General features: G+C 71.1%; 77 protein-coding genes, 2 tRNA genes and 2 pseudogenes. 36 read left to right on the top strand and 45 right to left on the bottom strand.

Annotation, left to right across the window (positions count from 1 at the left end; genetic code table 11):
* Positions 1-257: 257 nt before the first annotated feature.
* Positions 258-1,187: a hypothetical protein gene (locus AB0A61_RS31360; protein ID WP_361299730.1), complete on the bottom strand. Its 930-nt coding sequence runs from the start codon at positions 1,185-1,187 to the stop codon at positions 258-260.
* A gap of 389 nt (positions 1,188-1,576) precedes the next feature.
* Between AB0A61_RS31360 and AB0A61_RS31355 the strand changes: the two genes are divergently transcribed.
* On the top strand, positions 1,577-2,107 hold the full coding sequence (locus tag AB0A61_RS31355; RefSeq protein ID WP_361299727.1) for a hypothetical protein: 531 nt from the start codon (positions 1,577-1,579) through the stop codon (positions 2,105-2,107).
* Positions 2,108-2,397: 290 nt separating this feature from the next.
* Here AB0A61_RS31355 and AB0A61_RS31350 read toward each other — a convergent pair whose 3' ends face one another.
* The 11 genes from AB0A61_RS31350 to AB0A61_RS31300 form a co-directional block, all read right to left on the bottom strand.
* Positions 2,398-4,377: a TIGR03960 family B12-binding radical SAM protein gene (locus AB0A61_RS31350; protein WP_361299724.1), complete on the bottom strand. Its 1,980-nt coding sequence runs from the start codon at positions 4,375-4,377 to the stop codon at positions 2,398-2,400.
* Positions 4,378-4,455: 78 nt separating this feature from the next.
* The gene (locus tag AB0A61_RS31345; RefSeq protein ID WP_361299721.1) at positions 4,456-5,955 is read right to left on the bottom strand and encodes a CYTH and CHAD domain-containing protein; all 1,500 of its coding nucleotides are present in this window, start codon (positions 5,953-5,955) and stop codon (positions 4,456-4,458) included.
* Between the two features lie 165 nt (positions 5,956-6,120).
* The gene (rodA, locus tag AB0A61_RS31340; protein ID WP_361299718.1) at positions 6,121-7,320 is read right to left on the bottom strand and encodes a rod shape-determining protein RodA; all 1,200 of its coding nucleotides are present in this window, start codon (positions 7,318-7,320) and stop codon (positions 6,121-6,123) included.
* Positions 7,317-9,566, bottom strand: a complete 2,250-nt coding sequence (gene mrdA / locus AB0A61_RS31335) for a penicillin-binding protein 2 (RefSeq protein ID WP_361299715.1) — start codon at positions 9,564-9,566, stop codon at positions 7,317-7,319. The genes rodA and mrdA overlap by 4 nt, the downstream gene beginning before the upstream one ends.
* Before the next feature lie 135 nt (positions 9,567-9,701).
* Complete coding sequence (mreD, locus tag AB0A61_RS31330; protein WP_361299712.1) at positions 9,702-10,382, bottom strand: rod shape-determining protein MreD; 681 nt, start codon at positions 10,380-10,382, stop codon at positions 9,702-9,704.
* 14 nt (positions 10,383-10,396) lie between these two features.
* Positions 10,397-11,431, bottom strand: coding sequence for a rod shape-determining protein MreC (mreC, locus tag AB0A61_RS31325; RefSeq protein WP_361299709.1), 1,035 nt, complete (start codon positions 11,429-11,431; stop codon positions 10,397-10,399).
* Between the two features lie 149 nt (positions 11,432-11,580).
* Positions 11,581-12,600 (bottom strand): rod shape-determining protein, encoded by a 1,020-nt coding sequence (locus tag AB0A61_RS31320; protein ID WP_132851700.1) that lies wholly within the window; start codon positions 12,598-12,600, stop codon positions 11,581-11,583.
* A 324-nt stretch (positions 12,601-12,924) separates the two neighbouring features.
* Positions 12,925-13,338 carry a nucleoside-diphosphate kinase gene (ndk, locus tag AB0A61_RS31315; protein ID WP_361299706.1) on the bottom strand — a complete coding sequence of 138 codons (414 nt, stop codon included), beginning with the start codon at positions 13,336-13,338 and terminating at the stop codon, positions 12,925-12,927.
* A gap of 65 nt (positions 13,339-13,403) precedes the next feature.
* On the bottom strand, positions 13,404-13,769 hold the full coding sequence (locus AB0A61_RS31310; protein ID WP_361299703.1) for a DUF4233 domain-containing protein: 366 nt from the start codon (positions 13,767-13,769) through the stop codon (positions 13,404-13,406).
* A gap of 7 nt (positions 13,770-13,776) precedes the next feature.
* Positions 13,777-15,297, bottom strand: coding sequence for a folylpolyglutamate synthase/dihydrofolate synthase family protein (locus AB0A61_RS31305; RefSeq protein WP_361299700.1), 1,521 nt, complete (start codon positions 15,295-15,297; stop codon positions 13,777-13,779).
* Positions 15,298-15,540: 243 nt separating this feature from the next.
* The gene (locus AB0A61_RS31300; protein ID WP_361299697.1) at positions 15,541-18,165 is read right to left on the bottom strand and encodes a valine--tRNA ligase; all 2,625 of its coding nucleotides are present in this window, start codon (positions 18,163-18,165) and stop codon (positions 15,541-15,543) included.
* Positions 18,166-18,302: 137 nt separating this feature from the next.
* On the opposite strand from AB0A61_RS31300, the gene AB0A61_RS31295 reads away from it, so the two are divergent.
* Positions 18,303-19,319, top strand: a complete 1,017-nt coding sequence (locus AB0A61_RS31295) for a hypothetical protein (protein ID WP_361299694.1) — start codon at positions 18,303-18,305, stop codon at positions 19,317-19,319.
* Positions 19,320-19,392: 73 nt separating this feature from the next.
* On the opposite strand, the gene clpX is transcribed toward AB0A61_RS31295, so the two are convergent.
* The 5 genes from clpX to AB0A61_RS31270 form a co-directional block, all read right to left on the bottom strand.
* Positions 19,393-20,679 carry an ATP-dependent Clp protease ATP-binding subunit ClpX gene (gene clpX, locus AB0A61_RS31290; RefSeq protein WP_361299691.1) on the bottom strand — a complete coding sequence of 429 codons (1,287 nt, stop codon included), beginning with the start codon at positions 20,677-20,679 and terminating at the stop codon, positions 19,393-19,395.
* Between the two features lie 160 nt (positions 20,680-20,839).
* A complete protein-coding gene (locus tag AB0A61_RS31285) occupies positions 20,840-21,520 on the bottom strand; it encodes an ATP-dependent Clp protease proteolytic subunit (RefSeq protein WP_361299688.1) in 681 nt (226 codons plus the stop codon).
* Between the two features lie 120 nt (positions 21,521-21,640).
* Positions 21,641-22,246: an ATP-dependent Clp protease proteolytic subunit gene (locus AB0A61_RS31280; protein WP_112468536.1), complete on the bottom strand. Its 606-nt coding sequence runs from the start codon at positions 22,244-22,246 to the stop codon at positions 21,641-21,643.
* Positions 22,247-22,591: 345 nt separating this feature from the next.
* A complete protein-coding gene (gene tig / locus AB0A61_RS31275) occupies positions 22,592-23,995 on the bottom strand; it encodes a trigger factor (protein WP_361299685.1) in 1,404 nt (467 codons plus the stop codon).
* 190 nt (positions 23,996-24,185) lie between these two features.
* A tRNA-Pro gene (locus AB0A61_RS31270) sits at positions 24,186-24,262 on the bottom strand.
* 165 nt (positions 24,263-24,427) lie between these two features.
* On the opposite strand from AB0A61_RS31270, the gene AB0A61_RS31265 reads away from it, so the two are divergent.
* A tRNA-Gly gene (locus tag AB0A61_RS31265) sits at positions 24,428-24,498 on the top strand.
* A 369-nt stretch (positions 24,499-24,867) separates the two neighbouring features.
* On the opposite strand, the gene AB0A61_RS31260 is transcribed toward AB0A61_RS31265, so the two are convergent.
* The 5 genes from AB0A61_RS31260 to AB0A61_RS31240 all read right to left on the bottom strand — a co-directional run bounded on the left by AB0A61_RS31260 (position 24,868) and on the right by AB0A61_RS31240 (position 28,801).
* The gene (locus AB0A61_RS31260) at positions 24,868-25,062 is read right to left on the bottom strand and encodes a hypothetical protein (protein WP_189705521.1); all 195 of its coding nucleotides are present in this window, start codon (positions 25,060-25,062) and stop codon (positions 24,868-24,870) included.
* A gap of 203 nt (positions 25,063-25,265) precedes the next feature.
* Complete coding sequence (locus AB0A61_RS31255) at positions 25,266-25,748, bottom strand: HD domain-containing protein (protein ID WP_361299681.1); 483 nt, start codon at positions 25,746-25,748, stop codon at positions 25,266-25,268.
* 51 nt (positions 25,749-25,799) lie between these two features.
* Entirely contained in the window at positions 25,800-26,981 is a 1,182-nt protein-coding gene (locus tag AB0A61_RS31250; RefSeq protein WP_361299678.1) for a PP2C family protein-serine/threonine phosphatase, read from the bottom strand.
* A gap of 375 nt (positions 26,982-27,356) precedes the next feature.
* Positions 27,357-28,166: a DNA-formamidopyrimidine glycosylase family protein gene (locus tag AB0A61_RS31245; RefSeq protein ID WP_361299675.1), complete on the bottom strand. Its 810-nt coding sequence runs from the start codon at positions 28,164-28,166 to the stop codon at positions 27,357-27,359.
* 143 nt (positions 28,167-28,309) lie between these two features.
* The gene (locus AB0A61_RS31240; RefSeq protein ID WP_361299672.1) at positions 28,310-28,801 is read right to left on the bottom strand and encodes a ribose-5-phosphate isomerase; all 492 of its coding nucleotides are present in this window, start codon (positions 28,799-28,801) and stop codon (positions 28,310-28,312) included.
* A 216-nt stretch (positions 28,802-29,017) separates the two neighbouring features.
* Between AB0A61_RS31240 and AB0A61_RS31235 the strand changes: the two genes are divergently transcribed.
* Positions 29,018-30,499 carry an amino acid permease gene (locus tag AB0A61_RS31235; RefSeq protein ID WP_361299669.1) on the top strand — a complete coding sequence of 494 codons (1,482 nt, stop codon included), beginning with the start codon at positions 29,018-29,020 and terminating at the stop codon, positions 30,497-30,499.
* A gap of 137 nt (positions 30,500-30,636) precedes the next feature.
* Here the strand turns inward: AB0A61_RS31235 and AB0A61_RS31230 are convergent, their stop codons facing one another.
* Entirely contained in the window at positions 30,637-34,023 is a 3,387-nt protein-coding gene (locus tag AB0A61_RS31230; RefSeq protein ID WP_361299666.1) for a protein kinase, read from the bottom strand.
* A 159-nt stretch (positions 34,024-34,182) separates the two neighbouring features.
* On the opposite strand from AB0A61_RS31230, the gene AB0A61_RS31225 reads away from it, so the two are divergent.
* Complete coding sequence (locus tag AB0A61_RS31225) at positions 34,183-34,905, top strand: LPXTG cell wall anchor domain-containing protein (protein ID WP_361299663.1); 723 nt, start codon at positions 34,183-34,185, stop codon at positions 34,903-34,905.
* A gap of 138 nt (positions 34,906-35,043) precedes the next feature.
* Here the strand turns inward: AB0A61_RS31225 and AB0A61_RS31220 are convergent, their stop codons facing one another.
* Positions 35,044-35,625 (bottom strand): biotin transporter BioY, encoded by a 582-nt coding sequence (locus AB0A61_RS31220; protein ID WP_361299660.1) that lies wholly within the window; start codon positions 35,623-35,625, stop codon positions 35,044-35,046.
* A gap of 424 nt (positions 35,626-36,049) precedes the next feature.
* On the opposite strand from AB0A61_RS31220, the gene AB0A61_RS31215 reads away from it, so the two are divergent.
* Entirely contained in the window at positions 36,050-37,432 is a 1,383-nt protein-coding gene (locus AB0A61_RS31215) for an amino acid permease (RefSeq protein ID WP_361299657.1), read from the top strand.
* A 299-nt stretch (positions 37,433-37,731) separates the two neighbouring features.
* A complete protein-coding gene (locus AB0A61_RS31210; RefSeq protein WP_361299654.1) occupies positions 37,732-37,956 on the top strand; it encodes a hypothetical protein in 225 nt (74 codons plus the stop codon).
* Positions 37,957-37,989: 33 nt separating this feature from the next.
* Here AB0A61_RS31210 and AB0A61_RS31205 read toward each other — a convergent pair whose 3' ends face one another.
* The gene (locus AB0A61_RS31205; protein ID WP_361299651.1) at positions 37,990-38,652 is read right to left on the bottom strand and encodes a DsbA family protein; all 663 of its coding nucleotides are present in this window, start codon (positions 38,650-38,652) and stop codon (positions 37,990-37,992) included.
* Positions 38,653-38,816: 164 nt separating this feature from the next.
* Here AB0A61_RS31205 and pepN (AB0A61_RS31200) point away from each other — a divergent pair, with 164 nt between their 5' ends.
* Together pepN (AB0A61_RS31200) and AB0A61_RS31195 are read left to right on the top strand one after the other, a co-directional pair.
* Positions 38,817-41,411: an aminopeptidase N gene (gene pepN, locus AB0A61_RS31200; RefSeq protein WP_361299648.1), complete on the top strand. Its 2,595-nt coding sequence runs from the start codon at positions 38,817-38,819 to the stop codon at positions 41,409-41,411.
* Positions 41,412-41,634: 223 nt separating this feature from the next.
* Positions 41,635-42,696, top strand: a complete 1,062-nt coding sequence (locus tag AB0A61_RS31195; RefSeq protein WP_361299645.1) for a hypothetical protein — start codon at positions 41,635-41,637, stop codon at positions 42,694-42,696.
* An 82-nt stretch (positions 42,697-42,778) separates the two neighbouring features.
* Here the strand turns inward: AB0A61_RS31195 and AB0A61_RS31190 are convergent, their stop codons facing one another.
* The 5 genes from AB0A61_RS31190 to AB0A61_RS31170 form a co-directional block, all read right to left on the bottom strand.
* On the bottom strand, positions 42,779-43,936 hold the full coding sequence (locus tag AB0A61_RS31190) for a serine hydrolase domain-containing protein (RefSeq protein WP_361299642.1): 1,158 nt from the start codon (positions 43,934-43,936) through the stop codon (positions 42,779-42,781).
* Between the two features lie 147 nt (positions 43,937-44,083).
* On the bottom strand, positions 44,084-45,838 hold the full coding sequence (locus tag AB0A61_RS31185; RefSeq protein ID WP_361299639.1) for a TIGR03767 family metallophosphoesterase: 1,755 nt from the start codon (positions 45,836-45,838) through the stop codon (positions 44,084-44,086).
* 405 nt (positions 45,839-46,243) lie between these two features.
* Complete coding sequence (locus AB0A61_RS31180) at positions 46,244-46,699, bottom strand: NUDIX hydrolase (protein WP_361299636.1); 456 nt, start codon at positions 46,697-46,699, stop codon at positions 46,244-46,246.
* A 9-nt stretch (positions 46,700-46,708) separates the two neighbouring features.
* Positions 46,709-47,593, bottom strand: coding sequence for a pyridoxamine 5'-phosphate oxidase family protein (locus AB0A61_RS31175; RefSeq protein ID WP_361299633.1), 885 nt, complete (start codon positions 47,591-47,593; stop codon positions 46,709-46,711).
* Between the two features lie 15 nt (positions 47,594-47,608).
* Complete coding sequence (locus AB0A61_RS31170; RefSeq protein WP_361299630.1) at positions 47,609-48,061, bottom strand: VOC family protein; 453 nt, start codon at positions 48,059-48,061, stop codon at positions 47,609-47,611.
* Between the two features lie 131 nt (positions 48,062-48,192).
* Between AB0A61_RS31170 and AB0A61_RS31165 the strand changes: the two genes are divergently transcribed.
* Both AB0A61_RS31165 and AB0A61_RS31160 read left to right on the top strand, forming a co-directional pair.
* On the top strand, positions 48,193-48,735 hold the full coding sequence (locus AB0A61_RS31165) for a CGNR zinc finger domain-containing protein (RefSeq protein ID WP_361299627.1): 543 nt from the start codon (positions 48,193-48,195) through the stop codon (positions 48,733-48,735).
* Positions 48,736-48,950: 215 nt separating this feature from the next.
* The gene (locus AB0A61_RS31160; protein WP_361299624.1) at positions 48,951-52,250 is read left to right on the top strand and encodes a S8 family serine peptidase; all 3,300 of its coding nucleotides are present in this window, start codon (positions 48,951-48,953) and stop codon (positions 52,248-52,250) included.
* 139 nt (positions 52,251-52,389) lie between these two features.
* Here the strand turns inward: AB0A61_RS31160 and AB0A61_RS31155 are convergent, their stop codons facing one another.
* Both AB0A61_RS31155 and AB0A61_RS31150 read right to left on the bottom strand, forming a co-directional pair.
* The gene (locus AB0A61_RS31155; RefSeq protein ID WP_361299621.1) at positions 52,390-53,130 is read right to left on the bottom strand and encodes a hypothetical protein; all 741 of its coding nucleotides are present in this window, start codon (positions 53,128-53,130) and stop codon (positions 52,390-52,392) included.
* A 1-nt stretch (position 53,131) separates the two neighbouring features.
* Positions 53,132-53,665, bottom strand: a complete 534-nt coding sequence (locus tag AB0A61_RS31150) for a sigma-70 family RNA polymerase sigma factor (RefSeq protein ID WP_361299733.1) — start codon at positions 53,663-53,665, stop codon at positions 53,132-53,134.
* Positions 53,666-54,018: 353 nt separating this feature from the next.
* Here AB0A61_RS31150 and AB0A61_RS31145 point away from each other — a divergent pair, with 353 nt between their 5' ends.
* Positions 54,019-55,035: an aspartate-semialdehyde dehydrogenase gene (locus AB0A61_RS31145; RefSeq protein WP_361299617.1), complete on the top strand. Its 1,017-nt coding sequence runs from the start codon at positions 54,019-54,021 to the stop codon at positions 55,033-55,035.
* On the opposite strand, the gene AB0A61_RS31140 is transcribed toward AB0A61_RS31145, so the two are convergent.
* The gene (locus AB0A61_RS31140) at positions 55,032-55,574 is read right to left on the bottom strand and encodes a DUF1203 domain-containing protein (protein WP_361299614.1); all 543 of its coding nucleotides are present in this window, start codon (positions 55,572-55,574) and stop codon (positions 55,032-55,034) included. The genes AB0A61_RS31145 and AB0A61_RS31140 overlap by 4 nt on opposite strands.
* A gap of 112 nt (positions 55,575-55,686) precedes the next feature.
* Here AB0A61_RS31140 and pepN (AB0A61_RS31135) point away from each other — a divergent pair, with 112 nt between their 5' ends.
* The gene (gene pepN, locus AB0A61_RS31135) at positions 55,687-58,302 is read left to right on the top strand and encodes an aminopeptidase N (RefSeq protein WP_361299611.1); all 2,616 of its coding nucleotides are present in this window, start codon (positions 55,687-55,689) and stop codon (positions 58,300-58,302) included.
* Positions 58,303-58,483: 181 nt separating this feature from the next.
* Here the strand turns inward: pepN (AB0A61_RS31135) and AB0A61_RS31130 are convergent, their stop codons facing one another.
* The 4 genes from AB0A61_RS31130 to AB0A61_RS31115 all read right to left on the bottom strand — a co-directional run bounded on the left by AB0A61_RS31130 (position 58,484) and on the right by AB0A61_RS31115 (position 62,200).
* Complete coding sequence (locus AB0A61_RS31130) at positions 58,484-59,206, bottom strand: hypothetical protein (protein ID WP_361299608.1); 723 nt, start codon at positions 59,204-59,206, stop codon at positions 58,484-58,486.
* A 239-nt stretch (positions 59,207-59,445) separates the two neighbouring features.
* Positions 59,446-59,700: a hypothetical protein gene (locus tag AB0A61_RS31125; RefSeq protein ID WP_361299605.1), complete on the bottom strand. Its 255-nt coding sequence runs from the start codon at positions 59,698-59,700 to the stop codon at positions 59,446-59,448.
* A 154-nt stretch (positions 59,701-59,854) separates the two neighbouring features.
* Positions 59,855-61,963 (bottom strand): 4-alpha-glucanotransferase, encoded by a 2,109-nt coding sequence (malQ, locus tag AB0A61_RS31120; RefSeq protein ID WP_361299602.1) that lies wholly within the window; start codon positions 61,961-61,963, stop codon positions 59,855-59,857.
* Positions 61,964-62,200 carry a hypothetical protein gene (locus AB0A61_RS31115; RefSeq protein ID WP_361299599.1) on the bottom strand — a complete coding sequence of 79 codons (237 nt, stop codon included), beginning with the start codon at positions 62,198-62,200 and terminating at the stop codon, positions 61,964-61,966.
* Positions 62,201-62,471: 271 nt separating this feature from the next.
* Between AB0A61_RS31115 and AB0A61_RS31110 the strand changes: the two genes are divergently transcribed.
* Complete coding sequence (locus AB0A61_RS31110) at positions 62,472-65,378, top strand: beta-N-acetylglucosaminidase domain-containing protein (protein ID WP_361299596.1); 2,907 nt, start codon at positions 62,472-62,474, stop codon at positions 65,376-65,378.
* A gap of 88 nt (positions 65,379-65,466) precedes the next feature.
* On the opposite strand, the gene AB0A61_RS31105 is transcribed toward AB0A61_RS31110, so the two are convergent.
* The gene (locus AB0A61_RS31105) at positions 65,467-66,003 is read right to left on the bottom strand and encodes an HNH endonuclease (protein WP_361299593.1); all 537 of its coding nucleotides are present in this window, start codon (positions 66,001-66,003) and stop codon (positions 65,467-65,469) included.
* A 345-nt stretch (positions 66,004-66,348) separates the two neighbouring features.
* Here AB0A61_RS31105 and AB0A61_RS31100 point away from each other — a divergent pair, with 345 nt between their 5' ends.
* The 14 genes from AB0A61_RS31100 (at position 66,349) to AB0A61_RS31035 (ending at position 85,533) form a co-directional block, all read left to right on the top strand.
* The gene (locus AB0A61_RS31100; protein WP_361299590.1) at positions 66,349-67,452 is read left to right on the top strand and encodes a mechanosensitive ion channel family protein; all 1,104 of its coding nucleotides are present in this window, start codon (positions 66,349-66,351) and stop codon (positions 67,450-67,452) included.
* A 221-nt stretch (positions 67,453-67,673) separates the two neighbouring features.
* A complete protein-coding gene (locus AB0A61_RS31095) occupies positions 67,674-68,885 on the top strand; it encodes an ROK family transcriptional regulator (protein ID WP_361299587.1) in 1,212 nt (403 codons plus the stop codon).
* A gap of 69 nt (positions 68,886-68,954) precedes the next feature.
* Complete coding sequence (locus AB0A61_RS31090; protein WP_361299584.1) at positions 68,955-70,292, top strand: ABC transporter substrate-binding protein; 1,338 nt, start codon at positions 68,955-68,957, stop codon at positions 70,290-70,292.
* A 7-nt stretch (positions 70,293-70,299) separates the two neighbouring features.
* Positions 70,300-71,241, top strand: a complete 942-nt coding sequence (locus AB0A61_RS31085; RefSeq protein ID WP_361299581.1) for a sugar ABC transporter permease — start codon at positions 70,300-70,302, stop codon at positions 71,239-71,241.
* Positions 71,242-71,243: 2 nt separating this feature from the next.
* Positions 71,244-72,137, top strand: coding sequence for a carbohydrate ABC transporter permease (locus AB0A61_RS31080; protein WP_361299578.1), 894 nt, complete (start codon positions 71,244-71,246; stop codon positions 72,135-72,137).
* Positions 72,138-72,144: 7 nt separating this feature from the next.
* On the top strand, positions 72,145-73,410 hold the full coding sequence (locus AB0A61_RS31075; protein ID WP_361299575.1) for a 6-phospho-beta-glucosidase: 1,266 nt from the start codon (positions 72,145-72,147) through the stop codon (positions 73,408-73,410).
* Positions 73,401-74,489, top strand: a complete 1,089-nt coding sequence (locus tag AB0A61_RS31070; protein ID WP_361299572.1) for a BadF/BadG/BcrA/BcrD ATPase family protein — start codon at positions 73,401-73,403, stop codon at positions 74,487-74,489. The genes AB0A61_RS31075 and AB0A61_RS31070 overlap by 10 nt, the downstream gene beginning before the upstream one ends.
* A 233-nt stretch (positions 74,490-74,722) precedes the next feature.
* Positions 74,723-76,180 carry a hypothetical protein gene (locus tag AB0A61_RS31065; RefSeq protein WP_361299569.1) on the top strand — a complete coding sequence of 486 codons (1,458 nt, stop codon included), beginning with the start codon at positions 74,723-74,725 and terminating at the stop codon, positions 76,178-76,180.
* A gap of 14 nt (positions 76,181-76,194) precedes the next feature.
* On the top strand, positions 76,195-77,217 hold the full coding sequence (locus tag AB0A61_RS31060; protein ID WP_361299566.1) for a glutamate ABC transporter substrate-binding protein: 1,023 nt from the start codon (positions 76,195-76,197) through the stop codon (positions 77,215-77,217).
* Positions 77,218-77,292: 75 nt separating this feature from the next.
* Positions 77,293-78,630: a hypothetical protein gene (locus tag AB0A61_RS31055; protein ID WP_361299563.1), complete on the top strand. Its 1,338-nt coding sequence runs from the start codon at positions 77,293-77,295 to the stop codon at positions 78,628-78,630.
* Positions 78,631-78,652: 22 nt separating this feature from the next.
* The gene (locus tag AB0A61_RS31050) at positions 78,653-81,196 is read left to right on the top strand and encodes a tetratricopeptide repeat protein (RefSeq protein WP_361299560.1); all 2,544 of its coding nucleotides are present in this window, start codon (positions 78,653-78,655) and stop codon (positions 81,194-81,196) included.
* The gene (locus tag AB0A61_RS31045) at positions 81,197-82,597 is read left to right on the top strand and encodes a protein phosphatase 2C domain-containing protein (RefSeq protein WP_361299557.1); all 1,401 of its coding nucleotides are present in this window, start codon (positions 81,197-81,199) and stop codon (positions 82,595-82,597) included. It abuts the gene before it with no gap.
* Positions 82,598-82,731: 134 nt separating this feature from the next.
* Positions 82,732-84,078 (top strand): VWA domain-containing protein, encoded by a 1,347-nt coding sequence (locus tag AB0A61_RS31040; RefSeq protein ID WP_361299554.1) that lies wholly within the window; start codon positions 82,732-82,734, stop codon positions 84,076-84,078.
* 93 nt (positions 84,079-84,171) lie between these two features.
* The gene (locus tag AB0A61_RS31035; protein WP_361299551.1) at positions 84,172-85,533 is read left to right on the top strand and encodes an FHA domain-containing protein; all 1,362 of its coding nucleotides are present in this window, start codon (positions 84,172-84,174) and stop codon (positions 85,531-85,533) included.
* A gap of 81 nt (positions 85,534-85,614) precedes the next feature.
* Here the strand turns inward: AB0A61_RS31035 and AB0A61_RS31030 are convergent, their stop codons facing one another.
* Complete coding sequence (locus AB0A61_RS31030) at positions 85,615-86,646, bottom strand: methyltransferase domain-containing protein (protein ID WP_361299548.1); 1,032 nt, start codon at positions 86,644-86,646, stop codon at positions 85,615-85,617.
* 180 nt (positions 86,647-86,826) lie between these two features.
* Between AB0A61_RS31030 and AB0A61_RS31025 the strand changes: the two genes are divergently transcribed.
* Together AB0A61_RS31025 and AB0A61_RS31020 are read left to right on the top strand one after the other, a co-directional pair.
* Positions 86,827-87,231 carry a globin gene (locus tag AB0A61_RS31025; protein ID WP_361299545.1) on the top strand — a complete coding sequence of 135 codons (405 nt, stop codon included), beginning with the start codon at positions 86,827-86,829 and terminating at the stop codon, positions 87,229-87,231.
* A 267-nt stretch (positions 87,232-87,498) separates the two neighbouring features.
* Positions 87,499-87,777, top strand: a pseudogene (locus tag AB0A61_RS31020) (ABC transporter ATP-binding protein); the annotation flags it as partial.
* Here the strand turns inward: AB0A61_RS31020 and AB0A61_RS31015 are convergent.
* The 3 genes from AB0A61_RS31015 to ettA are packed head-to-tail and all read right to left on the bottom strand — an operon-like array spanning position 87,764 to position 90,575.
* Positions 87,764-88,483, bottom strand: coding sequence for a hypothetical protein (locus tag AB0A61_RS31015; RefSeq protein ID WP_361299542.1), 720 nt, complete (start codon positions 88,481-88,483; stop codon positions 87,764-87,766). The pseudogene AB0A61_RS31020 and the gene AB0A61_RS31015 overlap by 14 nt on opposite strands.
* On the bottom strand, positions 88,480-88,908 hold the full coding sequence (locus tag AB0A61_RS31010; RefSeq protein ID WP_361299539.1) for a thioesterase family protein: 429 nt from the start codon (positions 88,906-88,908) through the stop codon (positions 88,480-88,482). The genes AB0A61_RS31015 and AB0A61_RS31010 overlap by 4 nt, the downstream gene beginning before the upstream one ends.
* A 2-nt stretch (positions 88,909-88,910) precedes the next feature.
* The gene (ettA, locus tag AB0A61_RS31005; RefSeq protein ID WP_361299536.1) at positions 88,911-90,575 is read right to left on the bottom strand and encodes an energy-dependent translational throttle protein EttA; all 1,665 of its coding nucleotides are present in this window, start codon (positions 90,573-90,575) and stop codon (positions 88,911-88,913) included.
* Positions 90,576-90,817: 242 nt separating this feature from the next.
* Between ettA and AB0A61_RS31000 the strand changes: the two genes are divergently transcribed.
* Positions 90,818-91,318 (top strand): HAD domain-containing protein, encoded by a 501-nt coding sequence (locus AB0A61_RS31000; RefSeq protein ID WP_361299533.1) that lies wholly within the window; start codon positions 90,818-90,820, stop codon positions 91,316-91,318.
* Here the strand turns inward: AB0A61_RS31000 and AB0A61_RS30995 are convergent.
* The gene (locus AB0A61_RS30995) at positions 91,308-92,063 is read right to left on the bottom strand and encodes a GntR family transcriptional regulator (RefSeq protein ID WP_361299530.1); all 756 of its coding nucleotides are present in this window, start codon (positions 92,061-92,063) and stop codon (positions 91,308-91,310) included. The two genes, AB0A61_RS31000 and AB0A61_RS30995, sit on opposite strands and share 11 nt — an antisense overlap.
* 79 nt (positions 92,064-92,142) lie before the next feature.
* Here AB0A61_RS30995 and AB0A61_RS30990 point away from each other — a divergent pair.
* From AB0A61_RS30990 to AB0A61_RS30975, 4 genes and pseudogenes are all read left to right on the top strand, one after another.
* A pseudogene (locus tag AB0A61_RS30990) lies at positions 92,143-92,428 on the top strand (hypothetical protein).
* Positions 92,429-92,944: 516 nt separating this feature from the next.
* On the top strand, positions 92,945-93,169 hold the full coding sequence (locus AB0A61_RS30985) for a hypothetical protein (protein ID WP_361299527.1): 225 nt from the start codon (positions 92,945-92,947) through the stop codon (positions 93,167-93,169).
* Positions 93,166-93,909, top strand: coding sequence for a GntR family transcriptional regulator (locus tag AB0A61_RS30980; RefSeq protein ID WP_361299524.1), 744 nt, complete (start codon positions 93,166-93,168; stop codon positions 93,907-93,909). The genes AB0A61_RS30985 and AB0A61_RS30980 overlap by 4 nt, the downstream gene beginning before the upstream one ends.
* Positions 93,906-94,208, top strand: a complete 303-nt coding sequence (locus AB0A61_RS30975; protein ID WP_361299521.1) for a hypothetical protein — start codon at positions 93,906-93,908, stop codon at positions 94,206-94,208. The genes AB0A61_RS30980 and AB0A61_RS30975 overlap by 4 nt, the downstream gene beginning before the upstream one ends.
* A 248-nt stretch (positions 94,209-94,456) precedes the next feature.
* Here the strand turns inward: AB0A61_RS30975 and AB0A61_RS30970 are convergent, their stop codons facing one another.
* Together AB0A61_RS30970 and AB0A61_RS30965 are read right to left on the bottom strand one after the other, a co-directional pair.
* Complete coding sequence (locus tag AB0A61_RS30970) at positions 94,457-96,043, bottom strand: tetratricopeptide repeat protein (RefSeq protein WP_361299518.1); 1,587 nt, start codon at positions 96,041-96,043, stop codon at positions 94,457-94,459.
* Positions 96,040-96,459: a hypothetical protein gene (locus AB0A61_RS30965; protein ID WP_361299515.1), complete on the bottom strand. Its 420-nt coding sequence runs from the start codon at positions 96,457-96,459 to the stop codon at positions 96,040-96,042. Before AB0A61_RS30965 ends, AB0A61_RS30970 begins: the two co-directional genes overlap by 4 nt.
* 331 nt (positions 96,460-96,790) lie before the next feature.
* On the opposite strand from AB0A61_RS30965, the gene AB0A61_RS30960 reads away from it, so the two are divergent.
* Positions 96,791-97,003 carry a hypothetical protein gene (locus tag AB0A61_RS30960; protein WP_361299512.1) on the top strand — a complete coding sequence of 71 codons (213 nt, stop codon included), beginning with the start codon at positions 96,791-96,793 and terminating at the stop codon, positions 97,001-97,003.
* Positions 97,004-97,154: the final 151 nt, after the last annotated feature.

Genomic DNA, 97,154 nt, shown 5'->3' with positions numbered 1-97,154 from the left:
CAGCCACCTGATCATTCTCGCCGTCCGACGGCGCCCGGCGCAGCAAACCCCGCGACGCGTCACGACAGGGCGAACGTTGTCTGATGCGGCACTAGTGTGGGACCAGGCTCTCGCCCTTCTGAACCGGGACCTGGCGGTGACGCTTCCCCAGCTGGAACCCCTGCAACTGCTGGCCCTTCCGTCCTACGCTTCGGACGGCCCGGAGATGGCCCCAAGCTCCGAACTCTTCGTGGCTTCCGGTCCGATTGCGAGCTCGGCTAGGAATCGCTGAACCAGGAGCCGGTCGAGTTCCATTGGAAGGCATCCCGCCAGGCAATCTCGCCCGCTGCCCAGCCTGTCAGGGCTGCGATGACCTTGTCCGCTGAGAGTGTCCGTGTCTGATAGTGCTCGGTAGGACTGCGATCACGGTATTCGAGCTGGTAGGTGCCGTCAGGCCGGAGCCAGACCTGGGCGTAGCAGTCCGCCTCCGCGGCGCACTGCAACACGAGGTGGCCGTCACGGGGAAGGTTCAACACAGTTGCTTCCAGTCTGGCGCCGCGTGGGCAGTTCTGCTCGGGGCGGTGGCCTGGGTGCGCAGGGGGGTCCGGGACTGCGGGATCTTCCCGGTCAGGCTGGGCCGACGGCAGTCCGCAGGCATCGACCAGTTCAAAGAAGAGGTCTTCCACGAACGGGTCCGCCCTCTTGGTCAGGACCGTACGCAGTGCTTCCCGATCTGCGGTAAACCCGCCCTCAGCCGCCCAGACTGCTATCTGCTCCGCTGCTTTGGGCACATCCGCGAGCAACCAGCGGACCCTCCCCTCTTTGTCGGTCTCCCCCAGTGGCGCCTCATCCTCCGAAGGCGGCGACACCGACACCTCGTAGTGGGCAGCCATCACCGGATCAAGGAAGGTCGACCATCTCACCCCGGACGGAGTGAGGCCGCGGACGTAGCAGACATCGCTGTCCATGACGCTTGCGATCATGACTGGCGAGCCAGTTGCTGTGACCAGCCGGTGCAGCCACCGGTCGTCGTCGTTCTCCGGCAGATAGTCATTCACTTGCAGCGTCTGCCAGCCCCCGGGGCGTGGCCGGCACTCGTGGAAGTAATCGGCACGCTCCTCGATGCACCACTCCGGGTCGTCGAATACAGGCAGGTCCGGCAACGAAGAACTGCTGCGCACCAGGACAAAATCGCCAGAGTAACCCATGCTTCCTCCCCAGAGACTGCCGCGATGCTAGCGACAGGGACTGACACTGGCTGGGTTGCCCACGCGGTCGGTGTAGCGACTTTGGCCGGGAGTTTCAATGACCGAGTCAAGGCGATGGGCGCCGTTCCGAAGCGGGGACGGCACCCGTACGAGGTCAAAGTTTTGAGGTCTGGCCTCATCCTTATCAGGTCAATCCCGGGGGACCACCGACGTCGGCCAACCGGGCCTGCGCCTCGGCCGATCGTCCAGTGAGGTCCGGCGCTGATCGCTGCTGTTCGCGCTTGTTGGTGTCAACCTCTGGTGTCAGCCGCCGCGCGCAGTCTTGACAAGCGCCGCTTCTCCCTCCGGCGTGGAGCACTACGCGCACTGCCTGTGGGAAGGTCATGCGTGTGATCAACCAGGATGGGCGCTCGGGCCGTGAACTCATACTCGTGGACGGACTAAGCCCTTCGGACGTCGCGCTGATTCATCGCGAGGCGCTTCGCGTTCTGCGCTCCGGCATCGACGCAGCCCACGTTGACGCCTACAGCGACGATGCCTGGCCACCTGCAGTGCTGCACTCATACGAACACGCGCTGTCCCTGGCCCAGGAGGCGGCGGCCAATGGCACTCGCTCCCGGCGTGCGGATCCCGGGATGGGCATCGACATGGACGTCCGCGACGACGCACAGTTCGAACTTCTGTTGGATTTGGTCCCGTACACGATCCACGCCGAAGGCTGGTGGCGGGAGCGGCTGGTCTTCAGTGCCAGTGACTCGGGAACCTCCCTGTGGATTGCCGTCACACAGGAGCAGGAAACAGAGCTCCTGTCCCGACTGGACACGCTGGGAATCCCACCAAACGCGCTTGCCGTCCAGCCGCTTGACCGCTCACGCAGTTCCAGGTGGTGGCGACCAGGCCGGCGTCGCCGAGCACGGTGAACCGCTGCTGGGAGCGGACGCATGCCATCGCCCACCTACGAGCCCCCTCCCATCAGGAAAAAAAGGCTCGGGGTCGAGCAGTCACGCAAGCCGGGCAGGCCCCTCAGACCCACTCCACCTCGGAAACGATGTACGGGGTACTTCCAGGGCCCGGCAACGGCGTCCGACAGGACGCCGGCGGCGCCGACGGGCGAGGGACCGAAGCGCCGACCGCAGCCGGCGCAGCCGCCACCTCCTCCTCGCTCACCCCCGCCAGCGCCTCAACCACCCGATCGAGTGCCCCGCTCACGTCAGTGCGCGTGACCACTCGCGGCAGGCGTCGGACCTGCGTTCTTGACCGTCAGCGGCAGCAACTTCTTGCCGGTCGGGCCGATTTGAATGGCCGTGTCCATCTGCGGGCAGACACCGCAGTCGAAGCACGGCGTCCAGCGGCAGTCCTCGACCTCCGTCTCGTCGAGGGCGTCCTGCCAGTCCTCCCAGAGCCAGTCCTTGTCCAGGCCCGAGTCGAGGTGGTCCCAGGGGAGGACCTCCTCGTAGGTGCGCTCGCGGGTGGTGTACCAGTCGACGTCCACGCCGAAGGGGGCCAGGGCCTTGTCCGCGCAGGCCATCCAGCGGTCGTAGGAGAAGTGCTCGCGCCAGCCGTCGAAGCGGCCGCCGTCGTCGTAGACCGCGCGGATGACGGCGCCGATACGCCGGTCGCCTCGGGAGAGCAGGCCCTCGACGATGCCGGGCTTGCCGTCGTGGTAGCGGAAGCCGATCGAGCGGCCGTACTTCTTGTCGCCGCGGATCTTGTCGCGGAGCTTCTCCAGACGCGCGTCCGTCTCCTCGGCCGACAGCTGCGGGGCCCACTGGAAGGGGGTGTGCGGCTTCGGGACGAAGCCGCCGATCGAGACCGTGCAGCGGATGTCGTTCGACCTCGACACCTCGCGGCCCTTCTGGATCACGTGCGTGGCCATGTCGGCGATCTGCAGGACGTCGTCGTCGGTCTCCGTCGGCAGGCCGCACATGAAGTACAGCTTCACCTGGCGCCAGCCGTTGCCGTAGGCGGTGGCGACCGTGCGGATCAGGTCCTCCTCCGAGACCATCTTGTTGATGACCTTGCGGATGCGCTCGGAGCCGCCCTCGGGCGCGAAGGTCAGGCCGGACCGGCGGCCGTTCCTCGTCAGTTCGTTGGCCAGGTCGATGTTGAAGGCGTCCACCCGGGTGGAGGGGAGCGAGAGGCCGATCTTGTCTTCCTCGTAGCGGTCGGCCAGGCCCTTGGCGATGTCGCCGATCTCGCTGTGGTCGGCCGAGGAGAGCGAGAGCAGCCCCACCTCCTCGAAGCCCGTCGCCTTCAGGCCCTTGTCCACCATCTCGCCGATGCCGGTGATCGTGCGCTCGCGCACCGGACGGGTGATCATGCCCGCCTGGCAGAAACGGCAGCCGCGCGTGCAGCCGCGGAAGATCTCGACGGACATCCGCTCGTGGACCGTCTCCGCCAGCGGGACGAGGGGCTGCTTGGGGTACGGCCACTCGTCCAGGTCCATCACCGTGTGCTTGGACACGCGCCACGGGACGCCCGACTTGTTGGGGACGACGCGGCCGATGCGGCCGTCGGGGAGGTACTCGACGTCGTAGAACGCCGGCACGTACACCCCGCCCGTCTTCGCGAGGCGGAACAGCAGTTCCGTACGGCCGCCGGGTCGGCCCTCCGCCTTCCATGCGCGGATGATCTCGGTGATCTCCAGCACCGCCTGCTCGCCGTCACCGATCACCGCGCAGTCGATGAAGTCGGCGATCGGCTCGGGGTTGAAGGCCGCGTGGCCGCCGGCCAGGACGATCGGGTCGTCGGCCGTGCGGTCCTTCGACTCCAGCGGGATGCCGGCCAGGTCCAGGGCGGTGAGCATGTTGGTGTAGCCGAGCTCCGTGGAGAAGCTCAGACCCAGTACGTCGAAAGCCTTCACCGGGCGGTGGCTGTCCACCGTGAACTGCGGGACGCCGTGCTCACGCATGAGCGCCTCCAGGTCCGGCCAGACGCTGTAGGTGCGCTCGGCGAGGACACCCTCCCGCTCGTTGAGGACCTCGTAGAGGATCATGACGCCCTGGTTGGGCAGGCCGACCTCGTAGGCGTCGGGGTACATGAGCGCCCAGCGGACGTCACAGGAGTCCCACTCCTTGACCGTGGAGTTGAGCTCTCCGCCGACGTACTGGATCGGCTTCTGCACGTGCGGGAGCAGTGCTTCGAGCTGCGGGAACACCGATTCAACAGCCTCGGCGGCTTCGGCAGGCATCTCAACGGACCTTCGTGAGCTGACAGGGGTGACCATCAAGCGTAACCCGGTCGGCGGCCTGCCCCTCACGCCCGGACGTCAGAGGGCGGTCGTCTCCCTGATCGCCGCCCAGGTCGCGGGCAGCTCGGCCTCCACGGCCGCCGCGCGCTGCTCCTCCCGCCCGTACAGCAGCCCGTAGGTGAACGCGTTCTCCTGTGCCGCGTGCGCCTCGGCGGCCAGTCCGCGCAGGGCCTCACGGGCCATGACGCTGTCCTGGTGGTCGCCGAGCAGGCCCTGCAGGGTCCTGGCGGATCTGACCAGGCCGGTCGCCGGGTCGCCGAGGGCGGGGGTGGCCGCCTCGGCGGCGTACCGGGTGCGCTTGGCCTTCTTGCGGGCCTCGTGCAGGGCGAGGTCGCGGTCGTTGCCGGGGGGCAGCTGCAGAGCCTGTTCGAGCAGTCCGGAGAGGGTCGAGTAGTCCTTCCGTACGGCCTTGACGATCACCTTGGCCGGTTTGCCGGCGGCCGCCGGGCGCAGCGGCGGGTCGGCGAGCAGCGCGTCCAGCGTGTCGAGGAGGGCGAGGTACCGCCTGCCGTCCAGGACGGCGATCAGCCGGCGGCGCGATCCGCCGCGCCGGGCTTTCGACCAGGTGCGCAGCCGGGCGCGCACCGGGCCGCGCACCAGCGTCTTGGGCAGGCCGTGGAGGTCCTCGGTGAGGCGTTCGGTCAGTACTTCCTGGTCGCGGTCCAGGCCGAGCTCGCCACCGAGCCACTTCAGCTCCTCGCCGACGGGGTCGGTGACGGCGCGGTCCAGGACCTTGCCGTAGGTGCGCAGGGCGCTGCGCATCCGGCGGGTGGCGACACGCATGCGGTGTACGGAGTCGTACACGTCCCGCCGTACGGCCGGGTCGAGCTCTACGAGGACGTCGCGCTGGGCGCGCAGGTAGGCGAGGACGTGATCACCGGCCGTGACCGGGGTGTGCCGGGCGGGTTGCGGGTGGGTGTCCGGCGCGGTGTCGGCCAGGGCCCGGGCGAGCTTGGAGGCGGACGCGGAGGGGCGTACGCCCGCCTTGCGCAACCGTTTCTCCACGGTGTCGAGGAACGCCGGGTCGCCGCCGTCGGCCAGCTCGACCTCGATCTCGGTCCACTGGGCCGCGCCGCCGTCGCCGGTCAGCCGCTCGGCCCGTACGGCGTCGACGCTGACCTCGGCGAGCAGCAGGCCGTCGCCGTCGACGAGATGGCGGACGTCGCGCTCGGAGCGGAGCCGGACCAGCGGCAGCAGCTCGGCGCCGCGGACGCGGGAGCGCAGGAGGCCGGCGAGGCCGGCCGGTATGCCGCCGGACAGCGGGGCGCGGACCTCGTCCCGCACGTTCGGGGCGACCGGGAACTTCAGGTGCCAGCCCGCGTCGGAGCCGCCGGTGCGGCGGCGCAGCGTGAGCCCGTCCGCGGCGAGGCGTTCGTCGGCGGTGTCGTAGTAGACGGCGTCCAGCTCCGCGACACCCTTGTCGATGACGGCCGCGACCCCACCGACGCCGGTCAGGTCGGGCAGACCGCTCTCGTCGGACTCGTACTTCCGCTCGATCTCACGTTTGGTGTCCGCCATGAACCGAATCTAGTGGCATGGGGCCGGGTACGGCAGTGGGTCCTACGGCCCACACCGTCTCGGTCGGCGCGAGTCAGCCGGTCCGGTGCCCGGCCGACCCGCGCCACGAAGCGCCCGCACCGCCCGGCGCACCACACCGCCCCGGGCCCACACACCGCCCCGGGCCTACGCCGACATCGGCCGCTGCACCCGGATCGACTGCAGCAGCCCCACCGCCACCCATACCGCGAACATCGACGATCCGCCGTAGGAGACGAAGGGCAGCGGCAGACCGGTGACCGGCATGATGCCCAGGGTCATGCCGACGTTCTCGAAGGACTGGAAGGCGAACCAGGCGACGATCCCGGCGGCGACGATCGTGCCGTACAGCTCGGTCGTCTCGCGGGCGATGCGGCAGGCGCGCCAGAGGACCACACCGAGCAGGAAGAGGATCAGGCCCGCGCCGACGAAGCCGAGTTCCTCCCCCGCCACCGTGAAGACGAAGTCGGTCTGCTGTTCCGGCACGAACTGGCCGGTGGTCTGCGAGCCGTGGAACAGGCCCGCGCCGGTCAGGCCGCCCGAGCCGATGGCGATGCGGGCCTGGTTGGTGTTGTAGCCGACGCCCGCGGGGTCGAGGCTGGGGTTGGCGAAGGCCGCGAAGCGGTTGATCTGGTACTGGTCCAGGATGTGCAGCTGCCATATGGCGACGCAGCCGATGGCGCCCGCGGTGAGCAGGCCGAAGACCCAGCGGTTGGAGGCGCCGGAGGCGAGCAGCACGCCGAGGATGATGACCACCATGACCAGGACCGTGCCGAGGTCCGGCATGAGCATCACGACGAGGATCGGCACGGCGGCCAGGCCCAGCGCCTGCAGGACCGTGCGGTGGTCGGGGTACTTCTTGTCGCCCGCGTCGACCCGGGCGGCGAGCAGCATCGCCATGCCCAGGATGATGGTGATCTTCACGAACTCGGAGGGCTGGAGGGAGAAGCCGCCGCCGAAGACGATCCAGTTGCGGTTGCCGTTGATGGTGGCGCCGAGCGGGGTGAGCACCAGCAGCACCCCGAACAGCGAGACGCCGTAGAGGATCGGCACGGCGTTGCGCAGGGCCCGGTGGCCGAGCCAGACCGTGCCGATCATCAGGGCGAGCCCGATGCCGGTGTTCATGACGTGCCGGATCAGGAAGTAGTACGGGTCGCCCTGGTTGATCTCGGTGCGGTTGCGGGTGGCCGAGAAGACCAGGGCCGAGCCGATCATGGACAGCGCGAGCGCGGACATGAGCATCGGCCAGTCCAGCCGGCGGGCCAGCGAGTCGCGGGCGAAGATGCGTGTCCAGCCGGCCCGTTCGGGACCGTATCCGGAGACGGAGAAGCCGTTCGCACCGGTCATGTGAGCATCCTCCGGCTCCGCGCCTTCCTCTGTCGCCTGCGGGTGTTGCTGTTGCCCGTGGTGGGCGGCGCGGTGGCCGCCGGCGTCTGCTGGTCGCCCTGGGCGGAGTCGTTCTTCTTGGAGGCCTGCTGGTCCGCCGCCGGGTCGTCGGAGATCTTCGGGGCGGCGATCGAGCCGTCGGGCTGGATCTTCGGCAGGCTCTTCTCGGGGGTGGGCAGCAGGGCCTTCTTGTTGTCGATGGAGCCGTCGGCCTGGACGCCGTACAGGGCGCTGTAGATGTTGCGGACGGCCTCACCGGAGGCGCCCGAACCGGTACCGGCCTGGGCGATGGTCATGATGACCGTGTAGTCCTTGGAGTAGGTGGCGAGCCAGGACGTGGTCTGCTTGCCGTAGACCTCGGCGGTACCGGTCTTGGCGTGCAGCGCGATCTTGTCCTGCGGCCAGCCGCCGAACTTCCAGGCGGCGGTACCGCGGGTGACGACGCCCGCGAAGGCGTCGTCCATGCCCTTGAGGGTCGCCTGGCTGACCGGCAGTCTGCCCTGCACCTTCGGCTTGATCTCCTGCACTTTCTTTCCGTCGGCGCTCACGATGGCCTTGCCGATGGTCGGGGTGTACATGGTGCCGCCGTTGGCGACCGCGCCGTAGATCACGGCCTCCTGGACCGGGGTGACGAGCGTGTCGCCCTGGCCGATGGAGTAGTTGATCGCGTCACCCTCGCGCATCTTGTTGCCTTCGAGGCAGTTCTCGTAGGCGATCTTCTCGACGTAACTGCCGTCCTTCTTGCCGGACTTGCACCAGGCGTCCTTGTTGGCGCGCCAGTAGTCCAGCTTCCACTGGCGGTCGGGGACGCGGCCGGTGACCTCGTTGGGCAGGTCGATGCCGGTCTCCTTGCCGAGGCCGAACTGGTGGGCGGCCTTGAAGAAGTAGTCCTTGGGCTGCCCCTTCTTGGGGTTGATGCCGCCGTCCCTCTTCCACTCGTTGTCCGCGAGGCCGTAGAAGACGGTGTCGCAGGAGACCTCCAGGGCCCGGCCGAGGGAGATGGGGCCGAAGTTCTCGCCCTCGAAGTTCTTGAAGACCTGGCTGCCGACGGAGTACGAACTGGTGCACGGGTAGCGGCCGTTGAAGTCGTAGCCGGCTTCCACCGCGGCGGCCGTGGAGACCACCTTGAAGGTCGAGCCGGGTGCGGCCTGACCCTGTATGGCCCGGTTCAGCAGCGGGTAGTCGGAGTCCTTGCCGGTGAGCTGCTTGTAGGCCTTGGCGGAGATGCCGCCGACCCAGACGTTCGGGTCGTACGTCGGGGCGGAGGCCATGGCGACGATGCGGCCGGTCCTGGCCTCCATCACCACGACCGCGCCGGAGTCGGCCTTGTAGTTCTCGTTTGTGATCTTGTCGAACTGCTGCCGGGCGGCCTTCATCGCCTCGTCCAGCTGGTACTCGGCGACCCGCTGCACCCGGGCGTCGATGCTGGTGACCAGGTTGGAGCCGGGCTCGGCGGCGTCGGACCTGGCCTTGCCGATGACGCGGCCGAGGTTGTCGACCTCGTAACGGGTCACGCCGGCCTTGCCGCGCAGTTCCTTGTCGTACTGGCGCTCCAGGCCCGAGCGGCCGACCATGTCGGAGCGCAGGTAGGGCGAGTTGGTGTTCTTGGCCTGCTGGATCTCGTTGTCGGTGACCGGTGAGAGGTAGCCGAGGACCTGGGCGGTGTTGGCCTTGCCGGGGGCCGCGTAGCGGCGCACGGCCTCCGGCTCGGCGGTGATGCCGGGGAAGTCCTCGTAGCGCTCGCGGATCTGCAGGGCCTGTTTGGGGGTGGCCTCGTCGGTGATGGGGATGGGCTGGTACGGCGAGCCGTTCCAGCACGGCTGCGGGGTCTTGGCGTCGCACAGCCGGACCTTCTGCAGGACCTCCTGGGGGTCCATGCCGAGGACGCCGGCGAGCTTGTTGAGGACCGCCTTGCCGCCGTCCTTCTGCTTCAGCAGGTCGGTGCGGGAGGCCGAGACCACGAGCCGGGTCTCGTTGTCGGCGAGCGCCACTCCGCGCGCGTCCAGGACCGAGCCGCGGACCGCGGGCTGGACGACCTGCTGGACGTGGTTGCCGGAGGCCTCCCTCTGGTACTCGGAGCCCTGCCGGATCTGCAGGTACCACAGACGGCCGCCGAGGGTGCCGAGCAGGGACAGGACCAGGATCTGGATGACGACGAGCCGGGTCTGGACCCGTGGGGTCCGTCCGGTCTCAGGGATGTTGGTCATGGGCGAGGCCCATTCGTCGGAAGGGCGGTGGCGGGCGAAGGCTGGGCGGTCACTGCGGCTGCCTCCCCCTCTCGGATGGTGGACGAGTCGTTGGGGCAAAGCTGCGCGGCCGGGCGGCGGCCAATTCCCTGCTGGTCACAGCCGCTTGACCCCCTTGATGCGGCCGACGCGGGTGGTACGGGTGCGGGCCTTGGTCCTCAGACCGCCCAGCGCGCCGCGCTGGCCGCCGACGCGCAGGCCGGTCCCCGAGGAGAGCCAGCCGGAGGAGATGTCGGTGGCCTTCCTCGACGCGGAGCCGGTGTCGGCGAGGGGATCGTTCTCGGCGCGCCGGGCCAGCGCCATGATGCCGGGCACGACGAAGGGGGCGAGCAGCAGGTCGTACAGGGCGGCGGTGATGAGCAGGCTGACCAGGCCGACGTGCCGGGCGGCGGTGTCACCGACGAGCGCGCCGACGCCCGCGTACAGCAGCGTGGAGCCGAGCGCGGCGGCGACCACCACGGCCATGGACCCGGTGGCCGACTTGACCTGGCCGCTCTCCGGCTTGACGAGTCCGGCCAGGTAGCCGATGACGCACAGCACGAGGGCGTAGCGGCCGGCGGCGTGGTCGGCGGGCGGGGCGAGGTCGGCGAGCAGACCCGCGCCGAAGCCGATGAGGGCGCCGCCGACGTGCCCGTACACCATGGCCAGGCCGAGGACGGTGAGCAGCAGCAGGTCGGGGACGGCGCCGGGCAGGTGCAGCCGGGACAGCACGCTCACCTGGATGACCAGGGCGACGACGACCAGCGAGGTGGAGAGCAGGATCCGGTTGAAGCGCATGGGATGTAGAGCTCCTACTGCCGCTGATTGTCGGTGGACTGCGCGTCGGTGGGCGAACTGTCGGTCGACTGGGCGTCCGTGGGCTGCCCGCCTGCGAGTGCGCCGGTGGACGCGCCGGGAGACGCACCGGCGGACGCACCACCGGACGGCGTGACGGTCACGGTCACCGTCGGTGTCGGGGTGGGCTTGGGCTTCGGCGGCAGGACCTCGTCGCGCGGATCCTTCTTCGGGGCCTCGACGACGACACCGACGATGTCGAGCTTGGTGAAGCCGACGTACGGCGTGACGTAGACGGTGCGGGTCAGGTCGCCGCCGGAGGGGTCGACGCGGGAGACGACGCCGACCGGCACGCCGGGCACGAAGGGCTTGTCGGCCTGCGAGCCGAAGGTGACCAGGCGGTCGCCCTTCTTCACGTCCGCCTTGGCGTTGAGCAGTTGCACCCGCAGCGGGCGGTCGCCCTGGCCGGAGGCGAAGCCGAGTTCGTCGCTGCCCTCCATGCGGGTGCCCACGGTGAAGTCGGGGTCGTTGGCGAGCAGGACGGTGGAGGAGTCGGGGCCCACGGTGGTGACCCGGCCGACCAGTCCGTCGCCGTTGAGGACGGTCATGTCGCGCCTGATGCCGTCGTTGGCGCCGACGTCGATGGTGATGGTCCAGGAGAAGCCCTGCGCCGCTCCTATGGCGATGACTTCGGCGCCCTTGATGCCGTACTGGCCGTTTCCCGCCAGCTTCAGCATCTTGTCGAGCTGCGCCAGACGGCTGCGATTGCGGTCGCTGCTGCCGAGTTTGGCCTTGAGAGCCGCGTTCTCCTTCTCCAGCGCGGCGAGGCGGTCGTGCCGTTCGCCGGAGTCGCGGACCGCGGACACCGCGTTGCCGACCGGGTTCACCGCGGCCGACACGCCGTTCTCGATCGGGCCGAAGACAGTGGCGGCGGCCTGCCGGGCGCCGTCCACCGGGGAGTTCTGCCCGCCGCGAATGTCCACCGTGATCAGCGCGAACGCGATGGCGATCAGCAGCACCAGGAGCAGCCGGCTCTCTTTCGTGTCCCTCACGTGCGGCGGCCGTGCCCTTCCTCATAGGAATTGGGTGGCCCCCCGGAAACGCCAACCCAAGGGGCCCATTTGTGGGAGCTTATGCCTCTATATCAACGATCCGCCGTACGAGAGGAGATCATCTCGTACGGCGGAATCGAAGCGTTACGTCATCTGCGCGGCTGCGCGTCCAGAACCTGCTGGAGCGCCTCGAATTCCTCGACGCACTTGCCGGAGCCGAGCGCCACGCTGTCCAGCGGATCCTCGGCGATGTGGATCGGCATGCCGGTCTCCCGGCGCAGCCGCTCGTCCAGGCCGCGCAGCAGCGCTCCGCCGCCGGTCAGAACGATTCCCCGGTCCATGATGTCGCCGGACAGCTCCGGCGGGCACTTGTCGAGCGTCGTCTTGACCGCGTCCACAATCGCGTTGACCGGTTCCTCGATCGCCTTGCGGACCTCGGCGGCCGAGATGACCACGGTCTTCGGCAACCCGGAGACCAGGTCCCGGCCGCGGATTTCGGTGTGCTCGTCGGTGTCGAGTTCGTACGCCGATCCGATCGTGATCTTGATCTGCTCGGCCGTCCGCTCACCCAGCAGGAGGGAGTACTCCTTCTTGATGTGCTGGATGATCGCGTTGTCCAGCTCGTCGCCCGCGACGCGGATCGACTGGGCGGTGACGATGCCGCCCAGCGAGATGACCGCGACCTCCGTGGTGCCGCCGCCGATGTCCACCACCATGTTGCCCGTGGCCTCGTGGACCGGCAGGCCGGAGCCGATGGCCGCGGCCATGGGCTCCTCGATGATGTGCACTTGGCGGGCGCCGGCCTGGGACGACGCCTCGATGACGGCGCGGCGCTCGACACCGGTGATGCCGGAGGGCACGCAGACGACGACCCGCGGACGAGCCAGATACCGCCGCTTGTGGATCTTCAGGATGAAGTAGCGGAGCATCCGCTCGGTGATCTCGAAGTCGGCGATCACACCGTCCTTCAGCGGACGGACGGCCACGATGTTGCCGGGCGTGCGGCCGATCATCTTCTTCGCTTCGGCCCCGACCGCGAGGATTCCACCGGTGTTCGTGTTGATCGCGACGACGGACGGTTCGTTGAGTACGATCCCGCGACCCCTGACGTACACCAGCGTGTTGGCGGTCCCGAGGTCGACAGCCATGTCACGGCCGATGAACGACATTGAGTTCCCCATCAGGATTCGTCTGGCCTTCCCAGGAGCTTTTGAGGGCTTTTCAGGTAGGCGAGGTGGGTGCTGTGACGTGAAGGCTTCCATCGTAGACGCGCCTGCACGAACACTGCGCGAGGGTCTCCGCCATTGTCAGCAGATGGCGTACCGCCTCGCTTGTGGAGACGGCCCATCGGGGGCACTCGTTCCCCCGATCGCCACGCATATGCCGCAGGGCGGCCGATTTTCCTCCGGCCGCCCCTGGCCGGGCGGGATGTCGAACTGACTCGGCATCAGAAAAAATGCTGGTGAGGGCCTTACCGAACGGGGTGAGGGAGCTCAGCCGCGGCCGGGAAAGAAGATCTTCACCTCGCGCTCGGCGGACTCCTCGGAGTCGGAGGCGTGGATCAGGTTCTCCCGGACGATGACGCCGTAGTCGCCGCGGATGGAACCGGGCAGCGCAGCGATCGGGTCGGTCGGGCCGGCCAGCTGACGCAGCCCCTCGATGACCCGCTCACCCTCGACGATCATGGCCACCACCGGACCGGACGACATGAACTCCACCAGCGGCTCGTAGAAGGGCTTGCCCTTGTGCTCGCCGTAGTGCTGCTCCAGGGTCTCCTGGTCCAGGGTGCGCAGCTCCAGCGCGGTGATCTGCCAGCCGGCCTTGCGCTCGATACGACTGATGATCTCGCCGGTCAGGCCGCGACGGACGGCGTCGGGCTTGAGGAGGACGAGGGTGCGCTGGGTCACGGGGAGGCTCCTTACCTGGCTGAGGTGCGGTGGGACGAAGGTTACAGGGCGTGTACCGGCCGCTGTTACGCAGCGTCAGCCCGAGACGAACCCGCCTCGGCCGCCTGAGCCGCGAATCTGGCCTTGGTCTCGTCGATCTTCCTGCCGAAGTGCACCGAGGCCCACCACAGGGCGGCGAAGACCGCGCCCAGGAAGAACATCATCGGCACGACGAAGCCTGAGGCGACGAGCGCGACCTGGAGCAGCCAGCCGAGCACCACACCGCCGGGGCGGGTCACCATGCCGCACAGCAGCACGCACAACAGCATCGCGATGCCGCTGACCGTCCAGACCGTGGTCGTGGACAGGGCCGGGTCCTTCATGGCGACCAGCGCGGCGAAGCCGATGACGAAGAACTCGCCGATCAGGGTCGAGGAACAGAGCGTACGCACGGAAAAGTCAGCCCCTCCCGAGGAGCAGTCGGGCCTCACCGACGGTGATGACGGAGCCGGTGACCAGCACACCGCCGCCCGCGAACTCGCCCTCCTCCTCGGCAAGCGTGATCGCGGCCTCCAGCGCGTCGGGCAGCCGCGGCTCGACCTGGACGCGCTCCTCGCCGAACACCTCGACGGCGATCGCGGCCAGCTCGTCCGCGTCCATCGCGCGGTGACTGGAGTTCTGGGTGATGACGACCTCGGCGAAGACCGGCTCGAAGGCCTCCAGCAGGCCGCGCACGTTCTTGTCGCCGCTGGCCCCGACCACGCCGATCAGCCGGCTGAAGTCGAAGGCCTCCCCGATCGCCTCGGCGGTCACCCGCGCGCCCGCGGGGTTGTGCGCGGCGTCCAGCACGACCGTCGGCGAGCGGCGTACGACCTCCAGCCGCCCAGGCGAGGCGACGGACGCGAACGCCTTGCGCACGGTCTCGGCAACCAGCGGCTCGGCGCGCTGGGCCCCGACCCCGAAGAAGGCCTCGACGGCGGCCAGCGCCACGGCCGCGTTGTGCGCCTGGTGGGCGCCGTGCAGCGGCAGGTAGACCTCGGTGTACTCGCCGCCGAGGCCGCGCAGGGTCAGCAGCTGCCCGCCGACGGCGACCTGCCGCGCCACGACCCCGAACTCCAGCCCCTCACGGGCCACCGTGGCATTCACCTCGACGGCCTTCTTCAGCAGCACCTGGGCCGCGTCCACCGGCTGCTGGGCCATGATCACGGTGGCGTCCTGCTTGATGATGCCGGCCTTCTCGCCCGCGATCTCGCCGGGCGTGGAGCCGAGGCGGTCGGTGTGGTCCAGGTCTATGGGCGTCACCACGGCCACATCGCCGTCGATCACGTTGGTGGCGTCCCAGCTGCCGCCCATGCCCACCTCGACCACGGCCACGTCGACGGGCGCGTCCGCGAAGGCGGCGTACGCCATGCCGGTCAGCACCTCGAAGAAGGACAGGCGGTACTCCTGCGAGGCGTCGACCATCTCCACGTACGGCTTGACGTCCTGGTACGTCTCGACGAACCGCTCGGCGGAGATCGGGGCGCCGTCCAGGCTGATCCGCTCGGTGATCGACTGCACGTGCGGGGAGGTGTACCGGCCGGTGCGCAGCTCGAAGGCGCCGAGCAGGGATTCGATCATGCGGGCCGTGGACGTCTTGCCGTTGGTGCCCGTGATGTGGATCGAGGGGTACGACCGCTGCGGCTCGCCCAGGACGTCCATCAGTGCCGCGATGCGGGTCACGGAGGGCTCCAGCTTGGTCTCGCCCCAGCGGGTGGCCAGCTCCCCCTCCACCTCGCGCAGCGCCTTGTCGACCTCGGGGTCCTCCGGCCGCGCCGGTACGTCGGCCTGCGGCGTGCCGCCCTGCGTGCGCAGGGTGCGGCTGCCGGCCTCGATCACCGCGAGGTCGGGGTCGCGGTCGGTCTCGGCCCCGATGATCTCCTCGAAGGAGTCGAGGGGGTCGGGCTGCTCGGTGTCGTCGTGCGGAGGGAGGTCGCTCACGGGCCCCAGTCTACGGAGCCGCGGTGACAAAGCGTGCGGTGGCTTGCGGTCGCCGACCGGGGTGGCTGGTCAGGTCGTCCGGCCGCGGGTGGTGGCGGGCTGGGTCGCGCAGTTCCCGCGCCCCCAGGCGGTAGCGGTGCCGTCGGCTGCCCGGCCCCGTGGCTGCGGCGGAACCCACCCCCGGGCACGCGACGGCCCCCGGTGCCTGGACGGCTCCGGGGGCCTTCACCGACGTACGGGCCCTTACGCCTCGGGGAGGCGCTCCAGCTGGGCCTGGATGCGGGCGATGTCCTCGTCCGCCTTGGCGAGCCGCGTGCGGATCTTGTCCACCACCTGGTCGGGAGCCTTGGCCAGGAACGCCTCGTTGCCGAGCTTCGCCGTGGCCTGGGCCTTCTCCTTCTCGGCGGCCGCGAGGTCCTTGGCGAGGCGCTTGCGCTCCGCCGCCACGTCGATCGTGCCGGACAGGTCCAGCGCGACCTCCGCGCCCGCGACCGGCAGGGTCGCCGTCGCGGTGAAGTCCTCGCCCTCCGGCTGCAGGCGCAGCAGCTGGCGGATGGCGGGCTCGTGCGGGGCGAGCGGCGTGCCCTGAAGGGTCAGCCGGGCCGGGACCCGCTGCCCGGGCTGGAGCCCCTGGTCGGCGCGGAAGCGGCGGACCTCGGTGATGACGGACTGGAGCGTCTCGATCTCCCGCTCGGCGGCCTCGTCACGGAAGCCGCTGTCGGTGGGCCACTCGGCGACGACGACCGACTCACCCCCGGTGAGGGTGGTCCACAGCGTCTCCGTGACGAACGGGACGACCGGGTGCAGCAGTTTCAGCGTCACGTCGAGGACTTCACCGAGGACGCGCTTGCTGACCTCGGCCGCCTCGCCGCCCGCCTGGAACGTCGTCTTGGACAGCTCGACGTACCAGTCGAAGACCTCGTCCCACGCGAAGTGGAAGAGGGCGTCGGACAGCTTGGCGAACTGGAAGTCGTCGTAGTGGGCGTCCACTTCGGCGACCACGGAGTTCAGCCGGGACAGGATCCAGCGGTCCGTCGCCGACATCGCCGAGACGTCCGGCAGCGGGCCCTGGACCGTGGCGCCGTTCATCAGCGCGAAGCGCGTGGCGTTCCAGATCTTGTTGGCGAAGTTGCGCGAGCCCTGGACCCAGTCCTCGCCGATCGGCACGTCGACACCCGGGTTGGCACCGCGGGCGAGGGTGAACCGCAGGGCGTCGGAGCCGTACTTGTCCATCCAGTCCAGCGGGTTGACCGCGTTGCCGAAGGACTTCGACATCTTCTTGCCGAACTGGTCGCGGACCATGCCGTGCAGCGCGATGGTGTGGAACGGCGGGGTGCCGTCCATCGCGTACAGGCCGAACATCATCATCCGGGCGACCCAGAAGAAGAGGATGTCGTAGCCGGTGACCAGGACGGAGTTCGGGTAGAACTTCGCGAGCGACTCGGTCTGCTCGGGCCAGCCCAGCGTGGAGAACGGCCACAGACCCGAGGAGAACCAGGTGTCGAGGACGTCCGTGTCCTGGCGCCAGCCCTCGCCGCTCGGCGGCTCCTCGTCGGGCCCGACGCAGACGACCTCGCCGTTCGGCCCGTACCAGACCGGGATCCGGTGGCCCCACCACAACTGCCGCGAGATGCACCAGTCGTGCAGGTTGTCGACCCAGTCGAAGTAGCGCTTCTCCATCTCCCGCGGATGGATCTTGACCTTGCCCTCGCGGACCGCGTCACCGGCGGCCTTGGCCAGCGGGCCGACCTTGACCCACCACTGCATGGACAGGCGCGGCTCGATGGTGGTCTTGCAGCGCGAGCAGTGGCCGACGCTGTGCACGTAGGGCCGCTTCTCGGCGACGATCCGGCCCTCGGCGCGCAGGGCGGCGACGATGGCCGAGCGGGCCTCCAGGCGGTCCAGGCCCTGGAAGGGGCCGTGCGCGGTGATGACCGCGTGCTCGTCCATGACGGTGAGGCTGGGCAGGCCGTGCCGCTGGCCGATCTCGAAGTCGTTCGGGTCGTGGGCCGGGGTGACCTTGACGGCGCCGGTGCCGAACTCGGGGTCGACGTGCTCGTCCGCGACGACCGGGATGGAACGGTCGGTCAGCGGCAGCTTGACGAGCTTGCCGATCAGGTGCCGGTACCGCTCGTCGTCGGGGTGGACCGCGACGGCGGTGTCGCCGAGCATCGTCTCGGCACGGGTGGTGGCGACGACGATGGTGTCGTCCCCGTCGCCGTACTTCATGGAGACGAGCTCGCCGTCGTCGTCCTGGTACTCCACCTCGATGTCCGAGATGGCGGTCAGGCAGCGCGGGCACCAGTTGATGATGCGCTCGGCGCGGTAGATCAGCTCGTCGTCGTAGAGCCGCTTGAAGATGGTCTGGACGGCCTGGGACAGGCCCTCGTCCATGGTGAAGCGCTCGCGCGACCAGGCGACGCCGTCGCCCAGGCGCCGCATCTGGCCGCTGATCTGCCCGCCGGACTCGGCCTTCCACTGCCAGACGCGCTCGACGAAGGCCTCACGGCCGAGGTCGTGCCGCGACTTGCCCTCCTTGGCGAGCTCCCGCTCGACGACGTTCTGGGTCGCGATGCCGGCGTGGTCCATGCCCGGCTGCCACAGGGTCTCGTAGCCCTGCATCCGCTTGCGGCGGGTGAGGGCGTCGATGAGGGTGTGTTCGAAGGCGTGGCCCAGGTGCAGGCTGCCGGTGACGTTGGGCGGGGGGATGACGACGGTGTACGGCGGCTTGTCGCTCTTCGCGTCCGCCTCGAAGTAACCCCGCTCCACCCAGCGCTCGTACAGCGGCCCCTCTACATCGGCCGGCGCGTACTGGGTCGGCAGTTCGGTGTCGGGCGCGGGTGGCTGCTGCTGAGCGTTGTCGGTCACGGGGTCAGTTTAGAGGTGTCACGACGCCGTCCCGAAACGCGTTTGTTCTGTAACGGTGCGCCCCCCGACGCCGTGCGCTCCCGGTGCCTGGGCCAGGATGTCAGGAACACATAAGCATCTGGAGGGGAACCCAGAACATGAGCTACAACCAGCCGGGCCCGTACGGCGGGCAGCCGCAGCAGCCCGGACCGTACGGTCAGCCGGGGCAGCCTGGACCGTACGGCCAACCGGGTCCCTACGGCGGGCAGCCCCCGCAGGCCCCGCAGCCCGGCTACGGCTACCCCCAGCAGACCCCTCCGGCCCAGCCGCAGCCCGGCTACGGCTACCCGCAGCAGGCCCCGCAGGGCGCCCCGCCCCAGCCGAACCCGTACGGCCAGCAGCCGCCCTACGGCGCCCCGCAGCCCCCGTACGGCCAGCAGCCCTACGGCGTCCCCCAGCCCCCGGCTCCCGGCGGCAAGAAGAAGGCCGGCCTGATCATCGGCGCGGTGGCGGTGGTGGCGGCAATCGCGGTGGGTGCGTACTTCGTGATCGGCGGCGGTGCGTCCTCCGGCCTCGCGGACGACGGCCCCCACAAGCTGACGACGCCGAAGAAGGTGCTCGGCGAGTACAACCTGGCCACCAAGATGGCCAAGACCAGCGACAGCGGCTCCAGCACGGTGAAGGACCTGGAGAAGAGCGGCGTGAAGAACGGCACGGCCGTCTACGCCCCCTACTCGACGGCGGACTTCAGCAACTTCGACCCGCAGGACCCCTCCACCCTGCCCGACAAGTCCAAGCTGCTGACGGCCAAGGGCATCACGGTCATCGGGGCCTACGGCAAGATCGCCGATCCCAAGACGGCTCTCGACGCGTTCTTCGCCGACATCCGGAAGGACTTCGACAAGAGCAACTCGTCCGGCAGCAGCACTGCGCCCAAGAGCCAGCTGATCGGCGAGCCGGAGTCGGCCGACATCGACGGCGCGGTCATGAAGTGCCAGGCGGCCAAGGCGACCAACCAGCTCACCAAGCAGGTGCAGACCGACTGGTACTGCGCCTGGGCCGACTACAGCACGATGGCCATGGTCTCCCCCGGCGACAACACGGGCGACGTGTCCAAGAACACCGCGGCCGACCTGACCAGGAAGCTCCGCGAGGAAATCCGCGTCAAGGCCTGACGCAGAACGCCTCAACGGCGAAGGGGCCCCGGTCGGTTGACCGGGGCCCCTTGTCGCATGCTCGGGACGGCGGCTACGCCGTCTTCTGCTCCCCCGAACCCCGGCCGCGGGCGTCCCTCGGGATCAGGGTCGGGTTGACGTTGGAGTGGACGACGTCGGCGGTGATGACGACGCGGGCGACGTCCTTGCGGGACGGGACCTCGTACATCACCGACATCAGGACCTCCTCCATGATGGCGCGCAGGCCGCGGGCGCCGGTCTGGCGGAGGATGGCCTGGTCGGCGATGGCCTCCAGGGCCTCCCTCTCGAAGTCCAGCTCCACGCCGTCGAGTTCGAACAGGCGCTGGTACTGCTTGACCAGGGCGTTGCGCGGCTCGACCAGGATCTTCAGCAGTGCCTCACGGTCCAGGTTGTGGACGCTCGTGATGACGGGGAGGCGGCCGATGAACTCGGGGATCATGCCGAACTTGACCAGGTCCTCCGGCATGACCTCCTCGAAGAGGTCCTTGGACTCCATCTCCCGCTTGGAGCGGATCGTCGCGCCGAAGCCGATGCCCTTCGCGCCGGCCCGCGCCTCGATGATCTTCTCCAGGCCCGCGAAGGCACCGCCCACGATGAACAGGACGTTCGTCGTGTCGATCTGGATGAACTCCTGGTGCGGGTGCTTGCGGCCGCCCTGCGGCGGGACCGACGCCGTCGTGCCCTCGAGGATCTTCAGCAGGGCCTGCTGGACGCCCTCGCCGCTCACGTCGCGCGTGATCGAGGGGTTTTCACTCTTCCGCGCGACCTTGTCGATCTCGTCGATGTAGATGATCCCGGTCTCGGCCTTCTTGACGTCGTAGTCGGCGGCCTGGATCAGCTTGAGGAGGATGTTCTCCACGTCCTCACCCACATAGCCCGCCTCCGTGAGCGCCGTGGCGTCGGCGATGGCGAACGGGACGTTCAGCATGCGGGCCAGGGTCTGGGCGAGGAGCGTCTTGCCCGAGCCGGTGGGGCCGAGCAGCAGGATGTTGGACTTGGCGAGCTCGATGCCGTCGTCGCGGCCCTGCGAGCCGCTGTTCTCCCCGGCCTGGACCCGCTTGTAGTGGTTGTACACCGCAACGGACAGGGCCTTCTTGGCCGCCTCCTGGCCGACCACGTAGCCCTCGAGGAACTCGTAGATCTCGCGCGGCTTGGGCAGCTCCTCCCAGCGCACCTCGCTGGTCTCCGCGAGCTCCTCCTCGATGATCTCGTTGCAGAGATCGATGCACTCGTCGCAGATGTACACACCGGGCCCTGCGATGAGCTTCTTGACCTGCTTCTGGCTCTTTCCGCAGAACGAGCACTTGAGTAGATCGCCGCCGTCACCGATGCGTGCCACGGTGTGCTTCCCCTTCGCCTGGGAGACGCCTAGGTCCAGCGGCTCCTGGTGCTGCCTTATGTCGACGGTACCTTGCCGGGCCCCCCGTTCGGGCCCCCCTTGGCACGGTTCACTTTGACGTGGACCGCGCCAAGGAACGGCAGACGATACTGCCCCCGCGTCAGCGCAGGGAGGAGTTGTCCATCTTCCGCGTCGTGATGATCTGGTCGATCAGGCCGTACGAGAGCGCGTCCTCGGCCGTGAGGATCTTGTCGCGCTCGATGTCCTCGCGGATCTTCTCGATCGGCGTGGTGGAGTGCTTGGCCAGCATCTCCTCCAGCTGCTGACGCATCCGGAGGATCTCGTTGGCGGCGATCTCCAGGTCGGAGACCTGGCCGCGGCCGGTCTCGCTGTACGGCTGGTGGATCAGCACCCGGGCGTTCGGCAGGGCCATGCGCTTGCCCTTGGTGCCGGCGGCCAGCAGCACGGCCGCGGCGGAGGCGGCCTGGCCCATGCAGACCGTCTGGATGTCCGGCTTGACGTACTGCATCGTGTCGTAGATGGCCGTCAGCGCGGTGAAGGAACCACCGGGGCTGTTGATGTAGACCGAGATGTCACGGTCGGGGTCCATCGACTCCAGGCACAGCAGCTGGGCCATGACGTCGTTGGCGGAGGCGTCGTCGATCTGGACGCCGAGGAAGATCACGCGCTCCTCGAAGAGCTTCGCGTACGGGTCGTACTCGCGAATGCCCTGGGAGGTGCGCTCCACGAAGCGCGGGATGACATAGCGGGACTCGGCCGTGGGGCCGGTGTACTCGGCGAGCGTACGGTCGTAGAGGCCGCTGCCGGGGAAGTCGTTCACGGTGTCTCCTGGAAAGGGGCTGGGCGGTCGGCTGGGGGGCTGGCTGGGGCTCGCGGAGCTCCACGGGGTGGAACTCCGCGAAAGCGGCTCACGGGGCCGTGCAGGCCTCGTGGGAGCCACTCAGGCCCCGGTGCCGCCGCCGCCCGGCATGCCGGCGGCCGAGGTGATGACGTCGTCGATGAGGCCGTACTCCTTGGCCTCGTGGGCGTCGAACCAGCGGTCGCGGTCGGAGTCGCGGGTGATCTGCTCGACCGTCTGGCCGGTGTGGAAGGCGGTGAGCTCGGCCATGCGCTTCTTGGTGTGCAGCAGGCGCTCGGCGTGGATCTTGATGTCCGAGGCCGAGCCGGCCAGGCCGGCGGAGGGCTGGTGGATCAGGATCTCGGCGTTGGGCAGCGCGAAGCGCTTGCCGCGGGTGCCCGCGCTGAGCAGGAACTGGCCCATCGAGGCAGCGAGGCCCATGGCGATGGTCACCACGTCGTTCTTGATGTACTGCATGGTGTCGTAGATCGCCATGCCGGCCGTGATGGAACCGCCGGGGCTGTTGATGTACAGGTAGATGTCCTTGTCCGGGTCGGCGGCAAGGAGCAGCAGCTGTGCGGTGATCTTGTTCGCGATGTCGTCGTCGACCGGCTGGCCGAGGAAGATGATCCGCTCGTTGAGCAGCCGGTTGTAGACCTGGTCGCCGAGGCCACCACCGATGGAAGGCTCGCCGGCGGCGGAGGGCATCAGATTCGTCACGTATCCACCTGCTCGTCTTACGACGGCGCCGGGCCGTCTCACGTGTTCTGCCGGGGCGTGGAGCCGTCCGGCGGTTACGGCGACTCCCCTGCCCTCGTATTCATGGACCCTAACGCGCAGGTCCCTTCGGGGAATCCCGCAGAGGGGAGTGTTCGCCGGGGGCGTAGCGCGGCCGAGCCCGCGGACGGTGAACGACTGCGTCCGTGGCCGGTCGCGCCCCATCGGCCGAGCCGCATGCCGCTGCGGCCCCGCTTTCCCCGGGCAGGCCGATGGGCCCTGGGATCCATCGGCCCCAGGGCCCATCGTACGTACGTCGGGGACGACCCGCGCGGATCAGGCCTCGGCCTTCTCCTCGCCCTCGCCCTCGGCGGAGCCCTCGGCGGCCTCGGCCGTCTCGGTGGCGGCCTCGTCCTCGGCCTCGTCGTCCTCGTCGTCCAGGTCGACGATCTCGCCGTTGGTGTCCTTCACGGTCGCGGCCTCGACCACGACGGCCAGGGCCTTGCCGCGGGCGACCTCGCCGACCAGCAGCGGAACCTGGTTCTGCTGGACGACCGCCTGGGCGAACTGGTCGGGGGACATGCCGGAGGAGGCCGCACGCCGCATGAGGTGCTCGGTGAGCTCCTCCTGGTTGACGTTGAGCTTCTCCTTGTTGACGAGCTCGTCGAGCACGAACTGGGTCTTGATGCCCTTGATCGCGGCCTCGCGGGTCTCGTTCTCGAACTCCTCGGCGGTCTTGCCCTGGATCTCCAGGTACTTGTCGAGGGTCAGACCCATCTGCCCGAGCTGGTGGTGCTCGAGGTTGTGCTTGCGGGTGTTGATCTCGTCCTCGAGGAGCTTCTCGGGGATCGGGATCTCGACCAGGTCGAGCAGCTTGTCCAGGACCCGCTCCTGGGCCTGGGTGGCCTGGTCGTACTGCTTCATGTTCTCCAGGCGCTTGCGGCTGTCGGCCCTCAGCTCGTCCAGCGTGTCGAACTCGGAGGCTAGCTGCGCGAACTCGTCGTCCAGCTCGGGCAGTTCCCGCGCGGCGACCTGGGTGACCTTGACGGTGACCTCGGCCTCCCGGCCGGCCGCGGAGCCGCCCTTGAGCTCGGAGGTGAAGGTGGCCTCGCCACCGGCCTCCAGGCCCTTCACGGCGTCGTCGATGCCGTCCAGCAGCTCGCCGGAGCCGATGGTGTAGGAGACGCCGCCCGCGACGCCGTCCTCCAGGACCTCGCCGTCGACCTTGGCCTCGAGGTCGATGGTGACGACGTCGCCGTCCTCGGCGGCGCGCTCGACCGGGCTCGTCGAGGCGAAGCGCTCACGCAGCTGCTCGACCGCCTTGTCGACGTCCTCGTCGGTGACCTCGACGGCGTCGACCTCGACCTCGATGCCGGAGTAGTCCGGGACCTCGATGGCCGGGCGGATGTCGACCTCGGCGGTGAAGTTCAGCGTCTCGCCGTCCTTCAGCTCGGTGATGTCGACCTCGGGCTGGCCCAGCGGGTTCAGCTCGGCCTCGTTGACCGCCTCGGTGTAGAACTTCGGAAGCGCGTCGTTGACCGCCTCCTCCAGGACCGCACCGCGGCCGAACCGCTGGTCGATGACGCGGGCCGGGATCTTGCCCTTGCGGAAGCCCTTCACCGTGACCTGCTGGTTGATCTTCTTGTACGCCGCGTCGAGGCTGTCCTTGAGCTCCTCGAAGGGCACCTCGACAGTGAGCCGAACCCGGGTCGGGTTCAGGGTCTCCACGGCGCTCTTCACGGTTCGGTCTCCTTGTGGCTGACTTCTTGGTTTCTGCCGGAGCCAGACAGGTCCGGCGGATTTCGCCGCCCGGAGGAGTTCGTAGGCCGAGTGGGCCGGGACACACGGGCGCGCAGCTTGCATAGTAACCGCAGCCGCTCAGCGCCCCAAAAGGCGATCACGCGTGGTGCGCCGACCGGCGGCCGGCGAGTGGTCGGGGTGGCGGGATTTGAACCCACGGCCTTCCGCTCCCAAAGCGGACGCGCTACCAAGCTGCGCCACACCCCGTCTGGTGCGACACGTAGGGTACATGGCCCCAGGCGGTACGGCCGACGCAATTACCGAGCGCGGCCGTTTCACGGCGCGGGCCGGAAAAGGGGGTGTGCGGCGAGGGCTCCCGACCCGCTACGATGCCTTCTGTGCCGCGGTCGCCTGGCCTGCGGCGCGTTGTGTGCGGGCGTAGCTCAATGGTAGAGCCCCAGTCTTCCAAACTGGCTACGCGGGTTCGATTCCCGTCGCCCGCTCTGTACGGCGTGGGGCCCGGTTCTTCCTGGATCGGGCCCCACGCGTTTTCCGCTGTCCGCTCGATTCCCGTTTCCGCTCGCTTTCGCGCCCGGGTCCGGGCCGGTTCCCAGCCGGGGTGCCCAGAGGCGCCGTATGCCGACGGTGTAGACGTAGCGGTCGCCGGAGGGGATGCAGAACCCCGCCCGCGATCGAGAGCGTGGCCGTCCAGGGGCGCGGCGCGTCGGCGTCCGCGTCCACGACGGGGCGGTGGACCGGGCGGTGAAGGCGCCGTCGGCCCGGCGGCCGGAAGGCGACCGTTCAGCCGGAGAGCACGGTCAGCCCAGCCGGCCCGGTCAGCCCAGTCAGCCCGGTCAGCCCGGCCGGCCCGGTCAGAAGTTGATCGAGTTGATGGTCTCCGCTATCGAGTTCAGAAAGCGGTTGATGGACGGGGCCATGCCGGTGGAGGCGAGGAAGAAGCCGAAGAGCACGGCCACGATGGCCGGCCCGGCCTTGATCGACCCGCCTCTGAGCAACACCACCAGGATGATCGCCAACAGCAGCACCACAGACAGTGAAATGGCCACAACTGATCACACCCTCGGTCGGTCCGCTCTCCCGGCCCGGGGGTGCCATCCCCGCACCCCCGCCAGAACCATCGTGCCACCAACCCGGCTCACCTATGCGACCACTGACGCATCATCGGCACGGACGGAACGGCGAACCAGCGCGGCCCGCGGACCGGCACCCGCCTCCGCCCGGGCCTCGCACGGCACTTGGTGAGGCGACCTTACGCTTTCGCGGGTCCGGTACTCGGCTGTGCAAGACCGAGAAGTGCCCGCATCCGCGCGTACTTCTCGGTCAGCCGGGCGCGGGTGGCCTCGTCCAGGACCGCGAGGCGGGCCGGGTCGGCGTTGTGTGCCAGGTCCGCCTCCTTCACCAGCAGCGCGCCGGGCGTGGCGAGGATGCGGCGCGCGTACGTCTCCGGTTCCTCCCCGGCCCGCTTGGTGACCGCCAGCACGATGTCCTTCGTACGGCGGCTCAGCGCGGCCCCACGAAGCCACTGCTCGGAGAGGGCGTCGTCCTCGACTGAGTCGTGCAGCCAGGCCGCCGCGATCTGGTCCGCATCGCCGCCGCGGGCACGGACGCCCTCGGCGACGGCCTGCAGATGTTCGGCGTAGGGCCGGCCCGCCTTGTCGGTCTGCCGCTCGTGCGCGGCCCGGGCGACGGCCTCGATCTCGGGCGGCGTGAGCAGGGAATGCGTCTGGGTCACTCCCCCAGTGTGCCCGTGCCGGTGGCTCGCCCGGGCGGTGTCCGGTGCGGCTCAGCGCGGCACCGACTGGGCCGTGGGCCCCTCACGGCAGATCAGCAGCAGCGCCCGGTCGTCGTTGACGTCCTTCGCCACCGCCTCGATCAGGTGCCAGGCGGCACCGTGGAAGCCACCGGCGACATAGCGGTCGGCCTCGCCGGTGAGGCGGTCGATGCCCTCCACGATGTCCCGGTCGGACGTCTCCACCAGCCCGTCGGTGAAGAGCATCAGGACGTCGCCGGGACGCAGGGAGCCCTTGACCGGGTCGAACTGGGCGCCGTCGTACACACCGAGCAGCGGGCCCTCGGCCGCCTTCTCCTCCCAGCGGCCGCTGCCCGCGCTGAGCTGCAGGCCCGGTGGGTGTCCCGCGGAGTACAACTCGTAGTCCCCGGAGTCCAGATCGAGGACCAGGTGGATCGAGGTGGCGAACCCCTCCTCCCAGTCCTGGCGCAGCAGGTAGCCGTTGGCCGCCGGCAGGAACGCGTGCGGGGGCAGGCTGCCCAGCAGACCGCCGAACGCGCCGGACAGCAGCAGCGCCCGCGAGCCGGCGTCCATGCCCTTGCCGGAGACGTCCGTGAGGACGACCTCCAGGGTGCGGCCGCCGTTGGTGCGGGCCGCGACGACGAAGTCGCCGGAGAAGGACTGCCCGCCGGCCGGGCGCAGCGCCATCTCGCGGTGCCAGCCGTCCGGCAGCTGGGGCAACTTGCTCTGTACTCGGATGCGTTCGCGCAGGTCGAACAGCATCGTGCCGCCGCGCCGCCAGGGTACGCCGACCCGGCTGCGGAACTGTGCGATCAGCAGGCCGCAGAAGCCGCACGCGGCGACCACCAGCACCACGCCGGGGGTGACCCGGGACGGCCCCTCGGTGTACGGCCCGAGCCGCACCGACTCGACGATCAGCGCCGTGGCCGCCGCCGCGTACAGGCCGAGCAGGCTCGCCGGGCGCAGCAGCAGGCCGCCCGCGACGATCGGCAGGACGAGCGCGACCGGCGAGAACCACACCGAGTTGGCGAGGGTGAGGGCGGCGATCAGCGGGATGGTCAGCAGCAGGCCGCCGAGGGCGACCCAGTCCGAGCCGTCCCCGCGGAAGTAGTCCACGGCGGATCTGCGCACGCCGACCCTGACCCGGTGCCACAGCATCTTCAACCGGGCCGTGAACGTCTCGGCTTCCGCGCGCCGCCCTCGTCCTGCTGCCATTAGTTCGGGACCCTATCCATCGGACCAGCTGCTTGGCACGGGAGGTCCCACTTGTCCCCCGTCCGAGGCTCAACTTCACAGTGAACTTCACCGAAAGCCACCGCGCCGCCACCCGGGCGAAATCCGGTCGCTCGTCCCGCATCGTCCTGATAGGGATGGCGCATGGCCGGTGACTCTGCGATCGAGCTGAGGGTGCCGGGACCGCGGATCAGGCCGCGGCGCATGGTGCGGTGCACCGCACGGCGGAGCATGACCCGCGTACTGGGCGTACTCGGGTGATGCGACAACGCGGCGAGGTGCCGTGCCAGGCGCCGCGGACCCGGGGTGATCCGAACGACACCCTCCAGGGGTACAGGGCCTGCTGCCTGAACTGCCTCAGTTCTTCTGGCAGTCCGGGCACCAGAAGAGGTTGCGGGCGGCGAGGTCGGCGATGCTGATCCTGGTGCCGCAGATGTGACAGGGCTGGTTGGTCCGGCGGTAGACGTAGACCTCGCCACCGTGGTCGTCGACGCGCGGTGGGCGGCCCATCGCCTCCGGGGTGTGTTCCGGGCGGACAGTGTCGATGCGGTTGTTGCGGACACCCTCGCGCATCAGCTCGGCGAGGTCGGCCCAGATCACGTCCCACTCGGCCGGGGTGACGTCCCGGCCCTGGCGATACGGGTCCATGCGGTGCCGGAAGAGGACCTCGGCGCGGTAGACGTTGCCGACGCCGGCGATGACCTTCTGGTCCATCAGGAGGGCGGCGATGGTGGTTCGGCTGCGGCGGATGCGGGCGTAGGCGGCGGCCGGGTCGGCGTCGGGGCGGAGCGGGTCGGGGCCCAGGCGGTCGTGTATCGCCTTCTTCTCGGCGTCGGTGATCAGCGCGCAGGTCGTCGGGCCGCGCAGGTCGACGTACGAGGTCGCGTTGGCGAGGCGGAGGCGGACGGTGTCCGTGGGCGGGGGCGCGGGGGCGTCACCGAAGGCGACCTTGCCGAAGAGGCCGAGGTGGATGTGGATCCAGTCGGTGGCGCGGAAGCCGAGGAAGAGGTGTTTGCCGTGGGCGTCGGCGGTGTGCATTTCGGCGCCGTCCAGGAGGGTGGCCGCGTCCGAGAACTTGCCCTGCGGGCTGCTGACGCGGGTGGCTCCGCCGGAGAAGCGGGTGGCGCAGTCCTGGGCCAGCCGGTGAATCGTGTGCCCCTCTGGCACGGTGCCGTGTCCTTTCCCCCCGCCCGGGGCTCCGCCCCGGACCCCGTTTCGTACCCGCTCACCCGTCCCGGTCGCCGGCCGGGCGAGCGCCACGGTCCCCGATCCCGCCCGTCGCGGGCGACGGGCGGGTGGAGCGTGGTGCGTTACTGGTCCTGCTGCGGGTGGTGGGCCGGGATCGGCGGGAGGTCGCCCGTGCGCTCGTAGGCCGAGAGCATGTCGATGCGGCGGATGTGACGCTCGTCACCGGAGAAGGGGGTGTTGAGGAAGGTCTCGACGAACTTCGTCGCCTCCTCCAGCGTGTGCATGCGCGCGCCCACCGCCACGACGTTGGCGTTGTTGTGCTGCCGGCCGAGCGACGCGGTCTCCTCGCTCCAGGCGAGGGCCGCCCGCACGCCCTTGACCTTGTTCGCGGCGATCTGCTCGCCGTTGCCGGAGCCGCCGATCACGATGCCGAGGGCGTCGGCGTCCGCGGCCGTGCGCTCCGCGGCACGCAGGCAGAAGGGCGGGTAGTCGTCCTGGGCGTCGTAGATGTGCGGTCCGCAGTCGACGGGCTCGTGGCCCGCCGCCTTGAGCCACTCGACGAGGTGGTTCTTGAGTTCGAAGCCCGCATGGTCCGAGCCGAGATACACGCGCATGATCCGAGTGTGACACGGCGATGCACAGGCAAACGCGCCGGGTGGCGACATATCACACTCGCCGAAAAAATGTGAGCCGGGCTACAAACCTCAAGGAAACCTCAGGTAACAATTAGATTTCGAAGGTTCCCGAATCCCTTTTCCTCCGATTCACTGGTCCAACTCGTACACCGCTCGTACGGGAAACCGCTCACCCGGCGCAAAGGAAATCCGTCCATGACCTCGCAGCCGACCCTGCAGCAGGCTGGAAGCGGCCATGAAAGCCCCGAAGGACACGGTTCCGGGCTTCAGGCCGGACTCAAGAACCGTCATCTGACGATGATCGCCATCGGTGGTGTGATCGGCGCGGGACTGTTCGTCGGTTCCAGCTCCGGCATCGCCACCGCGGGCCCAGGCATCCTCCTGTCGTACGCCCTCGTCGGCATGCTCGTCGTCCTCGTGATGCGCATGCTCGGCGAGATGTCCGCCGCCAACCCCACCTCCGGCTCCTTCTCCGCGCACGCCGACCGCGCGCTCGGCAGCTGGGCCGGGTTCTCCATCGGCTGGCTGTACTGGTTCTTCTGGGTCGTCGTGCTCGCCGTGGAGGCGACCGCCGGTGCCAAGATCCTCGCAGGCTGGATCCCCGCCGTTCCCCAGTGGGGATGGGCCCTCATCGTGATGATGGTGCTCACCGCCACCAACCTGGTCTCCGTCGGCTCCTACGGCGAATTCGAGTTCTGGTTCGCGGGCATCAAGGTCGTGGCGATCGGCGCGTTCATCGTTGTCGGCGCGCTGGCCATCTTCGGCGTGCTCCCCGGCGTCCACAGCGACAAGGCCGGATTCGGCAACCTGACCGACCACGGCGGCTTCCTGCCGCACGGCCCCGGGGCCATCCTCACCGGTGTGCTGCTCGTCGTCTTCTCCTTCATGGGCAGCGAGATCGCGACCCTCGCGGCCGGCGAGTCGGAGGACCCGCAGCGGGCCGTGACCAAGTCGACCAACAGCATCATCTGGCGTATCGGCGTCTTCTACCTCGGCTCGATCCTCGTCGTCGTCTCCCTGCTCCCCTGGGACGACAAGTCGATCGCCGACAAGGGCTCCTACGTCGCCGCCCTGGACTCCCTCGGCATCCCGCACGCCGGTGAGATCATGAACTTCATCGTGCTGACCTCGGTGCTGTCCTGCCTCAACTCCGGCCTGTACACCGCCTCCCGCATGGCCTTCTCGCTCGGCGAGCGCGGTGACGCCCCGAAGGCGTTCGCGCGGACCAACAGCCGCGGTGTGCCGATGGCGGCGATCGTCGTGTCGGTGCTCTTCGGGTTCATGGCCGTCTTCTTCAACTACAAGTTCCCCAACACCGTCTTCCTCTTCCTCGTCAACTCCTCCGGGGCGGTCGCCCTGTTCGTCTGGCTGGTCATCTGCTTCTCGCAGCTGCGCATGCGGAAGATCATCCAGCGGGAGGCACCGGAGAAGCTGGTCGTGAAGATGTGGCTGTACCCGTACCTGACGTGGGCGACGGCCGCACTCATCGTGTTCGTCCTCGGCTACATGCTGACCGACACCAAGGGTGAGAGCAGCGGGCGTACGACCGTGCTGCTGTCCCTGATGCTCGCGGCGGTCGTGATCGTGATCGCCGTGGTGAAGCAGAGGCTGCTGGGCGGCCGGGCCGCGGTCGCGGCAGTCGGTGAGGACGAGTCGGAGAAGGTCTCGGTCGACTGACGCTGCCGGTGCGCCGGGAAGCGGTGCGCTGAAGAGAGCTGAAGAAAGCTCAAGGAAGCTCAAGGAAGCTCAAGGAAGAGGAGAAGAGGGAGCCCTTCGGGGCTCCCTCTTCCCGTTCGGGCTCACAGCACGTGGGCTCACAGCACGGTGAAGCTGTCCCTGACCCGGTCGTACGTCGTCAGTGCCTGCCGCTCCACGTCCGGCTGATACCAGGTGTTGATCTGGTACGACTTGCCGTCCGCGTCGAAGCCGAGCAGCCGGGCGTGCCAAGGGGTGCCGCCGAGTGTGAACGTGTAGTCCCAGATCACCGCCGGGTGACCGCGGAAGGTCGTCCGTTCCAGCCGGATCTTTTGATAGGCCTGGCCCTGGCGGGCGTTCTGCTCGGAGGTGCGCCAGGTCTCCATCAGGTCGCCGCGCGCGAGGGCCGACTTGGCGACGAGTTCCTGCTTGCCGTCGGGCGACGTGTAGTGCACCTCCGCGCCGGTCTTCACGTCCCGCCGCCAGCCCTTCGGCGTCGCCCACGCGAACCCGCCCGCCTCCCAGTGCGCGCCCGGGGGCAGACTCGGCGGCCGCGACGTGCCCTGCACGGTGGGCGCCTGGGTGCCGGAGGGTCCCGTCGAGGGTGCGGTCGAAGGCCCGGTCGAAGGCTCGGTCGATGGTGCGGCGGACGATGCCGACGACGACGGCTTGGCGCCGCCTGCCGTACCGCTGTGCGAACCGCCGCCGTCCGGCAGGGCGAGGACCACCCCGATCACCCCACCCACCACGACCACGCCCGCGACCAGGGCGACCAGGACGGTACGGCGCGGGCCGGTCCGAGGGTTGGAGGGTTGCGTGCGCGGGGCGGGCATGGCCGGCGGCCCTTGCGGGCTACGTGGGGACTGGGGGCCATGCGGGCCTTCCGGGCCGGCCGGGCCATGCGGGGCTTCCGGGCCGGTCGGGCCGATCGGGCCATGCGGGGCTTCCGGGCCGGCCGGGCCATGGGGGCCATGCGGGGCTTCCGGGCCGGTCGGGCCGATCGGGCCATGCGGGGCTTCCGGGCCGGCCGGGCCGATCGGGCCATGCGGGCCTTCCGGGCCGGTCGAGCCCTGCGGACCATGCGGGCCGATCGGGCCATGCGGGGCTTCCGGGCCGGCCAGGCCATGGGGGCCTTCCGGGCCGGTCGAGCCGTGCGGACCATGCGGGCCGATCGGGCTATGCGGGCCATGTGGGCTTTCCTGGCTGGTCAGGCCTTGCGGGCTGTCCGGGCCAGTGGGGCCATGCGGGCCTTGTGGGCTTGTCGGGGCGGTCGGGCCGTGCGCGCTGTCCGGGCCGTGCGGCCGGAAGCCGGGCGCGGGCCGCTGCTCGGTCACTGCCTGCGCACGGGCGAGCGAAACACCGCCCGGCCGCGCCGCGGATACCCCGGCGCCCCGGGCCGGCGGCTGCGAATGAAGCTCGGAGCGCCGCTCGGACGAACCCTCGGTGGACGCACCGATCGGGTGCGACGCGTAAGGGGTGGAGAGGGCGGAGGGGGTGGCACCCCCGGGAGCCGCGAAGTCGCAAGCCGGGTCGTTGGTTGCGGCTGCGGCGTCGGCTTTGGGTTCCGCTTCGACGTCGGGTGCCGGTTCGGCGTCCGCTGCGGCTGCGGGTTTGGCCCCGGCTGCGGCTTCACGTTCGGCTCCGGGATCGGCGCCAGCTGCGGGATCGGCCCCGGCTCCGGCTGCGGGATCGGCTCCGGCTCCGGGCTCCGCTCCGGCTCCGGCTGCGGGTTTGGCTTGGGCCGCAGCTTCAGCGCCCACTGCGGCTGCAGGCGTGGCCCCGGACGCGGCTTCAGCGCCCACTGCGGCTGCAGGCGTGGCCCCGGACGCGGCTTCCGGGAGTGCCGAGTCGCCGACCGGGCCAATGGGCGCGCCTGCGACGTATGGCCCACCCGGCACGTCCCCGACGCGCGGGTCCCCGGCGGCCCCGGCTCCCGTCACAGACCCGGCGGACGGGCCGGTGTCAAAGCCATCGGCCGCGGCAACGGCCGCGGGCCCGGTCGGCGAGGCGGGTGCGGGCGCGGTGTCCGCCGGGGCTTCGGCTGTCGCCGGGGCGGCAGGAGCGGACACGGCGGGCGCGCCGGGGTCGGGTTCGACGGGCGCCGGTCGCTTCTCGTCGGTGGTGTGCGGCTCCGGTACGGCGTCCTGTACGGTCCCGGGCTGCTCGGGGCCGTACGCCGTCCCCGCGAACGGAGGTGCCGTGAACACCGGCGTGGGCCGCTCCCGTGGGGCCCACGGGAACGCGGGCGTGGGGGCGTCCCCACTCCCCGGCTCGTGCTGAGCAAGGGGCGGCCCCGCCTCTGGTACGGACCCCCGACCGGGCGGCTGCGGCGCAGGCGTCGCGGACGGCATCGGCGGCCGCGTCGGCCCGGGCCGGGTGCACGACCCCGTGCCCTGCCCGAACTCACCGGAGTCGGTGTCCTGTTCACCAGCTCCCACGCCCGGCGCTCCCCCGGCCTCCGCCCCGACCCATGCGGACTCGGACTCCGGCCCTGCCTCCGCTCCCGCCTGCTCCGCAGCCTCCGCCCCACCCCGTGGAAACTCCACCCCCGCCCTCTCCCCCGGCTGCCCCGCAGCCTCTGCCCCGGCCGCCGGCGGCCTGCCCTCTTCCCCGGCCCACAGCTCCACCCCACCGACGCCCCCCGGCAACTCCGGCCCCCGCACCGGCAAAGTCGGCGTCGACGGGGGAGACGCGGTGGGCCGCAAGGCCCTCTCCAGGGCGTCCAGATCGGGGCGGGATGTGGGGTCCTTCGCCAGGAGGGTGGCCAGGATGTCCCTCAACGGTCCGGCCGCGACGGGGAGTTCGGGCTCCTCGTAGAGGACCGCGTGCAGCGTCGCCAGGGTCGTGTCGCGGGAGAACGGGGAGCGGCCGCCGAGCGCCGCGCAGAGTGTCGCGCCCAGGGACCACACGTCGGACGGTGGGCCCTGCGGGCGGCCCGAGATGCGCTCGGGTGCCATGTAGTCGGGGGAGCCGACCAGCATGCCGACCATGGTGAGCGCCTTGGCGTCCTGGATCGCGGCGATGCCGAAGTCGGTGAGCACGGTCCGCCGCCCGCCCGTCTCGACCAGGACGTTGCCGGGCTTGATGTCCCGGTGCAGCACACCCCTGGCATGCACCTGGCGCAGCGCCGTCACCAGCGCCAGCCCGATGCGGGCCGTGTCACGCGGGCCGAGCGGGCCCTCTTCCGCCACGATCCGCTCCAGGGAGCGGCCGGGCACCAACTCCATGACGATCCACAACCGTTCACCTTCGTCCACGACGTCGTACACGCGCACCACGTTCGGGTGGTCGATCCGGGCCGTGGCCCGGGCCTCGCGCAGGGTGCGTTCACGGCGGGTTCGCGTGTCCTCCGCGCCGAGGCCGTCGATACGCATTTCCTTGATTGCGACCTGCCGGTCGAGTATTTCGTCGGCAGCCCGCCACACGCGCCCCATTCCCCCCTGGCCGATACTTTCGACCAGCCGATAACGCCCGGTCACCAGTAGCCCCGGAACACCGCCACTCATCGAATTCCCCGGCAATCCGCTGCACCCCCTCAACGTCGCCCCCGGCCGACCGGACGGAAACGCAATAGTCACACTTGAGGCCGTACCAGCATAGTGCGGAGAAATCTTGTGGTACCTCTTCAAGTACTGCGAATTCAGGCGCAGCCAAGGGGGACGAACATGAGTTCTCGTCATACGACGGCCATCGCGGGATCGCTGGTCGCGGCATCTTTCTCGGCAGTGATGATCCTGTCCTTCCCCGCCGGCGCGGACGACCAGGGATCCGGCAGCAGTCTGGGGGGAAAGGTCGTCGACAAGGCGCCGGCCGGTGTGAAGGTGACCACGCTGCTTCCGAAGAAGATCTCCGTCGACAACAGTTCGAAAAATACGGCGATTACCGCCACCGTGAAGAACGAGGGAACCAAGGACAGCGGCACCCTCAGGCTTTTGGTCGTCGGTTTCGGCGGCCTCACGGTCACCAATGTGCAGGGCTGCTCGGAGATCCCGAAAAAGGATCTGCCGCCCGGCTCGAACAGCGGTTTCAACTGCGCCGTCGGCCATCTGGCGGCCGGGAAGTCGACGTCGTACGCGGTCGACGCGACGTACGACCTGAGCAAGGAGGGAAAGATCTGCCTTCCGGTCCGGACGGGCGACGGGAAGAAGACGTACTGGCAGCAGGGCCCGGTGCCGTTCGGCACGACCAACCCGTCGCCGAACGCCCCGGCCACTCCGCTGCTGCTCGGCACGGACAACAAGCCGGTGGCGCCGGGCGGCGACCAGCTGCCCAGGACCGGGGTCGGGAGTGACGTCCTGCCGCTGGGGGCGGCCGGTGCGGCGCTGATCGCGGTGGGCGCGGCCGGGCTGCGGTGGTCGCGGCGGCGACCGCTTGAGCAACAGGGCTGAGCCCGAACCGCCGGTCCCGGCATCGACGAACCGGGAACGTGCGGCCCGGGAACGCGAAAGAGGCTCGCCGGGCTGAAGTCGCGGATACGACTCCGGCGAACCTCTTCCGCAGGAACTACAACGACGCCGGGCGAGGGGTCACTTACGCACGATCTTCCAGGCGGTGGGCAGCGCGCCCATCGCCAGGGCGGCCTTCAGGGCGTCGCCGATCAGGAACGGGGTGAGGCCGTTCGCGATCGCCTGGGAGGCGGTCATCCCGGTGGACAGGGCCAGGTACGGTACGCCGACCGCGTAGATGATCGCCTCGCCCAGCACCATGGTGCCCGCCATGCGCCAGACGTTGCGGTCGGCGCCGCGGCGGGCCAGCGCGCCCACGACCGTCGAGGCGAGCAGCATGCCGAGGATGTAGCCGAAGGAGGGGGCGGCCGCGCCCGAGCTGCCACCGGCGAACCACGGCACGCCCGCGACTCCCGCGAGGGCGTACAGCGCGAGGGAGAGGAAGCCCCGGCCGGTCCCGAGCGCGGTGCCGACGAGCAGCGCGGCGAAGGTCTGGCCGGTCACCGGCACCGGCGAGCCCGGCACCGGAATCGAGAGCTGGGCGGCGAGTCCGGTGAGCGCGGCACCGCCGAGCACGAGCGCGACGTCCCGGACACGGGACGCGGGCAGCAGGTCGGCGAGGACCTGCCCGGTACGGAGGGGGGCGGCGGCAGCGGTGCTCATGGGGACTCCGCGAAGTGGTGTGGGCACGTTGGGACACCGTGACGCTATCCCAGCGCCGCCGAGCCGATCACCGTCAGCGCTCGACAAAGGGGGGAACGAGGGCTTGGTGGGCTTCGCACAAAGGATGCGAGGCACGCGCGATGCGGCGTGATGCCGGTCACTGAGGTGGAGTGGTCCGTGCTACGCGAACCGGCATGACGCGCTTCTGTAGGGTTTCGCCAAACGGGTCGGCGGTTTCAGGAGAGCTACGCGATCGAGGGCGCCTCGCACTGCACGACCGCCGGACCCCGATCGCCGCGTGAGCGTACGGTCACGCAGCGCACAGGCCGAGTCCGGATGATGGGCAGCCTCTCCGTCCGAGCGGAGAGGCTGCCCAGACTGTGGGCGCTTTTGCCCATCTCTTTGCACTGGACGAACCGCTCCCATGCCCAGCACCACCACCGTCGACACGCCCCCGAAGGCGGACGACGCATCCTTGTCCCACGGCCTGAAGCAGCGCCACCTGTCGATGATCGCCCTCGGCGGTGTCATCGGGGCCGGTCTGTTCGTCGGCTCCGGCGCGGGCATCGCCGCCGCCGGTCCCTCGATCGTCGTCGCCTACACGATCTCCGGCCTCCTGGTGATGCTGGTGATGCGGATGCTGGGCGAGATGTCGGCCGCGTACCCGTCGTCGGGGTCCTTCTCCGCGCACGCGGAGCGGGCGCTCGGCCCGTGGGCCGGCTTCACCGCGGGCTGGTCCTTCTGGGTGCTGCTGTGCACGGCCGTCGGCCTGGAGGGCATCGGCGCGGCGAAGATCGTCACCGGCTGGCTGCCGGGCACCCCGCAGTGGGCGTGGGTGGCGCTCTTCATGGTGGTCTTCTGCGCCACCAACCTGGCCGCGGTGAAGAACTTCGGCGAGTTCGAGTTCTGGTTCGCGGCCCTGAAGGTCGGCGCGATCAGCCTCTTCCTGGTCCTCGGTGTGCTCGCCATCGCCGGGGTGCTGCCCGGCACGGACTCCCCCGGCGCCTCGAACCTCACCCACTTCCTCCCGCACGGCGGTGAGGGCCTGGTCATCGGTCTGCTCGCCTCGGTCTTCGCCTACGGCGGCCTGGAGACGGTGACCATCGCCGCGGCCGAGTCGGAGAACCCGGTCAAGGGCGTGGCGAGCGCCGTACGCACCGCGATGTGGCGCATCGCCCTGTTCTACATCGGCTCCATGGCGGTCATCGTGACCCTGGTCCCCTGGGACTCCAGGGAGGTCGTCGAGAAGGGCCCGTACGTCGCCGCCCTGGACCACCTCGGCATCCCGGGCGCCGGCCAGTTGATGAACGTGGTGGTGCTGGTCGCGCTGCTCAGCGCGATGAACGCCAACATCTACGGCTCCTCGCGCATCGCCTACTCCCTGGTGCGGCGTGGCCAGGGCCCCAAGGCGCTGGCGCGGGTCTCTGGCGGCGTGCCGCGGATCGCCGTCCTGGTGTCGTGCGTCTTCGGTTTCGTGTGCGTGCTGCTCAGCCACTGGCGGCCGAACGACGTCTTTCCCTGGCTGCTGAACATGATCGGCGCGGTGATCCTCGTCGTCTGGATCTTCATCGCCGTCTCGCAGCTGCGGTTGCGCCGCAGGCTGGAGGTGGAGACCCCGGAGAAGCTGGTCGTGCGGATGTGGGCGTTCCCGTGGCTCACCTGGGTGGCCCTGGCCGGCATGGTGGCGATCTTCGTCCTGATGGCCCGGGAGGCCGACACGCGGGTACAGCTGTACTCGACGGGCGGCATGACGCTGTTCCTGGCGGCGGTCGGCTATGCCTGGCAGCGCGGGCGCGCCCGGGGCTGACGCAGGCAACACCGGCCGGGGCTCGACTTCGTCGAGGCCATGTGGCAGGTCGTCAACTGGCAGGACGTGGCGCCACGAGGGCCGGCGGAAGGAAGGAAGCCCCCGCGAGGACCTGACTCGCGGGGGCTTCCCCCGTGCGGAGGACGGTTGGTGGGCGGTGCGGCCGATTCCGCGTCGCCCGGACGGGTGGCAGGACCGGTTCCGGGCTGCCGCATGCGGCCCACCGGTTCCTACGCTGGCCGGACCGTGCCCCCGCGGCCGGCGCCAGGCCGCCGCGGTCAGTCCCCGAGGAGGCGTCCATGGCGTCCGTGCGCTGCCCGAGCCCGACCTGCCACGACACGATGCAGGACTTCCGCGACCTGAGGGACACCGAGGCCGGCGCGGCCGAGGAGGCGCTCCGTCCCGAGCTGGGCGACCGGCACTTCGCCCCGACGGCCTTCCACCGCTGCGAGGCCGACGGCTGCCGCCGGGTCCAGAGCAAGACCAACTGGCGTCTCGGCGCCTACCTGCCGCCCGGTTTCTAGGACGTCCGGCGGCAGCGCCCGTACGGCCGCTCCCTACAGGTTGCTGAAGTCCGGACCCGCCGTCCGGGTCCGCTTGATCTCGTAGAAGCCGGGGACCGAGGCGACCGCGAGGGTGCCGTCCCACAGGCGGGCCGCCTGCTCGCCCTGGGGAGCGGGGGTGACGACCGGGCCGAAGAAGGCGATCTGCTCGCCGTCGGGGCCGGGCACGGCGATGACCGGGGTGCCGACGTCCTGGCCGACCTTCTCGATGCCCTCCTTGTGGGAGGCGCGCAGCTCGGCGTCGAACTCGAAGTCCTCCTGGTCGGCGTACTCGATGAGGTCGGCGGGCAGACCCACCTCGTCCAGCGCGGCCGCGATGGCCTCGCGGGTGGGACCTTCGCCCCGGTTGTGGAAGCGGGTGCCGAGCGCGGTGTACAGCGGGCCGAGGACGTCCTCGCCGTGCTTCTGCCAGGCCGCGGTCACCACCCGGACCGGCGCCCACGCCTTGGTGGTGAGCAGCTCGCGGTAGCTCTCGGGCAGCTCGTCCAGCTTCGGCTCGTTCAGCACCGCGAGGCTCATGATGTGCCAGCTGACCTCGATGTCCCGCACCTTCTCCACTTCCAGCACCCACCGGGACGTCATCCAGGCCCAGGGGCACAGCGGGTCGAACCAGAAGTCGACGGGGGTCTTGCCGGACGTGGTCGCGGTCTCGGACATGGCTCTCCTAGGTACGGCGGCGGATTACGGCACGTGCGGGTCCAACCAGCCGCAACACCGCTCTCCCCCGTCCCATTCCCGGGTGTCCGGCGTCAGGGGCGCATGGCAGGATCGGTCCTGTTGCGTCGTGTCCGACATCCGAGACGTCCTAAGGGAGCGCCCCCGTGCCCGGTGAGAATCTTTCCCGCGACGAGGCCCGGGAACGGGCCGCCCTGCTGTCGGTCGAGGGCTACGAGGTGTCCCTCGACGTGCGGTCCGCGGTGGGCGGTTCCACCGGCGGCGAGCACACCGCGGAGGGACCGCGGACCTTCCGGTCGGTGACGACGGTCCGCTTCCGCTGCAACGAGCCGGGCGCCTCCAGCTTCGCGGACCTGATCGCGCAGAGCGTCACCGCCGTGTCGCTCAACGGCAAGGACCTCGACCCCAGTGAGGTCTTCGACGGATCCCGGATCCTGCTGGAGGACCTCGGCGCCGACAACGAGCTGGTCGTCGACGCGCAGTGCCTCTACTCGCGCACCGGCGAGGGTCTGCACCGCTTCGTCGACCCGGAGGACGGTGAGGTCTACCTCTACAGCCAGTACGAGCCGGCCGACTCCCGCCGGGTCTTCGCCAATTTCGAGCAGCCGGACCTCAAGGCCCCCTTCCGCTTCGAGGTGCGGGCCCCGGAGGGCTGGACGGTGTGGAGCAACGGCGCCGGTGAACACCACGACGGCGTCTGGCGGTTCGCGGAGACGAAGCCGGTCTCCACGTACATCACGTGTGTGGTGGCGGGCCCGTACCACCATGTGACGGACACCTACTCGCGCACCCTCGCCGACGGTACGACGCTGGAGATCCCGCTCGGCGCCCTGTGCCGCAAGGGCCTGGCGAAGCACTTCGACGCCGACGACGTCTTCCTGGTGACCAAGCAGGGACTGGACTTCTTCCACGACCACTTCGACTACCCGTACCCCTTCGGGAAGTACGACCAGGCGTTCGTGCCCGAGTACAACCTGGGGGCGATGGAGAACCCGGGCCTCGTGACCTTCACGGAGGAGTTCATCTTCCGCGGCAAGGTGACGCAGGCCGCCTACGAGGGCCGGGCGAACGTGGTGCTGCACGAGATGGCGCACATGTGGTTCGGCGACCTGGTCACCATGGAGTGGTGGGACGACCTGTGGCTGAAGGAGTCCTTCGCCGACTTCATGGGCTCCTTCTCGCTGGTCGGCGCCACCCGTTTCGACAACGGCTGGATCACCTTCGCCAACCGCCGCAAGGCGTGGGCCTACCGCGCCGACCAGCTGCCGTCCACCCATCCGATCACCGCGGACATCCGCGACCTGCAGGACGCCAAGCTGAACTTCGACGGCATCACCTACGCCAAGGGCGCGTCGGTGCTCAAGCAGCTGGTGGCGTACGTCGGCCAGGACGCGTTCCTGGAGGGGGCGCGGCGCTACTTCAAGCGGCACGCGTACGGCAACACCCGGCTGGGTGACCTGCTCGCGGTCCTGGAGGAGACCAGCGGCCGGGACATGGGCGCGTGGGCGCGGGCGTGGCTGCAGACGGCGGGCGTCAACTCGCTGACGCCGCAGGTGCTGCTGGGCCCGGACGGCCGGATCGCCGAGCTCGCGGTGCTGCAGGAGGCCCCCGAGTCGCACCCGCAGCTGCGTCCGCACCGGGTGGCGGTCGGCCTGTACCGGCTGACCGGCGCCGGTGCGCTGGAGCGGTATGCGCGGGCCGAGGTGGACGTCGACGGCCCGCGGACGGTGGTGGCGGAACTGGCCGGCGCGGAGGCGCCCGAGCTGGTGCTGGTCAACGACGACGACCTGACGTACTGCAAGGTCCGTTTCGACGAGACCTCGCTGGCGACGCTGCGGGAGCACCTCGGGGACTTCACCGATCCGCTCGCCCGCGCGCTGTGCTGGTCGGCCCTGTGGAACCTCACCCGGGACGCGTTGCTGCCGGCCCGGGACTTCACCGGTCTGGTGCTGCGGTTCGCGGGCCGCGAGTCGACCATCGGTGTGCTGCAGATGCTGCACGCGTGGACCGGGTCGGCGCTGGTCCACTACGTCGCGCCGCAGGCCCGTCAGACGTGCGAGCGGATGGTGGCCGAGGGTGCCCTGCACGAGCTCCGGCAGGCCGAGCCGGGCAGCGAGCACCAGTTGGCGTGGGCCCGCTTCTTCGCGACGGTGGCGTCGGAGCCGGAGGACCTGGAGCTGCTGCGCGGGCTGCTGGAGGGCACCGCGGAGATCGCCGGTCTGGACGTCGACCAGGAGCTGCGCTGGGCGTTCCTGGAGCCGCTGGCCGCGCACGGGCTCGCGGACGAGAAGGTGCTGTCGCGGGAGCTGGGCCGGGACGACACCGCCTCCGGAAAGCGCCACCAGGTCCGCTGCCTGGCCGCGCGTCCCTCGGCCGCCGTCAAGGCGCAGGCCTGGGCCCAGGTCGTGGAGTCCGACGCTCTCTCCAACGCGCTGGTCGGGGCGACCATCGCGGGCTTCGCGCAGCCCTCGCAGCGCGAACTCCTCGCGCCGTACGCGCCCGAGTACTTCGCGTCGATCGAGCGGGTGTGGGCCGAGCGGTCGATCCAGATCGGGATGGACGTCGTGCGGGGTCTGTACCCGTCCCTGCAGGACTCGCCCCGGACGCTGGAGGCGACGGACGCTTGGCTGGCAGCCCACGAGGGCGCCGCTCCCGCGCTGCGCCGTCTGGTGCTGGAGGCGCGGGACGACCTGGCGCGGGCGCTGCGTGGACAGGCGTGCGACGCGACCGCCGACCGGTAGCCGACGGGGCCGGGCCCGCCGCCCCCAGCTTTGGCCAAAGCCCAGGCGCCCGGTAACCGTTACGGAATTCAGGCAATATCCCCCGTAACCCCTGGTCCGCTCCCGAAGGGACCAGGGGTTTTCGGCATCCGAACACCCGTCCTTTAGGGCGATCTTGTCCGTATTTGTCGACGGGCGTGTAACAGCGGTTAAACCAGGGATCGAGCGCGGGAACTCCCCCCTCATGAACCACAACACCCCGCTCTCCCCCCGCCCCCTCCACCACCTCACCGAGGCGCAGCGCCGGGTTCTGACGGCCGCTCAGCTCCGCGCGCACGGCGTCCCGGCCGCCGAGGTGAACGAGCAGTGCCGCCCCGGCGGTCCCTGGCAGCAGATGCTCCCGGGCGTCTTCCTGCTCCACCCGGGTCCGCCGACCAGCGAGGACCGGCTGCACGCGGTGCTGATGTACGCCGCCCGCGGGCCCGTTCAGGAGCCGCCTCCCGGAGTGCCGGCCCAGCCGACCGCGCGGAAGCCGCACCGTCCGGTGGACCCGGAAGCGATGATCACCGGCCTGGCGGCCCTCACCCTGTACGGCTTCTCCACCGCGCCGCCCCTGCTGTCCCTGGAGAAGATCGACGTCCTGGTGCCTCGCCTGCGCCGGGTGCGCTCCACGGGCTTCGCGCGGATCGTCCGCACGGCCGCCCTGCCCGTGCCCGAGCCGGTCACGGGTCTTCCGGTGGCCCCGGTGCCGCGCGCCCTGGCGGACGCGGTGGCCACCCTGGCGGACGCGGACGCGGTACGGCGGCTGCTGACGGAGGCGGTGCGCGCCGGGCACTGCGAACCAGCGGCGGTGGTAAGGGAGTTGACGCAAGCCCGGCTGCTGAGCAGGCCGCACGTGGTGGACGCGGTGGACTCGCTGCTGGCCGAGGGCCGGGCGATCGCGGAGGACCGCCTGTACCGGATGGTGCGGGAGTACCGCCTGCCCGACCCGCTGTGGAACGTGGACCTGCGCCTGCCCGGCGGCCCCCACCTGGGCGGCCTGGACGCGTACTGGCCCGAGGAGGCGGTGGCGCTGGAGCTGGACACCCGGGCGCCCCGCCAGGGCGACCGACCGGACGAGGACGCCCTGTGGTCGGAATACGCCCGCAAGCGCGAGCACTTGGAGCGACTGGGCATCACGGTCGTGCACATCACGCCCAGGAAACTGCGGGACGCGATGGAACAGCAGGCCACGGTGGTCCGCACGGCCCTGATGGCGGCGGCCGACAGGGAACCCGCGGCCCATGTCGTGGTGGTTCCCCGGTAGTGACGGACCGGGGAGCCATCAGGAGGGGAGGGGAGGGGCCACCGGGTCTGCCGGTGGCCCCTCCTCGTGCGTCAGGGCGACTTCACCGGCCGCAGAACTCGGCCTGGAGCACCGCCTCGGTGTCGTCCACCCAGTCGCCGTTGAAGTTGAAGGCGAGGGAGTGGCGGCCGTCGGCCGTCGTCACCGCGGAGGACGTCGAGCCGTGGATGCCTCCGTCGTGGCCCCATACGTGCACCGGGCGGCCGCCGCAGGAAAGCGTGCGGTCCATCAGGCCGAGGCCGTAGCGGGTGTTCGGCACGCCCTCGATCCGCACCGTGGTCTTCATCTCCTTCAGCTGGCGCGGCGGGAGGAGCCCGCCCCGCAGCAGGGCCGAGTAGAAGCGGTTCAGATCGGCCGAGTCGGAGATCATCTCACCCGCCGAGGACGCCAGCGAGGGGTTCAGCTCCGTGACGTCGTAGGCGGGGCCGGTCGTCGTCCGCGCGAGCTTGGAATAGGCGCGGCTGCTGGGCTGCGGCACCGCGGCCCTGGTCCCCGGCAAGGACGTGGCCCGCAGGTGCAGGGGCTCGATCACCCGGCGGCGGATCTCCTGGCCGTACGAGTGGCCCGTCACGTGCTCGATCACCATGCCGGCCAGGACGTAGTTGGTGTTGGAGTAGCTCCAGGAGGTGCCCGGCGCGAAGTCGGGACGGTGGGACATGGCGATCCGCACGAGGTCCTCGGGCTTGAGGGTGTCGTAGCGGTGCCGGAAGAAGCCGTCCTTCGTGAAGTACGTGCGGGCGAAGGTCTCGTCCGTCGTGTAGTCGTAGATGCCGCTGGTGTGGTTGAGCAGCTGCCGGACGGTGATCCGGCGGCCGTCGTGGCCGTGGCCGCGCACCACTCGTGGCAGCCACTTCTCCACCCGGTCGTCCAGCGACAGCCGGCCCTCCGCCTCCAGTTGGAGCAGCACCGTGGACACGAACGTCTTGGTGATGCTGCCCACCCGGTACCGGTCGTCGGCGCGGCGCGGTGCGCCCGTGCGCACATCGCCCACGCCCGCCGTCGCCGACCAGGTGCCCCGGCTGTCGCGCACGGTGGCGGTCACCCCGGGCACGCCCGCCGCGACCGCCGCCCGGACGGCCTGGCGGGTCGCCTCGTGATGGCCGTCACCACCTCTTGCGGGAGCCGCGGCCACCGCGGGCCCCACCAGCGCCACCGACACGACGACGGCCACGGCCCCCACCAGCCCGGTACGCACCAACATCGCCTTCCCCCTTCTCGTCGCCCACATGGTCTCGCGTCGCTTCGCGTCGGCGAGCCCGGTCGGGGGAAGGGACCTGAGCGGTGTCCGTGAAGGTTGCTCCGCCGTGGACCGGTTGAGTGATTTCCGGTCCTTCGCCGGCGGCCGTCCTCAGCCCTTCTTCAGCAGCAGTTCCGTGTTCCGGTCCCGCGGGCTGCCCGCCGGCGTCGTGTTGGCGTTCGGCGCGTTGAAGGACAACTCGCGGTAGAGGGCGGCCAGGCCGGTCTGGCTGAGGTCGGCGAAATCCGTGCGGTGCGGAGCCGCGGACTCCACCAGCGTGGTGAAGACCGACAGGGTGCCGTCCTTGTTGTCCACCAGCTCGACGATCCGCGCGAGTTGGGGGTGGTCGACGTGCGAGGCGGTGGAGATCTCCCAGAAGGAGTGCCCACCGGGAGCCGAGTGCGCGGTGATGACGTTCTTGTGGACGTGTCCGTTCACCCAGGCCAGCACGTTGCGGTGACCGGACAGCAGGGCGACGACCTCAAAACCGCCCAGGCGGCGCTCGCCGGGGCGGCCCGGGTCCGGGCGGGTGTTCGTCATCGACGTGCTGGTGTGGTGGCTGAAGACCACCGCGTAGGAGTCCCTGTTGTCGCGCAGCGTCCGGTCCAGCCACTGCAACTGGGCCTCGCCCACGGACCCTTCGTAGTGGCCGCCCGGGTCGGTGGTGTCGAGGCTGACGCCGATGACGTCGTCGGCGATGCGGAAACTGTAGTACTGGGTGCCGGTGTCGAGGTTGGCGGAGGAGTAGCCGTGGCCGGTCGGGCCCGGGCCGCGGTACGCCGGGTCCAGGTGGGCCTTGAGGTAGTCGGCGGGGGTGTAGGGGGCCCGCTTCTCGTCCGGGGTGACCGAGCGCATGTCCCGGGCGTGGGTCTTGAGCAGGTCGCGGAGCTGCACGCCCCGGGGGTCCGTGGCGTGCGCGATCGCGTCCCGGAGCTTCCTGGCCTCCGGCTCCGGCAGGCTCATCAGCTTCCTGCCGCCGATCGCGTACTCGGCGAGATAGGGGTCACCCGGCCCGTAGCAGCCGAGCGGGAGGGCGTCGTGGTTGCCGACGGTCGAGTACCAGGGAAGGTTGAGGCCGGGGCTGCGGACCTCGCGGATCGCGGCGGCAAGGAAGCCGTTCAGGTGGGGGAAGCCGAGCTGCTTGTCGACGTCGCGCAGGGCCGAGCCGGGCTGCCAGTAGAGGGCGAGCCCGCTGTTCTGGACGCCCTCGTAATGGCGCGGGTCGCCGGTGTTGGGGGAGATGCGGCCGCCGCTCATGACCTTCATGAACCACTCCAGTTCGGAGTGGGCGTTGTTGTCGGTGTTGTCGCCGGTGGTCATCACGAAGCGGAGCGGGGAGCCGGTGGCGGGGGCGCCGCGCAGCGCGTTGACCCGCTCGACCAGCGAGATCGCACCCTGCACGGTCAGCGCCTCCTGCGGCCGCCAGGCACCGCGCCCGGCCGAGCGGAGGTACTCCAGGCGCAGCGGATGCTGACTGTCCATCAGGTGCAGATCGGTGAGCTGCACGAACGCGGCGAGGGCCGTACGGCGGCCGGCGCGGCCCGGCTTGGGGGCGGCCAGCTCGCCGCGCACGACCCGCTGCCAGCCGGGGCCGTCACCGAGTCGGCGGTATCCGGAGGCGGTGCGCGGGGCGGCGACACCGGCGAGCGTGGTGCCCTTGGTATAGGGGGCGAGGGGGGCGGCGGGAGCCGTCCGGGAGGGCGCCACCGGCGACCGACCGGAGACGGTCGCCGGGGCGGCCTGGCTGTCGGTGGGGCGCAGGGCGTAGCCGACGCCGGCCGAGAGCGACACGGCTCCGGCTGCGGCGAGGACCGTGCGGCGGTGAACCCCGGGCGCGGAGTCGGTGACAGAGCGTGTGCGCGGCATGGCGCGATCTCCCCGAGTGCGAACGCGTCGGCAGTGGTCGCGGGCGGTCGCTGCCGCGAACGTCCCGCTCGTACCGGATGCTTGGCACCGGGAGTGACTTGCACGCGAACACGACGGCAACGCAGAACGCCGATCACCGTACGTAAATCTCGGACCACCCCGACCGCCCGCGACCTCTCGCCGGGCGGCCGGGAGGCGGTCACGCCGTGTTCACCTTCCGGGGTAGGAGCGCTGGACCCCTAGGGGGTGTCGTTTGGATCACCGCGGATCGGGCCGCGGCGCATGGTGGGGTGCCTCTCGCAGGGCGGAGCATGACCCGCGTACCGGGCGTACTCGGGTGATGCGACAACGCGGCGAGGTGCCGTGCCAGGCGTCGCGGACCCGCGGTGATCCAAACGACACCCCCTAGCCCTGGTGTGCCGCACGCCCGGTGGGCGGCCGGTCGCGCCACAGGCCGAGGGCCACGTCGACGAGTCCGACCCGGTGGAGCGAGCGCACCTCGCCCAGGGGGTGCCAAGCCGCCATGTCCGTCGAGCCGCCCAGCTCGTGCCGGAGTTCGCCGCCGGCGATCCGGCCCGCGTAGACGATGCGCAGGGCGTGGTGGTCGACGCCGCGGCCGAGGCTGCGTCGGAAGCGGCGGACACGCGAGTCCACGCCGAGCAGACCGGTCACCTCGATGCGGTAACCGGTCTCCTCCGTCACCTCCCGCAGGACGGTGTCACAGGGGTCCTCGCCGTGTTCCATGCCGCCACCGGGCAGGGTCCATTCGGGTGCGCCGCTGTCGTCGCGGCCCCGGGCGAGCAGGAGGTTTCCGTCGCGGACACATACGGCGTAGGCCGCCACCCTCAAATTCCGGCGCACACAAGGACGTTAACCCGCTGGATCCGGATTTGCGGGCGAGTACGCGGGAGCGGACCAGCGCAACGGCACCGCGCCCTCCGTGTCGACCACCTCCGCGAGCGTGAAACGCACCCGGCGCCCGCCGTCCGGTCCGAACTCCGTCCGTGCCTCCCCCGACAGCTGGAGGGTCCGGCCCGTGCTCCAGTCCAGGAAGAGCAGGCCGGCCCGCGGGTCGGCGGCCAGGTTGCCGAGGGTGAGGAACATGGAGTTGCCCGGATAGTCGCGCCAGCTCAGCCGGTGCGGTGAATCCACCCGTACGAAGCCCGGGTTGCCGCCGCGGTGACTGGCGTCGGCGCCCTCGGCGTGCACCGTGGCCAGGAAGAAGGTGTCGGCCGACGTCACGAAGTCCTGCTGGGCCGGGGTGAGTTCGCTGCCGTGGCGCGGTTCGCCCGGGGTCCGGGCCACCGTCTCGTACGACTCGCGCTTCTGCAGGTACTTGGGGCAGTTGGAGAAGACCTGGTCGGCCTCGACGGCGAAGCCCGCCGGCGTGGGACGCAGCCGGCCGTTCAGGCGCATCCGGCGGCGGGTGCGCGGGTCGAGGGCGATGGTGCCGACACGGGTGCCCGGGCTCGCGAGTGCCGGTGCCAGCGGGTCCCCGGGGTGTACGCCGCCCCTGACCGACATCTGGTGCGGGCCCGTCGCCCGGACGAAGCCGGGCGGGCCGGTGAGCGGTGCGGCCCAGACGCGGCCGGTCGCCGGGTCGGCGGCGCCGAGGATCAGCAGCGGCTGGAGTCCGAGGAACGCGGCGACGACCGTTTTGATGCCCGGACCGACGGCCCGGCCCACGTGATCGGCCGCCTCGCGCACTCCGAACCGGTCCTGCAGGGCACGTGAACCCGCGTGGTAGACCGTCATGCCGGCCACCCCTCTCTAGAAGAATCCGCAGGTCGGGGCCGCCTGGTGGGGCGCCGGTGCCTCCTCGGCGCCACGGGGCACCGAGATCTCCAGACGGGTGCCGTCGGGGTCGTGGAAGAAGATGCCGCCCGAGGCCGAGCCCTCCCGATGCGCCACCACGCCCTCGTGGGCGAACTCGGCGCCGTACGCCCGCAGGGCCTCCTCGTAGGTCCTGACCTGCTCGATCGAGTCGGCGGTGAAGGCGAGGTGGTGCAGCCCGGCGCGGTCGGGGCGGTACGGCTCCTGTGCCTGCTGCCAGAGGGTGAGCACGGGGGCGTCGCCGCCGTCGCCGTCGCCGAGGAACGCGTACCGCCTGCCCTCCTCCTTGCCCTCGGCAAGCAGCGCGAAGCCGAGGACGTCGCGGTAGAAGGCGAGCGAGCGGTCGAGGTCGGTGACGTTCAGGCCGGTGTGGCCGGTGCGCAGGGTCATGCGTGTGCCCTTCGTCGAAGCCGTGGTCCAGCCCGGACCGGGCTAACCGTTGTAGATGAGGTTAGAGGTTAGTTTCGGGAGGTGCAACCGGTCACGTACCCTTGACTGGTTAGTACGGAAGGAGCCCCACGATGTCCGCCGCCCGCGATCCGCGCCCCCTCACCGGCGAGCCGCTCGCCCTCGACCTGCTCAACACGCGGTGGAACCGCGAGGGCACCGTGCAGGACCTGCTCGCCGACACCGACGGACTGGCCGTGTGGCTGGCCACGAACGGTCTCGACGACCGCTTCGCCGCCGACGCCGCCACCCTCCGGCACACCCTCCGCGCCCGCGACGCCCTGCGGTCGGCCGTGGACGGCCCCCTGGAGAACGGAGCTCCCCTCGTCGACGCGGTCCTCGACCACGGACGGATCCGGGCCACCCTCACCCCCGAAGGGCCCGGCGAGCGGGCCGAGTTCGACGACGAGGCATGGGGACCCGCCTGGCTCGCCGCCCGCAACTACCTGGAACTGCTGGCCACCGCTCCCGACCGCATCCGCGGCTGCGCGCACGAGTCGTGCGTCCTGCACTTCTTCGACACCTCACGCAACGGCACCCGCCGCTGGTGCTCGATGGCGGCGTGCGGCAACCGCGCGAAGGCGTCCCGCCATTACGCGCGCTCGAAGGAAGCCTGAAGCGACGGACGAGTTGTCATGATTCGGGGCTGAGCTCCCCCAAGCGCATCGCGGGTTTTCCCCATACGCCCATTGCGATTCGGTCAACACCTCCCAAACTCCGATCCCTTGCGTAAAGCTGTGCGGTCGTCCGAGGTCGCCTACCGGGCGACTGCGAACCGGGCCGATCGGCCCGGTTCGGTCCACGCACGTTCCTTTACCTACAAGGGATGCCGATGACCTCCGACCCTCAGCGCGCACCACTCACCCGCGCCAGACGCATGGCCCGCGCCGCCGTGGCCGCCGGCGTGGTGGCCGCGCTCTCCGCGGCCGGGCCGATACCCCTGGCCACCGCCACCCCGAACGGCCCCTCCCCGACCGATCCCCCCGTCAAGTCGGCCAGCGCCAAGCTCGGTTCGGACGACGCCGACCTGCTCGCCGAGGCCAAGGCCGACGGCACGAAGAACGTCACGATGATGATCGCGACCGCGCCCGGCCAGACCGAACAGGTCGCCCGGCAGCTGGACGCGGTCGAGGGCGGCTCCGTCGGCCGCACCTACGACCAGCTCGGCTATGTCCGCGCCACCGTCCCCACGGAACGGGCGGACTCGGCGATCGCCGCCGCCGAGAAGCTGTCCTCCGTGCACGCGATCGACCTCAGGCAGGAGATCCCGCTCGACGACCCGGCGCCGAGCGCGCACACCGCCCGGGGCGCCCACCCCACCGGCACCTACCCCGGGCCGGACCGGAACACCCCCGCCGAGAACCCGTACAACCCGTCCTTCGAGACGGGCGCCGTCGATTTCGTCAGGGAGCACCCGAAGGCGGACGGCCGGGGCGTCACGATCGGCATCCTCGACTCGGGCGTGGACCTCGGCCACCCGGCACTGCAGAAGACCACCACCGGCGAGCGCAAGATCGCCGACTGGGTGACGGCGACCGACCCGATAGTCGACGGCGACGCCACCTGGCGCCCGATGGTGACCTCGGTGTCCGGGCCGGCCTTCACCTACGGCGGCCAGTCCTGGAAGGCCCCGGCGGGCACCTACCAGATCAGCACCTTCAAGGAGTCCGCGACCGCGGGCGGCGACGCCAAGGGCGACGCGAACCGCGACGGCGACACCACCGACTCCTGGGGCGTCCTCTACGACGCGGCGGCCGGCACGGTCCGCGTCGACCTGAACAACGACAACGACTTCACCGACGACGAGCCGATGAAGCCGTACAAGGACGGCTTCCAGGTCGGCTACTTCGGCACCGACGACCCGAAGACCGACGTCGTCGAGCGCCAGCCCTTCGTCGTGCAGATCCGCAAGGACGTTCCCATGGACCCCTACGGCGGGTCCTGGGTAGGCAAGAAGGCGGACTTCGTCAACATAGGCGTCATCGAGTCCGAGCACGGCACGCACGTCGCCGGCATCACCGCCGCCAACGGCCTGTTCGGCGGGCGGATGAAAGGTGCCGCCCCGGGCGCGAAGATCGTCTCCTCCCGCGCCTGCACCTGGTCCGGCGGCTGCACCAACGTCGCCCTGACCGAGGGCATGATCGACCTCGTCGTCAACCGCGGGGTCGACATCGTCAACATGTCGATCGGCGGCCTGCCCGCGCTGAACGACGGCAACAACGCGCGCGCCGAGCTCTACACGCGCCTCATCGACACCTACGGTGTCCAGCTGGTGATCTCCGCGGGCAACTCCGGCCCCGGCGCCAACACCATCGGTGACCCCGGTCTGGCCGACAAGGTCATCTCGGTCGGTGCGGGCATCTCGAAGGAGACCTGGGCCGCCAACTACGGCTCGCAGGTGGACACCCGGTACGCGCTGCTGCCCTTCTCCTCCCGCGGCCCCCGCGAGGACGGCGGCTTCACGCCCACCCTCGTCGCGCCCGGCGCCGCGATCAACACCACCCAGACCTGGCTGCCCGGTTCCCCGGTCGCCGAGGCGGGCTACGCGCTGCCGGCCGGTTATTCGATGCTCCAGGGCACCTCGATGGCGTCCCCGCAGGCCGCGGGCGCCTCGGCGCTGCTGCTGTCGGCCGCGAAGCAGAAGGGCATCGACCTGACGCCCGCGAAGCTGCGCACGGCGCTGACCTCGACCGCCGACCACATCAAGGGTGCTCAGGCCTACGAGGAGGGTGCGGGCCGGATCAACATCGTGGACGCGTGGGACGCGATCCGCGACGACGCCACCTCGTACGACTACAGCGTGAAGGCCCCGGTCGACACCGCGATCGACTACGCGCTGAAGACCCCGGGCTTCGGCACGGGCCTGTACGACCGCGAGGGCGGGCTGAAGGCCGGTGAGAAGAAGACGTACGACGTCACGATCACCCGTACGTCCGGACCGGACAAGGCGGTCCGCCACGAGCTGCACTTCGAGAACAACTACGGCGGCACCTTCCGGATCGTCGGCTCCGACGAGGTGCGGCTGCCGCTGAACCAGCCGGTGACCGTCAAGGTCCAGGCGGCCCCGCGGTCCGCGGGCATCAAGAGTGCGATCCTGGAGGTCGACGACCCGGCGACCGAGGGCGTCGACAAGCAGATCCTGACCACGGTCGTGGTGGCCACGCCGGTCAAGTACACCTACTCTGCATCGAGTTCCGTGCAGCGCAACAGCTCCCGGTCCTACTTCCTGACCGTGCCCGAGGGCGCGAAGTCGCTGGAGGTGGCGATCGGCGGGCTGAAGGACAGCAGCCAGACCCGGTTCATCGCGATCCACCCGTACGGCACTCCGGTGGACAACACCTCCACGCCGTACTGCTACAGCAACTACCTCGACGGCAACGGCTGCAAGCCCGACGTGCGCTCCTACGCCGACCCGCAGCCGGGCGTGTGGGAGATCGAGGTCGAGGCGCGCCGCACCTCGCCGCTCCTCGACAACCCCTACCAGCTGGACGTCTCCGTCCTCGGCGCGGCCTTCGACCCGCAGACCGTGACCGTGCCCGAGGCCAAGGCCGGCACCCCGGCCACCGCCTCCTGGCAGGTGACGAACAAGTACGCGGCCCTCGACGGCAAGCTGGTCGGCGGCCCGCTCGGCTCGTCGAAGACGGCCCGGCCGACCATCAAGGGCGGCGAGAAGCAGACCACGACCGTGGTCGTCCCCGAGGGCGCCCAGTCGCTCGACGTCGCCATCGGCAACGTCTCCGACACGGCCGCCGACCTCGACCTGACCGTGTACGACGCGAGCGGCAAGCAGCTCGCGCAGTCTGCGGACGGCGACTCGGAGGAGGCGGTCTCCCTCGCCAGGCCGGCCGCCGGCACCTACACCATCGAGGTCGCGGGCTACTCGGTGCCGTCCGGCTCGACGGCCTACGACTACCGGGACGTGTTCTTCTCCACCGCGCTCGGCACCGTCACGGTCGACGGCTCCGCCCCGGTGAAGCTGGGCACGGGCGACTCGGCGACGGTGACCGGCCAGGTCACGGCGGCCGCCGGGGCGCCCGAGGGGCGTGAGTTCTTCGGCCAGGTGCAACTGCTGAACGCACGCGGCACGGTCGCGGGCCTCGGCAGCGTGAGGATCGAGAAGGTCACGCCGTAGGTTCCGCGTACGGCGGTGGGGCGGGCGTCCCATTCCGGGCGCCCGCCCTTTGCCGATCTCCGGGTCGTTCTCAGGTCGGTGACCGGACGTCGGCGGCGGGTCAGGGACCGGACGTCATGTGCAGGTCAGGGACCGGAGGTCATGTGCAGGTCAGAGACCGGGACCGGGGCAGCGCCTGCTCGATCCACTGCCGTTGCGGGGCGATGTCCTGCTCGCCGACGATCCAGACGTCGGGCGAGTCGGCGTGCCGCGGGATGCCGACGAGCAGGTGGGCGCCCCGGCCGAAGTCGAGGGGGTCGTCCATGGTGAACGCGACCACGCCCTTCTCGTCGCCCCTCTCCCCGGCCGGCTTGTAGGACCGGGTCACGCGCAGGGTGACCCGGTCCTGGCCGGTACCGGGCACCCGCACCACGTCGGTGACGTCGCCCTCCGCGACCAGGCGGGCGCAGGCGAGGTACCCGGGGGCGCCGAAAGAGGAGCCTCGTCGAGCCGCACCGGCACTCGCCTTGTCGGCGCTGCCGCCCGAGTCCGTACCGGCCCCGCCGCCCCGCGCGACGAGCAGCCCCAGCCCGAAGACGACGGAGGCGACCGCGGCCGCGGCGAGGGCGCCGGTGGTGACGGCCCGGACGCCGGGGTGGCGGCGCACCCGCTGCCGCGCCCGCACCGGGGGCTCCGGGACGTGGCACTCCTGCGGCACCGGTCCCGCCAGCGCGTCCCCGATGCTCTCCAGCTGCTCCCGCAGCAGCACCACGTCCGCCCGCACCGCCCGGTACTCGGCCATGAAGGCGGTGTCGGCGCGGGCCTCGCAGGGCAGCGGTTCGTCCGTGAGCGCGGCCGTCAGCGGGTCCGCGCCGTCGTAGCGCTCGTGTTCGGCGGCCACGTCACACCACCTCGTCCTCGTGCAGCCGGTCGCGCAGCGCGCGGACCGCCGTGTGCAGCCTGCTCTTGACCGTGCCCTCCGGGACACCGAGCTGCTCGGCGATCGAGCGGACCGGCAGGTCGGCGTAGAAGCGCAGGACGAGGACCTGCCGCTGGGCGGCGGGCAGCTCGTCCAGGCCCTGGGCGACGGCGAGGGAGAGCAGCCGGCTGTCCTCGCCGGAGCCGGGCTCGGGCTGCCGCAGGGCGGCGAGCCGCTCGCCCACCCGCTCCTGGCGCCGCTTGGCGCGGTGCCAGTCCATGGCCAGGTTCGAGGCGACGACCGCGGCCCACGCCGAGACGTCGCGCGGGGCCTGACGGCCGCTCGCCGCCCGCTCCAGCAGCCGCAGGCGGACCTGCTGCACCCCGTCCGGCAGGTCCGCCTGCGGTACTCCGCCGAGCGCGAGCACCGCCCGCACCCGGCGTTCCTGGGCCGCGTCCAGCGGATCGTCCCCGCCCCGGTCCGCACCCTGGCCGCGGCGCGCCCTTCTGCGCAGCACGAGCCACCCCCTCACCGCGTTTCCTCTTGGACGCGGCAGCCGCGCGAAACGTTCGCCTCCGTTTGCCGGGAGGTCGCGCGACGGGGCAGAGGCGTACGTCACACCGCCGTATGGGCCGGGAGCGGCTGGGCAGGCACCGGGCAGCACAGCTTGCGGTCCGCGGCCCGCACCGGGCGAATTTCTGCAGCTCACAGGGGTGATCGCGACAGGACCGGAACCCTGTCCAATGCCCGGTGCGTCCCATTCCTCGGGCACGCCGGGCAAAGAATTGGACACATGGGTCGGGGGCGGCCGCATGATGGAAAGGCCTCGGCCGAGCACAACGCACGCACAGCACACGTAGAGGAGACACCGTGAGGGTCGGAATCGTCGGAGCCACCGGTCAGGTCGGCACGGTCATGCGCAGGATCCTCACGGAGCGCGAATTCCCGGTCACCGAGCTGCGCCTGTTCGCCTCGGCCCGCTCGGCGGGGACGGTGCTGGACGGGGTGACGGTGGAGGACGCGGCGTCCGCCGACTACACCGGCCTCGACATCGTCCTCTTCTCCGCGGGCGGCGCGACCTCGAAGGCACTGGCCGAGAAGGTCGCCTCGCAGGGTGCCGTGGTGATCGACAACTCCTCGGCGTGGCGCAAGGACCCCGACGTGCCGCTGGTGGTGTCCGAGGTCAACCCGCACGCGGTGGCCGACCGCCCGAAGGGCATCATCGCCAACCCGAACTGCACGACGATGGCGGCCATGCCGGTCCTGAAGCCGCTGCACGAGGAGGCCGGCCTCCAGGCGCTGGTCGTGGCGACGTACCAGGCGGTGTCCGGCTCGGGCCTCGCGGGCGTGGCGGAGCTGCACGGCCAGACCCAGAAGGTGGTCGCCGACGCGGACGCGCTGACCCACGACGGCGAGGCGGTCGACTTCCCCGAGCCCGGCGTCTACAAGCGCCCCATCGCCTTCAACGTGCTGCCGTTCGCGGGCAACCTGGTCGACGACGGCCTGAACGAGACGGACGAGGAGCAGAAGCTCCGCAACGAGTCCCGCAAGATCCTGGAGATCCCGGACCTGAAGGTCTCCGGCACCTGCGTGCGCGTCCCGGTCTTCTCCGGCCACTCCCTGCAGGTCAACGCCCGTTTCGCGCGCCCCCTGTCGCCGGAGCGCGCCACCGAACTGCTGGCGGGCGCCCCCGGTGTGGTCCTCACCGACATCCCGACCCCGCTCCAGGCGGCCGGCAAGGACCCCTCCTACGTCGGCCGGATCCGCCGCGACGAGACCGTGGACAACGGCCTGGCCCTGTTCCTCTCCAACGACAACCTCCGCAAGGGCGCGGCCCTGAACGCCGTCCAGATCGCGGAGCTGGTGGCGGCGGAGCTGCGCGGCTAGGGGGTGTCGTTCGTCCCGCGGGGCCCGCGGGGACGGGCCCTGCGTACCTCGTAGAGGAAACAGCCGTACTCGACGGCCCGGACGTGGACGAGCGCCACGGCCGGGTCGTCGAACGCTTCCCGGAGGGCCGCGTCGAACTCCTCGGGCCGCGCCACGAGGCGCCCGCCCAGGATGTGTCCCCTGGCCGAGTAGCGGCGCAGGGTGCGGTGGGCGTCGGTGAAGGGGCGGTCGGCCCCCGCGGGCCCCGGACACTGCTCCGCGTGGATGAACACCGGCCCCTGTTCGTCGTACGCGCCCGGATCGGCGCCCGCGTCGGCGGCCCAGCGGCGCAGGGGCGCGTAGGAGACCAGCGCGATCCTCTCCCCCGGCTCGCTCCTGCGCAGGCAGCAGCGCAGGGGCGCGCCGCCCTCGCCGTCGACGGCCGGGACCATGGCCCGGCCGGCATCGTCGGTCCTGCGCAGTCCCTGAAGGACCGCCGGGGGGATGGCCCGTACGGCGTACGCCGTCGGGTCCGTGGTGTGCGTCCTCGCTGTGGTCATGCGTCAAGGCTCCCGCTCGCCCGGCCCACCCACCGGCGGCATTACGACATCGCTTTCTTCGGACCTCGCGTGGAAGGATGGCGAGATCCACACATCACGAGGAGATGACCGCGTGCCTGGCACAAACCTGACTCGCGAAGAGGCGCAGCAGCGGGCGTCGCTGCTCACCGTTGACTCGTACGAGATCGATCTCGACCTCTCCGGCGCGCAGGGGGGCGGTACCTACCGGTCCGTGACCACGGTGCGCTTCGATGTCACCGGTGACGGCACCTCCCGACCGGGCGGAGCCGAGACCGGCGAAGGCGCCGAGTCCTTCATCGACCTGGTGGCCCCGACCGTCCACGAGGTGACGCTGAACGGCGACGCCCTCGACCCGGGCGAGGTCTTCAAGGACTCCCGGATCGCCCTGCCCGGCCTGCTCCCGGGCCGCAACGTGCTCCGGGTCGTCGCCGACTGCGCCTACACCAACACCGGCGAGGGCCTGCACCGCTTCGTCGACCCGGTCGACGACCAGGCGTACCTCTACACCCAGTTCGAGGTCCCGGACGCCCGCCGGGTGTTCGCCTGCTTCGAGCAGCCCGATCTGAAGGCCACCTTCCAGTTCACCGTGACGGCGCCGGAGGGCTGGACGGTCGTGTCCAACTCGCCGACCCCCGAGCCGCAGGACAACGTCTGGACCTTCGCGCCGACGCCGCGCCTGTCGACGTACGTCACCGCGCTGATCGTGGGCCCGTACCACTCGGTGCACAGCGTGTACGAGAAGGACGGGCAGACGGTGCCGCTCGGCATCTACTGCCGGCCCTCCCTCGCCGAGTATCTCGACTCGGAAGCGATCTTCGACGTGACCCGGCAGGGCTTCGACTGGTTCCAGCAGAAGTTCGACTACGCCTATCCGTTCGAGAAGTACGACCAGCTCTTCGTGCCGGAGTTCAACGCGGGCGCGATGGAGAACGCCGGCGCGGTGACCATCCGCGACCAGTACGTCTTCCGGTCCAAGGTGACCGACGCGGCCTACGAGGTGCGCGCGGAGACCATCCTGCACGAACTGGCCCACATGTGGTTCGGCGACCTGGTCACCATGGAGTGGTGGAACGACCTGTGGCTGAACGAGTCGTTCGCCACGTACACGTCCATCGCCTGCCAGGCCTACGCGCCCGGCTCCCGCTGGCCGCACGCGTGGACCACGTTCGCGAACTCCATGAAGACATGGGCCTACCGCCAGGACCAGCTGCCGTCCACCCACCCGATCATGGCCGAGATCCGGGACCTGGACGACGTGCTCGTCAACTTCGACGGCATCACCTACGCCAAGGGCGCCTCCGTCCTGAAGCAGCTGGTGGCGTACGTCGGGATGGACGAGTTCTTCCGGGGCGTGCAGGCGTACTTCAAGCGGCACGCCTACGGCAACACCCGCCTGAGCGACCTGCTGGGCGCGCTGGAGGAGACCTCCGGCCGCGATCTGAAGACCTGGTCGAAGAAGTGGCTGGAGACGGCGGGCATCAACGTGCTGCGCCCGCAGGTCGAGACGGACGCGCAGGGGGTCATCACCTCCTTCGCCGTCCGCCAGGAAGCCCCGCCGCTTCCGGCGGGCGCCAAGGGCGAGCCGACCCTGCGTCCGCACCGCATCGCCATCGGCCTCTACAACCTCGACGGCGGCACCGGAAAGCTGGTGCGGGCCGAGCGCATCGAGCTGGACGTCGACGGCGAGCTGACCGCCGTACCGCAGCTGGCCGGCACGCGCCGCCCGGACGTGATCCTGCTCAACGACGACGACCTGTCGTACGCGAAGGTGCGGCTGGACGAGGACTCCCTGGCCTTCGTCACCGGGCACCTGGGCGACTTCGAGGACTCGCTGCCGCGCGCGCTGTGCTGGGCGTCGGCCTGGGACATGACCCGCGACGGGGAGCTCGCGACCCGCGACTACCTGTCCCTGGTGCTGTCCGGCATCGGCAAGGAGTCCGACATCGGTGTCGTGCAGTCGCTGCACCGCCAGGTGAAGCTGGCGATCGACCTGTACGCCGACCCGACGGCCCGCGAGGCCCTGCTCACCCGCTGGACCGATGCCACGCTGGCCCACCTGCGGGCTGCCGAGCCGGGCGGCGACCACCAGCTGGCCTGGGCGCGCGCCTTCGCGGCGACGGCCCGGACGCCGGAGCAGCTGGATCTGCTGGAGAGCCTGCTGGACGGGTCCCGGACGCTCGAAGGTCTGGCCGTGGACACGGAGCTGCGCTGGACGTTCGTGGAGCGGCTCGCGGCCGTCGGGCGGTTCGACGAGGCGGAGATCTCGGGCGAGTACGAGCGCGACAGGACGGCGGCCGGCGAGCGCCACGCGGCCACCGCCCGCGCCGCGCGCCCCACCCCGGAGGCGAAGGCGGAGGCGTGGGCCTCGGTCGTCGAGTCCGACAAGCTGCCGAACGCCGTGCAGGAGGCGGTCATCGGGGGCTTCGTGCAGACCGACCAGCGGGAGCTGCTCGCGGTGTACACCGCCAAGTACTTCGAGGCGGTCAAGGACATCTGGGACTCCCGCTCCCACGAGATGGCCCAGCAGATCGTGGTGGGTCTGTACCCGTCGATCCAGGTGTCCGAGGACACCCTGCGCCGGACCGACCAGTGGCTGGCGTCCGCGGAGCCGAGCCCGGCGCTGCGGCGGCTGGTCTCGGAGTCCCGCGCAGGCGTCGAACGCGCCCTGCGGGCCCAGGCGGCGGACGCGGCGGCGGACCAGCCCTGACCGGTCCTCGCGCGGCGGCCCGGCCCTGGCGGGCCGGCCGCTGCGGAGCAAGGAGCGCCCGGCACCGGCCGGGCGCTCCTTGCTGCCGGGGCACCAGGACGGCTCTCGGAGCGAGCGGTGTGAGGCGAACGACGGAAGGGGCGGCGCGCGAGGTGCGCACCGCCCCCAACGGGTGTGTGCGTCACTTGTTGGCGAACGCGTCCCGCAGCCGCAGCCCGTTGAAGCCGTTGCCGTCGTAGTCGTCCGAGTAGGCCAACGCCAACCGTCCGTTGGCCGCCGCGTTCACCGCCGGACCGCCCTGACCGCCGCCGGTGACCACGTTCATACGGGTGGCGGGCAGCCGACCGGTCGTGGTGCCGTCCGCGTTGAAGCCGCGGGCCCACACGTCGTCGGATCCGGGGTACAGGGTGCCGTTGACGACGACGTCGAAGGCCTCCTTCCAGGCCACTACGAAGGTGCCGTCGTCGGCGACGGTGACGTCCGGGTCGGACTGGTCACCGATCGGCCGTCCGGCATCGACATAGGGGCCGGTGGAGGTGCCGTCCTCGGTGGTGCGCCGGTCGGCCGCGAGCGGGCTGCCCGGGGCGGAGAAGACGCGCTGCTGGATCCGCTGCGGGCGGGCCGGGCTGCCGGTGTACTCGTCCACCCCCGCGGCGACGATGCGGCCGTCCCCGGTCATGGCGACCGCAGGCTTCGACTGCTGACCGTCGGTCAGCGAGTCGGCGGTCCTGCGGGCCACGGAGAAGCCGCCCGAGGTGTTCAGCTTGGCCAGGCCGATGTTCAGGCCGCCGTTGCCGTCGGCGTCCTCCTCCCACACGATCGCGGCGTTGCCCGCGTCGTCGACGGCCACGTCAGGACGGCGGTTCGAGCCGGCCGCGCCCGCGTTGATGGTGCTGACCTGCACGTCCTGGGAGCGCAGCGCCCCGCTTCCGGACCAGCTGCTTCCGGCCGGGCGGCGGAGGACCGGCCGCGTCCTGAAGGCCGGACACGGCCGGTCCTGCGCCGCCCGGCCGGGGACGCGCCGAGGGCGCCGTCCTCGCCCACGTACGGCGGTGCGCGTACGTGCGGCGGGGGCGGCGCCCTCGGCGTGAGCGATGCGGCGGGCGGCTCCGGACGGGCCGGGCCGGCGTCAGGGGGAGCCGGTCAGGCCTTGACGTTCCGGCTCGTGTCGTGCTTGACCCGGGACTTGTCGAGGACCATGACCAGCCCGGCGATGATGACGAACAGGGCGATCGGGATGCCGACGTAGAGGCCCAGCGTCTGGGCGACGTTCAGGCCCGGGCCCGGGTCGTCGCCGTCGTCGCGGGTCAGCGCGAGCGCGGGGGACGACATCAGCAGCATCATCAGCGTCGTACCGGCGGCCAGGGCGCCGGCGCGCAGGGCGTTCTTCTTGTCCACAGTGCAAACGTAGCGAACGCCCGAACGAGCCGCGCGTCCGGGGTGCCGTACCGGGCGCCACCGGCGCCCGCGGGCCCTGACGGTCACCCCCTACCGCACCCGCGGGACCCGGCCGACCCACGCCGCCTCCGGCACCACACGGCGCCCCCGGCGATCAGCCGCTCCCCCCGTCGTCCCCGAGCAGCCCCGCCCGCAGCACGTCCGTCAGCGCGTGCAGCCGGGGTGAGGCGGCGAGTTCCTCCAGGGTGACCGGGCGGCCCTCGGCGCCGGCGATGGGCAGGCGCCAGTTCGGGTACTGGTCCCAGGTACCGGGGAGGTTCTGCGGGCGGCGGTCGCCGACGGCGTCCGGGAGCCACAGGCCGATCATGCGGGCGGGAGTGCGCAGCAGGAAGCGGTGGACGGCCTGGATCTCGGCCTCCTCCGACCGCGTGCCCAGGCCGCCACCGGTGCCCCGAAGCAGGCCCAGCCCGGTCAGCAGCGCGAGCCACTCGCCGGCGTCCGCGGCCGCCTCCGCGCGCTCCTCGGCCGGCGGACGGGTCAGCAGGCCGAGGCGGTCGCGCAGCTCGACGTGTTCACCGGTGAGGCGGGCCGCCGTGGGCGGCAGGTCGTGGGTGGTGACGGTGGCCAGGCAGTCGGCGCGCCAGCGTTCGGGGGGCAGGGGGCGGCCGTCGCCGTCCCAGTCCCGTTCGAACCACAGCACCGAGGTGCCGAGCACCCCGCGCCGGTCCAGCGTCTCGCGCACCCCCGGCTCGACGGTCCCCAGGTCCTCGCCGATCACCACCGCACCGGCCCGCGAGGCCTCCAGGACGAGGACGGCGAGCATGGCTTCGGCGTCGTAGCGGACGTAGGTGCCCTCCGTCGGCGGCCGTCCCTGCGGTACCCACCACAGCCGGAACAGACCCATGACGTGGTCGATGCGCAGGGCCCCGGCGTGGCGGAACAGGGCGCGCAGCAGGCGCCGGAAGGGCGCGTAGCCGGACGCGGCGAGGCGGTCGGGGCGCCAGGGCGGCAGGCCCCAGTCCTGGCCGCGCGCGTTGAAGGCGTCCGGCGGGGCGCCGACCGACATCCCGGCCGCGAAGTACTCCTGCTGCGCCCAGGCGTCGGCGCCGCCGGGGTGCACGCCCACCGCGAGGTCGTGCACGATCCCGATCGGCATGCCCGCCTCGCGGGCGGTGCGCTGGGCCGCGGTGAGCTGCGCGTCGGTGAGCCAGGCCAGACGGGAGTGGAAGTCGACCCGGTCCATCAGCTCGGCCCGGGCCCGTGCGGTCTCGGCGGACCTCGGGTCCCTGAGCCCCTCGGGCCAGGCGTGCCAGTCGGAGCCGTGCAGCTCGGCGAGGGCGTTCCAGGTGGCGTGGTCCTCCAGGGCCTCGCCCTGCGCGGCGAGGAAGTCGGCGTAGGCGGCGCGGCGGCCGGGCCCCAGCGGCACCTCCAGCACCAGCCCGAGCGCCTCCCGCTTGAGTTCCCACACGGCGTCCCGGTCGATCAGCGCGCCCTTGTCGAGTACGGCGGCGCGCAGCCCCTCGGCCCGCTCCAGCAGGGCCCGCACCCGGTCGCGGTCCCCGACGTAGGCGTACTCGGGGACGTCCTCGACGCGCAGGTGCACCGGGTCGGGGTAGCGGCGGGAGGAGGGACGGTAGGGGGACGGGTCGGTGGGGCTCCCGGGCACAGCCGCGTGCAGCGGGTTGACCTGGACGAACCCGGCGCCCAGGTCCCGTCCGGCCCAGCCGCTCAACTCGGCGAGGTCACCGAGGTCGCCCATGCCCCAGGAGCGGTGCGACAGCAGGGAGTAGAGCTGGACGAGCAGGCCGTACGAACGACCCGACGGCGTGGGCAGCCGGGCCGGGGCGACGATCAGGTGGGCCTGCTGGGTGCGCCCGTCGGGGGCGCGGGCGGTCAGCCGGTGCACGCCGGGCGGGAGCAGGTCGCCGACGCCCCGGCTCTCCCCCTGTTCGGTCTCGACCGTCAGCCGGGTGCCCGGCGGCAGCGTGGCCGGGTCGGGGCCGCGGGGCTCGTCGGCCCACCACACCACCGTGGGCGGCAGCAGCCGCTCGGCCAGTTCGCGTTCGCGGCCGGCGAGTGCGGCGCGGGTGGCCGCGGCGGTGCCGGCGTCGACGCCGAGGGCGGCCAGCGCCGCGACGACCGCGGCGGCACAGGCCGGGACGGTGCGGCCCGGGGAGGGGCTGTAGGACGTGGCGACGCCGTGCAGCCCGGCGAGCCGGGTCAGCTCCTCGGTGGGCGGTTCGACCGGCCGTGGCGGCGTCATCTACAGCTCCGCGCAGCAGGGATCCGGGTCGGCGGCAGACTCGCTGGTCAGGGGCGCGGCCTCGGCGAGCGGGGGCTCGCTGGTCAGCGGCTCGGCGTCGGGCAGCGGCGGTTCACTGGTCAGCGGGGTCTCGGCGCAGCGGCCCTCCGCGCCGAAGGCGCACAGGTCGGGGTCGGCGGACGGCTCCGCCACGGGTTTGGAGAGGGCCGGGAGCAGAAGGTGTGCCGGTGCGGCCACGGGGGCCTCCTTGTCGAGTACGGCATCGAGCGGATTACCGCAGCCCTACCCAGTGCGCGCGACGGCAGACGTACAAGAACGAACCACGTGCTTCTGGTCACATTCCACTTTCTTCAGGTTGGGGCAAACGAGGCACAACGGCCACTCTCGTTGACACCTCTTCGCGCGGATGGTGGGCTCGTGGGTCCGACGTCCCGCGACGTTCCACGACGTTCCACGACGTTCGTTTCGGCACCGCCTTGGGGAAGGCCGGGCGAGGAGGAGGGGGTCCGTGCAGCTTCGGCACGGGAAGGGAACGGCACGCAAGTCGGCCGCGCTCGCGTTCGCCTTCGTCGCCGGCACGCTGGGAGCCACTCCCGCGGCCGTCGCGGCTCCACCGGTGCCCGGCACCGCGACCACCAACCCGGAGAACCCGTCGACGGCCGCCGGCGTCTCCGTCTGGCCCCGCCCGCAGTCCCTGCGCGCCACCGGCGCCACGGCTTCGGTCACCGACCGGGTCGTGCTGGTCACCGACGCGACGGCGGACCCGTACGCCCTCGACGCGCTCAGCGCGCTGCTGCGCGGGGCGGGAGCCAGGACCATCACGACCGCCGGCGGGTCGGATCCCCTCCCGCAGGGCGCCCTGGTGGTGCGGGCGCGCACCGAGCAGCCGCACGGCGATCCGCGTCACGCGCTGCCCTCCGGGGGCTATCTGCTCACCGTCGAGCACGGCACCGTCACCCTCACCGGCGCCGGTGAGGACGGTCTGTTCCACGCCGTGCAGACGCTGCGTCAACTCGTGCGGCCCGACGGTACGATCCCGGGCGTCGTCGTCCGGGACTGGCCGGGCACCGCCGTGCGCGGCACCACGGAGGGCTTCTACGGCACCCCGTGGACGCAGGGGCAGCGGCTCGCGCAGCTGGACTTCATGGGCCGGACCAAGCAGAACCGGTACCTGTACGCCCCCGGTGACGACCTCTACCGGCAGGAACGCTGGCGCGAGCCGTACCCGGCCGGACAGCGGGCGGCCTTCCGTGAACTGGCCGAGCGGGCGCGCCGCAACCACGTCACCCCGGCCTGGGCGGTGGCGCCGGGCCAGTCCCTGTGCTTCGCGTCGGACGCGGACGTACGGGCGCTCACGCGCAAGCTGGAGGCGATGTGGGCGCTCGGCTTCCGGGCCTTCCAGCTGCAGTTCCAGGACGTCAGTTACAGCGAGTGGCACTGCGGCGCGGACGCGCGGACCTTCGGGTCCGGGCCGGACGCGGCGGCGCGGGCGCAGGCCCGGGTGGCGAACGCGGTGGCCCGGTATCTGGCCGAGCGGCACCCGGGGGCGGCCCAGCTGACGGTGATGCCGACCGAGTTCTACGAGGACGGCGCGACACCCTACCGACGGGCGCTGGCGACCGCGCTGGACCAGCGTGTGCAGGTGGCGTGGACGGGCGTGGGCGTGGTGCCGCGGACCATCACGGGACACGAACTGGCAGGCGCCCGTGAGGCGTTCGGGCATTCGCTGGTCACGATGGACAACTACCCGGTCAACGACTACGCCGAGGACCGCATCTTCCTCGGCCCCTACACCGGCCGCGAACCGGCGGTCGCGAGTGGTTCGGCCGCCCTCCTGGCCAACGCGATGGAGCAGGCGGAGGCGTCCCGCATCCCGCTGTTCACGGCCGCCGACTACGCCTGGAACCCGCGCGACTACCGCCCCGAGGAGTCCTGGCGGGCGGCGATCGCCGACCTCGCGGCGGGCGACGGGCCGCGCGAGCAGGCCCTCTCGGCGCTGGCCGGGAACGACGCGTCCTCGGTCCTCGGCGGCACCGAGTCGGCGTATCTGCGCCCGTTGATCGACGCGCTGTGGCGGGCTCGTACGACGACGGACCGCGCCGCGAACGAGAGCGCCGAACGGCGGCTGCGCGCCGCCTTCACGGTGCTGCGCGAGACACCGCGACGCCTCGCCGGGGACCGCGGCCTGGCGGCCGAGGTGGCCCCCTGGTCCGCGCAGCTGGCCCGCTACGGCGAGGCGGGCACCGCGGTGCTGGACATGCTGCACGCGCAGCGGGCCGGGGACGCGGCGGCGGCCTGGGCGGCGTACCGCAGGCTGGGCGAGCTGCGCGCCGAGGTGGGGCGCGGCGGGGTCACCGTCGGCAAGGGCGTGCTGGACCCGTTCCTCGACCGGGCGCGGCAGGCGTACGAGGCGTGGGCGGGCATCGCCCGGGAAGCGGCCGGGAACCCGGGCGGCACGGCCGGCACCGCCGACGGCCGCACGATCCGCTTTCCGCACGGCCGCGCGCTGACCGCCGTGACGGTGCTGACGGACCCCGGGACGGGCGGAAGCGTCGAGGTCCACACCGTCGCAGGGGGCTGGCGCCGGATCGGGACACTCGCGGAGGCGGGCGCGACGCAGCTCGCCGTCCGGGGCGCCACCGTGGACGCCGTCCGTGTGACCGGCCCCGCTCCTTCCCGGGTGCGGCACCTGATCCCGTGGTTCGCCGATTCTCCCGCCGCCGGCCTCGAGCTGCCGCGCGGGGAGACGGACGCGGAGATCGGCGGGACCGGCCGGCTGACGGCGCGGCTGGTCTCCCTGGGCCCGGCCGACGTGAGCGGCCAGGTCACGGTGCAGGCCCCGAAGGGCATCCAGGTGCGCGTCCCGGCCGCGCCGGTGACGGTACCGCGCGGCACGAGCGTGGACGTCGCCGTCGAGGTCACCGTGCCGCCCGGCTCGCCGTCGCGGCCGTACGACGTCCGTGTCTCCTTCGCCGGAGTGACCCGCACGCTCACCGTCCGCGCCTTCCCGCGCACCGGCGGGCCCGACCTGGCCCGCACCGGCACCGCGAGCTCGTCCGGCGACGAGACGCCCGCCTTCCCGGCGTCGGCCGCGAAGGACGGCGACCCGGACACGCGCTGGTCCTCGCCCGCCGACGACGGGGCGTGGTGGCAGGTGGAGCTGGCCCGCCCGGTGCGGCTCGGCAGGGTGGTGCTGCACTGGCAGGACGCGCATGCTTCCGCGTACCGGATCCAGGTCTCCCCGGACGGCCGCCGCTGGCGCACCGCCGCCACCGTCCGGGACAGCCGGGGCGGGCGCGAGGATCTGCGGATGGACCAGCGCGACGTCCGCCACGTGCGGGTGCAGGGCGACGGGCGGGCCACGCGGTACGGCTATTCGCTGTGGTCGGTGGAGGCCTACGCCGTCGCGGACTGAGCGCGGACGAAGTCACCGACCGGGTCGCCGCGCATGCCGGCCCCGGCCGGTGCGGTGCCCGGCCGGGGGAATGCGAGGGCCCGGATCGTCAGGCGGATATGCCGTCGATCCGGGCCAAGGCGTCGTCCGCGCCGTACGGCTGCAAGTAGGGCAGCCAGCGCGGGTCCCTATGGCCGGTGCCGATGATGCGCCAGGCCAGACCGGTGGGCGGAGCCGGTTTGTGACGCAGCCGCCAGCCCAGCTCCACGAGGTGGCGGTCGGCCTTGACGTGGTTGCAGCGGCGGCAGGAGGCCACCACGTTGTCCCAGACGTGCTTGCCCCCGCGCGAGCGCGGGATGACGTGGTCGACGCTGGTTGCGACGCCACCGCAGTACATGCACCGGCCCCCGTCGCGCGCGAACAGCGCCCTTCGGGTCAGCGGAACGGGTCCCCGATAGGGAACCCGGACGAAACGCTTGAGCCGGACCACACTGGGTGCGGGGACTGCGACGGTTGCGCTGTGCATGAAGGCGCCGGACTCCTCGAGACAGACTGCCTTGTTCTCGAGGACGAGGACGAGCGCGCGGCGGAGCGGTACGACGCCGAGCGGCTCGTACGACGCGTTGAGGACCAGGACATGCGGCACGGATGCCTCCTTGTACGCCGGCGGCGCGTGGCTCGCGCCGGGACGATCTGCAGCCAGTCTCCCCTCATGCCTGGTGGAAGCGCCACCATGTCCCGGTAACGGGCTGGGAGTGTTTTCGACCACACCCGATTCATCCCCCGGATGAGGGCCGGTTCACACGACCGGTCCGGCGGCCTGCTCAGAGCCCCTTCCGGGGTGGGTGAGCACCAGCTCTCCTTGGAAGATCACGCCTGTCCGCACACCGTGCCCCGATAGTGTGGTGAGTCCGCCGTCCGGTGACCTTTCCGTGACCCTGTTGATATTGACCGCCGCGCCGGAGGGCGGACGCACCTGGAGGTACCTGCTGTGTCCTTGCCCGTCGTCCTACTGGCCGCCGGTCCGTCGCCGTCGCCGTCTCCCTCGGAGTCGCCGACCGTGACGGTGCCCACGTTCCAGGACGCCCAGCAGAGCGCGACTCACGCCGCGAGCTGGGTCGAGCAGAACTGGTCCACGTGGCTCGCGATCGGTCTCCAGATCCTGCTGATCGTGGTGATCGCGGTGGTGCTCAGAGCTGCGGTGCGGCGGGCCATCACCAAGCTGATAGAACGCATGAACCGCCCCAACGAGGGGACGAACGGCACCGCGCTGGGCGGCCTGCTGGTCAACGCCGAGCGCCGGCTGCAGCGGGCGGCGGCGATCGGCTCGGTGCTGCGCTCGGTGGCGAGCTTCCTGATCCTCGGTACGGCGGCGCTGATGGTGCTGTCCACGTTCAAGATCAACCTGGCCCCGCTGCTGGCCTCGGCCAGTGTCGCCGGTGTCGCGGTCGGTTTCGGCGCCCGCAACCTGGTCACGGACTTCCTCTCCGGTGTCTTCATGATCCTGGAGGACCAGTACGGCGTCGGCGACAAGATCGACGCGGGGGTCGCCTCGGGCGAGGTGATCGAGGTCGGCCTGCGGGTGACCAAGCTGCGCGGCGACAACGGCGAGATCTGGTACGTCCGCAACGGCGAGGTCAAGCGGATCGGCAACCTCTCCCAGGGCTGGGCGACGGCCGGGGTGGACGTGACCGTCCGGGCGAACGAGGACCTGGACAAGCTCAAGGCCACCCTCGACGAGGTCGCCGAGAAGATGAGCAAGGAGGAGCCCTGGAACGAGCTCCTGTGGAGCCCGGTCGAGGTGCTGGGCCTGGACAGCGTGCTGATCGACTCGATGGTGGTCCGCGTCTCGGCCAGGACCATGCCGGGCAAGTCGGTGACCGTCGAACGCGAGCTGCGCTGGCGTATCAAGCGGGCCTTCGACGCGGCGGACATCCGCATCGTGGGCGGGGCGACCGCTCCCGCGGAGGAGGACGAGATCCCCGACCCCGCGGCTGCGGTCGCGGCCCCGTCGGCGTACTCCAACGCCGACTCCCCGCAGACGGCGGCGACGGCGCCCATTGCTTCACAGCGGCCCGCGCCTCGGGGGAAGTGAGGCGAGAGCCGAGCCCCGACGCCCCGCGCCCCCGCAGGTAACGACTCCGTTGCCTCGGGGGCGCCGTCTATTGACGCCTGCTTCTTCCCGGGCTTACGTTCCTCCCACCCGAATAGGAAACTTTCCTAACAGTGATCAAGGGGAGCCCCGGCGACCCCGCTGTGGACTTCCGGCCGATCTTGTTGAGAAGCTGAGCAGTTGAAGGGCAGGTGTCGAGACATATGGCAGGAACCGCCGGCACGCCGGGCACCCCGCGCGTCCTGCGTGCCATGAACGACCGCGCCGCCCTGGACCTGCTGCTGGAGCACGGACCGCTGTCGCGCACCCGGATCGGCAAGCTCACCGGCCTGTCCAAGCCGACCGCCTCCCAGCTGCTGGCCCGTCTGGAGGCCGCCGGACTCGTCCTCGCCACGGGGACGAGCGAGGGACACCCCGGCCCGAGCGCCCAGCTGTACGTGGTCAACCCGGCCGCCGCCCACGCCGCCGGGCTCGACGTCACCCCCGACCGCATCCGCGCCGCCGTCGCCGACATCACCGGCCGCACGGTGGGCGAGTACGAGCTGCCGACCCCCGGCCGGCGCCCGTCCCAGCCCGTCGTACGGCAGGTCACCGACGCCCTCGACGGCGCGGTGAAGGCCGCGGGGCTGGCCCGGGACGACGTCCACCGGCTGGTCATCGGCACCCCCGGCGCCTTCGACCCCAACACCGGCCGCCTGCGCTACGCCTCCCACCTGCCCGGCTGGCACTCCCCCAGCCTGCTCGACGAGCTCGCCGCCGCGCTGCCGATGCCGGTGGAGTACGAGAACGACGTCAACCTCGTCGCCATCGCCGAGCAGCGGCTCGGCGCGGCCCGCGGCCACCGGGACTTCGTCCTGCTGTGGAACCAGGAGGGTCTCGGCGCCGCGCTCGTCCTCGGCGGCCGGCTGCACCGCGGCTGGACGGGCGGCGCCGGCGAGGTCGGATTCCTGCCAGTGCCCGGCACCCCGCTGGTCCGCCAGGTCACCAAGGCCAACAGCGGCGGCTACCAGGAGCTGGCCGGCTCGCAGGCGCTGCCCCGGCTGGCCCGGGAGCTCGGCGTCGAGGACGTGCCGGCGGGGCCGTACGCCGAGGCCGCCGCCGATCTCGTCGCCCGGGCCGCCGACCACGCCACCGGCCCGCACCGCCGGTTCCTGACCACGTACGCGACCCGGCTCGCGACCGGTCTCGCCTCCCTCGTCTCCGTCCTCGACCCCGAACTCGTCGTCCTCAGCGGCGCCTTGCTCACCGCCGGCGGCGAGGTGCTGCGCGGCCTGGTCCAGGCCGAGCTGGAGGAGCTGGCCGCCTCCCGGCCGCACCTCGTGGTCGGCGACGTACGTGAACATCCGGTGCTGCGCGGCGCGTTGGAGAGCGCGCTGGCGGCCACCCGCGACGAGGTCTTCGACACCTCGCGCTGACCCTTCGCAGCCGACCCTCCGCACCACCCCCTTCCCTCACCGCCCCGCCCGTCCCAGGGAGACCCAGCCATGCCCGAAGTGTCCCGGAAAGCGGCCCTCGCCCTCGCCGCATCCGTCTCCATAGCGCTCCTGGCCACCGCCTGCACCGGCCAGCCGGACTCCGGGGCGAGCGACGACGCCGCCAAGGAGACGACGATCAACTTCTGGCACGCCTGGAGCGCGCCGAACGAGGTGAAGGCCGTGAAGTCGCTGATCGACGGCTTCGAGAAGGCGCACCCCAACATCCATGTGAACGTCGTCGGCAACGTGACCGACGACAAGATCAACCAGGCGCTGCGCACGGGCGGCGACCGGGCGCCGGACGTGATCTCCTCGTTCACCACGAACAACGTGGGCAAGTTCTGCTCCTCCGGCGCGCTGGCCGACCTCAACCCCTTCTTCAAGAAGGCCGGGATCGACCCGCAGTCCACGTTCCCCAAGCCGATGAACGAGTACACGCAGTTCGACGGCAAGCGCTGCACGGTGCCGCTGCTGGGCGACGCCTACGGCCTCTACTACAACCAGGACGCCTTCGCGAAGGCGGGCATCAAGAGCCCCCCGAGGACCTGGTCCGAATTCGAGGCCGACGCCAAGAAGCTGACGATCCCCCAGGGCGACGGCTTCAAGCAGCTCGGCTTCATGCCGGACTACCACGGCTGGGAGACGACGACCGAGCACTACTTCGCGCAGTTCTCCCCGACGTACTTCGACGCGAACGGCAAGTCGAACCTCGCCAGGGACCCCGCCTTCGAAAAGGGCTTCACCCTCCAGAAGAAGCTGGTCGACGAACTGGGCGGCTTCCAGAGGCTGGAGAAGTACCGCGCCACGCTCGGCGACGAGTGGGGCCCCAAGCACCCCTTCCACACCGGCCAGGTCGCCATGCAGCTCGACGGCGAGTGGCGCCTGGGCATGGCGACGGACGCCAGGCCGAAGTTCCGGATCGGGGTGGCACCGCTGCCCGTGCCCGACGATCAGGCCGACCAGTACGGCAAGGGCTACATCACCGGCACCATCGCCGGCATCGCCGCCACCAGCCACAAGCAGAACGCCGCCTGGGAGCTGGTGAAGTACATGACCACGAACACCGACGCGGTGGTCGGCTTCGCCAACGACATCCACAACGTACCGTCCACGCTGGCCGCCCTGAAGTCCCCGAAGCTGAAGTACGACCCACGCTTCAGGACCTTCCTGGGCATCGCGGCCAACCCGAACTCCACCACGACTCCCGCCTCGATCAACGGCGGCCAGTACCTGGTGACCATCCAGCAGTTCGGCTACGACTACGAGAGCGGCAAGGAGAACGACCTCGGGGCCGGACTGGCGAAGACGGCCCGGCAGATCGACACGGACATCGCGCAGGCGAAGTAGTCCGACGATGAGCACTGTGACCCTGGCGTCGAAGCGCCGCAGGTCGGCGCTTCGGACCATCGCCTTCATGTCGCCCTGGCTGATCGGCTTCGCGGTCTTCTTCGCGTACCCGCTGATCTCGACGGTCTACTTCTCGTTCATGCACTACGACGGCTTCAAGCCGCCGACGTGGAGCGGAACGAAGAACTGGACGTACGTCTTCGAGCACTACCCCTTCTTCTGGCCGGCCCTGCGCAACACCCTGTGGCTGGTCCTGGTGATGGTCACCCTGCGGGTGGTCTTCGGACTCGGCGTGGGACTGCTCATCACCAAGATCAAGACCGCCACGGGTGTCTTCCGCACCCTCTTCTACCTGCCCTACCTCGCCCCGCCGGTCGCGGCGACCATGGCCTTCGCCTTCCTGCTCAACCCCGGCACGGGGCCGGTCGACTCCCTCCTGGAGAAGATCGGGGTCCCCGGGCCCGGCTGGTTCAACGACCCCGCCTGGTCCAAGCCCGCCCTGACCCTGCTCGCCGTGTGGGGCGTCGGCGACCTCATGGTCATCTTCATGGCCGCACTGCTCGACGTGCCGGCGGAGCAGTACGAGGCCGCGGAGCTGGACGGCGCCTCGCCCTGGCAGCGCTTCCGGTACGTCACCCTGCCGAACATCTCGCCGATCGTGATGTTCGCGGTGGTCACCGGCGTGATCCAGACGATGCAGTGCTACACGCAGCCGCTGATCGCCGGGAAGGTCGCCTCCGGTGTGATCCAGGGCGCGGGCACGCAGTTCGAGCCCGGCTACCCGGAGAAGTCCACGCTCACCCTCCCCCAGCTCGTGTACAACCTCGGCTTCCAGCGCTTCGACTACGGCTCGGCCTGTGTGGTGGCACTGGTGCTGTTCGCCCTGTCGATGGTGTTCACCGCGTTCCTGATGCGGCGCCGGGGCGGTCTCATCCAGGCAGGTGACTGACGATGACCCAAGTGCTGGACAAGCCGGTCGAGCTGAAGGCGCCGGTCTCCCCCGCCGAACGCACGGCCCGCCGCAGGGCGGTCCTGGAGTGGATCGCGATCCACTCCCTCGGCGTGGCGGCCGCCCTGTTCTTCACGCTGCCCTTCGTGTTCGTCTTCCTCACCTCGCTGATGAGCGACACCCAGGCGCTCAGCCGCGACCTGATCCCGCACACGTGGGAGTGGGGCAACTACCGGAAGGTCTTCGACACCCCGGGCTTCCTCACCTGGTGGAGGAACACCCTGGTCTACGCCGGCCTCGGCACCGTGCTGACCGTCGTGTCGTCCATCCCGGTGGCCTACGCCCTCGCCAAGTTCCGCTTTCCGGGCCGCAATCTGTCACTCATGCTGGTGATCTCGATGATGATGCTGCCCCCGCAGGTGATCATCATCCCCATGTACCTGTTCTGGGCGAAACAGCTGGATCTGTCCGGCACGCTGTGGCCGCTGATCATTCCGATGGCGTTCGGCGACGCGTTCTCCATCTTCCTGCTGCGTCAGTTCCTGATGACGATCCCGAACGAGTACCTGGACGCGGCGCGGGTGGACGGCTGCGGCGACCTGCGCACCCTGCTGAAGGTCGTCCTCCCCATGGCGAGGCCGGGCATCGCGGCCGTCGCCCTCTTCCAGTTCTTCTACGCCTGGAACGACTACTTCGGCCCCCAGATCTACGCCTCGGAGAACCCGGGTGCGTGGACCCTCTCCTACGGCCTGGAGTCGTTCAAGGGCGCCCACCACACCGACTGGAACCTCACCATGGCCGCCACCGCGCTGGTCATGGCCCCCGTGATCCTCGTGTTCTTCTTCGCCCAGAAGGCGTTCGTCGAAGGCGTCACGCTCACCGGAGTAAAGGGTTGAACCAGACATGAAACTCACCGTGGTCGGCGGCGGCTCGACCTACACCCCCGAACTCGTCGACGGCTTCGCCCGCCTGAGGGACACCCTCCCCGTCGAGGAACTGGTACTCGTCGACCCGGCGACGGACCGCCTGGAGCTGGTCGGCGGTCTGGCCCGCCGTATCTTCGCCCGCCAGGGCCACCCCGGCCGGATCGTCACGACCCGCGACCTGGACGCCGCCGTGGACGGCGCCGACGCGGTCCTGCTCCAGCTCCGCGTCGGCGGCCAGGCGGCCCGCGAGCAGGACGAGACCTGGCCGCTGGAGTGCGGCTGCGTCGGCCAGGAGACGACGGGCGCGGGCGGCCTGGCCAAGGCGCTGCGCACGGTCCCGGTGGTCCTGGACATCGCGGACCGCGTCCGCCGGGCCAACCCCCGGGCCTGGATCATCGACTTCACCAACCCGGTCGGCATCGTCACCCGTGCCCTGCTGGAGGCGGGCCACCGGGCGGTCGGCCTGTGCAACGTGGCGATCGGCTTCCAGCGGAAGTTCGCCGGAATGCTCGGCGTCGCGCCCCGGGACGTCCACCTGGACCACGTCGGTCTCAACCACCTCACCTGGGAGACCGGGGTGCGCCTGGGTGGCCCCGAGGGCGAGAACGTCCTGCCCAAGCTGCTGGCCGAGCACGGCGACACGATCGCCGGCGACCTGCGCCTGCCCCGTCCATTGCTGGACCGCCTGGGTGTCGTCCCCTCGTACTACCTGCGCTACTACTACGCGCACGACGAGGTCGTACGGGAACTGCGCACGAAACCGTCCCGGGCGGCCGAAGTGGCGGCGATGGAACGCGAGTTGCTGTCCATGTACGGCGACCCGGCCCTCGACGAGAAGCCGGCCCTGCTCGCCAGGCGCGGCGGCGCCTACTACTCGGAGGCGGCGGTGGACCTGGCGGCCGCTCTGCTGGGCGGAGGGGGAAGCCCGTACCAGGTGGTCAACACCCGCAACAAGGGCACGCTGCCCTTCCTCGCGGACGACGCCGTGGTCGAAGTGCAGGCGGCCGTCGGCCCGAAGGGCCCGACCCCGCTTCCCGTGTCCGCCGTGGACCCGCTCTACGCGGGCCTGATGGCGAACGTCACGGCCTACGAGGACCTGGCCCTGGAGGCCGCGCTGCGCGGCGGCCGGGACCGGGTGGTCCGCGCCCTGCTCGCCCATCCCCTCGTCGGCCAGTACGCGTACGCCGAGACCCTCACCGACCAGCTGATCGCGCACAACCGGGAGCACCTCGCGTGGGCCTGACCGCAAGCGTCCTCGCCATCGACGCGGGCAACAGCAAGACCGACGTCGCGGTGGTGGCGGCCGACGGCAGCGTCCTCGCCACGGCCCGCGGCGCGGGCTTCCGTCCGCCGGCCGTGGGCATCCGTACGGCGGTGGACGCGCTGGCGGAAGCCGTCGACCGGGCCCGCGCGACGGCCGGGGTCACCTCGGTGGCCCATGTCTCGGCCTGCCTGGCCAACGCCGATCTCCCCGTGGAGGAGGCACAGCTGGCGGCGGCCCTGCACGCGCGCGCGTGGGGGACCACCGTGGAGGTCCGCAACGACACCTTCGCCATCCTGCGCGCGGGCGTGTCCGAACCGCGCGGTGTCGCCGTGGTGTGCGGCGCCGGCATCAACTGCGTCGGCATGCGCCCCGACGGACGCACCGCGCGCTTCCCGGCCCTCGGCCGCATCTCCGGCGACTGGGGCGGCGGCTGGGGCTTGGCGGAGGAGGCCCTGTGGTACGCGGCCCGCGCGGAGGACGGCCGCGGTGGTCCCACGGAACTGGCGCACACCCTCCCCGCCCACTTCGGCCTCGACTCCATGTACGCCCTCATCGAGGCGCTCCACCTGGAGCACGTCGAACACCGTCGCCGCCACGAGCTGACTCCCGTCCTGTTCGCCACGGCGGCGGCCGGCGACGCCGTCGCCCGCGCGATCGTGGACCGCCTGGCCCAGGAGGTGGCGACGATGGCCACCGTCGCCCTCACCCGCCTGGATCTGCTGGACGAGGAGACTCCGGTGCTGCTCGGCGGCGGTGTCCTCGCCGCCCGCCATCCCCAGCTGGACGACGCCGTCCGGGAACTGCTGACCGCACGGGCCCCGAAGGCGGTACCGCGGGTGGTGACGGCCAGTCCGGTGCTGGGCGCGGCCCTGCTGGGGCTGGACCGGGTGGGGGCGGCGGGCGAGGTGCAGTCCAGGGTGCGGGCCTACTTCGAGGCCTCGGCGTCTTCGGGGTCTTCGGGGTCTTCGGGGTCTTCGGCGTCTTCGGCGTCTTCGGCGTCCTCCGCGGCCTCCGCGGCCTCCGTGTCCTCCGTGTCCTCGGCACCTCCGGCGTCCTGAGCCCCGGTCCGTCCCGTCCGTCGGCCGGCGCGGCGCCCGCGTCACCCCTTCGGCCCTGGAACCGAACCGATTCCCCCGGCGTATTCATGGGCAAGGGGTGGTGCGGAGCGTCGCGTTGTGCGCCGGAAGACGAACTGCGCTGCGATCCGATCAAGATCCAGTGAAGGCCGGTGCGGATTGTCGGTCCCGGCAGCGATACTTGCGGCGACGGATGACCATGGGGGAGGTCAGCAGTGACACACCCGCCGACGAGCAGCACGGCACCACCGGGCTCCGGCCTGCCCGCCCTGCCGGCCATACTGCCGCAGCCCGGGCCCGCCCCGTCGGCGCCGGGCACGCCGCCGGGGCCCGCGCCCGCACGGCGCACCGCGTTCGCCGAGGGCGTGGACCGGCTGCGCGCCACCGCCACGACCGAGCCGGGCCGGCTCCGCATGGTCGGCGCCGTCCTGGCCGTCCTGGTCGTCGCCTTCGGCGCCGTCACCGCCTGGCAGACGACGAACCGGGCCACGGCCGCCGACGACGTGCTGCACAGCAGCCAGCCGCTCAGCTCGGACGCCGCGGACATCTACCGCTCGCTCGCCGACGCCAACACCATGGCGACCAGCGGCTATCTCGCCGGGCTGCAGGAGACCCGGGCCACCCGCGAGCGCTACGAGTCCGATGTGCGCACGGCGGCCGGCAAGCTGGTCACCGCCGCCGCGAGCACCGACCCCGGCTCCCCCTCCGCGGCCACCATCACCCGGCTCAACGAACTCCTGCCGCGTTACAAGGGCCTGGTCGAGTCGGCCCGCGCCAACAACCGCCAGGGCTTCCCGGTCGGCGGGGCCTACCTGCGCGCCGCCAACGACACGATGCAGAACGAGATGCTCCCGGCGGCCGAGGACCTGTACCAGAAGGAGAACCAGCGCCTGAGCGCCGACTACGCGGACGCGACGCCCTACCCGTGGCTCGCGATCGCCCTCGGCGTCCTCGCCCTGGCCGCCCTGGCGTGGGCACAGCGGCGCAACTACCTGCGGACGAACCGGGTGCTGAACCACGGGCTGGTCGCCGCCAGTGCCGCCACCACCGTCGTCCTGCTGTGGCTGGTCGTCGGCCACAGCATCGCCCGCGCGGGTCTCAACGGCTCCTACGCGCACGGCGTCCGCTCGCTGAGCGTGCTGCACGACGCCCGCATCGCCTCCCTGAAGGCCCGCAGCGACGAGAACCTGACCCTGGTCAGCCGGGGCGCGGAGACCAAGACCCTGACCAACGGCACCGTCATGGACGCCTACGACTGGGCGTACGACCAGGAGATCGACAAGCTCGGCAGCAAGCTCGACCGCGCCGGCCGGCTCGCCGACGACACGGCGGGCCAGAAGCCCGTGCAAGTGGCGAACCAGTCGATGAAGGTCTGGAAGTCGCGGCACGAACTGGCCCGCCAGGCCAACGACTCGGGCGACTACCAGGCGGCACGCGACCGGGTCATCGGCGCCGGTGCCAAGGGCCAGGCGCAGTCGACGGGCGTGTGCTTCGACAACGTCGACACCTCGCTCGCCTCGGCGCTGACCCATGAGACGAACGAGTTCAAGCAGGCCGCGGGCGACGGCCGGGACGCGATGACCGGCCTGCCCGTCGGCTCCGCGGTGCTCGCGGTCCTCGCCGCCGCCGCGGCGGTGCTGGGCATCGGGCGCAGGCTGTCGGAGTACCGGTGAGAGGGGGCGTGACCATGCGAGCACGACGTCTGCGGGCCGCTCTGAAGGGCTGGGGCGGGGTGGGCGCGATGGCGGTCGTCTGCGCCCTGGCGCTGGCGTTCGTCCTGCTGCTGCCGCGCACCCAGTCGCACGGCGTGAGCCCCGGCCCCGAGGGCGGGCGGCTGGCCCGGGGCACCCAGGCCAAGGCCGACGACTGCAAGGACGCGGACGCCCAGAACCAGAGTCCGTCCCCGTCGTCCGGGGCCGGGGGCGACACGTCCCACATCGATGCCATCAAGGCGCGCGGCTACCTCACCGTCGGCGTCGACCAGAACGGCTACCGCTGGGGCTACCGCAACCCCAACAACGCCTCCGGCGAGCTGGAGGGCTTCGACATCGACCTGGCCCACCGCATCGCCAAGGACATCCTCGGCGACCCGGACAAGGTCCAGTTCAAGGCCATCCCCACCAACGAACGCATCCCCGCGATCAAGAGCGACCGGGTCGACATGGTGGTCCGCACGATGACCATCACCTGCGACCGCCTGCAGCAGGTGGCGTTCTCCGCCCCCTACTTCCTCACCGGACAGCAGGTCCTGGCTCCGAAGACGTCGGCGATCACGGGCTACGACAAGACGCTGGCCGGCCAGAAGATCTGCTCGGCGCAGGGCTCCACGGCCTACGACCACCTGTCCGCGGACCGGAAGTCGGGCACGCTGCCCGCCTCCACCGACATCTCCACCACCGTGCCCAACCAGCTGGACTGCCTGGTGCGGCTGCAACTCGGCGAGGTCGACGCGGTGGTGACCGACGGCGCGCTCGCCGCGAGCCAGGCCGCGCAGGACCCGACGGTGGAGCTGAAGGGCGCCACCTTCACCAAGGAGTACTACGGCGTGGCGATGAAGCGGGGTTCCGACGATCTGGTACGCCAGGTCAACCGGATACTGGAGAACTACCGCAAGGACGGAGGCTGGAAGGCGTCGTACGACAAGTGGCTGGCCCCGACGCTGGGTAGGGACTCGGAGTCGGCGACCCCACCGGCGGCGATCTACAAGTGACGGCACCTGTTGCCGGGTGACCCGCCACCGACCGACGTACGACCGACGGACCAACACAGCAGCGAGAGGTGATCGATGGGCGTCACGGACCCCGCCGGGCCGGTAATGGACCGGGACGAGGTGGACCGTGCGCTGGCGCGGCTCGGCGCGGAGCACGAGGCCATCGAGACCTCGCTGCTCGCCCTGCAGGACCACGCGGGCCGCAGGCTGCTGGAAGGCGCCGAGCTGACCGGCCTCACCAAGGAGCGCTGGGATGCGACGGAGGCGTCGATCACGCTGCTGTGGGCGTACTTCGACGCGTACACCGGCGCGCTGCGCACCGCCCGTGAGATCCGTGCCCGCCGCCGCTGGTCCAGCCGCGAGGACCTGGTGGAGCTGACCGAGCTGCTGCGCGGCGAGGCCGTCACCGTCGCGGGCGCGGCGACGGCCTCCGCCACGGCCAACGCGTCGACGCTGCACGGCGGTTCGGGCAGGCTCAGCGAGCGTTTCTCGCTGGCGGCGCTGGTCGACCGGATGAACGAGCTGTACGCGCGCTCGCTGGACATGGTCGTCGCCGCCGACGCCGTCTGGTCGGCGCTGCCCGCCCGGATCGATTTACTGGCCGCGGAGCTCCAGCGCACCCGCCGGCTGGCGCACCCGGTCGGTGTCCGTCCCGGTGAGCACCCGGCGGGCGACGACCTGGAGCGCATCACGCGCAGCCTGACGAAGCTGCGTGAGCAGGTGGTCTGCGACCCGCTCGCCTTCTGGGTCCCCGCGCAGGGCAGTTCGGCGCCGGGCGGCGGCAGGCCGGACACCACGGTGTACGACCGTGAGGCGCAGGCCCTGGAGGAGGTGCGCCGGGAGATCGACGCCGTGCTCTCGGTCCGGCAGGACGCCGAGCAGCGGCTGATCAAGCTGCGGGACGTGCTCTCCCGCGCGGACCGCACGCTCGCCGAGGCGCGCACCGCGCGCGGCGAGGTCCTGGCCAAGATCGCCGCCACCGAGGTGCCGGTGGTCAGCGGCCCGCCGACCGCCCTGCAGGAACAGCTGGCGACGGCCGCCGAGTACCGCAGGCAGGCCCAGTGGCACCGGCTGTCCCCGCTCCTGGAGTCGCTGGAGCAGAAGGCGGAGGACGAACTGCTGCGGGCCCGCGAGTCGTTGACCGCGGTCACCGCGCCGCTGGCGGTCCGCGCCGAGCTGCGCGGCCGCCTCGACGCGTACAAGGCGAAGGTGGCACGGCACGGCCTGGCGGAGGACTCGCTGCTGGTCGAGCGGTACGACACGGCGCGCCGCATGCTGTGGAGCGCGCCCTGCGACCTGCGGGTGGCCGAACAGGCCGTACTGCGCTACCAGCAGGCGGCCGCCGAGCTGCTCGGCAGTCCGCGCGTACCCGGGCAGAGCGGGTACGAGGACCGTAGGGGGCCCGACGCGTGAGCGTCAGGAGGGATGCAGTGTGATGAGCCAGGCGGGGCAGAGCTGTCAGCGCCCGGGCTGCGAGGGCACGTACGAGGACGTGGGCGGCGGCGAGCTGTACTGCGACACGTGCGGCCTCGCACCGGTGGTGTCGGCGAACGGCATGGTGGGCTCGCCGCCCACCGGAGTCACCGGCGGCCGCTCACGCGGTTCGGCGGGCAGCGGCAGCTCCAGTGCGCGCAGTTCCCGTACCTCGTCCCAGTCCTCGAAGTCGCGCCGCTCGGTGTCGGGGCGGCTCTCGCGCTCCCTGTCGGGTCGGACCAGCAGCCGTTCGGTGTCGGTGCGAAGCTCCGGCTCGACCACCGGTTCCTCGGGCCGCAGCCGGCTGGGCGCCGGTCTGGTGCAGGTGCCGCAGGTGCCGCGTCCCGACCCGCGCTCCATGGTGCTGGAGAACCCCGAGGTCCCGGAGCGGAAGCGGTTCTGCTCGCGCTCGGACTGCGGCGCGCCGGTCGGGCGCGCCCGCGGGGACCGGCCCGGCCGCACGGAGGGTTTCTGCACCAAGTGCGGCCACCCGTACTCGTTCGTGCCGAAGCTGAAGGCCGGTGACATCGTGCACGGCCAGTACGAGGTGGTGGGCTGTCTGGCGCACGGCGGCCTGGGCTGGATATACCTCGCCGTGGACCGGGCCGTGTCCGACCGCTGGGTGGTGCTCAAGGGGCTGCTCGACACCGGCGACCAGGACGCGATGGCGGCCGCGATCTCCGAGCGGCGCTTCCTCGCGGAGATCGAGCACGCCAACATCGTGCGGATCTACAACTTCGTCGAGCATCTCGACCAGCGCACCGGCTCCCTCGACGGCTACATCGTCATGGAGTACGTCGGCGGCAAGTCCCTCAAGGAGATCGCCAACTCCCGCCGCGCACAGGACGGCAGACGGGACCCGCTGCCGGTGGAGCAGGCGTGCGCCTACGGCATCGAGGCGCTCGAGGCCCTCGGCCATCTGCACAGCCGCAACCTGCTGTACTGCGACTTCAAGGTCGACAACGCGATCCAGACCGAGGACCAGCTCAAGCTGATCGACATGGGCGCGGTGCGCCGGATGGACGACGACGAGTCGGCCATCTACGGCACGGTCGGCTACCAGGCGCCGGAGGTCGCGGAGGTCGGCCCCTCGGTGGCGAGCGACCTGTACACGGTCGGCCGTACGCTCGCCGTCCTGACCTTCGACTTCCAGGGCTACACGAACGTCTTCGCGGACTCGCTGCCCGACCCCGACCACATCGAGGTGTTCCGCCGGTACGAGTCGTTCTACCGCCTGCTGGTGCGGGCCACCGACCCGGATCCGGCGCGCCGGTTCGCCTCCGCGCAGGAGATGTCGGAGCAGCTCACGGGCGTGCTGCGGGAGGTCGTCTCGCTGCAGACGGGCCACGCCCGCCCCGCCCTGTCGACGCTGTTCGGGCCCGAACTGAAGGTCACGGACACGGAGTTGTTCCCCAGGCTGGACGGGGATGTGTCGCGGCTGGGGGCGAGAGCGGTGCCCAGCCGTGGTCGTACCCCGGCACCACCGGCCGGCACACCGGGTGCCGGGCTGCCGGCGGGCGGAGCCGTGCACGCGACGGCCGAGGGCACGGGCACCCCGGGCATCGTCAAGCCCGTCGGCGCCCCGGCCACGTCCCTGGCCCTGCCCGTGCCCCACGTCGACCCCGCCGACCCCAACGCCGGTTTCCTGGCGGGTCTGCTGACGTCCGGGCCCGGCGAGCTGATCACCGCGCTGGCGGCCGCGCCGGCGCCGTCCACGGAGACCCGGCTGCGCCAGGTCCGCGCCTGGCTGCAGACCGGCGAACCGGCCACCGCGCTCGACGCCCTGGGCAAGCTGGAGGAGCAGGACCCCGACGACTGGCGGGTCGTCTGGTACCGCGGCCTGGCCTCGCTGGTCACCGGCGACCACGAGGGGGCGGCCCTGGCCTTCGACGCGATCTACGACGCCTTCCCGGGCGAGGTCGCGCCGAAGCTGGCGCTCGGTCTGTGCGCGGAGGTCCTCGGCCAGCTCGACAACGCCGCCGAGTACTACCGCCTGGTGTGGTCGACCGACCCGAGCCATGTGAGCGCCGCCTTCGGGCTGGCCCGGGTGCAGCTCGCCACCGGCGACCGGCACGGGGCGGTACGGACCCTGGAGTCGGTTCCGGAGTCCTCCATCCACTACACGGCCGCGCGGGTGGCAGCGGTGCGGGCGCGGCTGCGGCAGCGTCAACGTACCGCGGCCGCCGCTGACACGCCGTTCCTGGAGGATCTGACCGCGGCTGCCGGGCAGGTGGAGGCGCTGGAGGCGTACGGTCTGGACCCCGCACGGCGCGAGCAGTTGTCGGCGGAAGTCCTCGGCTGTGCCCTGGACTGGGTACTCTCCGGTGGCCAGGCCTCCGACCCGGCCGCCCGGCGGGTGCTGCTCGGCAGCGAACTGGACGAGCGGGGACTCCGCTTCGGCCTGGAGCGTTCGTACCGCACGCTGGCCCGGCTGGCGCCCGGCGGTGAGGAGAGGATCGACCTGGTGGAACGTGCCAACCGTTACCGCCCCCGGACGTGGGTGTAGTTGATGTCGCAGATGCCTCAGCAGGCCGCCCTGTCGAAGTGCCCGAGCTGCGAGGAGCCGCTTGAGTCGGGTGACCGTTTCTGCGGCGCGTGCGGGTTCGACCTGTCCACGGCCGCCGCACCGCCGCACGACACTCCGACGATCACCATGAACGGCGCGGTGCCGCCTCCGGCCGCGCCGCCCGAGGCAGCGGAGGGCGGCGGCTGGCCCGTGGCGCCGCAGCCGGACGGCTCCGACACCCCGGCGCGGCTGCACCTGCCGACGGACCTGGCGGGCACGGACTCGGGCGGTGGCCCGCTGCCGTCGCCCGCCCCGCACCCGCAGCAGTCCGCGCAGCCGCCGTTCACCGGCTCTCCGGTGTCTCCGGCCTCGGGCGTGCGCTTCGACCGTCCGCCGGAGCCCGACGAGTACCCGCTGCAGGCGCCGGACCCGCGCGTGGCCGCGGACGCCGCCGACTCCGCCGACTCCGCCGCTGCGGCCGGGAGCGTCCAGATGTGCGTGGCCTGCCGGGTGGGCCGGGTCGACGACGACGGCTACTGCGAGAACTGCGGGCACGCGCAGCCGCGCGAACGCGACCACATGGAGCAGGAGACGGGGCCGGTGGCCGCGGTCAGCGACCGGGGCCTGCGCCACCACCGCAACGAGGACGCCTTCGCCGTCGGCTTCACCGCGCTGCCCGACGGCTCGGTGGCGACCGTCGCGGTCGTCTGCGACGGCGTCTCCTCCGCGACCCGCCCAGACGACGCGTCCCTGGCGGCCTCCCGGGCGGCGAACGACTGCCTGCTGGCCGCGCTGCCCGGCGGCACGCACCCGCAGCAGGCCATGCACGACGCGATCGTCGCCGCCGCGCACGCGGTCAACGCGCTCGCCGAGGAGCCCGCGGCGGCCCGCGAGCACGCCCCGCAGCAGAACGCTCCGGCCTGCACGATCGTCGGCGCGGTGGTCACCCCCGGGCTGCTCGTCGTCGGCTGGGTCGGCGACAGCCGCGCCTACTGGGTGCCGGTGGACCGCGCCTCGCCCCCGGCCCGGCTCACCGAGGACGACTCCTGGGCGGCGCAGATGGTCGCCGCCGGCCTGATGAGCCAGGCGGAGGCGTACGCCGACGAGCGCGCCCACGCGATCACCGGCTGGCTCGGCGCGGACGCCTACGAACTGGAGCCGCACACCGCTTCCTTCAAGCCGGACCGGCCGGGAGTGGTGGTGGTGTGCACGGACGGGCTGTGGAACTACGCGGAGACGGCCGAGGAGATGGCGGAGGCCGTTCCCCTGGACGCCGCCGTACGCCCCCTGCACAGCGCCCGGGTGCTGGTCGGCCACGCCCTGGACGGCGGGGGCCACGACAACGTAACAGTGGCCGTCGTGCCGTTCCCGGCCCCGCCGCAGGGGGCAGGATCGGCCTGAGGGCGCACGCCGGGGGCAGGACGGCATCCCGGTGCAACCCTCGCCACGGGGAAGCTCCAAGGGGCCGGAGGGGACCGGTCCGTTCACAGTCGTCGCTCCCGCTCGCGGGGGACCTGAGGGGGGATCCGAAGGGCATGGCCATTTTCTCGAAGCCGAACGTGCCGCAGTTCTCGGTGGACGTCTACCAGAACGAGTACCTGCCGGAGGGCGGCCGCGAGGTCAACGCGATCGTCACGGTGACCGCGACCGGCGGCGGCACGATCGGCAGCGCGGTCGCGGCACCCCAGCTGTACACGCCCGGGCGGGGCCCGTCCGCGGCGGTGGCGCTCATGGTCGACTGCTCGGGTTCGATGGACTACCCGCCGACCAAGATGCGCAACGCCCGGGACGCCACGGCCGCCGCGATCGACACCCTGCGCGACGGCGTGCACTTCGCGGTCGTCGGCGGCACCCATGTGGCCACCGAGGTCTATCCGGGGGGCGGCCGTCTCGCGGTCGCCGACGCCACCACCCGCGACCAGGCCAAGCAGGCACTGCGCAAGCTGAGTGCGGGCGGCGGCACGGCCATCGGCACCTGGCTGCGCCTCGCCGACCGCCTGCTGTCGTCGGCGGACGTCGCGATCCGGCACGGCATCCTGCTCACCGACGGCCGCAACGAGCACGAGGCGCCGGAGGCCCTCAAGGCCTCGATGGAGGCCTGCGCGGGCCGCTTCACGTGTGACGCCCGCGGCGTGGGCACCGACTGGGAAGTGAAAGAAGTCACAGGGATCGCCTCCGCGCTGCTCGGCACGGCCGACATCGTCGCCGATCCGGCGGGCCTGGCCGCCGACTTCACACGGATGATGGAGACGGCGATGGGCAAGGAGGTCGCGGACGTCGCCCTGCGGGTGTGGACGCCGGTCGGCTCGACCATCAGGTTCGTCAAGCAAGTCGCGCCGACCGTCGAGGAGTTGACCGACCGCCGCACCGAGGCCGGCCCCCGGGCCGGCGACTACCCCACCGGCTCCTGGGGAGACGAGTCCCGCGACTACCACGTCTGTGTCGAGGTGCCCGCGGCCGAGGTCGGCCAGGAGATGCTCGCCGCGCGGGTCTCCCTGGTCGTCCCCCAGCCCGACGGATCGGCGGAGAACCTGGGCGCGCAGGGCCTGGTGCGGGCCGTGTGGACCGACGACATGGCCGCCTCCACCTCCATCAACCCGCAGGTCGCCCACTACACCGGGCAGGCGGAACTGGCCCAGGCCATCCAGCAGGGACTCGACCTGCGCAAAGCGGGTGATTTTGATGGAGCAACGGCCAAACTGGGCCGGGCGGTTCAGCTGGCCGGCGCCTCGGGGAACGCGGATACTGCGAAACTGCTTGCGAAGGTGGTGGACGTGGTCGATGCCGCGACAGGTACTGTGCGACTGAAGGCAAAGGTCGCGGAGGCCGACGAGATGACTCTCGAAACACGGTCCACCAAGACTGTTCGTGTAAAGAAGTAACGCAGCAGGACACTTGCCACAGCGAGCCCGACCCGCCCGGGGTCGGAGAAATCCGGTCGAAGCGGCCGGAAAAGGAGAGGGGGAAGCGCCGACATGCCGACCTGCCCGAACGGACACCAGTCGGGTTCCGACGACTGGTGCGAGGTCTGCGGTCACCGCATGGCGGGTGCCGTACCTCCACCTCCCCCACCGCCGCCCCCGGCCGGCGGCTACGGCTTCCCGCCCGCTCCGGGTCCGGGCGGCTATCCCGGTGCCCCGGGTCAGCCCGGAGGACCGGGTCAGCCCGGCGGCCCCGCCGGGCGTCCGCACCTGTCCGCCGTGCCCGACCCGGAGCCGGAGCTCTGCCCGCAGTGCCGCACGCCCCGCGAGGGCGGTGCGCCGTTCTGCGAGGAGTGCCGGTGGAACTTCCTGACGAACACGGCGACCTCGTACACCCCGGCCGCGCCGCGCACGCCGGCGCCCGGCCCGGGCGCCCGCTTCCAGCAGCCGCCCGGCCCGTCCTTCGGCGCCGGTGACTCCTACGAGTACCAGGGCTCGCGGCCCTCGCAGGTGAACCGTCCCGCCGAGCCGATTCCGCCGGGTCCGCCCTTCGGCCAGGACCCGGGCCCCTCCGCGCAGCCCGGTTTCGGCAACCCCGGTCCCTCCGGACCCTCCGGTTTCGGTCCCGACCCGTCGCGGCGGGTTCCGCCGCCGCCCGGCCCCGGTGGGCCGGGGGGCGCCCCGCAGGCGTTCCAGCAGTCCGGACCGCCGGCCCCGCCCGCGTTCCCGCAGGAGACCGGGCGGCCGCAGCAGGGCGGGCCGTCCTTCGGCGGTGACGACGACTGGGTGATCTCCCCGCCGTCGTCCGCCGGTCCGGCCGGTCCCGGCGGCCCGGGTGTCGGTCAGGGCGGCGGCTACGGCTATCCGCAGCCCGGTGCCACCCAGGCCCCGCCCGGCCCCGGCTTCCCGCAGCCCGGTGCCACCCAGGCCCCGCCCGGCCCCGGCTTCCCGCAGCCCGGTGCCACCCAGGCCCCGCCCGGCCCCGGCTTCCCGCAGCAGCCGGCGATCTGGACGGCGACGATCGGTCCGGACCGCGAGTACTTCATGGCGATGATGCACCGCTCCGGTCCGGAGGCCGCGGGTCTGAACCTGCCTGCCTACTCGCCCGAGCAGCAGCGCACGCTCACCGGCAACCAGGTGACCATCGGCCGCCGCCGCCACTCCACCGGAGACACCCCCGACATCGATCTGTCGGTGCCGCCGGAGGACCCGGGCGTGTCGCACCAGCACGCGGTGCTGGTCCAGCAGCCGGACGGCGGCTGGGCGGTGGTGGACCAGAACTCGACCAACGGCACGACGGTCAACGGCTCCGAGGAACCGATCCAGCCCTTCGTACCGGTGCCGCTGCAGGACGGCGACCGGGTGCACGTGGGCGCATGGACGACGATCACGGTCCACCGCGGGCCGGGCTCCTGACCGGATCCTGAACGATCCTGAACGGATCCGGTCGGCATCCTTGAGGGCCGGCCGTGGACCGGAGGCCGAGCCCCTGCGGCGTCATCCCGGCAGGGGCCACGCCCAGGGTCCGTCAGGGTCGTCCAGCCACGCCCACGCGCGTTCCCCGCGCACCGCGATCCCGTAGCGCCGACGCTGCGGCCGCCCCTCCCGCTCCCACAGGGCGTACGCCTCCTGCGCGTCGAGGCGGCCGCGGGTCAGGGCCAGCAGGAAGCGGAACAGCTCGTGCTCCCGGGCCCGGGGCGGCAGCCCGTCCAGGCGCGGCGCCGGAAGCTCGGGCCTGCTCTCGCCGCGCAACGGCACGAAGTAGGCGGCGGTGTCCAGGAAGCGGCCCTCCGCAAGCGCGGGGCCGTGCACGGTCAGCGCGACCAGTCCGGTGGCGATCGGCGTCAGGATCCGGCCGCCCGGGGCGCACTGGACGAGCCAGGCGCGCGGGATCGAGGGCAGTGCGCAGGTGGCCATGATCCGGTCGAAGGGGGCGCGTTCGGGCACCCCGCGAGCGCCGTCACGGGTGACGACCGCGGGACGGTAACCGGCGGCGGCCAGGTGCCCGCGGGCCGACTCGGTGATCTCCGGCTCCAGGTCGACGGTGGTGACCAGGTCGTCGTCACCGAGCCGGTGGGCGAGCAGTGCCGCGTTGTATCCGGTGCCGGCGCCGATCTCCAGGACCCGGCTGCCGTCCTCCACCCCCAGTTCGGCCAGCATCCGCGCCATGAGCGACGGCTGACTGCTGGAGGAGACCAGCTCCCCGTCGCGCAGCCGGGTGGCCAGCGGAACGTCCTCGTAGGCACCGCGCAGCCAGCGCTCCCGTGCCTCCGGGTCGGGGCTCTCGCCCCAACGACGCTCGTAGCCGCCCGCGCCGACGACGTAGTAGTACGGCACGAACAGGTGCCGCGGTACGGCCTCGAACGACTCCCGCCAGACCGGGTCGGACGCCCAGGCCCCGCTCGCGTCGATCTCCCGCACCAGCGCGGCCCGGGCCAGGACGGCGAGCCCGGCGAGGTCCGTCCGGCCGACTTCCCTCCGGTCGTCCCCGCCGTCCCCGTCACCCTTGTCGACCGCGTGCGCACCCATGACTCCACTGTGCTGCGGAAGGCACCCCCGAGGCGAGCACCGACCCCGCCGCGCGCATCCCCGGACTCGGTCCTGGGGTCCTCCGCCCGGAGTCCGGAGCCCGGAGCCCTTCACCCGGAGTCCGGAGTCCTTCACCCGGAGCCCCGCGAGGTCCGTCCGGCCGTCTGAGACGATGGACGGGTGAAAGAGATTCGGCGCGGCACGCTGCAGGAGCAGACCTTCTACGAGCAGGTCGGCGGAGAGGAGACCTTCCGCCGGCTGGTCCACCGTTTCTACCAGGGAGTCGCCGAGGACCCCGAGCTTCGGGCCATGTACCCCGAGGAGGACCTGGGCCCGGCCGAGGAGCGGCTCAGGCTGTTCCTGATCCAGTACTGGGGCGGCCCGACGACGTACGGCGAGCGGCGCGGACATCCCCGGCTGCGCATGCGCCACGCGCCCTTCACCGTCGACCGGACGGCCCACGACGCCTGGCTGAAACACATGCGGGTCGCCGTCGAGGAACTCGGCCTGTCCGAGGAGCACGAGCACACGCTGTGGAACTACCTGACCTACGCGGCCGCTTCGATGGTGAACACCCCCGACTGAGCCACGCCCCGGGCTCCGGCCCGGTGCATCCGGCCCCGGGGGCGGGGTCCGGGGTCCGGGCATCCGGCCCCGGGGGCGGGGTCCGGGTCCGTCGACGGATCCCGGATTCCGGTCTTTCGGCGCCGGATCCGCCGTCCTGTTCGCGGTCCTGCACACCACGGCGGTGCTGGCGGTGCTCACGGCGTACTCCGGCGCCATCGGTGACGCGGGCCCTGCGTCGCTCCCCGCGCGACGCCCGCAACGCGGCGGACGCGTCCCTGGTCGTCACTGGGAACCACGATCGTCGTCGTCACGCACGTCCAGGCGGTGGCCAGCGAGGTCCTGCGCCGCAGCGAGGTGGACGCGGCCACCGGTGACGAACGGCTGGTGAGCCGCGAGTACGCCATGCTCGGTGGGGCGGGCCGTCTCCAGTTCCCCGCCGGGTACACGCGGGTCCTCGGCATGCGCGACGGCGTGGCCCTGGAACCGGAACCGGACCACATCGCGTATGGCCGGACGCCGACGACGAGGACTGAACGGGGGAATCAGAGTCTCAGCGGACGCTGACGCCCAGTGCGCCGAGCCCCGCCGGCCGTACGACTATCGACCCGTACGCCGTCCGCAGCCGCAGCCATGTGCCGGAGGAGAACAGCGCCAGGCCCTCGGTCTCGTCCGAGGACGGGCGCTCTGCCCCGACCATGGGCCGGGTGGGGCGAGTGGGCCGAAGGAAGCCCAGTGACTGTGCCGCGTGGACGGCCCGCACCGGCAAACGGGTCTCCCCGACAGTCCGGGACCAGATCTCCCCGCCGATCCGGTCCAGTTCGGCCCGCGTCCGACGCTCGGGAGTCAACTCCTCTGTACGGGAGCGGAATTCGGCCACGGCCGCGGCGACCGTCGCGCGCAGGGAGTCCACCGGGGGCAGCCCCGGCTCCGGCCGCCAGCCACCGCGCGGCGGAAGCAGACCCGCCCACGGTGGCCCGGTCACCGAGGCCGGGACGGCGGCCGTGGCCGCCGACTCGTCCACGGACTCCAGGAGTTCACCGGCGGAGACGGTCACGTCGAGGGCGAGGTCGAGCCCGTCCTCGTACGGCTTGGCGAGCCGCACCGCCCGTACCGCGAGCACCTCGAAGGAGGGCGGCCGCCCGAACACCGCGAGCGCCTTGCCCGCCGCCTGCAGGCGCACCGCGGCGGAACGGTCGTAGTGCAGCAGCCGGGAGAGAAAGGCCGCGAGATCCGCCCCCTCCGTGTCGTCGGCGAGGTGGAGCACCGTCATGCGGCGACGGCCTCCTCCTTGTCGTCGGCGTCCTCGGCGTCCTGCATGTACTCCCGGAGGAACTCCCGTTCCTCCTTCGTGATCCGGCGCGGCCGCTGTTCCTCGAAGTCGAAGGGCACGATCACCGTCGAGGCGGTGGCATACACCTGGTCGGCGTCCTTGACCTCGTAGGCGACCGTGAAGGACACCGCCCGGATCTGGGTGACCCACAACTCGATCTCCACCGGCCTCGACCGGTTGACCAACTGCCGCTTGTAGTCGATCTCGTGGCGCGCCACCACCGACCCCTGCCCGGGCAGCGGGTCCCGGCCGGACATGAAGTCGATACGGGCCTCCTCCAGGTAGGTGAGGAAGACCGCGTTGTTGACGTGACCGTACGCGTCCATGTCCGCCCAGCGCACCGGGCAGCGGTAGATGTGGCGCAAGATCAGCCCCGGGTCAGCTTCTTGTAGGTGGCGCGGTGCGGGCGGGCGGCGTCCGGGCCGAGCCGCTCGATCTTGTTCTTCTCGTACGACTCGAAGTTGCCCTCGAACCAGAACCACTTGGAGTCGCCCTCGTAGGCGAGGATGTGCGTCGCCACGCGGTCCAGGAACCACCGGTCGTGGGAGACGACGACGGCGCAGCCGGGGAACTCCAGCAGCGCGTTCTCCAGCGAGGAGAGCGTCTCGACGTCGAGGTCGTTGGTGGGCTCGTCGAGGAGCAGCAGGTTGCCGCCCTGCTTCAGGGTGAGCGCCAGGTTGAGGCGGTTGCGCTCACCACCGGAGAGGACACCGGTCGGCTTCTGCTGGTCCGGTCCCTTGAAGCCGAACGCGGACACGTACGCCCGGCTCGGCATCTCGACCTGGCCGACGTTGATGTAGTCGAGCCCGTCGGACACGACCTCCCACAGCGTCTTCTTCGGGTCGAGGTTGGAGCGGCCCTGGTCGACGTACGAGATCTTGACGGTCTCGCCGACCTTGATGTCGCCGGAGTCCGGCGTCTCCAGGCCCTGGATCATCTTGAACAGCGTGGTCTTGCCGGCGCCGTTCGGGCCGATGACGCCGACGATGCCGTTGCGCGGCAGCGTGAAGCTGAGGCCTTCGACGAGGACCTTCTCACCGAAGGCCTTGTTGAGCTTGTCGACCTCGACGACGACGTTGCCCAGGCGCGGGCCCGGCGGGATCTGGATCTCCTCGAAGTCCAGCTTCCGCATCTTCTCGGCCTCGGCGGCCATCTCCTCGTAGCGGGCCAGACGCGCCTTGGACTTGGCCTGACGGCCCTTGGCGTTGGAGCGGACCCACTCCAGCTCTTCCTTGAGGCGCTTCTGCCGCTTGGCGTCCTTCTGGCCCTCGACCTTGAGGCGGGTGGCCTTGGTCTCCAGGTACGTGGAGTAGTTGCCCTCGTACGGGTAGGCGCGGCCGCGGTCGAGCTCAAGGATCCACTCGGCGACGTTGTCGAGGAAGTACCGGTCGTGGGTGATCGCCACGACGGTGCCCTCGTACTTGGCCAGGTGCTGCTCCAGCCAGTTCACGGACTCGGCGTCGAGGTGGTTGGTGGGCTCGTCGAGGAGCAGCAGGTCGGGCTGCTCGAGCAGCAGCTTGCACAGCGCGACGCGGCGCTTCTCACCACCGGAGAGGTTGGTGACGGGCCAGTCGCCGGGCGGGCAGCCGAGGGCGTCCATGGCCTGTTCGAGCTGGGCGTCGAGGTCCCAGGCATTGGCGTGGTCGAGCTCCTCCTGGAGCTTGCCCATCTCCTCGAGCAGCGCGTCCGAGTAGTCGGTCGCCATCTGCTCGGCGATCTCGTTGAACCGGTCGAGCTTGCCCTTGACCTCGGCGACGCCCTCCTGGACGTTCTCCAGGACCGTCTTCTCCTCGTTCAGCGGGGGCTCCTGCAGCAGGATGCCGACGCTGTAGCCGGGCGACAGGAACGCGTCACCGTTGGAGGGCTGCTCGAGCCCCGCCATGATCTTCAGCACGGTCGACTTACCGGCACCGTTCGGGCCGACGACGCCGATCTTGGCACCCGGCAGGAAGTTCAGGGTGACGTCGTCGAGGATCACCTTGTCGCCGTGCGCTTTGCGCGCCTTGCGCATGGTGTAAATGAACTCAGCCAAGAGAAACCGTCCGGCAGCTTGAAATCTGGCAGTGGGCAGATACACCCCATCTTGCCTGACCGCCACCCCTGAGCGGAAACCCGTATGGGCGGGGGGCTCTGACCTGGGGCTTCGGTCGGGGCGACGGTGGCTCGTCTGTCGCTGTCGGTTGCCGTTGGGCGGCCTCGGGCGCCCTCGCACGGCCCAGGGACGGCCCGGGAAGCAGAGTCCCCGCCGCTACCGCGCCGGGCTATCGTGCGGCTGTGACCAGCGCAGCGGAGCGCCCCATCCTCTTCCTCGACGTCGACGGGCCGCTCATCCCGTTCGGGGTGTCGTACGGCTCCTCGACGTCTGTCGATCAGGGGAACCCGCTGCTTGATCGGCTCGATCCCGGGATCGGATCGCGCCTCCTGGCCCTGGACTGCCATCTCGTGTGGGCCACGACATGGATGGAGGATGCGAACGAGGCCGTCGCTCCGCGCCTGGGGCTGCCGAAGCTGCCCGTGGTGGAGTGGCCGGACGCCACCGCCGACGACGGACCCCGCGGTCTGCACTGGAAGACTCGCCTCTTGGTCGAGTGGGCCGACGGTCGACCGTTCATCTGGGTCGACGACGAAATCAGCGCCATGGATCGCTTGTGGGTCGATGCCCAACATCCTGGGCCGTCGCTGCTTCATCGCGTCGACCCGGCTCAAGGGCTCGTGGACGCCGACTTCTCGGCGCTCGGCGATTGGCTCGCCGTGAGGGCGCCGGCTACCGGTTGATCGGGATCTCGTAGACGATCTCGCAGTGCGCGGCGGGCACCACGATGTCCGCCGTCTCCACGGGCCGCCCTTGGTCGCTGTAGTACGTCCGCCGGATGTGCGTGACGAGCGCGGCCTTCTGGATGCCGAGTATCGACGCCTCCTCGGCGGTCGCCTGCCTCGGCTCGGGCTGCTCCACGGCATGGCTGACGGTGACGCCGATCTCGGCCATGCGGTTCACGACGCCTGCCCCGGCGTGCGGCCCTCCCTCGGGGAGGACGACGAGAGTGCCGGCGGTGAGGTCGTACGGCTCCCAGCTCGTCGACAGCTGCACGGGCCTGCCGTCGGCCAGGAACTCGTACGTCGTCCGGACGCACAGGTCACCCTCGGCGATGCCAAGCCGCGCTGCGATGTCCGCCGGCGCCGGAACCTTGGCATCGGTCCGACTCTCCCAATCGCCTTGTCTGCCCACGGCCTTCATATCCGCACGGAACGGTGATCCACTCGGCTGCTCCCGGGCCGACGACCGGACGACCCGGACCCGCTGCCGGGGCTCGGCAACGTACGTGCCCGATCCGGCACGACCCTCCAGCACACCTTGGGAGATCAGCAGCTCCTGCGCCCGGCGGACCACGTTCTCGCCCACACCGCACTCCTGGCCGATCTGGGCACGGGAGGGCAGACGGTCCCCCGGCTCCCATACGTGCTCCGCGATCCGTCGCCGGAGTTCGTCGGCGATGCGGAGATAGGGCGGCTGCTCAGGCATATGGAAAATCTAGTCCACTAGCTCTAATCTAGTTCACTAGCTTCACTGAACGTGATTGCCGGTTGACGGAGGCTGCCCTGTGCCCGCTTCGGGAGTTAGCGCGGCGGCTATCGCTGCCCGGCTGTCCGCCGTAGGGCTCGCCGCGCGGGTGGAGGAGCACGACCGGTACGCGTCGGTCGAAGCGGAAGGTGCCGGACTCGCTCTCCGCCGATTTATGGCGGGAGGTCCTGGAAGCGGTGGCGAAAGCCGATCGGTTCGGTCTCGTCGCCACCAGCCTGAACGGCCGCACCCTCTGGGCGGTCGTACGCAAAGCGGTCCCCACGACGGGCGATGTCGGGGGACCTGCCATCAGCGATAGGAGCTGAGTAGCGTGCTCAACCGTATCCGCCGTGCCGTCTCGCTCACCAGAGCGCGGTACGCGCCCAAGGGCAGGCATCGCCGCCCCTTAGCGCCCTTCCGGCCACCGGCCACAACCGCCCTTCCTGCGTCCGCTGACACGTCGACGGTCATCCTGGGCCGGGCTTCCGATAGTGCGAACCGCCGCCACCCGCTCAGGGGCGAAGAGAACGCACTCGTCCGCCCATACGTGCTGGCCTGGGAGGAACGAGTACGGTCGCATGCGGTGGTAGTCGCTTCCCACCTGCCCGCTGAGGCCTGGTCATTCCTCGCGGGGGCCCGCTGATGTCTGCTCGCCAACAGCCCCACATCGCCGATGCCTCGACCGTCCCCTATCAGTCGGCTGCCTGCCGTATCGGCACGCACCTGGCCTGCACGGAGTCCTCCCCGACCTCCGCACCGATCGACCTACCGGTCATCTACGAGACGTGCGCCTGCCCGTGTCACTCGGCATCCCACCACTCCGCGCCCGCGGAGGTGGGGCGATGAGCGGCTGGGCGCCTGGCGGCGCGCTGGCGTCCAACGTCGAGATCACCGCGGCCACCGTGCAGCGCGGCGACATCATCCAACTCGGCGGCAGAGCATGCCGGGTGAGCGACCTCTTCCAACTCCCTCAGGGAGCCAAGCAACTTCTCTTCGAGTCAGGCGAGCCGCTGACCATACACGCGCGTACCCGGCTCGCCGCCATTCGGATGTTGAGAAGGCGGTGATCCGGTTCGTGCCTTCACGCCATCACGAGATCGCCGACGATCTCCGGCAGCAGATCACAACGGGTCGCATCAAGCCCGGCGAACGTCTCCCTTCCGAGGCGTGCCTCGCCGACCGATACAAGGTCAGCACGGTGACACTGCGGAGCGCCCTCGCGGTCCTCCAGGGCGAAGGCCTCGTTGAGAAGATCCACGGCAAGGGGAACTTTGTTCGTCGCCCACCACGCAAGATCGTGTACGTCGGTGGATGGGGGACGCTGGACCCCTGGACCGCTGCTGAAGCGGCGCTGCGTGTCACCGTGCGCACCACCATGGTTCAGGCAGACAGCCATCTGACGGCGTTGCTCAAGGTGCCGGCGGGCAGTCCACTCGCCGAGTTCTTCTGCGTCAGCCACGAGGAAGAGTCACCGCGCGGACTGGCCCGCATCTACATCCCGCACGACCTGGTCCCGGCCGAAGTGCTGGACGACGCACCCTCCTGGCAGGAGACCGCCCTACGACTCGCCGTTCTGGGCTCGCCGCCGGCAACCGTCCGGGAGACGGTATGCGCCCGCCCACCAACACCGGACGAAGCATCGGCCCTCCGGACCGGCTTCTCCAAGGCAGTCCTCGCGATCACGCGCGTCGCGACCGACACCGCCGGGCGAGTCGTCGAGGCCGCCCTTCTGGCGTTTCCAGGGGATCGCGTCGACGCGGTCTTCACCACCCACCACGTGACCGATGAGAGGCAGACGCAGGGATGACGGCACCGAACGAACTACGACTCCTCCCGTGGTCGGGGCCGGAAGGCAAGCCGTGCTACCTGAACACCGACGACCAGGGCGGCTATATGTCCCGCTTGGCGGACAACATCGAAGCGGTACAACTGGGAACGGCTGTCGAGTTGCTGGAGCATGCCTCAGACACCCTCGACAACCGGGACCAGGGCCCGGAGGACCTGCGACGGTTGGCCAGGGAATTGACCGGCGCATTGCGAGACGTGCTCCGCATTGCAATTAGCCGCGGTCACCTTCTGGCAGTGAGCGACTCTCATCGCCCCTGAGGAGGCCGGCGCGTTTAACGGCTACAACCTGCTCAGTGCGGCCTGACTTGCCGGTCTACTGATCAAGGGTCTCGCTGGCTAGCGGGACTGACGAAGCCCACGGCTCTGAGCTGCTCAGCTGCCGTGGGCTTCTGTCGTTGTTGGTTTGCATCGGGTGACCTCGAACGGCCCAGAGACGGCCCGAGCTCCACCGTCGGCTGTCGCCAGCCTGGGGAAGACCTCTTCGTCCCGAACTTTCGGCTGGGCGGTCATTGAGGTCTGTTGGGCTGGTCAATCGGCGGTAGAGGCTGCTGAAGGTCAGCTGCGGTTGTTGAGGTTGCTGTACTTCGCTGCTGTACAGCTGCGGCCGCTCGGCGGACGTAGGCGAGGTTGTTGCGGCTGGTCAGGGTGTCGGGGTGGGTGTCGCCGAGGACCTGCTCGTACTGGGCGAGGGCTGCAGTGCGCAGGCGGATGGTATGGGCGTCGCGCCCTTGCCAGTACAGGTACTGTGCAGCGGCGTGGTAGGCGTCGGCCGTTTCGGTCGATGCCGGGCTGTAGGGCGGTGCGGAGTCGGCGATGGCGACGACGTGGGGAAGGAGCCGCTCCCACCGTGGGGTGTCCGTGTCCTCGTCGGGCGCGGCCTGATGGATGAGGTGCTCGGCGTCCTTCCGACCGGGTGGGTATCCGTCTGAGTCGGTGGCGGGTCGGTGGCGCAGGACGGTCTGCACGAGGCGGTGGACGCCGATGCTCTCGCGGTCGGCGCTGTAGGCGATCATGTTGTACGTGTGCAGGGCGCCCAGGGCCTCGCCGAGAGCGAGCGGGTCGGGGCAGAGCGGGGCGAGCAGGGTGCGGGGGATGTCGTCGGCTGCCAGCCAGGCCATGACGTTGAGGAGGGTGACGGCCTGGGTGTTGCGGCGTTCGATGGCGGCCAGGGTATGGCGCCAGATCCGGGCGATGGTGCGTTCAGGGTCGACGCCGCCCGCGGCCGTGTCCATGACCTGCCCCAGCATGGCCCGGTAGTCGGCCAGAGAGGTGCCGGTCTCGAAGAGGTAGGCGCCTGCCTGTTCCAGCGCCAGGGGCAGGTACCCGAGTTCGGCGGCAAGGGCCGCAGCATCCCGGTGCTGTTGTGAGGTGGGGGCGTGCTCTGGTCCGAGGGCGAGGGTGCACAGCAGGTTCACGGCCGCGTCGGCGTCGAGCAGGCCCAGGGGCATGGTGGGGGCGACGTTGTGCCAGCCGGTCGCGGTGCGACTGGTGGCCAGGTGATGCCCGTCCGGGAGCGTGCCGAGGTAGTGGCGCAGATCGCCGGGGTCTTCGACGTTGTCGAACACGAGCAGCCAGCCGGGATGCCACTGCAGCCACACGATCGCCCACGCCGCCCGCTCCTGCACTCCTGCGGTGGCGGCCCACTGCGGGCACAACCGCGTGGCCAGGGTGGCCAGACTGGTGATGATCTGCTCAGCGCTCGCGGCGTTGATCCACCACACCAGCGTGTACGTGCGCCGGTGCGCATGGGCGTAGTGCAGGGCGAGCGTGCTCTTGCCGATCCCGCCCAGCCCATGGATCGCCCGCGTCCCGGACGCCTGGGTGACCGCGGCCTCACCCTCGTCGGCCAGGAGCCGGCGCAGCTGGGCGAGTTCGTCCTGGCGTCCGACGAAGACGCCGGACGCGGACCCGGGCAGATTCCCTGCTCCTGGCGGCGCCTCCACTTCCTTGGCCCAGCGCACGGCCTCGGCCGGCAGCATCACCACCTGGGCACCGTCCCCGGTGATCGCCACACCGACACCACCACCCACCGCCACAGAGCGCGGACCCGTCGCCTGCGGACCGCCACCTCCGGGCACAAGGCTCTCCGTCATGGTCTGATCGTCGTGTTGTCCCCGGTGACGGCCGTGCCGATGGCCTTGGCGGCGATGGACCGCTCACCCGACGCCGTCACGGTCACCGTCTCACCGGCAGCGGGCAGCATCCGGGCCAGCTCGGCCAGCAACTCGGCGTCCTCGCGCAGAGCGCGCTTGATCTGCTGGCGCACAGCGGCTGCCGCGTCCTCATCGTCCGGCGCTTGGGCCGCGTTCTGGACCGCGGCCTCCAATTCTGCCCGGCCCCGCTCGCCGCGACGGCGCCAGACAGCCTGCAGGATGCGCCGCCCCAGGTTCGCCGTGGCGTCCACGGCCGCGCTCTCCGCCCGGGTGAACACAGCCACCCCGTAGGCGCTCACCGCGGTCGTCAGATACGGCCCCGCCTGCTCCGCCAACTGCACAACGTCAGCACTCACTTGCCCCCCGACATACGCAGCTACGAACGACCCAGCGTAGGAACACAGCGCCGCTCATGGGGCCTAAACGCCCAAACCAATCCGGGCGGTTCCCGCTGCCAGCCGACCGAGAGAGCACCTTTACCCGAGGGCCACCGATGCGCAGCTACGCCGCCTCTCAGCTCGCGCGGGCGTCGATGTGGCGAGGCGGCCTGCCTGACCGCCGGCCTGGTCCCCGCCCTTCCCTGTGGTTCCCCGCATGATCTGGCACGCACCTGGCACGGGGGCCCCGGTCAGTCGCGGCCGCAGTCGTTGACCAAGTGCTTAGAAGATGCGGGCAGGCCCCGACTGCGTGGACCAGCAGATCCACGGGGCTTCCGTGGCAGGCCGTCGAGTGTTGTCGTCGTCCATGTTCGTTGCCGTCACTGCCGTCCGGGCCTTGATGCGACCGCCGCTTTACAAGTTCGATCCGACGCCCTCAGCGGTCGGCTGCTGCGAGGCTGCAACTGATGCCTACGACCGCCCGGAGTTGCTGGCGTCCGGCGCCGTTGATGTCAGCTGCTGATGTCAACCGAAAGACTATGCGCTGACCGTGTGGGGCGGCCACGGAACCAGCTCGGACCTAGTGCCCCGGCAGGCAACGTTCGCCCCGTCGCGACGCCCGGCACGCACTCTCGCCGCACCGGCCGAAAGCCCAAGTACGTCCAGTACGAGGA

The sequence above is a fragment of the Streptomyces sp. NPDC046197 genome, from assembly GCF_040646295.1.
In the GTDB taxonomy this organism is placed as follows: domain Bacteria; phylum Actinomycetota; class Actinomycetes; order Streptomycetales; family Streptomycetaceae; genus Streptomyces.
The sequence above is the reverse complement of the archived record's forward strand: the minus strand, read 5'-3'. Positions and strand labels throughout refer to the sequence as shown.

What these genes read in the sequence shown, in the direction of transcription:
- AB0A61_RS31360 (WP_361299730.1), bottom strand. Translation starts at nt 1,187, where the DNA reads ATGGGTTACTCTGGCGATTTTGTCCTGGTGCGCAGCAGTTCTTCGTTG.
- AB0A61_RS31350 (WP_361299724.1), bottom strand. Translation starts at nt 4,377, where the DNA reads ATGCCTGCCGAAGCCGCCGAGGCTGTTGAATCGGTGTTCCCGCAGCTC.
- AB0A61_RS31345 (WP_361299721.1), bottom strand. Translation starts at nt 5,955, where the DNA reads ATGGCGGACACCAAACGTGAGATCGAGCGGAAGTACGAGTCCGACGAG.
- rodA (WP_361299718.1), bottom strand. Translation starts at nt 7,320, where the DNA reads ATGACCGGTGCGAACGGCTTCTCCGTCTCCGGATACGGTCCCGAACGG.
- mrdA (WP_361299715.1), bottom strand. Translation starts at nt 9,566, where the DNA reads ATGACCAACATCCCTGAGACCGGACGGACCCCACGGGTCCAGACCCGG.
- mreD (WP_361299712.1), bottom strand. Translation starts at nt 10,382, where the DNA reads ATGCGCTTCAACCGGATCCTGCTCTCCACCTCGCTGGTCGTCGTCGCC.
- AB0A61_RS31320 (WP_132851700.1), bottom strand. Translation starts at nt 12,600, where the DNA reads ATGTCGTTCATCGGCCGTGACATGGCTGTCGACCTCGGGACCGCCAAC.
- AB0A61_RS31295 (WP_361299694.1), top strand. Translation starts at nt 18,303, where the DNA reads ATGAGCTACAACCAGCCGGGCCCGTACGGCGGGCAGCCGCAGCAGCCC.
- AB0A61_RS31280 (WP_112468536.1), bottom strand. Translation starts at nt 22,246, where the DNA reads ATGCCCTCCGCCGCCGGCGAGCCTTCCATCGGTGGTGGCCTCGGCGAC.
- AB0A61_RS31250 (WP_361299678.1), bottom strand. Translation starts at nt 26,981, where the DNA reads ATGGCAGCAGGACGAGGGCGGCGCGCGGAAGCCGAGACGTTCACGGCC.
- AB0A61_RS31240 (WP_361299672.1), bottom strand. Translation starts at nt 28,801, where the DNA reads ATGCGCGTGTATCTCGGCTCGGACCATGCGGGCTTCGAACTCAAGAAC.
- AB0A61_RS31235 (WP_361299669.1), top strand. Translation starts at nt 29,018, where the DNA reads ATGACCTCGCAGCCGACCCTGCAGCAGGCTGGAAGCGGCCATGAAAGC.
- AB0A61_RS31230 (WP_361299666.1), bottom strand. Translation starts at nt 34,023, where the DNA reads ATGAGTGGCGGTGTTCCGGGGCTACTGGTGACCGGGCGTTATCGGCTG.
- AB0A61_RS31225 (WP_361299663.1), top strand. Translation starts at nt 34,183, where the DNA reads ATGAGTTCTCGTCATACGACGGCCATCGCGGGATCGCTGGTCGCGGCA.
- AB0A61_RS31220 (WP_361299660.1), bottom strand. Translation starts at nt 35,625, where the DNA reads ATGAGCACCGCTGCCGCCGCCCCCCTCCGTACCGGGCAGGTCCTCGCC.
- AB0A61_RS31215 (WP_361299657.1), top strand. Translation starts at nt 36,050, where the DNA reads ATGCCCAGCACCACCACCGTCGACACGCCCCCGAAGGCGGACGACGCA.
- AB0A61_RS31210 (WP_361299654.1), top strand. Translation starts at nt 37,732, where the DNA reads ATGGCGTCCGTGCGCTGCCCGAGCCCGACCTGCCACGACACGATGCAG.
- AB0A61_RS31205 (WP_361299651.1), bottom strand. Translation starts at nt 38,652, where the DNA reads ATGTCCGAGACCGCGACCACGTCCGGCAAGACCCCCGTCGACTTCTGG.
- AB0A61_RS31195 (WP_361299645.1), top strand. Translation starts at nt 41,635, where the DNA reads ATGAACCACAACACCCCGCTCTCCCCCCGCCCCCTCCACCACCTCACC.
- AB0A61_RS31190 (WP_361299642.1), bottom strand. Translation starts at nt 43,936, where the DNA reads ATGTTGGTGCGTACCGGGCTGGTGGGGGCCGTGGCCGTCGTCGTGTCG.
- AB0A61_RS31185 (WP_361299639.1), bottom strand. Translation starts at nt 45,838, where the DNA reads ATGCCGCGCACACGCTCTGTCACCGACTCCGCGCCCGGGGTTCACCGC.
- AB0A61_RS31175 (WP_361299633.1), bottom strand. Translation starts at nt 47,593, where the DNA reads ATGACGGTCTACCACGCGGGTTCACGTGCCCTGCAGGACCGGTTCGGA.
- AB0A61_RS31170 (WP_361299630.1), bottom strand. Translation starts at nt 48,061, where the DNA reads ATGACCCTGCGCACCGGCCACACCGGCCTGAACGTCACCGACCTCGAC.
- AB0A61_RS31165 (WP_361299627.1), top strand. Translation starts at nt 48,193, where the DNA reads ATGTCCGCCGCCCGCGATCCGCGCCCCCTCACCGGCGAGCCGCTCGCC.
- AB0A61_RS31160 (WP_361299624.1), top strand. Translation starts at nt 48,951, where the DNA reads ATGACCTCCGACCCTCAGCGCGCACCACTCACCCGCGCCAGACGCATG.
- AB0A61_RS31140 (WP_361299614.1), bottom strand. Translation starts at nt 55,574, where the DNA reads ATGACCACAGCGAGGACGCACACCACGGACCCGACGGCGTACGCCGTA.
- malQ (WP_361299602.1), bottom strand. Translation starts at nt 61,963, where the DNA reads ATGACGCCGCCACGGCCGGTCGAACCGCCCACCGAGGAGCTGACCCGG.
- AB0A61_RS31095 (WP_361299587.1), top strand. Translation starts at nt 67,674, where the DNA reads ATGGCAGGAACCGCCGGCACGCCGGGCACCCCGCGCGTCCTGCGTGCC.
- AB0A61_RS31090 (WP_361299584.1), top strand. Translation starts at nt 68,955, where the DNA reads ATGCCCGAAGTGTCCCGGAAAGCGGCCCTCGCCCTCGCCGCATCCGTC.
- AB0A61_RS31085 (WP_361299581.1), top strand. Translation starts at nt 70,300, where the DNA reads ATGAGCACTGTGACCCTGGCGTCGAAGCGCCGCAGGTCGGCGCTTCGG.
- AB0A61_RS31080 (WP_361299578.1), top strand. Translation starts at nt 71,244, where the DNA reads ATGACCCAAGTGCTGGACAAGCCGGTCGAGCTGAAGGCGCCGGTCTCC.
- AB0A61_RS31075 (WP_361299575.1), top strand. Translation starts at nt 72,145, where the DNA reads ATGAAACTCACCGTGGTCGGCGGCGGCTCGACCTACACCCCCGAACTC.
- AB0A61_RS31060 (WP_361299566.1), top strand. Translation starts at nt 76,195, where the DNA reads ATGCGAGCACGACGTCTGCGGGCCGCTCTGAAGGGCTGGGGCGGGGTG.
- AB0A61_RS31055 (WP_361299563.1), top strand. Translation starts at nt 77,293, where the DNA reads ATGGGCGTCACGGACCCCGCCGGGCCGGTAATGGACCGGGACGAGGTG.
- AB0A61_RS31050 (WP_361299560.1), top strand. Translation starts at nt 78,653, where the DNA reads ATGAGCCAGGCGGGGCAGAGCTGTCAGCGCCCGGGCTGCGAGGGCACG.
- AB0A61_RS31040 (WP_361299554.1), top strand. Translation starts at nt 82,732, where the DNA reads ATGGCCATTTTCTCGAAGCCGAACGTGCCGCAGTTCTCGGTGGACGTC.
- AB0A61_RS31035 (WP_361299551.1), top strand. Translation starts at nt 84,172, where the DNA reads ATGCCGACCTGCCCGAACGGACACCAGTCGGGTTCCGACGACTGGTGC.
- AB0A61_RS31030 (WP_361299548.1), bottom strand. Translation starts at nt 86,646, where the DNA reads ATGGGTGCGCACGCGGTCGACAAGGGTGACGGGGACGGCGGGGACGAC.
- AB0A61_RS31015 (WP_361299542.1), bottom strand. Translation starts at nt 88,483, where the DNA reads ATGACGGTGCTCCACCTCGCCGACGACACGGAGGGGGCGGATCTCGCG.
- AB0A61_RS30995 (WP_361299530.1), bottom strand. Translation starts at nt 92,063, where the DNA reads ATGCCTGAGCAGCCGCCCTATCTCCGCATCGCCGACGAACTCCGGCGA.
- AB0A61_RS30985 (WP_361299527.1), top strand. Translation starts at nt 92,945, where the DNA reads ATGAGCGGCTGGGCGCCTGGCGGCGCGCTGGCGTCCAACGTCGAGATC.
- AB0A61_RS30975 (WP_361299521.1), top strand. Translation starts at nt 93,906, where the DNA reads ATGACGGCACCGAACGAACTACGACTCCTCCCGTGGTCGGGGCCGGAA.
- AB0A61_RS30970 (WP_361299518.1), bottom strand. Translation starts at nt 96,043, where the DNA reads ATGACGGAGAGCCTTGTGCCCGGAGGTGGCGGTCCGCAGGCGACGGGT.